Here is an 83,901-nt window from a genome sequence, read left to right on the forward strand (position 1 = left end):
GTTGCGCGCAGTGCTGCGCGAACTGCTGCACGCGGAGACCGAAATCGGGCTGGATGAAGACTATTTCGACGTCGGTGGCAATTCGATCATTGCCGTGCAGTTGGTCGAGCGGGTGGAGGAGGCATTCGGGTTTCGGCCGAAACTGCTCGATGTGTACGAGCGGCCCAAGGTGGCCGAGTTCGCGGACCTGCTGCGGGAAGGGGCGCGCCCGGCGCCCGAGGTGATGCCGGGAGCCCGCGGGCTGCCGGCCATTACGCGCACCGACGAGCTGGTCATGTCGCCCGGGCAGGAACGGATGTGGTTCCACCATCAGCTTGTTCCGGACACCACGCTCTACAACTATCCGGTGGTCAACGTTCTGCGCGGGCCGATCGACGTCGATGCGGTCAAGGGAACATTCGAGGATTTCGCGGAGCGGCACGAACCGCTGCGCTACAACCTCGTCGAGGTCGACGGTGTGCCGGCGGTGCGAGTGCGGCCCGCGCTCGGCGAGTTCTTCAGGGTCGTCGATGTGTCCGGTGCCGCCGATTCGATCGCCCGGGCGCGCGAGCTGCTCCGGGAGGCCGCGATCCGGCCGTTCGATCTGGGCCGCGACCCCATGGTGCGGGTGCTGGTGGTCGAGCTCGCTCCGGATATGCATGTGCTGCAGGTGGTGTGCCATCACTGCGTCACCGACGGCCAGACGCCGGGGATTCTCGCGCGGGAGATTCCGGTGCTCTATGCCGCCCGGCGGGAGGGGCGCCCGGCCGAGCTGGAACCGCTGCCGATCCGCTACCGCGACTACGCGCGCTGGCACCGCGAGCTGCTCGACTCCGGCGCGCTCGCGCACGAGCTCGAATACTGGACGCACATGCTGCGTGGCGCGCCGAAACTGCGGCTGCCCACCGACTTCCCGCGACCGGCGCGCAAGACGTTCGCCGGTGAGCTGGAGCCGTTCACGGTGCCGGCGACGCTGCTCGCCGCGGCCCGCACGGTCGCGAAGCGGGAGTCGGTGTCGCTGTTCGTGGTGCTGCTGTCCGCCTTCTATCTGCTGCTCGCCCGGCGCAGTGGTCAGCGCGACCTCGTCGTCGGCACGCCGACCACCGGCCGCACCCGCCGCGAGCTGGAAGGGCTCATCGGCTTCTTCAACAGCACCGTCGCGCTGCGCGCCAACCTCTCCGGTCCCGCGACGCTGGGCGATCTGCTCGAACGAGTGCGTGGAATCGTGCTGGGCGCGCTGGAGAATCAGGAGATCCCATTCGAGCGGGTGGTCAATGCCCTCGACGATCAGCGCGACATGTCGCGCACCCCGATCTTCGATGTGCTCTACGTCCACCAGGACCTCACCGGCGCCGGATCGGTCAACCCGCTCGGCGGCGGGGCGACGGAGTTCTTCGACTCCGAGCACACCATCCACAATGCCTTCGGCGGATTGCCGCCCGGCACAGCAAAATTCGACCTCAGCCTGATCACCTACGATCGCAGCGACGACCTCGACATGCTGGCCTGCTTCGAGTACAGCACCGAGCTGTTCACCCAGCGCACCGCCGCGGGGTTGGCCGCCGCCTACCTCGGGATCCTCACCGAGGTCGTGGAGTCGGCTCCGGATCGGTCGATCGAGGAGCTGCTCGTCACCGTGCCGTCGCCTGCCGGCATGCGGGCGACGGAACAGGCTGTGGCACTGGATATTCCGACAGACCGGCCGCGCGGAACCGGCTCGGCCCGATACACGCCGGGGACGGTGCGCGAGCGGCTCGATGCCGTGCCGGGCGATGCGGATCTGCTCGCCGCCTGGGCGGCACTGCTGAGCTGGTACTCCGGCTCCGATGACGTCGTGGTCGGCTCGGCAGCCGGTACCGCCCGAGTGGACTTCGCCGGCGAACCCACCGGGGCCGAACTGCTGGAACGAACCGCCGCGGAGTTGGCCGCGTCGGCCCAGGGCGACGGCCGTGCCGAGGCCATCTGGTTCGGCGACACCCGGCCGGACACTGCGGAACTGGCGCTCGACCGGGAGTCCGGTGACCGCGCGGTCCTGAAACTGGCTTACGCCACAGAACTTTTCGACGGATCGACGGCGCAGCAGATGCTTTCGGATCTGACCCGGCTGCTGCACGGCCTGCTGGAGACACCGAATGATCCGGTGCCGGACATCGCGATGCGCTGTATCGCGGAAGCGGAGGTGACCCGATGACCGGAGTCGTGGCAGTGATCGGCGCGGGCACCATGGGCGCCGGCATCGCACAGTGCCTCGCGCAGGCGGGACGCGATGTCATTGTGGTCGAACCCGATCCGGCCGCCGTGGAGCGGGCGCGCCGTGGGTTGAACGAAGCGGTGCGCCTGGCGCTGCTGCTGGGCCGCGGTGATCGGCGGACGGCGCTCGAGGCTGCCCGCCGGGTGCGCTGGACCGACCGTCTCGATGACCTCGGCGCGGTCGAGTTCGTCATCGAGTGCGCGGTCGAGCGGATCGAATTGAAAGAGAAGCTCTTCGTCGAACTGGACCGCGTCTGCCCGGCCGACGCCGTGCTCGCCTCCGCGACGTCGGCCATCCCCATCGCCCGGCTGGCCGCCGCGACCGGTCGCCCCGATCGCGTGCTCGGTCTGCATTTCATGAACCCGGCCCCGCTGACCGATGCGGTGGAAGTCGTTCGCGGGGCACAGACCTCGGCCGACACCATGGCGCGCGCCACCGAACTGCTCACCGCTCTCGGCAAGGAATCGCTCGTCGTCGGCGACCGCCCCGGGTTCGTCATCAACCGCCTGCTCATGCTGAGCATCGCGCAAGCCGCCGCCACCCTCGACACCGGTACCGACGCCGCGACGGTGGACGCCCTCTTCGAACGCTGCCTCGGCCATCGCATGGGTCCGCTGCGCACCGCCGACCTGATCGGCCTGGACAACGTGGCCGACACCATCGAGGTGCTGCGGCGCGAGACCGGCGAGGAGCACTACCGCATTCCGCCCGCGCTCGCGACGCTCGTCGCCGCGGGACATTTCGGCCGCAAGACCGGACAAGGATTCCATGACTATCGTTGAGACCACCCGCACCGCGACGACCGGACCGCAGGTCCCGAGCGATGCGCAACGCGCCGCCCTCGCGGCCGGTGATCGCTATGTCGACCTCTACATCGAACTGACCGGCCGGGTGGACGCGGAGCTGCTGCGTCAGGCGATCGACACCGTGATGACGGAATGCCCGGTGCTGCACAGTGGGTTCCGTGCCGACGCCGGTGCGATCCAGGTGTGCGAGAACCCGCCCGTGCCGACCGCCGTGCTCAGCGTCGACGGGAGCGGTGCGGGAGATTTCGTCGCCGAGTGGATCGCCGAAGAACGTGCGTGCCGAATGGATATCGCGCACGGGCCGCTGTACCGGCAGGCCGTCTTCCGATTCCCGGATGGCCGGCTCGGCTGGTATCAGCGCTATCACCGCCTGGTCAACGACCAGCCGGGAGCGCTTGCGATTCTCGCCCGGGTGCGTGATCTCCTGGACGGCGCGCCCACGACTCCCGGGGCGAATCCACCGTTCGGTACGACAGCCGACCAGCTGGAAAATGAACGCCGATACCGCGAATCGGGCGCGTGGTCCGCCGACCGGGACTACTGGGAGCAAACTCTCGCCGACGCCGCCCGGCCCGAACCTCCCGCCGCGGGTATCGCGCGTCCTACCGGCGGTACTCCGGGTGAGGCGGTCTGGGCTGCGGTGGGAGCATCGGCGGAACTCACCAGGGCCGCGCGTGTGTGCGGGGCCGGTGCGCCCGCGGTGGTGCTGGCCGCGTTGGCCGTCTACGCGTCTCGCTTGGCGTCCGCGGGGGAGTGCGTGGTCGCACTCGATACCGGGGAAACCACTGTGCCGCTGCGGATTCTGGTCACGGCCCAGGCCGGGTTCTACGCGATCGCCAAACAGGTGGGGCGGGAGCTGCGCAAGGCACGGCGACTCAGGTTCATTCCCGATATCGATGAGCCCTGGGCGAATTCGCCGGTGCAGGGGCAGTGGCCGCTCGCGGTACGAATGCTCGGCGGTGCCGTGATCGACGGCTTCGGCACGGCAGCGGTGACCGAGTGTTTCGGGGGCGGGGACGAGTTCACCGTATGCGTCGATGATCAGGCGGCCGGTGGCTGGCGGATTGCCGTTCCCGGAGCGCATCGTTCGCACCGCGACCGGCTGATTCGGCTGCTGGAGCAGTTGGTCCGTACGCCGCATGCGCCCATCGCCCGGATCGATATCGCCGCCTCGGGGGAGATCGAGCGCCTCATCGGCAGTCCCCCCGCCGACGTGGTCACGGCGTCCACGACACTCGCGGCTCTGTTCACCGAGCAGGCGGCCCGGTCGCCCGAGGCGGTGGCGATCGTCGGACGCGAAACCCGCATGACCTACGCGGACCTGCACACCGACTCGAATCGCCTGGCGCGCAAGCTGATTACCCTCGGCATCGGGCCGGAACAAGTGGTGGCGCTCGCTTTCGGGCCATCGGCCGAACAGATCCTCGCGGTGCACGCGGTGCTGGCAACCGGTGCCGCGTACCTGCCGCTGGACCCGGAGCATCCGCGTTCGCGTCATGCCCAGGTGCTCGACATCGCGCAGCCGGTGTGCGTCCTCACCACGCGGCGGGACGGATTCGACGATCCCGATGGCGTCCGGGTGATCCACATCGACGAACTCGACCTGGCCGCCGAGTCGGGTGCCACGGTCACCGATGACGACCGCATCGCCCCGCTGCGTCCGGAAAACCTGGCGTACGTGCTGTTCACGTCCGGCTCCACCGGGCAGCCGAAGGGCGTGGGCGTCACCCACGCGGCCGTCTGCACTCATCTCGCCTGGATGCAGCACCTGCACCGCCTCGACGACGCCGACACCGTCGTGCGCAAGACCGCCCTGACGTTCGACGTCTCGGCCTGGGAAGTGCTGTGGCCGTTCACCGTCGGTGCCCGGCTCGTAGTCGACGGATCGGGTGCGCACGGCGATCCGAACGCGCTGGCCAGAGCGATCATCGAGCACGATGTCACCACGGTGCAGTTCACGCCGTCCACGCTCGCGGCGCACCGGCAGGCGGTGGCCGCGCCGATGCCACCGAGTGTGCGTCGCATACTGCTCGCCGGTGAGGCGCTCACGCCCGCACTCGCCGCGGCGCTGCCGACTGTCGCTCCGGGCGCGCGCTACGACAATCTCTACGGTCCGACCGAGGCGACAATCGCCGTCACCCGGCACGCGATCGGCGCGAACGACACTGCCGCGGTACCCATCGGAGCACCTGCGTGGCATGTCCGTGCCCACGTGCTGGACGCCTTTCTCATGCCGGTTCCGGCGGGCGTGCCGGGCGAGCTCTATCTCGGTGGCGCGACGCTCGCGCGCGGCTATGTGCGCCGGGCGGGGCACACCGCCGCACGTTTCATCGCCGACCCGTTCGGTGATGCCGGGCAGCGGCTCTACCGCACCGGTGACATCGTGCGGTCGACCGGTCACGGCGAGCTGGAGTACCTCGGCCGCAGCGACTTCCAGGTGAAGCTGCGCGGCGTGCGCATCGAACTCGGCGAGCTCGAATCGGTGCTCGCCGCACAGGAATCCGTGGCGCAGGCAGTTGCCATCGTTCAGGACGCCGACCATACCGGTGGGGCCGGTGGTCGCCTGATCGCCTACGTCACCCCGGCCGCCGGGCACACCATCGATCCGGACGCTCTGGACCAGCGGTTGCGTGCGGTACTGCCCAGGCACCTGGTGCCCGCCGTGATCATCGGTCTTCCCGAGCTGCCGGTGAACCGTTCCGGCAAGGTGGATCGAAAGGCCCTGCCCGCACCCGATGTCGAGACGGTGGCCTTCCGGGCCCCGCGCACCGACACCGAAACCGCGCTCGCTGCCGCCTACGCCGAGGTGCTCGGCCGGGACCGCATCGGTGTCGACGACTCCTTCTTCGGGCTCGGCGGCGACAGCATCATGTCGATCCTGCTGGTGTCGCGGGCACGCTCGCGCGGTATCGCGGTGACCGCGCAACAGGTCTACGAGCACCGCACCGTCGCCCGCCTGGCGGCCATCGCCGAAACCGCGGGCGGAGAGGAGATTCCGCCGCTCGCCGAACTGCCCGGCGGCGGTGTCGGCGAACTGCCGCTCAACCCGATCCTCCGGTTCATGGTCGAGCGCGGCGGCACCTTCGATCGTTTCTGCCAGTCCATGACCCTGGACCTGCCGACCGGAATCGACCGCGGCGCACTGGTTTCCACCCTCTCCGCGGTCGTCGATCACCACGACATGCTGCGCTCGCGGCTCTACCGCGACGGCTCGGGGGACTGGCATGCGCGGGTCACGCCGCCGGGCAGCGTCGATGTGGACTCCCTCATCCACCAGGTTGCCTATGCCGCCGACCTCGCCGGTGAGGAACTCCGGGCACTCGCCGAAGCCGAACTGAACTCGGCCATCGACCGGATCGACCCGTCCGCCGGCGCGGTACTGCGGTTCGTCTGGCTGACACCGGATTCGGGCACCGCCCCCGGAATGCTCGTCATCGCCGCGCACCACATCGCCGTCGACGGCGTTTCCTGGCGAATCCTGTTGCCCGACTTCATTGCCGCGTGGGCCGCGGTCGCGGCGGGGAACACCCCGCGGCTGCCCGCGGTCGGAACATCCATGCGCCGATGGGCGCACGCCCTCGTCGACGCCGCGCACACCGAGGCGCTCACCGCCGAGCTGCCGCTGTGGCGCGAGATCGTCGAGGGCCCGGCGCCGTCCTTCGGCGAGCGGCCCTTCGATCCACACCGCGATATGGCAGCCGACGTGGCGCACACCTTCGTCGAACTCGACGAACGCGATACCGCCGCCATCCTCACCGTCATTCCGGACCGCTACCGGGCCCGCGTCGCGGACGCGCTGCTGACGGCGCTCGCGCTGGCGGTGACGCGCTGGCGGTCGCGGCGCGGCGAGGACGAGCGGTCGGTGCTGCTGCGCCTGGAAGGCCATGGCCGCGAACAGGACGCCGTGCCCGGGACGGAACTGTCGCGCACCGTCGGCTGGTTCACCTCCATCGTCCCGGCACGGCTGGACCTGACCGGAGTGGATCTCGACGACGCCTTCGGCGGCGGCCCGGCCATGGGAGTCGCCCTCAAGGCCGTCAAGGAACAGCTGCGGGCAGCGCCGCACAATGGCCTCGGCTACGGCCTGCTCAGATACCTGAACGAGGACACCGCCGCCGCACTGCCGCCGGGCGAGCCGGGGGAGATCTCGTTCAACTACTTCGGGCACATCGCCGGCCTCGACATTCCGGAGGAACTCGCCGGAATCGGCTTCCTGCCCTCCACCGAATTCGGCATGCTGGCCGTTCGTCCCGACGCCGGCCGTGGCGCGCTGGGTGCGGTGGAAGTGGATTCCATTGTCCTCGGCCACCGCCTGGTGACCGGCTTCGGCTATGCGCGTGGCATATTCGGCGAGGCCGCGGGCGAGGAACTGGTCGAGCTGTGGCGTGCGGCGCTCGGCGCCGTGGCGCGGCACGCGCGCGATCCCCGTACCAGCGGCGGACACACCCCGTCCGACTTCCCCCTCGTGTCCGTCACACAGGGCGATATCGACGTCTGGGAACAGCGGTACCCGACGCTGAGCGAGGTGTGGCCGACGACGCCGCTGCAGTCCGGCATGATGTTCCACGCCCTGTTCGATCCGGACGCGGTCGACGTGTACACGGTGCAGCTCGTGCTGGGCCTGGAGGGCGTGGTCGACGCGTCGCGGCTGCGGTCGGCCGCGGCGGCCGTGCTGGAGCGACATGCCAACCTGCGCACCGCCTTCGAGGTGGACGCCGCCGGGACGCCCGTCCAGATCGTCACCGGTGATGTGGTCCTGCCCTGGCGCGAGGTCGACCTGTCCGGGGCGACCGGCGCCGGCGAGCGCCTGCTCGCCGCCGAACGGACGATGCCGTTCGACCTCACCGCCCCGCCGCTGCTGCGCTTCCTGCTTCTCCGTCTCGGCGACGGGCGGACCCGGTTCGCCGTGACCTGCCACCACGTGCTCCTCGACGGTTGGTCCATCCCGCTGCTGCTGCGTGAGATCATGGCCGGTTACGCCGGTTTCGCGGTCGAACCCCCGCCTCCTTACCGCCGCTATGTGGAATGGCTCGCCCGGCAGGACGACTCACGTTCCCGGCGGGTGTGGGCCGAGGCGCTGGCCGGGGTCACCGAGCCGACGCTGCTCGCGGACACCGCCGCGGTGTACGCCCCCACCGGACTGCCCCAGGAGCGGGCGTTCGACCTGGACGAGGCGCAGACCCGGGCGCTGATCGGCCTGGCGGCCGAGTTCGAGGTGACGATCAATACCGTCGTGCAGGCGGCCTGGGCAATCCTGCTCGCGCGCACCACCGATCGCGACGATATCCTCTTCGGCACCACGGTCTCCGGCCGCCCCGCCGACCTCGCGGGTGTCGAGAACATCGTTGGGTTGTTCATCAACACGATCCCGGTGCGCATTCGGCTGGCCCCGGGCGAGTCCGTGGGCGCGCTGCTGCGTCGAGTACAGCGTGAGCAGTTCGAACTCACGGCCCACCACCACCTGGGCCTGCCGGATATCGGCGCACAGACCGATGCCGGTGAGCGGAACCTGTTCGACACGCTGCTGGTCGTCGAGTCCTACCCCGTCGACGAGGCAAAACTGCGGTCGGATGCCCTCGCATTCGCCGGATTGGCGATCGGCGGATTCGAGTCCAGGGAGGCGACGCACTACCCGTTGACGCTGACTGTCCGCCAGACCGATCGCCTGCACCTGCTGGCAGGCTGGTGGCCCGAGCTGCTCGACGCGGAGACCGTGTCACGACTGGGCGAACGGCTGACCCGGGTGCTGGCGGCGCTCGCCGCGAATCCGAATACCGCTGTGGCGGACATCGATCCGATCGGCGAGGCGGAACACCGCCGGGTGCGGGACTGGCAGCGCCCCGCCGCGCCGGTGCCGGACGTGACGCTCGTGGACCTGTTCCGCGCCCGGGCCGCGGTGCGTGCGGATGCCGTCGCGGTGCGATTCGGCGACCGAGTATTGACCTACCGGGACCTCGACGAGGCATCCGATGACCTGGCCTGCGCTCTCGCGGCGCGCGGCGTCGGCGTGGAATCGCTGGTTGCCGTGGGTGTTTCACGGTCGGTGGAGCTGATCGTGACGCTGGTGGGAGTGCTGAAATCGGGGGCGGGCTACGTCCCGCTCGACCTCGGCAATCCGGCGCAACGGCTCGAATTCATTCTCGCTGAAACGAACCCGGTCTGCGTCGTGACCACCGCCGCCGACCGGGCGGCACTGCCCGCGGGCGACCGGCCGTACCTGGTACTCGACAGCGTCGACCGCAGCGGCGGCGAAGTCGCCTCGGTCGCCTCGGGCCCGGACAATGTCGCCTACGTGCTGTACACGTCGGGTTCCACGGGACGTCCCAAGGGCGTGAGCGTGACGCATCGCAATGTCGTCGCCATGCTCGCCGCGACGCGGGATCTGGTCGATACCGACCACACCGATGTGTGGACCATGTTCCACTCGCCCGCCTTCGACTTCTCGGCATGGGAGATGTGGGGAGCGCTCGCGAGTGGTGGCACGCTCGTCATCGCCGACGCCGACGTGACACGTTCACCCGACGAGTTCGCCGAACTCATGGCCCGCGACGGTATTACGGTGCTGAGCCAGACACCCTCGGCCTTCGGCGCACTGCTCGACACCGGCCTGCGCCGCGCCGTCGTGCCCGCGCTACGGCATATCGTGCTCGGCGGCGAAGCCCTGGATCCGCGTCTCCTGCGGGCGTGGTACGACACCGATCCGGCCGGGGAGGTCCGGATCTCGAATCTGTACGGCATCACCGAGGCGACCGTGCACGCCACACACTTCGCGGTGGACCGTGCCCACGCCGGGTCGGCAACTGCCAGCGTTGTCGGTCGTGGCCTACCGGGAATGACTGTGCGCGTGCTGGATTCGTGGCTGCGGCCGACGCCTGTCGGCTCGCGCGGCGAGATCTATCTCGCGGGAGCCCAGCTCGCCCGTGGTTACCGCGCCCGCGCCGCGACCACCGCGGAGCGCTACGTGGCGGATCCGTTCGGTGCACCCGGCACCCGCATGTATCGCACCGGTGATCTGGCGCGCTGGAATGGCGACGGGCAGCTGGAATACCTCGGCCGTAGCGACCAGCAGGTGAAGATTCGCGGCTACCGCATCGAACCGGGGGAGATCGAGGCCGCGCTGCTCGAACACGAGTCGGTGGCCCGGGCGGTCGTCGTGGCCCGGACCGGTGATTCCGGATCGGCACGCCTGATCGCCTACGTGGTACCCGGCACTCATGATGCGCTCGCGGTCGAGACACTGGAAACGCATATCGCACAGCGTGTTCCCGTCTACATGCGACCGGCCGCCATCGTGCCGGTCGATACGCTGCCGCTGACCGGCAACGGCAAGCTCGACGTGGCCGCACTGCCCGACCCCGTCCTGGTGTCGCGCTCGGATCGGGCCCCGCAGACCCCCACCGAACAGGTGGTGGCCGAGCTCTTCACCGAGGTGCTCGGCGTCGACCGGCCGGGTGTGGACGACTCGTTCTTCGCGCTCGGCGGGGACAGCATCATCTCCATTCAGCTGGCCTCGCGGGCGCGGGCTCGCGGCCTGCACTTCACGCCGCGCGAGGTGTTCGAGCGCCGGACCGTGGCCGGGATCGCCGCTGTGGCAAGGACACCGGAGGCGGCTGCCGGCGCGCCGCGCCTGCTGCCCGAATTGCCCGGCGGCGGGATCGGCGCAATGCCGCTGACGCCCGTGGTCCGGTGGCTGACCGAACGTGGCGGCGGCTTCCGCCGGGTCGATCAGACCGTCACCGTCGAACTGCCCGCTCGGACCGGGCACGACGCCCTGATCCAGGCCGTCTCGGCGCTGATCGACCGCCATGACATGTTGCGCAGCAGGCTGTTCCGCGACGACTCCGGCGAATGGCGACTCGAAACCATGCCGACGCATGCGCTGGACGCGTCGGAACTGGTGCACCGCGGCACCTTCGAGGATGCCGCGGACGCCGATACCCTGCGAGAGCTCATCGCCGCGGAACTCGACGCCGCGCTGGATCGCCTCGATCCGGCCGCCGGGGTGATGGCGCAGTTCGTCCGGCTCGATGCCGAGCGGGGGAGCGTGCCGGGTCGGCTGATCATCTCCGTGCACCATCTCGCCGTCGACGGCGTGTCCTGGCGCATCCTGCTGCCCGACCTGTTCGCGGCCCTCGCGAATGCCGCGAGTGGCGTCGTGCCGCGGCTGGATCCGGTCGGAACCTCCATGCGCCGCTGGGCGCACAGCCTGGTCGACGCCGCGCACGCACCGGATCGGGTCGCCGAGCTCGATTTCTGGCGGCAGGTCTGCGCGACACCGGATCCCCTGCTGGGCTCCCGGCCGCTGGACCCCGCCGTCGATACCGCCGCCCGGCTCGCGACGGTCGAAGTCACCGCGGACGAAACGGTGACCGAGGCGCTCGTGCGGACCGTTCCCGCACGCTTCCATGCGGGTGCCGACGAGGTCCTGATCGCCGCGCTGGCCGTCGCGCTCGCGGTCTGGCGTGCCCGGCGGGGCAGGCACGCTCCGGTCTCGCTGCTGCGGGTGGAAGGCCACGGGCGCGAGGAACAGGTCGCGCCGGGCGCGGACCTGTCCCGCACCGTCGGCTGGTTCACCTCGCTGTACCCGGTTCGGCTCGATATCGGTGGGATCGATATCGAGGCGGCATTGGCTGGGACCGATGCGACCGGTGCCCTGCTCAAGACGATCAAGGAACAGCTGCGTGCCATCCCCGATCACGGAATCGGCTACGGATTGCTGCGCTACCTGAATCCCGGTGCCGCCCAGCAGCTCCCGGCGGCGATGCCCGGGCAGGTCGCCTTCAACTACCTGGGCCGCGTCGACGACCGCGGTGCGGAGGTGCTCGCGACACCGGATGCCGACCCGGACCCGGACCTGCCCGCGGCCGCCGCCATCGAGGTGAACGCGATCGTGACGGGCACCCGGCTGCGCGCCGGATTCACCTATCCCACCACGCTTCTCGACGAGGTGGCGGTCTCGGAGCTGGCGCGGCTGTGGGTGACCGCGCTGGGAGCCATCGCCACGCACGCCCGGGATGAACGCGCGGGCGGGCACACGCCGTCGGACTTCCCGCTGGTGCGGGTGAGCCGTGACGACATCACCGGCTGGGAGCGGGATTACGGCCGGCTCACCGACGTGTGGCCACTCACACCGCTGCAGTCGGGGTTGTTGCTCCACGCTGTCATGGCCATGCCGTCCGCTTCCGGCGTCGCCGACGTCTACAACGTGCAGACGGTGGTGCGACCCGGTGGGGCGATCGACCGCGATCGGCTGCGACGGGCCGGGCAGGACATCCTGCAGCGCCATGCGAACCTGCGCGCGGCCTTCGTCTTCGACGATTCGGGCAAGCCCATGCAGGTGGTGCCCGAAACAGCCGAACTGCCGTGGCGTGAAGTGGATCTGGCCACGGTGGACGATCTCGTGGCGCTGGCGGCACAGGAGCGTGCACGTCGATTCGATCCGGCCCGACCACCGCTGCTGCGCTTCACGCTCGCGCGTGTCGCGGAGGCGGAGCCGGTGCTGATCGTGACCTACCACCACATCCTGTTCGATGGCTGGTCGGTGCCGCTGGTACTGCGCGATCTGCTGGCGCTCTACGCCGGTGTGCCGCTGCGCGCGCCGGACGGATCCTTCCGCGACTACCTCGCCTGGAACCACGACCGGGACGCGGCCGCATCCACTCGGGCCTGGCAGCGAGCCCTGGACGGTGTGGCCGAGCGGACCCTGGTCGCCCCGCCCACCCGCTTCCGCGAAAGTACGGTCACGACAGGGGAATACCGGTGGTCTCTCGATGCGGAGACCACCGGCGCACTCGTCGTGACCGCCGCCGACATCGGTGTCACTGTCAACACCGTGGTGCAGGTGGTCTGGGCAATTCTGCTGGGGCGCAGGCTCGGACGCGGTGACGTGGTCTTCGGCGCGACCGTCTCCGGTCGGCCCGCCGCACTGCCCGGCGTGGAATCCATTGTCGGACTGTTCATCAACACCGTGCCGGTGCGTGTGCAATTCGGTCCGCGCATGCCCGTGGCGGATCTGCTGCGCGCGGTGCAGGTCGAACAGGCCGAAATGATCGAACACCACCAGCTCGGGCTGAGTGAGATCCACGCCGCCGCCGGCCTGCGCGACCTGCTGTTCGACACGGTGCTGGTCTTCGAGTCCTATCCGGTGGACGCCGAGCAACTCACCGCCGCGGTCGCCACCCTCGACGGCGTGACCGGCGGGCGCCTCGAACTCACCGACGCCACCCACTATCCGCTGTCGGTCACCGTCGATCCGGGACTCGAGTTGAGAGTTCGAATCGGTTATCTCCGAGATGTTTTCGATGAGTCACAGGTGGCCGAGATCGGGGCCACCATGCGGGAACTGCTGACCGCCATCGCCCGCCATCCACACTCGACCATCGAGGAGCTAGCATGACCCGGCGCCTACCGCTGACACGTGCGCAGCAACACGTCTGGGTCGCACAGCAACTCGACGCCACCGGGCAGCGTCTGATCGTCGGCGGCTACGTGCAGATTCACGGCGCGCTCGACGAGGAGGTGTTCGAACGGGCACTGCGCCTCGTCACCGCCGGGGCGGAATCATTGCGCGTGCGCTTCGACACCGAGGCCGACGGTTCGCTCGTGCAGGTGGTGGAAGAGGTGCCGGACTGGCCCTTGCACCGCAACAGCTTCCGCGGCGCGGCGGACGCGCACGGGGAGGCGTTGCGGTTCATGGAGGCGGCCCTGCAGCGGCCGTTCGACCTGGGGCGCGCGCCGCTGTTCGAACACCATCTGCTCGATGTGGGCGAGGCGGGCACGCTGTGGTTCATTCGCTCGCATCACGTGGTGCTCGACGGGGCGTCCTCGGCCGCCTTCATCCGGCGTGTCGCCGACACCTACACCGCGCTGCTCGACGGATGTCCGGTGGAGGAATCGGTGTTCGACCGGGTGGCGGATCTGGTCGCCGAGGACGAGCGGTTCCGGACTTCCACGCGGTTCGCGGCCGACCGCGAATTCTGGGCGCAGCGGCTCGCCATCGGCGGGTCCCACGAGCCACCGCAGTTCGCCGCCGCGCCGGCGGCCGCGGACGGCAATCGGTACCTGCGGCAGGCCGGAGTGCTCGCCGAAGCCGAGTGGAAGACACTGCGCGCCCGGGCGGATGCCACCGGGACCCCGTGGCCGGTGTGGATGCTCGCCGCCATCGCGCTGCTGTTGCACGCGGATTCGGGCACGCGCACGGTCACTGTCGGTTTGGCGGTGCCCGCCAAGCGCTCTCGGCACGCACTCGGTATGACGGCGAACATCCTGCCGCTGCGGATCACGGTCGATCCGGCCGCCACCCTCGGCGAGCTCCTCGCCGCCGTGCGCGCCGAATCCCTGATCATCCTGCGCCACCAGCGTTTCCAGTACGGCGATATGCTCGCCGACCTGGGCGGGAGCGGGCTCCAAGGCGGCATCCTCGGGCCCACCGTCAATGTGATGCCCATGCAGAAGGATCTGCGCTTCGGATCCGAATCCGCCTCCCTGCGGCATTTGGCGGCCGGACGCTCCGACAATCTGAACATCAGCGTCTACGACAACGGCGATCCGGCGCTGTCGGTGGTGCTGGAATCGACGACGCTGCGGTACTCCGAGCGCGACCTCGCCGCGCACCACCACCGGCTCACCGAGACCGTTGCCGCCCTGGCCGTGGCCCCGGAGGAACTCCCGCTCGGCATGCTGCGGCCCACACCGGATCCGGCCGGGCCCTCGGTCACCGACGAGGTAGCCGAAACACTCGTCGATCGATTCGACCGCATGGTGGCCGCGAACGGTGGGGCCGTCGCCGTGGTGCACGGCGACGAGCAGCTCACCTATGCCGAGCTCGACGAGCGGGCTCGCAGACTGGCCCGGATCATTACCGGATACGGCGTCGGCCCGGGGGAATTCGTCGGCCTCGCACTACCGCGCTCCATGGATCTGATCGTCGCCATCATCGCGGTGCTGCGCGCGGGTGCGGCCTATGTACCGCTCGATCCGAGCTATCCGCCGGGACGGCTGCGTGCGGTCCTCGACGATGCCGCACCGGCGCTCGTACTCACCGGTGCCGGAGTCGAACTCCCGGAGGGGATCTCGGCCGCGCCCGTCCTGCGCATCGGGGACCCGTTGCAGGTCGTTCCGAGCGAACACGCTGTGCCGCGGTCGCCGCAATTGCCTGCCTACGTGATTCACACCTCCGGAACGACCGGCCGCCCGAAGGGCGTGGTCGTCACACACGCGAATGTGGTCCGGCTGCTCACCGCGACCCGGCCGTGGTTCGAGTTCGGGCCCGATGATGTCTGGACCCTTTTCCACTCCGCCGCATTCGACTTCTCGGTGTGGGAGATCTGGGGAGCGCTGGGCCACGGCGGCAAGCTGGTCATCGTCGACGCCGAGACAGCCCGATCGCCGCGTGAATTTCTCGAACTGCTGGTGACGCAACGAGTCACGGTGCTCAATCAGACGCCTTCCGCCTTCGGCATGCTGGTCGACGCCGAGGCGAGCCGGCGGGCCGAAAGTGACCGGCTCGCACTGCGTTACGTGCTGTTCGGCGGTGAGCCGGTGGAGCCGTGGCGGCTGGCCGAGTGGTGGGCGCGGCATGATCCGCGGGCGCCGCGCCTGGTCAATATGTACGGCATTACCGAGACGACGGTGTTCACCACCGGAACGCCGCTGACCGGTGTCGCGTCGGCCGGCGAAATCGGCACGGCTATACCGGATCTGGCCGTGTACATCCTCGACGCCGCGCTGCGACCCGCCGCCCCCGGGGTGCCGGGTGAGCTCTACGTAGCCGGTCCCGGCGTCACCGCGGGATATCTGCGTCAGCCGGGCCGCACCGCCGTGCGCTTCACGGCCGATCCCTTCGGCGGACCCGGCGCCGTCATGTATCGCAGCGGCGATGTGGCGCGGTGGACCGAGGACGGGACACTCGAATACCTCGGGCGAGCCGACCGGCAGGTGAAGATCCGTGGCTTCCGCATCGAACCGGGCGAGATCGAGGCCGCCCTGTGCGCACTCCCGGCGGTGCGTGCGGCGGTGGTGCTGGTCGTGGAACACCGGCCGGGCGACCGGCGGCTGGCCGCCTATGTCGCCGGCCCGGGTATCGATATCGGCGCGGTGCGCACCGCGATCGCCGAACGGCTTCCCGCACATGCTGTTCCGTCCATCATCGTGGCGGTCGACGCCATCCCGACGACCTCCAACGGCAAGATCGACGAACGCGCTCTGCGCGCGCTCACCATTGATGGCACGGCACCCGCCGACGGTGGTTCGCCGCGTGGCGATGCCGAGGCACGGCTGCGCCCCGTGTTCGAGGAAGTGCTCGGGCACAAGGGTTTCGGCGTCGACGACGGTTTCTTCGCCATCGGCGGGGACAGCATCCTCGCCATCCGGCTGTCGGACCGGGCCCGTGCTGCCGGGCTCGCGATCACACCGCGGGATGTGTTCGAACACCAGAGTATTCGTGCGCTGGCGCGCACGGTCGGGATGCCTCCGCCGGTGCCCGCCCGGGCGGCGGTGAGCCCGCTCGCCATGCGCGACGGCCGTACCTTCCTGCCCGCGACGCCCTTGCAGGCCGGGCTGTTGTTCCACTCGCTGTACCAGGGCGGGGAAGGCGAGGACCCCTATCTCATACAGGTTGTGCTGACGGTGGACGGCCCGATCGACGCGGAGCGGCTGAGCGCTGCCCTGCGCGCGGTGCTCGATCGACATCCGCACCTGCTGGGCCGGTTCGTCGTGGATGGCGATATGCCGGAATACGAGATTCGCGCTGACATCGAGTTGCCCTGGCGGGTAGTGGATCTCGACGATCCGACTTCGGGCCGGCGTGACGAGGCGCTGGAGCGGGTGCGCGCCGAGGACGCGCACCCGGAGCCGCTGGTGGGTCCGCTGCTCACGGTCACTCTCGTTCGCACCGGGCCGAACTCCGCCACCCTGCTGGTGACACACCACCATGCGCTGCTCGACGGCTGGTCGCTGGGCATCCTGCTCCGTGAACTGCTGCTGGGCTACCGCGGCCTCGAATTGCCCGCTGCCACACCGTTCACCGCATTCCTCGAATGGTCCGCGGCGCAGGACCGCGACGGTGCTCGCCGGGCCTGGGCCCAGGCCCTCACCGGAGCCGAACCGTGCAAGGTCGCGCGGGCCGACCAGCGGCGGTGGCGGAGGCCCGAGGAGCGCAGCTTCATCCTGCCCGCCGCCACGGTCACCGCGCTGCGCGAACAGGCCGCGGCGCACGGGCTGACGCTCAACTCGATGATCCAGGCGCTGTGGGCGCTGGTGATGTCGAATCTGACCGGAAGCGATGACGTCGTCTTCGGCATCACCGTCTCCGGCCGCGATGGCGGTGATCTGGACGGCGCCGTCGGACTGCTCATGAATACCGTGCCGCTGCGGGTGCGCTCGCGCATGTCGGAGACGCCGATCGAACTCGCGGTCCGGATTCAGCGGGAACGCGTGGCGTTGATGGAGCACGACCATCTCGGGCTGCCCGACATCCTGGCGGCGGCGAGCGCGAGCGACCTGTTCGACACCTCGCTCGTCTTCGAGAACTTCCCCATCGATACCGCTCTGCTCGACGATCCGGACGCGGACCTGCGGGTGACCTCCGTGAATGTTGTCGGCGGAACACATTTCCCGCTGACCGTCATCGTGGAGCCCGCTGCGGGGGCGCTGACCTTCCGAATCGCGGTGCAGCTCGAACAGGTCGATGCCCTCACCGAGGTCGACGAGCTGTGGTCGCGCATCCTCGTCGCCGCGGCGGCGCTCACCGCACCGCGGCAGTCCCCGGTGGGCCGGCTCGACCTGCTGCCGCCCGCGCACCGCGCCGAACTGCTCGCCGCCGGACGCGGCGCGACGGCCGATATCGAGAATGGCGGGCTCGCACAGTGTTTCGAGTCGACCGTACGGGCGCACGCACACGATGTCGCGCTCTGGTGCGACGGTGCGGAGCTCACCTACGTCGAGTTGAACGCGCGCGCCAATCAGGTCGCTCGCTGGCTGCGCGCCCGTGGTGCGGGACCGGGCGTGCCGATCGGCATCGCATTGCCGCGCTCGGTCGATCTCGTGGTCGTTTTTCTCGCCATCGCCAAGTTGGGCGCGGTATGCGTACCGCTCAGCGACCGCTACCCGCCCGCGCACGTGCGGCGGCTGCTGGCGTTCACCGGTGCCGAACTGGTGATACATGAACTCGACGGTGCGGCAACCGAGTTCGACGACAGCGATCTCGGCGTCGCCGTGCCGGCCGATACCGTGGCCACGCTCATGTTCACCTCCGGATCGACCGGTGCGGCCAAGGGCGTGGAGGTCACCCACCGCAATATCGTGACGCGCGCCCGCGATCGGATCGGCCGGGACGACGGGCATCAGCGGATGCTGATGCATCTGCCCTACACCTGGGACATGGTGGTGTGGGAGATGTGGCTGCCGCTGCTCAATGGTCACACCGTGGTGCTCGCGCGCTCCGGCGTCCTCGATGTGCACGACTACAGCGAGGTACTGCGCGCTGGCCGGGTCACCTCGATCATGCTGTCGCCGGGCCTGTTTCACATACTGGCCGAGCAAATTCCGAACGAGCTCGCCGCATTGCGGATGATCGCGTCCGCCGGTGATGTGCTGCCGCCGCACGCCGCCGCGGCCGTACGGCGCGGCGAGCACCCACCCGTGGTGAGAAATCTGTACGGGCCGGTCGAAGCGACCAGCTTCGTGCTCAGCTTTGCGCTCCCGGACGACATGTCGCCGGACCGGCCGGTCCCGGTCGGACGCCCGGCCGACAATACCCGTGTCGCGGTACTGGACTCGGCGCTGCGACCGGTACCCGCCGGGGTCACCGGTGAGATCTACCTGTCCGGCGCGGGACTCGCCAACGGCTACCACCGCGAACCGGCGCGCACCGCGGAGCGGTTCGTCGCCGACCCGTTCGACGCCGCCGGTGGGCGGATGTACCGCACCGGTGATCTCGGGCGCTGGGATACCGCCGGCCTGCTGCATTTCCTCGGCCGTGCCGATCGGCAGTTGAAGGTCAACGGTTTTCGCGTCGAACCGGGAGAGGTAGAGGCGGCCATCCTGCGCGAGCCCGGCATCACCGCGGCGATCGTCACGGCGCGCCGGGCCGCGAGCGGACAGTCGCTCATCGCCCACCTCGTAGGGGACGGCGCCGTCGATACCGCCGCATTGCGCACCCGGCTGGCCACAACCCTGCCCTCGTATCTGGTGCCCTCGGCCATCGTGGCCATGGACGAATTGCCGCTGACCCCCATCGGCAAGCTCGATGTCGGCGCGCTGCCCATGCCCGTGGCCGGTGAGCGCGTTCCCGTTCGCACACCACGGCAGCAGGTCATCGCGACCACGTTCGCGCGAGCGCTGGGTGTGGTGGAAGTCGGACTCACCGATGACTTCCTCGCGCTCGGCGGCAACTCGCTGTCCGCGATCCGCATAGTCGCGGGCTTGCGGTCCGCGCTCGGAGTCGCGGTGTCACTGCGTGATCTGTTCGAATCGCCGACCGTCGCCGCCCTCGACCAGACCCTCGAACGCCGCGGAACCGGGGATCTCCCGCACAGCCCCCTGTCACTCGGGACAGTCGACATCGCCGCCGTGCGCCGAACGGACCCGATCCCGCTCACGCCCATCCAGCAGGGGCTGTGGACCGTGAATTATCTCAGCGGCAACCGCCCCGACTATCTGATCACCACCGGACTCGAACTGCACGGTCCGCTCGACATCCCGGCGGTGGGAGCGGCCGTGAATGATCTGGTCGAACGGCACGAAATCCTGCGCACCGTGCTGCCGTACGTCCTGGACGGTCCCATCCAACGCATCCTGCCGATCGAGTCCGCACGGCCGGACTTCCGGGTTGTGGATATCTCCAGCGGCGAAAACGTCGATAGTGCAATCGATTCCGAGCTGCGACGGGGCTTCGACCTCACCACGGAAACACCTCTGCGCATCCGCCTCTACCGCTCGAGCCCCGAGCACCACATCCTGCTCGGCGTAATCCACCATGTCGCCGCCGACGGCGAATCCCTGCCTGTGATCCAGCGGGACCTGCTCACCGCCTACCGTGCCCGTGCTACCGGACAAGCGCCCCAATGGTCCACTGCGGCAACACAGTTCGCAGACTACACACTGTGGTCGAGGCGATTGCTCGAGTCCGGGGACGCGCACGGCCGCCTGCTGGCCCGGCAGGCGCGCTACTGGCGCACCGCACTCGACGGGCTGCCACCAGATCCGGTGCTACCCACTGATCGTCCGCGCGCCGAACGCCGGGAGAACACCGCGGCAGCCGTCCCCGTCCACCTCGACGCGGCCACCCACCGCGCCCTCGCCCGCGCCGCCCGCACCCACCGCGCCAGCATCTACATGCTCGTCCACACCGCCCTCGCCCTCGCCCTGTACGACCGCGGCGCGGGCCCCGACCTGCCCATCGGCGTCGCCCTGAGTGCCCGCGACGCCGAGGGCCTGCAGGACCTGGTCGGCTGCGTAGTCGATACCGCGATCGTCCGCGTCGACCTCTCCGGCGACCCGCCCCACTCCGACCTCGTCCAACAGGTCCGCGAACGGGTTCTCGCCGCCTACGACAACAAGGAGTTCCCGTTCGACAACCTCGTCGAACTCCTCAACCCACCCCGCTCCCGAACCCATCACCCGCTTTTCCAGGTCATGGTCACCTACCTTCGCGGAGCCGAAATCGCCACAGCCGGAGCCGAACTGACCATCCGCCACCGCCCGGTCCCGGTCCGCCACATCCCCTGGGAACTCCTGCTCAACCTGCGTGAGGAGTACACCCCCGATGGCGACCAGGCCGGGATCCACGGCGAAATGGTCTACGCCGCCGAACTCTTCGACCACCCCACCGTCGAATCCATTGTCACCGCGATGACCACCGCCCTGGAGACGCTGTGTACCGAACCGGCGGACACCGCTCACCCGCACCACCGGGCAGAGCTCGGAGACCAGGTCCCACACCACCCCCGTGTGTAGGCCGGCGGCCGATCCGGAGTCGGTGATCTGCGAGTCGCGGCGAGCGCACCCCGGCTGAGGAGCCAGGCGGGATCTCCTACGGGCTCGCCGTGCGGGGCGTCGCCGGGCCGAGGCGACGAACCGCTACGGCGTGCCGTCGGAGGTGGGCGTCCGGCGCGTTCGACCGCTGGTTCTCGGACCCGTCGAGCCCGTCGAGTTCGAACCCGACGGCCCGTTACGTTTTCGATGAGGCCGTAACAATTTCGGTAAACGGGTAGCGCCGAGCGCGCCTTCGCACTAGCTTCGACTCGAAGTCAAACTCGAACTCGAATCGACTACGAGTATTACCACCTGGACCGCATGCGGCCCTCGATCCACAGGAGTACGACCATGGGCACCAAGCGAATTGTCTTCATCGGGGCCGCAGGAGAGATGTGTCGGCTCGCCATTGAACGGTTCGCCGTCGCTGATGGGGACTGGGAACTGGCCCTTTACGACATCCGTCCCGAGCTGCTCGATCAGCTGGTGCAGCGGCTGCCGTCCGGTCTGGCGACCGCCGCACGGCTCGACCTGTACGACCGCGAAGGGCTTCGCAAGGCCATCGAGGGGGCCGCGCTGGTGGTACTCGGTGCCGGTCCATACATCCGCACCGCAGGTCCCGTGATGGAGGCGTGCCTGGAGGCCAAGGTGCCCTATCTCGATTTCGACGACGATATCGAGAGCACCCTGCACGCGCTGTCCTTGCACGACGACGCCAGAGCGGCCGGAGTACCGATGTACATCGGCTGCGGTGCGTCGCCCGGCTTCACCAACGTGTTGGTGGCCGACGCGGCCGGCGAGCTGGACAGGGTCGAGAACATCGACGTGTACTGGGTAGTCGGCGATGAGCGCGGATCCATCGGCCGCGCGGTTCTCGACCATATGCTGCGGGTCGCCGCCGGCCCCTGCATGACCTGGGAGAACGGCGGACCGGTGTTGCACCAGTCCTGGCTGGAGACCCGCTGGGCGGAGCTGGGTGCCGGACTGGGGCTGACCATGGTGCACGAGACCGCTCACCCGGAGCCGGTGACCTTGCCGCGAAAGTACCCGGATGCCAAGAACATTCGCTGCTTCGGCGGTCTGGATCCAGCACCCTACAACGGCATGGTCCGCGGCGTCGGCCTGGCCGTGCAGACGGGGAAGATGCCCATGGAGAAGGCCATCGACTTCCTGGAAGCTCTGATGACCAACAAGTTCGGCAGCGTCGAGGGCTGGCGCAACGCCCTCTCCGGAATGTGGAACCTCGTGCGCACCGGGGAGACGACGCGTACCGAGCTGATCAAGTTCCTTGCCCTGGCGGCGGTGGGCCATACCTTCCCCCACAAGACCGCCCTGAAGGTCGAGGTGACCGGACTCCGAAACGGCCTGCCAACGGTGGTCACCCGCCGTACCCCTGTGAGTGGACCTGGCACCTACCTGTTCACCGATATGGCCGCGGCGACGGGAACGGCGTGCGCCGCGTTCATGGTGGTGGCACTCGACGAACAACCCGGAACCCGCGCCGGGGTATTCACGCCTGAGGAATGGGCCGAGCCGGAGCGGTTCTACAAGGCCCTCGAACGTGTCGGCACCCCGCGCGAGGAGATCTTCGAGGTCTCGCACTAGGCGCCGGTTCATCGACACGTCAAATATCGAGCCTCGGAACAAGGTTGGTCATGGATCTCAAAACCGCACTGTATGCACTCGCCGATCTCCTCATGATCGTCGCCGGGTTCACCACCGGCTGGAAGTTCATCCGGAACTACGGAAACTACTTACTCGGCCTCGAATGGATCATCGTCGCGACCTCGGGAACCAACTTCCTCATTTACGGGCTGGTCGGCGCCAACGAAACCAGTCCGATGTATCACCTCGCATTCTTCTTCGACGCGTTCTCCCGGTCGGTCGGAATCACCGTGATTCTCGTCCTGGGTCTGATGCAGGTCACCCACGGGTTCAAGCCTTCGCTCGCCGTCGATATCGGCGTCTTCGGGCTGGCCATCGCAGGTGGACTGGTCATGTCCTTCTTCGCCGGTGAACTCGGGCTCGCCGGGGCCATCTTCTATGTCGTGATGAACGCCCTGACCACCCTGTTCCTGCTCTATTTCGCGTGGCGGCTGTGGAACATCGGTGAGCGCGGTAACGCGATTGCGGTAGCGGCCGTCTCAGCCGCGGCAGCCACAATCGCCGGGATGTACGACTTCTACCGCATACCCGGCGACGATGAGCACCACACGATCTTCTACATCCTGGCCCTGACCGCATGGGCCTCCCAAATGGTCGTGTACTACTTCGGCTATCGCGCGCTGCAAAATAGCAATGACCGAATTGCGACTGGTCGAGCACCAGGGTCCTCGGTCGCGAGTTCGGCAGCAGTTCTCGACTGATGTTCAGTTCCCGACGGAACGCGCCCAGTGACCCGGTGGGCCCTGTGCGGCAATGGAATTCGGTCGACGATCCAGAAAAGTCCCGGCGCGGACCGTCGGCAGGGCAACGATCCCCGCCGACTCGGTCGGCCGTCGAAATGGTGCCGCCTCGCGGGCAGTGTCAGGTCGCCGGCCGGCGGCCGTCCATCAGGTCCTCGGCCAATGCCCTGAGGCGGATGGCCGGTCCGCCGGTCGGGTAGATCCCGCCGACCGCGAAGGCGCCGACGATGGCGAGGTGGAGCTGATCGGCGAGCCGATCGCCGTCCGCGACGCCGAGCCGCGCCGTCAGCGCGCGGAGCCGTCGCGCGAGTTCGTGTTCGTGCTCGGCGCACCGCTGCCGGATTTGCTCCGATTGCGCATTGCTGAATTCCGCGGCTGTGTTGACGAAAGCGCAGCCGCGGTAGCCCTCTCGCGTCGCGACGTCCTGGATCCAGGCGAGCTGGGCGTCGAGTTCGGCCCGTGCGTCGGCGTGGCGCGACGCGGTCTGGTCCCAGCGGGCCCAGAACCGGTCATCGCGCTGCTGCAGTACCGCGAGAACGAGGTCGTCCTTGGTGGGGAACCAGCGATACAGGCTCGCCTTCGCCATCCCCGCCCGTCGCACCACCTCATCGACACCGATGGCACGTACACCGTTGTCGTAGAAGAGGTCGGTCGCAATGCCGACAAGCTTGTCGCGCACCGCGATTCCGCGCAGCTGCCTGGGCTTTTCGGTCACGCTCGCTCCGGTGCCTTCACCGTGATCGCGGTCTTGCCGAAGCCACGCCGGTCCTTGACCCACTGCTGGGCATCGGCGGCCTGGGTGAGATCGAACTCGGCGCCGACGACGACGCGGACCGCGCCCGAATCGACCAGCTCCGCGAGGGCCGCGAGGGCCGTGGGATCGGGTTCCACCAGGCACGAGGCCGCGCGGATACCTCGCTCCGCCGCGGCGGCCTGGTATCCCTTGACCGACCATGCGGTCGCCAAGGCGATCGCGCCTCCGGGCGTCACGCGGTCGAACAGCGAAGCGCCGAAATCGAATCCGACCAGATCGATCGCCGCATCGACCTTCCCGATTGCCGCGACAGCGTCCGGATCGGTGTAGTCCACGCAGGTGTGCGCGCCCAATTCGTGCAGTGCGGCATGGTGATCGGGACGCACCAGGGCGGTGACCGTGGCGCCGCGCGCGACCGCCAACTGCACCGCGAGGTGACCCACGCCGCCGGAGGCGCCACTGATCAGCACGTGCTGACCGGCGCGTGCCCCGACCGCGTCGAGCATCTGCCAGGCCGTCAGCGCGGCCATCGGCAAGCACGCCGCCTCTGCGAAGGAAGCCGATTTCGGCATCGGCACAAGCTGATACGCGGGCACGGTCATGTATTCGGCGTACGTGCCCGCGGGATAGGGGAACGAGGCCAGACCGTAGAGGCGGTCGCCCACGGCGTAGCGGGTCACTCCATAGCCGACCGCATCCACCACACCGGCGACGTCCCACCCGGGGATGCAGGGCAGCCGCATGGACTGCTCATAGCCGGAATTGTTGCCGGTGTGCATGTCGATCGGGTTCACGCTGGTCGCCCGCACCGCGATACGGACTTCACCCGCGGCGGGCTCCGGCCGTTCGACGTCGGCGATCTCCAGTGGCGATCCCCAGTTCTCGTGCCGGGCCGCGCGCATGGTGGTAGTGCTCGGCCGGCGAGCGCCGACGATCATGACGCCCGCACCAGGGCGCTCGCGTCGACGCCGCACTGACGGGCGACCCCGGCGACGTCGAAGTGGAAGCTCTCCCAGCTCACCCGGCCGTCCCGGAAGCGGAACAGAATGAAGACCGGCACCGAGACCCGATTTCCGTTCGGCACTGCGCCATTGAAGGTGAACGCCGGAGTGAAAGTGATCTGGCCCCAGCAGCACAGGGTCTCATCATCGAGCCCGTGGCCGTCAAGCCGGACCTCGTAGTCGGGCGCGAACGCGAACCATCCCCTGATCGCGCCCTCGACCTCGGTCCCGGCGTAATGGGATTCGAGCGACGGCGATTCGAGTACGGCGTCCGGGTGGTACACGGCCATTGTGGCCGCTACGTCCTGTCGGCTTTTCGCCTGTGCCAATCGTTCGACGATCTGGACGGCTTCCCGCACGTCCAGTGCCTGCGCAACCATGTTCGACTCGCCTCCATCGGGCCAAAATCGAGACTGATCTGTCTCGATTTCAAGGTAGCGGCGGGGCCGCACACGCGTCAAGCCGGGCGTGCGTCGGGCGGCCGCGAGTTGGCATGCCGACTACCGCGCCCGGATTTCGTTGGGGCCCCACGCCTCTCGCTGACTCGAGCGGGCGCGCTCGGCTAAGGCCGCAGGTTCCTCACCTGCGGCCCTTGCCATTTCATGCCGCTAGACCGGCGCGCTGGAGGTGAGCTTCGCTCGGCGCAGGGCGCGTAGTTCGTCCGCGCGGGGGTCGGCCACCTCATGGGATTCCGGAGCGTCGAAGACACGAACGGTGCGGGTGGTGGTGTCGAAGCGGGACCAGCCCGGGTCGCCGTGGGTGGCGAAGCGCACCCAGGCGCGGTGCACCTCGTCGGCCAGCGGCTGCGGTGGGTTCGGGCCGAGCAGGGTGTGGCCGGCGGCGAGTTGGTCGAAGACGAAAGGGACCTCGATGACGTGGCAGGCACCCAGGTCGGCAATGGCCGAGCGCCAGGCGAATTCGTAGACGTAGGCCGGGTTGCCCGCTGCGGCGGTGGATTCCGCGATGCGCATGGCGTCATCGCGGAAGACGAGGTCGGTGAGGACGGCGGCGAACACGTCCGCGGGTGTGGCGTTCGGGCGGTTGGCGGCGTAGCGATCGGCAACCGATGGATCCAGACCGTAGCGCGCGAGGAAATGCGGCAGCGTCTGGTCGGTGATTCCGGCGGCGAGACCCGAGGGGAAGGTGAAGAATCGGAATTCCTCGGCGGTCCATCCGGTGAGCAGGGGCACGGTCCGATCCGGTTGGGCGGCAATGATATCCGCCGGACGGTCCGGGATCACATCGCCGTCGATCATCGGGAAGAAGCTCATGATGCCGAGTCCGTTGGCGACGATCGACGCACCCCAGCGGTCCGGATCCGGGTCGGTCATCAGCGCCAGGGCGAGTGAATCCTGGGCGCTGCGCAGCTCTTCTGGTCCGAGCCGGCCGAAGGCGGACGCGGCCGGTTCGATGCCGAGCAGATCGGCCAGCTGCCGTGCCACCTTGCCCGCGTCCTCCGCGGTGGCGACCGCGGAACCATTGGCGCTCTGTGCGATCGCGCGCCGGAACAGCCCGCGTGCCCGCGGTGACGCGAGCAGCGCCACCACGCTCATCCCGCCCGCGGACTCGCCGAAGACCGTGACATTGCCGGGATCGCCACCGAAGGCCGCGATGTTCTCGCGCACCCACTCCAATGCGAAGATCTGGTCGCGCAGACCACGATTCGACGCGGAACCGGGAATCGCGGCGAACCCGGAGATGCCGAGCCGATAATTGATCGACACCACCACGACACCGTCGCGCGCGAAGGCGGTGCCATCGTAAATACGCCGGGCGTTCGACCCACGGACGAACGCCCCGCCGTGAATCCACACCAGCACCGGCAGACCGGACCCCGTGTGATCGGGAGTCCACACATTGACGTTCAGATACTCGTCGCCGGGGATCCCGTCGCTGCCGATGAGGGCGTGAATCGGCGCCGGATACGGGGATTGCACACAGGTGGGTCCGAATTCGAGGGCTTCGCGCACGCCCGACCAGGCCTCGACCGGTCGCGGGGCTTCGAACCGGGCGGGCCCGATCGGCGCTGCCGCGTAGGGGATGCCGAGGAAACGGGTGACGCCGCCCTCGCGCGTGCCCAGAACCTTGCCGCCGGTGACGGACACGATCTCTGCCATCTTGAACTCCTTCGCCGACTTCAACTATCGCGCAGCGATCGCTGGGCGGACCCGATTCCGAATTTTCAGGCTGCGGTGCGCGACTCGATTCATGGGCGCGAGACGCGCGCCGAGGAGCGGGCGACGCGGCGATTTGGCAGAGCGGAACGGTAGGAGACATGTGGTGGACCGGACGTCTCGTCTTGCGGATTGCTTCCGGTTATCGAACCACTCACCGAACCGACTCACCTCCCCGGAATCGCGGAGGCGGCCTCAGGAGAAGCCAGAGCAGTGCGGGGTGCTCATGAGCGGCTTCCCCGTCGGAATTCGGCTCGGCGGCGGCTTCGTCCAGGCCCACCCCGGACTGGATTCGGCTGCTGGTACGGCACCAGCCGATCTCGGTCACCATCGATGCCATCCGCGCGCTCGCTGAGAGCGGTCGTCGGCCAGGCCGTTGCTGGTGAGGCTGGTGTGGTCGCTGGGGGCACCGCACGGGTTCGCGGTTCCGGCCGCGGTGGGCAACAATCCGCCGCTCGGGCATACCCGTGGTTACGATCGGGGTGTTGGAGCCCAACTCGTCGAAGCAAATGAGCGGGCATGGTCGAACGGAAAAGTGACGGAACGCAGCCTGACCTGCGGATAGGGGTCGCCGAGGAACTCGCCGCGGCCGGGTTGGACGATGCCCTGGAGATCGGGCGGGGCGGGTTCGGGGTCGTCTACCGGTGTCATGAGCATTCGCTGGATCGGCTGGTCGCGGTGAAAGTGCTCGATGCGCGGTCGAGCGGGGATGAGCGGGAGCGGTTTCTCCGGGAACAGCGGGCGCTGGGCCGGTTCGGCGGGCATCCGCACATCGTCCAGGTGCTGTCCGCCGATGTCACGGTCACAGGGCGGCCGTATCTGGTCATGCCGTTCTTTGCACTCGGGTCGCTGCAATCGCGGATTCGGGAGCGGGGGCCGCTGCCGTGGCAGGAGGTGCTGTCGGTCGGGGTGAAGATCGCCGGTGCGCTGGCGGCCGCGCACGGGCACGGGATGGTGCATCGCGATGTGAATCCGGCCAATATCCTGCAATCCGACTATGGCGAGCCGTTGCTGAGCGATTTCGGAATCGCCCGCATCAGTGGGGCTTTCGAGACCAGGTCCGGACTCATCGCCGGGACACCGGCATTCACCGCGCCCGAGGTGCTGCGGGGAGCCGAACCTGCCGAGGCCGCCGATATCTACGGCCTGGGCGCCACCCTGTTCTGCCTGCTCACGGGGCACGCCGCCTTCGAACGCCGCGAGGGCGAGTCGATGGTCGCGCAATTCGTGCGGATCACCTCCGAGCCGGTGCCCGACCTGCGGAACAATGAGGTACCGGCAGCGCTGTGCTCGGCGCTGGAATCCGCTATGGCACAGGATCCTTCGGACCGGCCCGAGACCGCAAGCGAGTTCGGTGACCGGCTGCGCAATATCGAATTCGCCTCCGGGCTCATGGTCGACTCGATGGCGCTGCCGGCCGATGTCGGAGCCCGGACGGTCACACCGCCTGTTCCCGTCCCGCCGCCGCGTTCGAGCTTGGCGCCGGCACCGACGCCGTCCACCCGGTACCGTCCGCCGAGCGCGCCGCGGCAGCCGGTACTGCGCGGGCGCCTGCTCGACCGGCTGCGGGAGGGGCAGGGCCGGCGGCTGGTGCTGATCCACGGACCCGTCGGATTCGGGAAGAGCACACTGGCCGCGGAATGGGTGGATGTTCTTGCCGCCGAGGGTGTTCGGGCGGCCTGGCTCAGCGTGGACGACGATGACGACAATGTCGTCTGGTTCCTGACCCATGTGGTGGAGGCGATCCGCTACGCCCATCCGGGTGTGGCCGCGGATCTGGAACAGCTGCTCGAGGAGCATGCCAGTGATGCCGCGCGGCACGTCATGACCACCCTCATCGACGAGATCCACAACAGCGGCGAGAACCTGGCGCTCGTGATCGACGACTGGCACCGGGTGACCAGCGCCGCGACGGTGGCCGCGATGGAATTCCTGCTCGACCACGGCTGCCATCACCTGCGGGTGATCGTCACCAGCCGCAGCCGTACCGGACTTCCGCTGGGGCGCATGCGGGTTCGTGACGAGCTCACCGAGATCGACGAGTCCGCACTGCGATTCGACGACGCGGAAACCGCCGCGTTCTTCGCCGACACCGGCGGGCTGACCCTCGCCGCGGCCGAGGTCGAGCGACTGCGCGAATCCACCGAAGGGTGGGCGGCGGCACTGCAACTGGCCTCGATGTCGCTGCGCGGCCGCGACGATCCGGGCGCGTATATCGATCAGATCTCGGGACGGCACTACGCCATCGGGGAGTACCTGATGGAGAACGTCGTGGACACCCTCGAACCCGAACTGCTCGAATTCGTCACGCGGACATCGGTTCCGACGCGCATCAACGGTGAGCTCGCCGAGGTGCTGACGGGCGTGAGAAACGGCCAGGACATGCTCGAACAGGTGCGGCAGCGAGATCTGTTCCTGCGCAGCATCGACGACGATCTGCGCTGGTTCCGCTACCACACGCTGTTCGCCGACTTCCTGCGCGAGCGGCTGATCCGGCAGCATCCGGGACTGCTCGAGGAACTGCACCTCACCGCCGCGCAGTGGTTCGAGGCCCACGACATGCTCACCGAGGCCGTCGATCACCTGCTCGCCGCAGACGAACCCCAGCGGGCCTCCCGACTGGTCGCCGAGCACGCCGGGCAATTGATAGAGCAGTCGCGCATGGGGACGCTGCTCGGGCTGGCGGCCAAACTGCCGGGCTCGCTCACCGCGTCGAATCCGAAGCTGCAGCTGCACATCGCGTGGGCGAACGTAGCCATACAGCGCCCGGCCGCCGCGGAGACCGCCTTGGCACGCGCGGAGACAGCGCTCGCCGCGGCCCGCGACCACGATGGCGAATCCGCCGACCTCGAGCTCGAGATAAAGCTGGTGCGGATCAGCCTGGCGCTCGCGACCGACCAGACGGCGGTACTGGCGCCGGAGCTCGCACAGGCACGGGATTCGGTGCGGCCCTTCATGGCCCACGGGCTGGCAGTGGGGGCGATGATCTCGGCGCTGTATCGCTTCGACTTCGCCGAGGTGCACAGCTGGTATCGCTGGATCGAACCGTACCGCGACCGGGCGCGCGGCCCGTTCGGCCCGGTGTACTGCGACTGCGTCGACGGGAGCGCCGCCTACGAACAGCTCGATGCCGGCACCGCCGAGGCCCGGTTCCGCACCGCGCTCGGTCAGGCGCTGCAGACGGGCAGGCAATCGCAGGCCACCCGGCTCGCCAGCGCGCTGCTCGGCGAATTGCTGTACGAGAAAGGCCAATTCACCGAGGCCGAGGAACTGCTCGCGGGCGGGCTCGGCGTCGAGGGCGGGGCGGTCGAGTTCCAGATGGCGGGCTACGGCACCGCCGCCCGCCTGGCCGCGGTGCGCGGCGACTTCGACGCCATGAACGAGCGATTGGACGAGGGAACCAAGCTCGCGGCGAACATGATCCTGCCGCGGCTGGCAGCCCGCATGATCAACGAACGCATCCGGCTGGGTCTGCCGATCACCGACACCGACCGCCGCGACCTCGAACACCTCGAACCGTATACCGCCCATCCCGATGCTCCCACCGCGATGGCCGCAGAACTGGCCCACGAATCGGCCACCCGGCTACTCCTCGGCAAGGGCACCCCGGCAGCGGCCGAGCAGGCAAGCCGGCAAGCGCAGCGCCTCGTCGACGTGATCTCCACCCAGAACCGCCCGCGCGCGCTCACGAATGCCGAACTCCTGTACGGCTGCTGCCTGTCGGCCGCCGGCCGGACCGCGGACGCGGCGAAGTTCCTCGAGCCGACCCTGACCCGCTGCGCCGAACAAGGCTTGGTGCGCCTGGCCGTCGACGTGGGCCCGCAGCTGCAACCGGTAATCGAAACCCTCTACGGTGCAACGACATCAGCCCAGCACCTGATTCGAGCATTCCTCCGCCACGTGCTCACCGAGTTCGAAGACGTACCGCTCCACCGCAACAACTCACCTGAAAACGGCTGACACGGCACAAGGTCGCCCCGGGCCTCGCAGGTTCGCACCCGCCGGCTCGGCGTTGCGGTCGGAGATCCGGGTGAGTCCGAAGTTCGGCGGCTCGGTGCGGTCGGCATCCAGCGATCGACAGGTCGTCTGTGCGTGCGCTTTCGAGGCTTGGCACGCCGAGGGGGAGGGGATGACAGGGGAATCGTGCGAACTTGTGGCAACCTTGCCGGGGCTTCAGCGAAGGCTGGGATTGCGGATCGAGGAGCGGTGTATGGCGAAGATGGGCAGGCGGAAGCGGTCTCGGCTCATTACCCAGGGGGTGATTACTTCCGGGAAAGCACTGCGGGTGCTGGATGCGCAGGGGGCGAAGGCGGAGTCCGTCGTTTCGGAGGCTACAGCGTCAGCCGTTTCGGAGCCGGTGGCGGTGGCGGCGGTTGCCGCAGAGGTTGCGGAGACTGGTGCCGCGGCGACGGGCGGAGCGCCGGATATCAAAGCGCTGGCCGAGCGGGTGAAGGCGCGGCGGCGGGAGTACGGGTGGACGCAGGCTGAGGTGGCCGAGAAGGGCGGGCCGTCGGCCGGGGTGATCAGTCAGATCGAGCGGTGCCTGGTCGAGGCGCCCGCGGGGGATATGCTGCACAAGCTGGATGCGGCGCTCGAGTGGCCGGCGGGGACGGCGGACGGCATTCTGCGCGGGGCGTCGGCCGAACTGGTGGGTGCCGCAAAGTAGTTGCGGCAGTAGGCCCCGATCGGATCGTCGATCGGGGCCTCGCCGTATCGATCGAGGCCGTGCCGTATTACGTGTGGGCAGCGCCGTCGATGCGGATCTCGGTGCCGCTGATGAAGCGGCCGTCATCGGAGACCAACATGGCGATGACGCCGGCCACGTTCTCGGGGCCCGCCAGTTCGGCCGGATTGTCCTGGGGCAGAACGGCGATCAGGCGGCCGAACAGCGACCAGTCGCTGTCCTGGGGGAGATAGTCGGGGGTGGCGTCGGTGATGCCGGACTTGATGCCGCCGGGGGCGACGCTCACCGCGCGCAGGCCCTGCTTGCCGTATTCGAGGGCCAGGACATGGGTCAGGGTCTGGATGCCGCCCTTGCTGGCGGAGTACGCGGCCATGTACGGGTGGGCGAAGTTCGCCGAGGTCGAGCTGAAGTTGACGACCGTGCTGCGCGGGTTGGCGAGCAGGGCGGGCAGGGCCTCGCGGATCACCAGGAAGGTGCCGGTGAGGTTGACATTGATGATCTGGTTCCACAGATCCAGCGACGTCTCGTGGGTGTGGGCCGCGCGCAGCATCCCCGCCGCGTTCACCACCGCGTCCAGTCCGCCGAGGGCGTCGATGGCGGTGCGCACGCCCGCGACCACCTCGGACTCCACGCCGATATTCATCTCGACGGTGGTCAGCCGCGCGGCGGTGCCCGCCTCGGCGGCCTGCTTGCGGGTCAGGGCGAGGCCCTCGGCATTGACGTCGGAGCCGGCGACGACCGCACCTTCGGACAGCAGACGGAGGACGGTGGCCTGGCCGATACCGGATCCGGCGCCGGTCACCAGAATGCGGCGCTGCTCGAGACGGTTCATGGATCACTTCCTGATCGGTGGAACTAGTTTCTGACACGATATGCCGAAAATGGCACGTCGCGCCATCAAACGTTTTCGACCTCGGTACAGTTCCCGGGTGACCAGCGAGCGAAACCGTGCCGGACGCCCGGCGCTCAGCGAGACCCGACGGGCGGCCACACGCCGGGAAGTGGCGTTGGTGGCCGCCCGCCTCTTCAACGAAAACGGTTATGCCGCAACGACCGTGGACGAGATCGCGGCGGCCGCGGGGATGGGGCTGCGCACGTTCTACCGGTACTTCGCCGGGAAGGAGGACGTCGTCGCGCCGCTGCTCGCCATCGGAACCCAGGCCTGGGCCGACGAACTCGCCGCCTGCCCGCCCGAACTGTCGCTGCGGGAAGCCCTGAGCCGCTCGTATCGCACCGCCACGGTCGGCACGCTCGCGATCGAGGGCATCGCCGAGAGCCGCCTGCGCCCATTGGTCCGGGCCGCAACTCAACTGCCCGCCCTGCGCGCGACCTGGCTGCGCGTCCAATACGACTGCGAAACCCAGCTCATCCCGATCATCGCCGCCCGCACCGGCCGCCCCGCCGACGACCTGGACGTCGCGCTCGCCGCCGCCATGGCCAATACCGCCGTCCGCCTGGCGACCGAACTCTGGGCGGCGGGGGAGGCGTCCGGCTCCGCCGCCGACGTCGTTGACACCTGCCTCGCGCGCCTCGCCGCCAACAGCTTGCTCTAGCCCCCGCCGCCGAATCCCGCCGCGCCCACACCGCTGGTTCCTTGAGCGAACTACCCGGTCCGCGTTAAGCCTTCACACCTACCGTCGGCACGCGGTGCTCGAGGTGGGAGGGTCTGGTGTCGGAATCTGATGTGCTCAACGCGGACGAATCGGTAGATGGTGTGCCGGAATCAGCTCCGTCGGAACGGGATTCGGGCACCGAGGAGGCTGCACCCGTCAGTGCCGCTGCAACCGGCGACGCAGCGGGGGCGGTACCCCGAGGGGATGACGAATCCGGCTCAGGGCATTGGCATATCGCGACGCGCATCGGGTTTCGGTTCGGGGTGCTGTATTTCGGTTTGTTCGGGCTGGCGGGTGTGCTCGGTCTGGTGCCTATTCTGTTAGCGGGCTTGGGAATCGATACCGGATGGGCTTCGGTGCACAGTGTGCTGGCCTGTGCGCGGCCGCCGGTCGAGTGGACCGCCACCCACGTGCTGGGACTGCAGGTGACCAGTACCCAGGTGGGTAGTGACAGCGGGTTCCAATGGGCCGCACTGTTTCTCGTGGTGGTGGTTGCCGTGACGGGAACGGCGGTGTGGTCGGTGGCGGACCGGCGCCGACCGCGCTATACCCGCTCGTACGCCTGGGTTCGGCTGTATCTGCGGTTCGTGCTCGCTGCCGCGATGTTCTATTTCGGGATGGCCAAGGCGATTCCGACGCAGATGCCGTTCGTGCTGAATCGGCTGGTCGAGCCCTTCGGCAATTTCAGTCCCGAGGGTGTGCTCTGGTCGCAGGTCAGTGTGTCGCAGCCGTACGAGATCGCATTGGGCGTCGCGGAATTGCTGGCCGGCGTGCTGCTGGTGGTGCCGCGCGCCACCGCGGCCGGTGCGCTGCTGTGCGCGGTGGACATGACCCAGGTGTTCCTGCTGAACATGACCTACGACATTCGTTTGAAGACGGTCTCGTCACAGTTCCTGCTGCTCAGCCTATTTCTGCTCGCGCCGCACGTACGCCGGCTGCTGACCGTGCTGTTCTCCGATCGCGCCGCACCCGCGATCCGGCCGGTCCCGCTGTTCGGCTCGGTGAGAGCAAATCGGATCGCACTCGCGGCCCAGCTGGTGGTCGGTCTGATCCTGCTCGGGGTGACCGGTGCGCAGAACTGGCGGCAATGGGAGCACCCCGCGCCGGAGCTGTACGGGATCTACCAGGTGGACGGCTTCTCCTCGGAGGGCTACAAGCGCGATCCGCTGCTCACCGACCAATTGCGCTGGCGCCGAATCGTGGTCGACCGGCCCTTCCATGTCTCCGACCCGGTGGTGCTCACCATTCAGCACATGGACGAATCCTTCGAGGTGTATGGCGGCACCATCGACGCGCGGCGGCATTTCATCGATCTGCACCACCGGATCGCGCTGGGGACCTTCGAGGAGACCCCGGTGCGCGTGCGCCTCAGCTACTGGTGGCCGGGTCCCGGCAGGATGGTCGTCGATGCCGACGACTACTCGGGTCATCGCATCCACGCCTGGTTCACCCAGCTCGATCCGAAGTCGTTTCCCTTGCTGGAGCGCGGTTTCAGCTGGCTTCAGGAACAGCCCTACAACCGCTGAGCGTCGGCCGGGGTGACGCGCAGGCCGTCGAGGGTCACCGAGATCAGGCGTTCGGCGGCGTCGGGTGTGGTCTCGCAGGCGACGCCCAGGCCGTGTCCGAGCCGGATCAGGTCGCGCGGCTCGATGTCGGCGCGGATCGTGCCCGCCTCCCGTGCCGCCTGTACCAGCAGGGAAGCCGCCCCGGTGATCGCCTCGCGGCACAGCGTGAAGGTCGGCGTGTTGTGGTCCATGCCCGCCTTGAGCGTGGTGGCGAGGACGCGATTGGCCATCACCCACTCCACCTGTTCGCGCATCCAGTACTCGAAAGCCGTCCCGGCCGTGTGGGTTTCGAGGAGGTCGTGGGCGCGTTGGCTCAAATGCTCGATGCTGGAACGGTAGACGGCCTCGATCAGCGCCTCACGATTGGGGAAGTGCCGGTACAGGGTGCCGATGCCGACCCCCGCACGGCGCGCGATCTCCTCGAGCGGCGCCTCGGGGCCCAGTTCGGTGAAGGCCTGCTGGGCGGTGGTCACGATCCGCTCGTAGTTGCGGCGCGCGTCGGCGCGCATCGGCTTTCCGGTCGACGGTGCTTCCACGAACCCTCCACTAGAAACGGATGGACCCTCCGGTTAGGCTTGCGCATATGGAGGAACCCTCCATATGATAACTCCATCGAAAACGGAGGTCTCCTCCGTTTGCATCCCATTCGATGGAGCATTCCTTGTCGACCACCCTTCCCTCGAACGCTGCCGTGCGCATGCCGGCACCCGCTCGAGCCCCCCGACTCCGGTCGGGAATTGTGCTGGCCACCTTGTTGACCTGCCAATTGATGATCGTCCTCGACATCACCGTGATGAATGTTGCGCTGCCGCGCATCCAGACCGACCTGCACTTCAGCGCCACCGGCCTGTCCTGGGTGATGAACTCCTACAGTCTCGCCTTCGGCGGATTACTGCTGCTCGGCGGCCGCGCCGGCGACCTGTTCGGCCGCCGCAACCTGTTCATCGCCGGCGCCACCCTGTTCACCCTGGCGTCGCTCGCGGGCGGGCTGGCGCCCTCCGCGGGCTGGCTGCTCGCCGCGCGCGTCGTGCAAGGCATCGGCGGGGCCATGGCCGGACCCAACACCCTCGCCCTGCTGACCACCACCTTCAGCGATCCGAAAGCCCGGATGCGCGTACTCGCACTGTTCTCCGGAATGTCCAGTGCCGGTTTCGCTATCGGCCTCATCGTCGGCGGACTGCTGACCGAATGGCTGAGCTGGCGCTCGGTGCTCTTCATCAATGTGCCGTTCGGGTTGATCGTCGTGGTGCTGGCGCTGCGCTACCTGCCCAGGGCGGAGCGGCAGCCGGCCCACCTCGACCTGCCCGGCGCGCTGACCGCCACCACCGGCGTGGCCGCTCTCGTCTACGGCTTCATCAACGCCGCCTCGGACGGGTGGGGGACTGCCACCACCGATATCTCCCTGGCGGCCGGCGCGATCCTGATCGCCGCGTTCCTCGCCATCGAATCCCGTGCGGCCCAACCGCTACTGCCGCTGCGCCTGTTCGCCGACCGCAATCGCGCCACCGCCTACGCGAACATGTTCCTGGCGCCGATGGCGGGCATGTCGATGTTCTTCTTCCTCACCCAGTTCCTGCAGGATGTGCTCGGATTGAGTGCGCTGGCAACCGGTTTCGCCTTCCTGTCCACCGCGCTGCTGATGTTCACCATGATCCGGCTGATCCCGCGCCTGCTGCCCCGCTTCGGCCCGAAACCGGTGACCGTCACCGGCGCGGCCCTGATGGTGGCCGGCCTGGTCCTGCTCACCCAGCTGACGGCCGACAGCGGCTACTTCCCGCTGCTGTTCATCGCCATGATCCTGATGGGATGCGGTATCGGCCTGTCGGTTTCGCCCCTGAACGTCATCATCATGTCGAATGTCGACACCCACGAGGCGGGCGCGGCGGGCGGCGCACTGCAAACTCTCCAGCAGACCGGCGCCTCCCTGGGCCTGGCCATCCTGGTCACGGTCTTCGGCACCGCCTCCCGCACTGCCGGCGGCTCGGCCCAGCACGCCTTGGTCGGCGGCATGACCACCGCCTTCGCGGCCGCCGCCGCCATCGCGGCCCTCACCTTCGTCGTCGCCCTCACCTTCCGGGCGGTCGGTCCGGCGGCGACAGCGGCCCGGCGCGGCTAGCCCCGGCGGTATCCACGTCGGGTGAGGTCACCGGCGTGCGGCCGAGGCTTCATCGAACGATCGGCCCACCACGAATCGTGGTGGGCCGATCGTCTACCGAATCCCACTGCCCCATACGGCGGTCAGCCACACCTGCCGGACGGCGGCCATGTTGCGGGCGGCGGCCGCGGTCCGCCGGGGGCTCCTGGTTGTCGTAGGAGGTCAATTCGCTTGTCTCCTGGTCTATTTCGGTCCAGACCTGCTCGAGGGTGGCGGCAACCACGCGCGGGCGCGCGGCAATCGATCGGATGGAGGCCATTCACAGCCGTTTCGGGATCAGCGATCAGGACAAGCTCTACACCCTCGCCTCGCTGGCCCTCGAAGCGGACCGGATCCTCGACCACCTGGGTCTGGCCGTGTTCACCGACGCGGATCGCCTGGCCCGCTTTCATTTCTGGCGCGGAGTCGGCGAGCGCATGGGCCTCGAGGTGCCCGAGACCCGAGCCGACCTGCTGGCCTGGGCCGTCGACTACGAATACGCCCACTACGCCTACACCGAGGGCGGTCGCGCGCTCGTCGACCAGCTCTTCGAGGACTGGCGGCAACGCTGGTTCCCCGGCCCGCTGCGCCCGCTGGCCGACAACGCTCTGCTACTTATCATCGACGACCCGCTGCGCGCGGTCCACCGGCCCCCGAATCCGCCTGCCGCCCTGCAGCTCATCGCACCCCGAATCATCGATTCCTACATGACTTTCCAGTCCGTCCGCCCCCACCGGCTGGACCAATCCTGGGTCGATCATTTCCGCCGCGACGACGCCGGCCCCGTCGACCTCGATCGGATCGGATACCAGCCGGGCCGGTACGGAATCGAGCGCCAACGCTGATCAGCGTTCGGATGCACTCGCCAGCGCGGTCGGGCTGGGAATGGCAGGATCGGGATTGTGAGTGAGCCGGTGCACCCCAACGACATTCGGATCTCCGACGCCGAACGGAAGAAACTCGAGGAGACGCTGCGCCGCGCTGTGGACGCCGGTGTGCTCGATCTCGGTGAGTTCGACAGCCGGGTGCAGTCGATCTGGCAGGCTCGTACCCGGGGCGAGCTGGCCAAAGCATCCGCCCCCTACCAGGCCGCGGGTGTCCGCAACTGTCATCTCGGCACTTCCTTCGCCCTGCACGGGTGGGACTGACCCGCCTGTCAGCTCTCCTGCGGGGCCGGGGTGCGCAGGTGCCGGCTCATGTCGCCGGTCAGCGTGATCTGCACCTGGCGCTCGGCGAACCGCCACTGCCCGGCACTGCGCTCGAAGCGGTCCCGGTAACGGCCGGCCGCCACCGGCTGCAGAGGCAGGTCCGGTGTGGCCTGGAAAACCGTGAAATAGGAACGCGCCGTGGCGATATCGGCATCCTCGCCGAATTCGACGGCGATATTGGTAGTGACGTGATGGGTGCGCGGCGTCCCGTTCTCGTACACGATCACCATCCCCCGAAACATCTTCTCGATCCGCTCACTCCCCGCGACCGACCCACCGCTGCCGCTGAACACCCCGTGCTCGAATAGCGCCCCCACTCCAGCGAAATCCCCACTATCGACCAACTCGGCATACTTCGCGATCAAGTTCGTCACGGCGGTCGTATCAGCGACTGAGCTCATGCCACCCGAGAGTAGGCCACAGCCACCTCGCTCACGGTCCGTGCGCGTCGATCGCGTGCAGGAGCGGCACGGCGGAGATGAACAACCGACGCGCACGAACTGGGGCCTCGTGGGCGCAATATTGTGTGAAACGCAAAGATTTCACTGCTTTGCCGGACCGGTGGTGGGACAGTGGGGTATGGCGTCCGGAGGTTTGCTCACGTGATGCGGGGCCGGGGTGGCGAGCCGTGACGGTGTTCGTCGGAACATCGGGGTGGCAGTACGCCGACTGGCGGGAGCTGGTGTATCCGCCAGGGATCGGGCAGCGACGGTGGCTCGAGGTGTATGCGCGGGCGTTCGGGGCGGTGGAGTTGAACGCGGCCTTCTATCGGCCGGTGGCGCGGACGACCTTCGAGGGGTGGCACGGACGGACGCCGGAGGATTTCGTGATGGCGGTGAAGGCCAGCCGGGTGGTGACCCACTATCGCCGGCTGCGGGACGTCGAGATCCCGCTGGAGCGGATGATCGATGCGGCGCGCGGACTGGGGGATCGGTTGGGGCCGATACTGATTCAGCTGCCTCCCACCCTGACCGCCGAACCCGAGCGGCTCGACCAGGTGCTGGGGCTGATCCCCGCCGAGTTGCGCGTGGCGGTCGAGCCGCGCCACGAGAGCTGGTGGGACGACCGGGTCCGGGCCGTGCTCGAAGCGCACCGTGCGGCACTGTGCTGGGCCGACCGGCTCGGGCGGCCGATCACGCCGCTGTGGCGCACGGCCGACTGGGCCTACGTCCGTTTCCATGAAGGTCCCGGCCGGTCCGCACCCCGCTACCCGGAACGCGTTCTGGCCGAGTGGGTCCGGCGCATCGAGGACACTTGGGATGGGAATCTCGATGCCTACATCTTCTTCAACAACGATGTCGGTGGCGCGGCCGTCCGTGATGCGATCCGAATCGGTGAGCTGTTCCACGCCGCGGGACGGCCGGTAGCCCGCACGCCCGATCGACTCCCGCTCGCGCCGTGACCGTGACTCGCAGCCGTAGATGGCGCGATGAACGGAGCCGGCCCGAGGAGGTCGCGGCCACCGTGGCGTTCCTGATGAGCCCGAACGCGGGATACATCACCGGCCAGGTCATCAACGTCGATGGTGGAATCGGCATGGGCCACTGAGTTTCTCGCCCAGTACCAGGCGGTAGTGGCGTAACTGCCTGCTCACCGGGCTGTCTGCCGATATCACCCGGCTCACGCCGTGTTCCGAATGGCTCACGAGCTACACGATCGGGATCTCCCCGCCGAGGTGGCCGCATCGGATCGCGACGCAGCCAAGCAGTTCCGGCAGTGCGCCATCGATGTCGCGGACATGGCCATCGAGATCGCGGAGGGTGTTGGCGCGGCATCCGATGAGAAGGCTCGCCAGGGACTGCTGTGTATCGAACGGACACACCATCTGCAACGCCGGATGCCACAGGCGAATTCGATGCTACGCAGGCAGTACGTGCAGCTGTGCGCGGAGATCGTCGAGCGCCGCCGCGCCCGGGTCGGGCTGGCCGGTCGGGTCCGGGCCCTGCTGATGCGGCACGGCCGCGCCATCGATCAGGTCGCCATCGCTGCCGAACTGCACATGAGCGTCCGCACCCTGCGCCGCAGGCTGGCCAAGGAGGGCACCACCATTCGCGAACTGTCCTGCGAGACAACGGGCCTGCTGGCCGAGGAGCTGCTGGCCGCAGGCTTCACTGTCGACACGGTGGCCGCCCGGCTCGGCTACACGAGCGCGTCAGCGTTCGCGACCGCTTTCCGCGACTGGAAGGGGCAGACCCCCGGCCAGTTCGCGCGCTCCGACCTCGCCCCGCAGCATCGCCGCCGCAGCATCGGCGCGGCGGGACGCCGCGCCCGCGCGCACCCCGCCACGAATGAGCGCCGCCCTACCGGACAGCATGAAATATACGACGATTCGGGCGATCTGGACGCTGAACCCGGTTGCGGCTCAGGCCGGACCGAATCCGGCGAGCCGCGCGGCGTGCAGGGCGATGTACAGCTCGGCGGCGGCCTTCGGGTCCGAGCACCGGCGATCGGTCAGCGTCTCGATCCGCCGCAGCCGGTAGTGAATGGTGTTGCGGTGGTAGTGGAGCCGTTGCGCCACCTCGGTATTGGAGCCACCGCATTCGAACCACAGCTCGAGGGTGTCGAGGAGGGTGTCGCGTTCCTCCGGCGGCAGTTCGAGCACCGGGCCCAGGACGTCGTCCGCCAATTCCCGTGACGCCGAGGGCGCATGCGCGAGAACGAGCGGGATCGGCGTGCTGCCGTACGCGGTCACTGCCGGGCTGCCGGGTGGCGCGCATCGTCCCGCGAGTTCCGCCTCGCGCAAGGCGGTTCCCGCGGACCCCGGCGTCGGGAAGGGACGGCTCACCCCGATGCGCCCGGTCGCATGGGCGCGCAGGCGTGACAGCACCCGCTCGTGCGAGCGTGCGGTGGCCACATTGAGCAGCCCGATCCGCGCGCCCGGCTCGGTGAGCCAGATCGACTCGACGAAGTCGGCCCGCAGCCGATCCTCGATCCCGAACAGCGGTTCGATTGCGCCGGAATCGGTTTCGGCGTGCACGACGACGAAGCTGCCCAGCGGCGGCAGGTGCAGGGCCCGGGCGATGTCGCGCTGGGTGGGATCATCGGCCTCGCCGTCGAACAGCCGCCGCAGCATGGCGCGGCGCTCCACGTCATGGCGGCGGACCCGCTCGGTGAGGTAGTCGGTGTACGCATCGGCGGCGGCGCCGGAATAGTCGTCCAGGAGCCGCCACATCTCCGAGCCGAGTTGCGGCAGCGCGTCCAGATTCGTCCCCCGCGCCGTGACGAGCGCGCGTTCCCACAGCAGCCGTCCCGCCAGCCGGTACGCGTGCAGCACCGCCGCGATCGGCACGCCCAGTTCCGCCTTGACCCGGCCCACCACGGTCGCCGGTTGCAGCCGCCGCCCGGCGCTCCCGGAGAGTTGTTCGAGCAGGGCGGCCAGATTGTCGCGGACGACGAGGTGCAGCTGCGCCTCGGTGAGGGCGGCCTCCGCGTAGGCGTTCTCGCCGGTGAGGATGCGACCGACGAGTTCGGTGGTGAGGTCGTCGACCTCGACGAGCAGGGTGCGCGCTACCGCGGTCGAACCGCTCGGCGTTACCGCGGTCGAACCGGTCTGCGGCACTGCGGTGGAGCCGTTGCGCGGCGGGCCGGTGAGCGCTGTCATGGATTCGATAGTAGGCACTTGCTCTCGACGCCGACTGTGCTCCAGCACAGTCGGCCGGGCGGTATCGGCAAACCCGCGCACATGGTGGGCGGATGCACCTGACCCGCAGTATCGACACCGACAGCGACAGTGACCCGGGTCATAGCCGACCCGGGTCGATCGATGAGGTGGAGAGAGGTGCCGACCGTGTACGACTACGTCGTCGTAGGCGCGGGGTCCGCGGGATCCGTGCTGGCCAGCCGATTGTCCGAGGATCCGGCGATCCGGGTGGCCGTGATCGAGGCCGGGCCGCGCGACACCGCCGAGGAGATCCACCTGCCGGTCGCCTTCCCATCCCTGTTCAAGAGCCCGCTGGACTGGGACTACGACACCGAACCCGAACCCCGGCTGCACAGCCGCCGCGCCTACCTGCCGCGCGGCCGCGTCCTGGGCGGATCCAGCTCCATGAACGCCATGATCTACATCCGCGGCGCCCGGGCCGATTACGACGCGTGGGCCGCGGCCGGCGCGGACGGGTGGAGCTACGACGAGGTGCTGCCGTACTTCGTGCAGGCCGAGGACAACGAGCGCGGCAAGGACGCCTACCACGGTGTGGGCGGACCGCTGTCGGTCAGCGACAGCCGGTCGAATCATCCACTGGGCGAAGCATTCCTGCGCGCCGCCGAACAGGCGGGGCACACCCGCAACGACGATTTCAACGGCGTCACCCAGCTCGGCGTCGGCCGCTACCAGGTGACCCAGCGCAACGGCATGCGATGCAGCGCCGCGGTCGCCTACCTGCACCCGGCGCTGGAGCGGGAGAACCTGACGGTCATCACCGACGCCCTCGCGCACCGGATCGTCATCGAGAACGGCCGGGCCACCGGTGTGGTGATCGGCCGCGGCGGCAGCACCGAGACCATTCGGGTCCGGCGCGAAATCGTGCTGGCCGCAGGCGCTTACGGCTCCGCGCAGCTGTTGTTGCTGTCGGGTATCGGCCCGGCCGAACAGCTGGCGGCCTTCGGTATCGAGACCGTCCGCGACCTGCCGGTCGGGCAGAACCTCCAGGATCACCTGTCGGTGTTCCTCAACTACCGCACCGACCGCGAATCCCTGATGACCGCGCTCACGCCCGAAAACCTGGGCCTGCTCCAGGAATCCGGCCGCGGCCCGCTGACCTCGAATATCGGCGAGACCGGCGGCTTCCTCGAAACCCGTACCGGACTGGCGGGCCCGGACATCCAGTTCCACCAGGCCCCGGTCCTCTTCCACGGCGAGGGCATGGGCGCGGCGACCGAGCACGGCTACGCGTTCGGCCCCTGCCTGATCAACCCGACCAGCCGCGGCGAACTCACCCTGCGCTCGGCGGACCCGGCCACCGCGCCGCGCATCCGCCACAACTACCTCGACACCGAGGCCGACCGTGCCAGCATCATCGCCGGACTGCGCAGCGCCCTCGACATCGCCGGCCGGCCCGCGCTGCGCGAGCTCACCACCGGCGAATTCCTCACTCCCGCCGGTGATTCCGACGCCGAACTGCTCGACTTCGCGGCCCGCACCGCCCAGACCCTCTATCACCCCACCTCCACCTGCGCCATCGGGGCGGTCGTGGACCCGCGCCTGCGTGTACTGGGCGTCGCGGGCCTGCGCGTCGCCGATGCCTCGGTCATGCCGTCGGTGGTGCGGGGCAATACCAACGCGCCCACGATCATGATCGGCGAGAAGGCCGCCGTCATGCTCGCCGAGGACGCCGACTCGGAAGGAAACGCATCGTGACCACCACCGCCGCGGCGACGATCGACGCCACCGTCTCCGCACTCCGGCAGGGCGAAATCGACTGGGCCCGAACCCCGTTGCCCGCCCGGCGGCAGCTGCTCGAACAGATTCACGCCAATACCGCGCGCTACGCGCGGGAGTGGGTCGAGACCGCCGCCCGCATCAAGAAGCTGCCCCTGGACTCGCCGCTGCTCGGCGAGGAATGGGTGAGCGGCCCCTACTCGCTGCTCACCGGCGCGGCCGCGCTCGCGGAATCGCTGCTGGCACTGGAGCAGGGCCGCAGCCCGGTCGACGGCTACCCGATTCACGCCGCCCCCGGCGGCCGCACCGCGGTCGACGTCTTCCCGCACGGCGTCTTCGATTGGCTGCTGCTCAACGGATTCCGCGCGGAGGTCTGGACCAGGCCCGGCGTCGACGCCGAAACCGTCCGCGCCCGAGCCGGTCTGGGGCAGCGCACCCCGGCCGAGACCGGCGGCGTGGGCGTGGTCCTCGGCGCGGGCAATATCTTCTCGATCGCGCCGCTGGACGTGCTCTACCAGCTCTATGCCGACAACCGGGTGGTGGCGCTCAAGCTGAATCCGATCACCGACCCGCTGCTGGCGGTGCTGGAGAAGATCTTCGCACCCCTGATCGAGGGCGGCTTCGTACGCCTGCTCACCGGCGGCCCCGAGGTCGGCACGGCGCTGGTGCACCATGCCGGCGTGGACGCGGTGCACATGACCGGCAGCGCGCTCACCCACGACGCCATCGTGTTCGGCACCGGCGAGGAAGGCGCGCGGAACAAGGCGGCGGGCACACCGAAACTGGACAAGCCCATCACCAGCGAACTGGGCGGCGTCTCACCCACCATCGTGATCCCGGGCCGCTGGTCCGACGCCGACCTCCGGTACCAGGCCGAGCACCTGGCCACCCAGCGTCTGCACAACAACGGCTACAACTGCGTCGCCGCGCAGGTCGCGGTGATCTCCGCGGACTGGCCCCAGAAGGACCGGTTCCTCGCCGAACTGCGCGCCGCGCTCGAGCGGGCGCCGCAGCGTCCGGACTACTACCCGGGCTCGGCCGCCCGCGTCGACGGCGCGCGCACGTCCTATCCCGACGCCGAGCGGATCGGCGCGCGCACCCTCATCACCGGCCTGGTGCCGCACCGGGACGAGACCGCGCTGCGCACCGAGTATTTCGCCCCGGTGCTGGGCGTGCTCGAATTGAGCGGCGACGCAGCGGAATTCCTCACACAGGCGGTCCGCGTGTCCAACGAGGAGTTCGAGGGCACCCTCGGCGTCAACATCATCGCCGACCCCGCCACCATCGACCGGCTGGGTGAGCGCTTCGAGCGAGCCATCGCCGACCTGCGGTACGGCACCGTCGCCATCAACGCCTGGACCGGCCTCGGCTACCTGACCGCCCGCGCCTCCTGGGGCGCCTTCCCCGGGCACGCCCTCGCCGACATCCAGAGCGGAATCGGCGTGGTGCACAACGGCTTGCTGATCGCCGAGCCGGAGCGCACCGTGGTCCGCGGCCCCTTCCGCCCCGTCCCGCGTTCGCTGCTGCGGGGCGAGTTCGCGCTCTCCCCGAAACCGCCGTGGTTCGTGACCAACCGCACCGGCGCCACCACACTGCGGCGACTGACCAACTTCGCGAAGCGACCCGGCGCCGCCGCCCTGCCGGGCATCTTCGCCTCCGCGCTGCGCGGCTGAGCGCAGCGAACCGGGCCGGGCGCGCCCTTCCGCGCACGGCGCACCCGGCCCGGTTCACCCGTGCTGTACCCGAGAAAGACATCTGCACAATGACTTACGACGAGCTCGACCTGCCGATGCCCAGCACCATGCAGGACGAACCGCTGTCCCTGGCCACCCTGCTGCGCTATGCGAGCACGGTGCACGCCGACGCCACCGTCCGCACCTGGACCGGCACCGAATCCCGCGTCCTGACCTACCGCGAACTGGGGGAGCAGGCAGCCCGGCTGGCCCACGCCCTGACCGCGCTGGGCATCGGCCGCGGGGATCGCGTCGGCACCTTCATGTGGAACAACAACGAGCACCTCATCGCCTACTGCGCGGTGCCCGCCATGGGGGCGGTGCTGCACACCATCAACATCCGGTTGTTCCCCGAACAGATCACCTACGTGACCGATCACGCCGCGGACCGGGTCGTGATCGTCGACGCCTCCCTGATCCCGGTGTTCGCACCGGTACTGCCGACCCTGCGCACCGTGCGCCACGTCATCGTCGCCAACGGTGACGCCGCGGCGCTGCCCGCGCCCGAGGGCGTCACCGTCCATGAGTTCGACACCCTGCTCGCGCAGTATCCGGGCACCTTCGACTTCCCGGTCCTCGACGAGCGCTCGGCCGCCGCCATGTGCTACACCTCCGGCACCACCGGCGACCCGAAAGGTGTTGTCTACTCCCACCGTTCGAACTGGCTGCACTCCATGCAGGCCTGCACCACCGATGCCATGGGCGTGCGCGCCGGCGACCGGATGCTGGCCATCGTGCCCATGTTCCACGCCAACGCCTGGGGTCTGCCCTATGCCGCGCTCATGGCCGGAGCGTCGCTGGTGATGCCCGACCGCTTCCTGCAACCGGAACCGCTGCTGGCGCTCATGGCCGCCGAACAGCCGAGTTTCGCCGCGGCCGTGCCGACGGTGTGGAACGGCGTGCTGACCGCCGTCGACGCGAAGCCGCAGGACCTGACCCATCTGCGGGCGGTCGTGGTCGGCGGTGCCGCGGTGCCGCCGCAGCTGATGCGCGCCTTCGAGGAACGGCACGGCGTCCCCATCATCCAGGCATGGGGGATGACCGAGACCTCCCCGCTGGGCGCGCTGGCCTGGCCGCCCGCGGGCCTCGACGGCGAGGCCGCCTTCGCCTACCGGATCACCCAGGGCCGCATCCCGGCAGCGGTCCAGGCGCGGCTCGTCGGAGACGATGGCACCGAGCTGCCCCGCGACGGAAAAGCGGTGGGAGAGCTGGAGGTTCGCGGCCCCTGGGTCACCGCCTCCTACTACTCGCCGGATGCCGCGGGAATCGGCGCCGACGCCTTCCGTGACGGCTGGCTGCGCACCGGCGACGTCGGCACCATCAGTGCCGACGGCTACCTCACCCTGGTCGACCGGGCCAAGGACATCATCAAATCCGGCGGTGAATGGATCTCCTCGGTCGATCTGGAGAACGCGCTCATGGCGCACCCCGACATCGCCGAGGCCGCCGTTTTCGGTGTGCCGGACGAGAAGTGGGACGAGCGCCCCGTCGTGGCCGCCGCACTGCGCGCCGGCGTCGAACCCGATGCCGGTGCGCTCCGCGCTTTCCTGTCCGACAAGGTCGCGAAATGGCAACTCCCCGAACGCTGGACGTTCGTCTCCGAGGTGCCCAAGACCAGCGTCGGCAAGTTCGACAAGAAGGTGCTCCGGAAGCAGTACGCGGGCGACATGAGCCCGCCCTCCGCGCGGTGGATCTGGCTCTGGCACAGTGGCGTTCGGACGCGCTCGCCGGCGTGGTCGACTCGGCCGACATGCGCTCGACGGTCACCGAGCTGACCGAGCGGCGACTGGCGGCGATCGAGCTGCGCGCCGATCTCCTGCTCACGCTCGGCCGGGCCGGCGAGGCCCTGCCCGAACTGGCCCAACACTGCACGGCGCACCCCTTCCGGGAAACCCTTGCCGCCCGGCGCATCACAGCACTCGCCGCCGCGGGCCGGAAATCGGAGGCCTTCGACGTCTACCGGCACACGGCCGAACTGGTGCGCCGTGAACTCGGCGCCGAATCCGGCCCGGCGTTGCGGGCGGCACTGACCTCCATCGATGCGGGTGCGGCCGCCGAATCGGACCACCCGCCATATCCGAGGCCGGCTGGACCGAGGCAGATCGAGCCGGACTCGCAACTGATACAACAGGATTCGGCGCGATCGGTGCCGGAATCCGCAGTCGGATCGCCGGAATCATCAGCGGGAGCGCCCCTCGCGCGGGGGCGGGGAGTGCCGCGACGCTGGACCAGCTTCGTCGACCGGGAACACGATCTCGACCAGCTCACCCGGACGCTCCGCGACTCCGCGCTGGTGACCCTGACCGGGACGGGCGGCGTCGGCAAGACCCGGCTGGCGACGGAACTCGCTGCGGTCCAGTCGGATTGGCCCGACGGCTGCGTTTTCGCCGACCTCGCGGGCATCGCACCCCAGCGCGAAGACGACGCGTCGACGCCGACCGCGGTTCCGGCCGTCCTGCTGTCCGCCCTGGGCATCGGCGGATCCAGCGACGACGCGGACTGGCGCGCGGTGCTGCACCGATCGGTGGGGCACGGCCGAATGCTGGTGATCCTGGACAACTGTGAGCACGTTATCGACGCGGCCGCCGAGTTGGCCGCGTTCCTGCTATGCCATTTCCCCCTGCTGACGGTGCTGGCCACCAGTCGTGAGCCGCTCGGCATCGACGGCGAAAACTTGTACCCGGTAAGGGCTTTGGCGGTGCCGGAGCCCGGAGCGTCGGTGGAGGTCGCCGCCGAAGCCGCCGCCGTCCAGCTATTCGTGGACCGCGCCCGCGCGGTGCGGCCGGACTTCCGGCTGACCGACTCCGAATGCGCCGATATCGTGTCCATCGTGTGCTGCCTCGACGGGCTGCCGCTGGCGATCGAACTCGCCGCCGCCCGCCTGCACGCCCTGCCGGTACGTCATCTGGCCGACCGGCTACCCCACCGATTCCGCCTCTTGGACTCGCTCGGCCGCAACGTATCAGCCCGGCATCGCACGCTGCATGCCGTGGTGTCCTGGAGCTGGAACCTGCTCACCGGTGCAGAGGTCGAATTGGCGCGCAGGCTGGCCGTCTTCGCCGATGGAGCCACGCTCGACGCCATTCTCGCAGTATGCGGCGGCGAGGACACCGCGGATACCCTGACGGCGCTGGTCGCCAAGTCCCTCGTCGAGTTCGACGGCGCGCGATACCGGATGGTGGAAACGATTCGCGCCTACGCCGCATCGGAATTGGACGCGGCCGGCGAGAGCGGGCGACTGGCGGACGCCCACGCCGGCCATTTCCTCGCTCTCGTGCAGGACGCGGCACCGCGGCTGCTCGATGCGCGGCAGCAGCAGGCGACCCGCCTGCTCACCATCGAACACGCGAACTGCCTGGCCGCCTTGGAATGGGCGGTGCGCACCGGGGACGGCCAGTGCGCGGTCGGTCTGTACGGCGGCCTGATCTGGCATTGGCTGCTGTGCGGGCTCCGTGGCGAGGTCCTGGCCTGGCAACCGCGGGTGCTGGCGCTGTTCGGTGCGGATCCGCCGCCGGGCCGAGCCGCGGATTTTCTCGCCGTCCGCTACGCCCACCAGCTGCCCGCGTACCACGAGCCATTGTGGTGGGGCCAAATACCCGATCGCTCAGGCGAATTCGATGAGCTGGTGCGGACCGCCATGGGCGAGTCGCGGCCGCCGCATCCGATCTTCGTGCTGCTGCTGGCACTTCGCGACCGGCACCGTGGTGCCGGCGAGCTGTTGAACCAGTGCCTCACCGCCGACGACACCTGGTTGCGCGGCAATGCGCTGGTGCTGCGCGCACTGGACGAAATCGGCGGTGACACAGAGTCGTTCGAGCGCTGCGTGGCCGACCTCGAGGCGGCCATCAGCATGCTGGAGAGTCTGGGCGAGCCGCGCGGGGTGAGCCGGGCGCTGCTGCACCTGGCCCACCACAGGATCGAATCCGCGGGGCTCGCCGCGGGTGCTCCCCTCATCGTCCGGGCCGCCGAACTGCTGACCCCGGGCCTGGGGGCCGAGGAGGTCGTGGGTGTGCTGCGCCGCGCCGCACAGTTGCATCTGCGGGAGAACGACGTGGACGGTGGCGCCGCCTACCTCGCGTCCGCCCGGAGGTGGGTGGATACCCAGGTGCCCGATGGAACGGCGCAGTGGCTGCGCGTCGCCGAGGCCGATCTGGCGCTGCGGCAAGGCGAACCGGGCACGGCGATCGAGCTGTACGGTCGATTGTTCGGCGACGACGGTCCGCTGCGCGGTGCCGACCGCAGTCCGGCCGCAGCATTGGCCACCGACGAGATCCTGGGGCGCACACACTATGCGATCGCACTGGTCGGCACGGGTCGAATCGGCGTTGCGACAAGGCAACTCGAGATCGCCCACGACCTCGCCGCCACCGCCGCACCACGACTGCTCCCCGTCGTCGCCGTCGGCTGTGCGCTGGCCGCCCTCGCCATCGGCGCACCTGAACCGGCCGCGCGCCTGCTGGGAGCCATCGACCAAGTGACCGGCCGCATCACGAACGGCAATCCCGGTCCCGACGTACGCCAGGCGTACGCCCTCGCCCGGAAAGCCCTGGGACAGCAACGATTCCTGTCCGCCCTGAACGAAGGCCGGCGCACCCCCTGCGACCAGGTCAGCGTCCTATTCGAGCAGGCCCTGTACCAGCGCGCTGTCAGCTGACACCAGCGTCGCATCAGCGCCGCCCGGAAGTGTTGCGAGCATGGCGAACACCACCTCCTCATCCGGCACGAGCAGGTGGAAGTAATGGCAGCCCCCATCGCTTCCACCCACGAATCCACCGGCGCCGGAACCCCGATCCGCAATTGGCTCGCCGTCGCAGCGGTATCCACCGCCACCTTCGCGATGGTCACCGTAGAGGCCATGCCGGTCGGCCTGCTCACCCCCATCGGTCACACCTTCGACGTCTCTCCCGGCGCGGTCGCATTGACGATCACACTGCCCGGACTCATGGCCGCGGCGGCCGCGACCACCCTGCCCGTCGCGATCGGAGGATCGGACCGGCGTACGGTCCTGCTCGGGCTGATCGGGCTCATGCTGGCCGCGACAGCGGTCTCGGCGCTGGCACCGGACTTCGCGATCCTGCTCGCCGCACGTGCCGTCGCGGGCATCGCCATCGGCGGTTTCTGGGCCCTGGCCGCCTCGTGCGCGGTCAGACTGGTTCACGCGCACCACATTCCACGAGCGATATCGCTCGCGTTCGGCGGTGCGACAGCGGCCAATGTACTGGGCGTGCCGGCCGCGACGCTGATCGGCAATCTGAGCGGCTGGCGCGTCGCCTTCGCCGCACTGGCCGGATTCGGCGCGGTGGTCGCCCTCTCGCTGCGGCTGCTGCTGCCGCCCCTGCCCGCCACCGAGGTGGTCCGCCCCCGCGCCCTGGCGCGGCAGTTGCGCACACCGGCCGTCCGCGCCGGCGTCATCGCCACATTCCTTCTGGTGGGCGGGCATTGGGCGGCATTCACCTTCGTCCGGCCCATGCTGCAGGACATCTCCGGTCTGGGCGCCGGGGCAATCGGGCCCGCACAGCTGGCCTTCGGCGTGGCGGGCGTGGCCGGAACGTTCGCGGGCGGCGCCGCCGCCGGCCGCGACCCGCGGCGCGCCCTGGTCGCCGCTGCCGCGCTGCTGGCGGTGACACTCGCACTCTTCCCGCTCATCGCGACCACACCGGTCAGCGGCATCGTGGCACTGCTGGTGTGGGGCACGGCATTCGGCGCGATTCCGGTCGGCATGCAGACCTGGATCCTGCAGGCCGCCCCCGACCATCCCGAGGCCGCGACCGCCCTCAATACCGCCATGTACAACCTCGCCGTCGCCCTCGGTGCGCTCACCGGCGGCGTGATCGTCAGCTTCACATCGGTGACCGGGGTCCTTGTCACGGGCGCGCTGCTCGGCGTGACCGCCATCGCCGCGGTCATGATCGGCGGGCGGCAGCTGACACGGCGTGCCGGTGCCCTATCAGCGGCGTCGCCCACAGTCGAAGAATGAGCGAATAGCGGTTTTGACTTTTAACGAGTCTTTAACTAGGTTCCCTGTTGCACCTCGATAGGCGAGGCTCCTGCACGAACACAGGCCACTGATCTGACGACGTCGAGAGACGCCCAAGGTTAGGACAGATTTCTCCGGATCAAGGGGTAATCCAAAGTGGCTTTCCGATTCGGAACACGTCGTGCAGTGCCAAAACTCTGACGAGAGGGGTGTGCGTCCGGCCCCGAGAGTTCCGGGCGACCTCCCGCGTGCGTTGACGAATCGCGTTCTACCAGTGAGGAGGTCGGGTAGCAAGATGGCACCCGATGATGACCCGGGATCTCCGGGTCGGCCCCTCCGCCTCGGTCCGGGCCGCTAGCCAGCACACCAACATCGCGTCGATATCTCGACGCACGTAATTCTCCGATATCACGATGCCGCCCGCGCGGCACCGGACTATTCGCATGCACATTTCACGAATGAATTCGGAGATTCGCATATATATCCGACCCGTCGGCACCACCGTGCCCGACGGTATTCGATGCTGCCCGGAAACCGATGCGGGCAGCGGTATCCCGAGGGGAAACATCCCGATGAGAATTCGCTTGCTCGCATTCGCCACCGCGGCGATGACCACCGCCGGACTGGTCGCCCCTGCCGCCGCTTCGGCCGCGGCGCCCGGACCGGACGTCCGGCTCGCCGACGCTGTGACAGCTCAGGCCGTGTCCGGCGACGCCCGGATCGTGGACCGATCGGTGGTGCTGCGCACCGACCTCGGCACGCTCCGAACCACCACCGACCAGCTGCAGATCCTCGACCCGCAGGGCGTGGTGGTGGGGGCGATCCCGCTGACCATCACGAAGCAGGACACGACGTACCCGATCGACGCCCGCATCGACGGCGACAGCGCCACCCTCACCCCGCGCCCGGATCGGGCCCGACCGGTCAGCACCGAGGAACGACGCATCGCCGCGGAGCTGCACGCCGCCGCGGAGACGCAAGCCGAAGGCCCTGCGGCACAGCAGATTGCCGATCCCGACAGCTTCGAGGATCGGATGAATACCGTCTTCCAGAATGTCAACAACGAGCTCACCGTGGCCCTGGCGGTGGGCACGCTGCTGGGTGCCGTCATCGGAGCGCCGCTGGGCTGCGTGCTGCTGGGCGCGGGTCAGGGACTCGCGGTCGGCGCATTGACGTTGGGCACGTTGGCGATTCCCGGCGCCGTCACCGGCTGTCTGGAGGGCGCGGTGGCCGGGGCCGGAATAGGCGTCGTGGTTTTCAACCTGCTCATCGGCGCACCGGCGGTGCTGGTCTCGGCCGTGCACGCCTACAACGTCATGACCGCACCGCCCGCGGTCGCCGCCGAATCGACCAACTGAGTTGCGACGAGGCCGCTCGGAGCGAGGTGAACAGCAATGACTCTTGAATTGGCAATTCCGGACCGCCCCAAGACGACTCCCGAGGTACCGCGGGTACGCGGCCGGCTCCGAGCGGTGGACTACCTGATCATCGGCGCGGGCGTGCTGCTGATCCTGCTGGTGCTGCGGCTGTTTCGGGACATGTCCGTGCCCTGGACGCCGGATACCGGAACCGAGGCCGTATCAACCGATCCCGCGAACCTGCCGTATTACGCGGCCCGCACCACGCTGCGCATGTTCATCGGCCTGGCGGCGTCCATCCTCTTCACACTGATCGTCGGCCAGTGGGCGGCGCGCTCGCGGCGGGCCGAGAAGGCGCTCATCCCGGCGCTCGACGTGCTGCAGTCGGTGCCGGTGCTGGCCCTGGTCTCGATCACGGTCACCGCGTTCGTGGGCCTGTTCCACGGCTCCTATCTGGGCGCGGAGGCGGCGTGCATCTTCGCCATCTTCACCGCGCAGGCCTGGAACATGACCTTCGCCTATTACCAGGCGCTGCGCAATATGCCCCGGGAGCTGGATGATGCGGCCCGCATGATGCGGCTCACCCGCTGGCAGCGGCTGTGGCAGCTGGAGGTGCCGACGGCCATGGTGCCGATGATCTGGAACGGCATGATGAGCTTCGGCGGCGCGTGGTTCATGCTCGCGGCCTCGGAGGTCATCACGGTATCCGGCCGGGACGAGGCGCTGCCCGGCATGGGTAGCTTCATCGCGGCGGCCACCTCCGCGGCCCAGGTCGGCAATCTCGTAGTGGGTGCGCTGGTCATGGTGCTCACCATCGTCTCGGTGAACGTGGTGTTCTGGCGGCCGCTCACGGCGTGGTCGGAGCGATTCCGGGTGGAGCACACCGAAAGTGCGCAGGCCCCAAGGAGTCTGGTGCTCGACCTGCTGCGGCACAGCACGGTCCCGGGCCGGCTGGCTCGGGTGCTACGGCCGGTCGGTGAGCGGGTCGATCGCCTCATGCGGGTCTTCGGGCGCAGCACCCGTTCCGCCTACGACGAGCGTGCGGGCAGCCGCATCGGCGATGTGCTCTTCTTCGGACTGCTCTTCGCCGCGCTCGCCTGGGGCACCTGGGCACTCGCCTCCTACTTCGAAAGAACCGTGGGCCTGGCCGAATTCGGGCCGACCTCGCTGATGGGGCTGGCCAGCCTCGGCCGCGTGATAGTGCTGCTGGTGGTCTCCACCATCGTGTGGGTGCCGGTCGGCGTGTGGATCGGGATGAATCCGCGCATCTGCCGGTTCGCACAGCCGGTGGTGCAGGTGCTGGCCAGTTTCCCGGCCCAGTTCTTGTTCATCTTCGTCATCGCGGCGCTCACCTACACTGGCATCTCACTGAATATCGGCGGCATCGCGCTGATGGCGCTGGGTGCACAGTGGTATGTGCTGTTCAATGTGATCGCGGCGGCCGGGCAGATCCCGACGGACCTGCGCGAGGCCATGGACGATCTCGGCGTGCACGGGTGGCAGCGCTGGAAGTCGTTGATACTGCCCGCGATCGCGCCCGGCTACGTGGTCGGCGCGATCACCGCGTTCGGCGGCGCGTGGAACGCCACGCTGGTCGGCGAGGTCGTGGAGGCCGGGAACACGCATATGGAGGCCTACGGCCTGGGCGCGTACATCACCAATGCCACCACCGACGACGTCTTCGCCAAGGTGCTGCTCGGCACCGTGGTGATGAGCGTGGTCACGGTGACCATCAACCGCCTGCTGTGGCGACGCCTGCAGCGCACCGCCGAACGGCGATTCTCGCTGAGCTGAAACACTTTTCGAAAGGAGGACACACCGTGTCGACCCCCATCGTCACCGTCGATCGTGTCACCAAGAACTTCACCAACCCCTCCGGCGAGCAGCTGCCGGTTCTCTCGGATGTCTGCCTCGAGTTGCAGGAGGGTGAAATCGTCGCGCTACTGGGCAAATCCGGCTCCGGCAAGTCCACGCTGCTGCGGATCATCGCGGGCCTGATGCTCCCCTCTGCGGGGTCCGCGCGCATTCGGCAGACCGAGATCACCGAGCCGAATGCCAATACCGCCACGGTGTTCCAGACCTTCGCGTTGCTGCCGTGGCTGACCGTGCGCCAGAACGTCGAACTCGGCCTTCGCGCCCAAGGGATTTCGGCCTGGGAGCGCGGCGAGAGGGTCACCGACGCCATCGACATGATCGGCCTGGACGGCTTCGAGAACGCCTATCCCAAGGAGCTCTCCGGCGGTATGCGCCAGCGGGTGGGATTCGCCCGCGCCCTGGTGGTGCAGCCGGAGGTGCTGCTCATGGACGAACCGTTCTCGGCGCTGGACGTCTTGACCGCCGAGAACCTGCGCGGCGAGCTCATGCGACTGTGGGCGGAGACCGCCTTCCCGACCAAGACCATGCTGATGGTCACCCACAACATCGAGGAGGCCGTGCAGCTGGCCGACCGAATCCTGGTGCTGGACAACAATCCGGGGCGAATCAAGGGCGAGATCCAGGTGCGTCTCCCGCAGCCGCGCGACCCGCGCGGCGCGGGGTTCCAGGCGCTGGTGGACCAGGCCTATCGGATGCTCACCGACGCCACCTTCGATGGCAGCTGGCCGAGCATCACCCCCACCCCCACCACCCGGCCGCTGCCCGATGCCGGGGTGGACGGAATCGGCGGCATGCTCGATTTTGTTGCCGCCCAAGGCGGGCGGGCGGACCTGCCGGATCTGGCGGGCGGGTTGCGCTTCGAGGTCGACGACCTGATGCCGGTCGTCGACGCCGCCACCATGCTGGGGCTGGCCACCACCGCCGACGGGGATATCGAGCTCACCGTCGACGGCACCCTGTTCGCCGAGGCCGATATCGACAGTGCCAAGGCCATTTTCGCGCGGCTGGCGCGAGCCAACGCGCCCCTGGTCGCGGCGATCGACCACGCGCTGACCAGTGCGCGCAATCAGCGGCTGCGCGACGGCTTCTTCCTCGACCTGCTGCGGCGGGGCTTCACCGAGGACGCCGCGCGGCGACAACTGCGGATCGCCATCGACTGGGGACGCTATGCCGAACTCTACGAGTACGACGCCGCCGAGCGGCTGCTCACCCGGCATCCGGACGAGGCCTGAGGTCGAGCCGGGCGCGGTCGGCGGCCACTCGGCCGGCGTCCCAGCCTGCGGCGCTGCGGATTGTGATCCCACGATTCCGGGCCTGTGGAAACAGGGTGTCGAAAGCCGCGTCGACTGCGATCTGGTGTGAGGCCAAGACCGGCAGCAGTCGTTCCGGCTCAGCCGATTCCGCGATGGTGGCCGCGGTGGCCGCATCCAAGCGCTCCCCGATACGGGTGGCATAGGCGACGAGGAACGACTTCCGGAACGTCCGGCTGCGCGCTTCGTCGGTTCGGGAGGCTTTGTCGCTTCGAGAGGCTTTGTCGCCGTTCGCGATCATCGCCCTGGTGGCCTGCACGAGCAGCGAGGTGGACAACAATTCCACCGCGTCGAGATCCGCGTCGTCGCCGACGATGGTCATGAAATCCCATGCCGAGGAAAAGACGGCGCGGCATCGATTGGCCTTGGCGACCACGTCGATCAGCAGGGCCTTCGCGTCGGTGTACGGGGTATCGAGCCACATTCGCCGTGCCCCTGGCAGATCCGGGACGGCGGTGTCGGCGTCGACGAGCACCCGATCGAGCGCATACTTGGTCATCAGCTCCTGTGCCTTGGCCGACAGGGCCTCGGCCTCTTCCGGGAAGGACGTGGACTCGGCTTTGGCGAGCAGTCCGCGAACGCGGCCGAGCACCTTCTCGTCGACATGATGGGGGACAGCGGCCGTAGGACGTGCGGTACCGGGCAGGGGCCTGATGAGTTCCAGTTTCGGCAGCAGGATCAGCAGTGCGAGGGCCTCGATCACGGTGGTGAGCGCTTCGGCGGTGGTCAGCATGTGCTTCGCCGCCCACTGGCCGAAATGCGGCGAGGAACCCGACCACCAGGCGTGCGCCGCCAATTCACCGAGCTGAGCAACCCAGGTTTCGTCGACGGTCGCAGGCGCGAAGGGCCGCACGGAGTCGGCCATGGTGTCGATCAGAAAGCTGACCGCGAAGTCGTCGACCCGCCGTCGCGCCGCCTGCTGAATGTCCGCCGGCAACCAGCCATTCCGGAAGGCTCGCGTCATGAGGTGCTGCCCCGCCAGGTGCACACCCCGCTCCACCTCGTGAACGAGCGGGTCGTCAGCAGCGAGCCGGCCGGCGAACACGACAACCGGATCACGCTGTACCGATCCGCCCCGCACCCCGCGCTGGGCCGATTCCATGGCGGCCGCCAGGATCGCAGTGCCGATCTCCTCAGCGGTCGGCGGCCGCCCGTCGGCCCCACCGGGCATGCCCGGAAAGTCGGCTCCGCCGTATCGTGCCCGCTGCTTGGCTGCCCGATGCTTCCGATTCGGCTTACCCATGATCGACTCCACCGACCCTCGAATCGCCATGACCTGTCACAACCCCGACCGTATTTCACGGCTGTACCGTTCCGTGATGCGGGCCGGGCACGGCCAAAAACTTCAGAATGGAAACAAAATTGGGCTCTGCTACGACGAACAACACAACGCCAATCGGAAGGGTCTTCATGAAGACGTCGTTGAGTGTCGCCGGACGGGTTGCGATCGCGGGCATTTCGGGTTTGGGTTTCGCGGCCGTCGTCGGGTCGGGTACCGCGCAGGCCGCGCCGCAGGACTGCACCGTGACGAAGGGGGTGTTCGACGCGTCGGCAGTCTGCCGGCCCGACGGTGGATCCAACTACGTACTTCACCTCGACTGCGTCGGCCTCTACGCCAGCGGGCCGTTCCCGCTGTACGCCGTTGGCCCCTACAAGGTGCTCAGCTACCCCTTCACTCCGTCGGGTGACCGTATTACGGCGGCCTGCACAGGCACCGGACCCGGCGTCTTCGCGGTCGCCACCAACGCCTACGTGGAAATCTACAACCCTTAGTCGACCTTCATGGAGTGATGGCCGACGCATCACTCGTCCCTGATCGAAATGTAGTGTGCCCGAAAGGATTCGAACCTTCGACCTCCTGCTTCGTAGGCAGGCGCTCTCTCCGCTGAGCTACGGGCACTCGGCCCGCGCGGATGTCGTCATTGACACCTACTCGCCGTTGAGGTGCGCGGGCTGGGCTGCTGTGTTTCGGGAGGAATGAGAAAGGGTCGCTCCCGACGAACGTTGGGAGCGACCCTGATCGGTCTGCGATAATCGAGACCTTCAGGGGCGGTTCCGTACACCGTTGCGTACGTGGAGGAGACGGCTCGGGTCGAACATCGTCGGACGCTGCATCAGCTCGGTCACCTTGCCGCCTTTCCTGTCGTCTGCTGGACGTGTTGGAATCACGGTAGCAGCGGGGTTCTGAAGTGGTAAAACGGTTTTCGAGCTGTCAGCTTTCCTGCTCGGTGAGCGCGGCCGTCGTCAGGGTGAGGTGTCGGGTCAGTAGGTCGGCGGCGGTATCGGGGTCACGGGCCAGCGCCGCCTCCTCCAATCGGCGATGCTCGTCGATGCCGTCGCGGTCGGGGTTGCGGTGTGCCGACCAGCGGCGGGCCAGCTCGCTCGCGACCCACATCCGGTCGAAGGTCTCCAGCAACACCGGGTTGCCGCACCCCTCCAATAGGGTGCGATGGAACACCCGATGGGCCTCGGCCCAGGCCTCGCTGTAGTACTCGCCGTCCTCCGGGGTGAATGCCGGTGTGCGCGCCAAGCGGTGGTGGGCGGCTCGGACATCGCCCTCCCAGTCGACGTCACCCCGTTCGATCGACATGCGTAGCAGGACCGGCTCGATGGCCCGGCGGGCCTCGCCGATCTGCTGCCAGCGGCGATCGGAAAAGGCCGGGACCGCGAAGCCGCGATTGGTCAGCCGTTCGGCCAGGCCCTCACCGACCAGTCGCACCAGCGCCTCGCGCACCACAGCCAGGCTCACACCGTGTTGCTTGGCCAGATCCTGCGGCTTGAGCGCGCCACCGGCCGCGTACTCGCCGCGCATGATCGCGTGCCGCAGGTGTGCGTAGATCTGCTCGGACAGCATCTGCTTCTCCGGTGCGGTCGGGGTGTGGGCTGCCCTGGTCATGGTCCGATGATAGACGATCTTCAAAATAATCGATTATTTCTGATATCGTCGATCTTGCCTGTCCGACACGACTCGAAAGGCGCGACACGATGAGCGCAAACAATCCCTTCGCCCGGCTCCCCGAGGCAGCCTCGTTCACGGTCACCAGCACCACGGTGAGCGACGGCGCCGCCTGGCAACCCGCACAGTGGTCCTCCGGCGCCCCTGGCGGCAAAGACGTTTCCCCGCAACTGAGTTGGAGTGGCGCCCCGGCAGGCACCAAGAGTTACGCCGTCACCGTGTACGACCCCGACGCCCCCACCGGCTCCGGCTTCTGGCACTGGGCTGTCGCCAACATCCCGGCCACGACCACGAGCCTTCCCGAGGGCGCCGGAGACGACGCGGGCATGGGGCTGCCGGCCGGCTCCTTCCAATTGCCGAACGACGCGCGCCTACCTCGATACATCGGTGCGGCACCGCCGGCAGGGCACGGTGAGCACCGCTATTTCGTCACCGTGCACGCTCTGGATCTCGACGACATCGGCATCGCCGCCGACTCCACGCCCGCTCTGCTCGGATTCACCATCGCAGGCCACATCCTGGGCCGAGCGACGCTCGTCGCCACGGCGGAGACACTGCCGTGAATTCCGCTCGAGCATCCTGACGAGGTCGGTAAGGCAAGGAAAGGTTATGAGCGACAAAGGTATCGACCGCATGGCTGATCGCACTGTGCTGATCACGGGCGCGACCGACGGACTCGGCCGCGAACTCGCGGTGCGTCTCGGCGCGGCGGGCGCCCGGCTGATCCTGCACGGACGCAACCCCGATCGGGCCGCGGCGGTCGCGGCCCAGGTAGCCGCCGCGAGCGGGCACGCTCCGCGGATCATCCTGGCCGATCTGTCACGACTCGCCGAGGTGGACCGGCTGGCCAACGAGATCATCGCCTGCACTTCACGATTGGATGTGCTGGTGAACAATGCCGGTACCGGCGGCCGGCCGGACGGGAGGCGCGAACTCAGCGCCGACGGCAACGAATTACTGTGGGCGGTCAACCATCTGGCCCCGTATCGGCTCACCCGGCGGTTGCTTCCGCTGCTGCGGGCCTCGGCACCGGCGCGGGTGGTGAACGTAGCCTCCGCCGGGCAGCAGGAGGTCGACCTCGACGATCCGACCCCCGAGACCGGCTATGACGTGTACACCGCCTACTGCCACGCCAAGCTGGCGATGATCATGGCGACCATCGAGTACGCCGAAGAACTCGACGGAACCGGTGTCACCGTGAACGCCCTGCACCCGGCCACCCGCATGGCGACGACCATGGTGCTGGAGTCCGGCATCACGCCGATCAGCACCATCGACGAAGGCGCGGCCGCGACCCTCCGCCTGATCTGCGATCCGGACCTGTCACAGATGACAGGCCGGTATTTCAACGGCACCGGGCAGACCCATCCGCACACGCAAGCCCTCGACCCGAAGGCGCGCCGCCGCCTGCTCGAAATCAGCGACGCCGCAGTCGTTTCGGCGCTGGGCTGAGGTGGTGGACACCATCCACAACAACGCCGATCCGTCGTGAGCCTATCGGCGGATCCCGCAGCGGGCGGCTGCAATACGGAACAGTTGAAGGCGTTCCGATGGCCAATTCTCTTGGTAGATCTGCTGAATCATGCAGTCGGCGGCGTCCGCTGAACCGAGCATGAGTTGGCAGAACAGCCGCAGCTGTGCGCGCAGCTCGGCGTCTTGCCGGGCGATGTTTTCCTGTTCGGACATGCCGTCACCTGGTCAGAGTCCGAACAGCGGAAACAGCCCGGAGCCGTGGAACGCGACGATTCTGGTGACGCCCTCGGCGGTGACTGTCAGTACGTGCAGTGCGTGTGGATGGTGCGCACCGTCGTGGCCGCGGGCGTACACCGCGAAGGCGGGCTGTCCATTGGCGGAGGTGGCGACCAGCTCGGCCGGACCGATCATCCGCATCTGTCTGGCCAGGAAGGCGAGGATGGTGTCGCGGCCTTCGAACCAGGTTGCGATCGGCGGCATTTCCCATCGTGCGTCTTCGGTCAAGACCGCGACGAGTTGATCGACGTCCGCGGTTTCGAATGCGGTGACGTATCGGTCGAGCAGGGCGCGCTGCCGGGGTTCGGCCGGTTCGGTCAGACCGTCCTCGCTGAGCGGAATCTGGGCTCGCGCTCGCTGCAGCGCGCTGTTGACGGCCGCCGTTGTCATCTCCAGCAGTTGCGCGACCTCGGTGGCCCGCCATTGCAGCACATCACGCAGGATCAGCACGGCTCGTTGTCGCGGTGGTAGCTGTTGCAGTGCCCCCATCAGGGCGAGCCGCATGGTCTGTCGTTGCACCACGACGGTTGCCGGGTCGGTCGGTGCGGCGGTGAACAGGAAGTCGGGTATCGGCTGGAGCCATGACACCTCCGGGCTTCGCTCGATCAGCCTGGTCTCCGGATGTGTCTCGGGGTCGCCGAGATCGGCGGGCAGCGGCCTGCGTCTGCTTTTTTCCAGCGCTTTGAAACACGCCCGGGTCGCGATGCGGTAGAGCCAGGTCCGCAACGACGATCGGCCCTCGAACCCGTCGTAGGCCCGCCAGGCGTCGAGATAGACGTCTTGCACCACTTCTTCGGCGTCGTCGACCGAACCGAGCATGCGGTAGCAGTAGGCGAGCAGCTCGCGTCGGAACGGTTCGCTCAGCCGTCCGAAATCCTCGTTGCCGGTCGTGGCTTCAGTCATTGTGTGCATGATCCGCCGATCCTGCTGTGGGTGTTGTTCATCGTGATCAACGAACGGTGATGTCGGCCATGTCGATGGCGACCAGGACGATCCGGTCGTCGCCCACGGTGGTGTAGGCCCGTCGGGTGGCCGGGATGATGATGCCGTCGATGTCGCGGTAGTCGGCGGCGTAAAGCTGTGACTCGGTGGCCGGGTCGACGATGTCAATGGCGAAGTCGTGGCGGCGCAGCAGCCCGTCCGGGCCGAAGCAGAACACCTGTTTACGGGTGTGGCTCTTGATGTGGTCGGGGAAGGTCACGTGCAGCCGCCGCCATGTTTCACCGTCGGCCTCGATGGGCGCGATCTCTTCGCAGACGAACCCCGGCCACGTGAACAGGAACGGCGTATTCAGGTACGTCCACAGTGCTTCCCCGGTGAAGTACGCGAGATGTAGGTCGTCCCACGGCGTTTGGAACTGGTGGCCGTCGAACGACCGCTCCGGGTCGTCGCGCGCGTCGACCACCGTGCCGTCGCGTTGCTGCAGGACGACCCGGTCGGGCTCGAAGAGCGACCGTCGGTCTCGACCGGCGAAGTCCATGGTCAGCCGTTCCCGCGTGGTGTCCACCTCGAAGCGGACGTCCCTCAGCACATCGCCTTTTCCCTTGACCTGCCAGAAGGCCCCGGTGATGGCGGCATCGACGCGGATCGCCCGGATCCGATTCCATCGGTCCGAACCACCGTGCGCGGCAACCGCGCTCGCGAGTAGATCGTGCATTGCCTTGCTCCTCCGTGGTGGTCAGTCGACGATGATTCCGCCGGTCAGGTTGGCGACGGTTCCGGTCATCGCGGATGCTCGGTCGGAGGCGAGGAATACCGCGACAGCCGTGAGTTCGGCCAGTGTGGTCGGGCGTTTGCGGTGGGTCATCGTGCTGACGGCGGCGGTGAATTGGTCTTTGGGGATGCCCAGCGCGTCGGCGTGCAGCCCGAAAACGACGTCGATGACCGGTGTCTCGACCATGCCCGTGGTGCGCAGGCAGATCGAGCGGACGCCGTGCTGGGCCCATTCGGCGGACAGCGCGCGGTTGAGGGCCTCCATTGCCGCCCAGCCGACGCTCATACCGCCGACCAGGGGCAGGGGCACGCGGGCGGGTTCGGGTGTGTGCATCATGATCACTCCCGATCCTCGGGGAATCATGTGCCGTGCAGCGGATTTCGCGGTCACGAAGTGAGCCTGGGCGTATGTCGTGATGGGTCGCATGAAATTGTCGACCGATAGGTCGGTGAGCGGGATTCCCTGCAGTCCCAGCGGTGAGATTCCGATCGCGTTGAACGACACGTCGATGCCGCCGACTTCAGCGACGACGGCGTCGAGGTGCTCGGTGACGGATTTCTCGTCCCGGGCATCGACCACAGCGGTCTCGGCGGCGCCGCCCGCGGCGGAGATTTCCTTCGCGACGGCGTTGACGATGTCGGGATTTCGCCCGGTCAGGAAGACCCTGGCGCCTGCGTCGGCGAAGCCGCGGGCAACCGCGCTGCCGACCGCTCCGCCCGCGCCGTAGACAACCACGTTCTTGTTTTCCAGCAACATTTTCCTACCTCCTACTCATATAGAGGCGATCGCAGCGCAAAAGTCATCGGCCGAATGGGCTCGGTCGGATGTCCGCCGAATTCGCGATCGATCGGCGGCGCTACCGGCGCGCCGCTACAGTAGGTGTTCGAATCTGAAGCGGTCACGCTTCGCATGTTTCGCAACGGATCGATAAGAGGTACACAGCTTGAAGAGTTCGGCTCGGTTGCGGTTGTTTGCAGCGTCCACGGTCTGCGGCACCGCAGCGGTGCTCGCCGCGATGGCGCCGCCGACCACGGCGGAGACTCCCGGCGGCAAAACCCTTGTGGTGATCGGCGATTCCTTCTCCGCCAACGGGGAAATCCTCGACCTGCTGAACGCGGGCGGGGATCCCGGCTGCAAGCACGTGCCTACATCATGGCCGACGCAGCTCACGCAGCGCATCGGCTTGTCGCCGGACGACGTCGAGGACACCTCGTGCCAGGGCGGCACGATCGACACCTCGGGCTGGACCCTGGTGCACCAGGTGAAACGGGCCATGTCCGATAGCGCGTTCGGACCACGCACTCGGACCGTGACGATTCAGCTCGGCATGAACGACGCCTGGGGAACCGACAACCCGGTCGCCTTGTCTCGTGCCTTCACGTGCCTGACCGACCTGATCAATGGTTGCGGTCCGGAAGCCGCAGCGCAGGGCCGCGCCCCCGACCTCGACACCATCACCGGTCAGGCCTATGCCGACCGAGTTCGCCAAGCGGTGGAGTACATCCGCTACTACGCTCCGAACGCGCGGATCGTTTTCGTGGGATACCCGGAGATACACTCGCCCGGCCAAGACTCCGCCTGCGCGAGCATCCTCGGCATCGATGTGGTCCAGCCCCGAGCCGGCGCGGTCACCGGGTTCCTGGACCGGATCGACACGGCTCAGCGCGAGGCCGCCGGCATTCTGAACGTGAACTTCCTCGACACCCGAGCGGTCACCGCCGGGCACGGCGCGTGCACTGCGGATCCCTGGGTGGACGGAGCGTTCGACCCACACACCGAACCGCTCGGGTTCCCCTGGCACCCCAGCGCGCACGGCGACTCGATGCTCGCAGCCGCCATGCAACAGTGGATCGCTCGAGGCTGAAATAGCTGTTCAGGCAACTAACGTCCGGCGAGCTCGGCGACAACCGGAGCGAACCTGTCGGCGAAGTCGGCGCCGAAGACGAAATAGGAGAAGCCGATCTCCTCCCGTCGCCGCTGGATTTCCTCGGCGGCGGCGGCCGGGTCATCCGGAAGTACGGTCAGTGCGTCCGCCGTGCGAAGCGCAGCGGTGTCGGTGTCGGGGGGCGCCATGTGCGGCGCGACAGTATCGCCGATAACCGGTACGGCGAGCGCGAGCTCGGCGTCGCTGGTGGTGCGGAAGTCGCGTGCCAGCCGCTCGACTTCGCCCCGAGGCTGATCCCCGAGCACGAAGGTGACCGTGTCCGCGACCTCGGCCGCCAACGCCCGGGCCTTCGGACCGAGTACGGCCATCGCCACGGGCGTGTGATGGTCGGGGCCGTCGAGATCTCGCAGCCTCTGGACGGTCTCACGGACCTGGGCCAGCCGCTCGTAAGGCGGTGGTACGGCGGGCATTCCCTTGTCGCGGAGCTCGTCCTCGATTCCCGGTCTGCCGGTGCCGATGCCCATCTCGAAGCGCCCCTCGGTCAACAGCGACAGCGAGTGCGCTTCCCACGCCGTCAGCCAGGCCGGGCGTAGCGGAGAGGCGTACACCCAGGTGCCCACCCGCAGGTCGGTCAGGGCCGCGACGGTGGCCAGCATGGGGGCGGGCGCCGGCTGCATCTGCGGGAAGTCGGGCACCAGCAGCGTCGAGTAGCCGCTGTCGGCGATGCGGCGCACACGATCTCGCCACGTCGGCAGGTCGGATCTGAGCGGGGCAACGACCCCGAATCGAAACGGTCTCGTCATATCTGGACTCCTGTCTCTCGATCTATCCAGAGGAGTCGACGACGGATCCACCCGAAATTCATCGGCGCAGCCGAGATCGCGTACTCAGGTGCGCGGGTCGTGAAAGGTGGGTTCCCTCGGTGAGATTCGAACTCACACTTGACGGCACCTGAGACCGTTGCCTCTACCTTTGGGCTACGAGGGAATGGGGGTGGGGTGAGGGGATATGGAAAGGGCCGCTCTCCGTGGCGTTTTGCCCGGAAGCGGCCCTGGCGGGTCGGTGATGCCGAAGCCGCTAGGAGACGCTCCGGACGCCGAGTCGGACGCGGAGCAGGCGGGCGAGGTCGAACGTGGTTGCGGGCTGAATCAGCTCGGTCATGGGGCCGCCTTTCCGGTGTCGTCGGGTGGAGGTGTTGAAAACACGGTAGCAACGGGATCCGAAGCGGTAAAACGATTTTCGGAGTTGGGGGTGGAGGTTCGGCGGTCAGCTTCCGGTGCGGGGGAGTTGGCCGAGGCGGCTGAGTTGGGCGGGCGGGGCGAGGTTGAAGCGCCGGCAGTCCGCGCATCGCCGTGATGTCGCGGTCGAGGTGGCCGTGTGGTGGAGCACGGCCAGGGTCGGCGCGATCTCGAGGGTGTAGTCCCGCAGGGTGGCGTGGCCGTCGATGATGAGCGCGTGACCGTCGGAGGTGGATGGTGGCCACAGCAGGGTGACCGCCGGGTTGGCGGTGATATTGCGGCAGGTCACGGGTCCGGGTGCCGTGATGGTGAAGCTGCCGCCGGTGAGGGTGGGGTGCTGTGGCGTGGTGTGCGGTCCGAGGTCGCCGATGCTGACCAGGAAGGCGAACTCGTACTGGCAGATCAGATCGACCAGTTCCGCTGGTAGGTCCGGCACGTTCATTCACCAAGCGTAGGCGAATGTGCGGCGCCGGAGAGCCGATTCTTCCGCGGATGAGGTTCTACCGGCCCCGATGTACCGTAAGTGCGATTCTGGGATGTCGGGTGGCTGCTACGGACCAGGTTGGCGAGTTCAGTAGACGTCGCGGACATAGCGCTTGTCCGCGGCGAGCTTCTTGACGTAGGCATCGGCGTCGCCGGCATCCATGTCGCCGTGATGAGCGACGATCTCCCGCAGCACGGTGTCGACGTCCTTGGCCATGCGCGCGGCGTCGCCGCAGACATAGAAGTGGGCACCGGAGTTGATCCACTTCCATAGTTGCGCGCCGCGTTCGCGCATGCGGTCCTGGACGTAGACCTTGGTGCGCTGGTCGCGTGAGAAAGCGAGGTCGAGGCGGGTGAGGATTCCTTGCTTTTGTAGTTGTTCGAGTTCCTCGCTGTAGTAGAAGTCGGTGGCCTGGTGTTGCTCGCCGAAGAACAGCCAGTTGGGGGCTTGGTCGCCGCGCGCCTGCCGGTGTTCCAGGAACCCGACGAAAGGGGCGACACCGGTGCCGGGGCCGATCATGACGGCGGCGACGGTCGGGTCGTCGGGTGGCCGGAAGTGGGGTGAGCGCTGGACATGCAGTGCCAGGGACTGGTTCTGCTCCGAATCGGCGAGGTAGGTCGAGCAGAGTCCGCCCCGGGGTCGACCCGTCGGACCGGGGTAGCGGATGACAGAGACGGTGGTGCGCACGATCGTCGGGTTCGACAGCGGGCTCGACGAGATCGAATACAGCCGCGGTTGAATGCGTTTGAGCATATCGGCCCAACGTTGCGGGTCGGCCAGCACCGGATAGTCGGCGGCGATGTCGACCGGTTGACGGCCCCACAGCCACTTCGACAGTTCACCCTTGTTGTCGTGGCGCAGCAAGGTCTTGAGGTAGGGGTCGGAGGTGCACTCCGCGACGTGCTTCAGCAACTCGGGGGTCACCTTGGTCAGATCGAGATGCTCTTCCAGGGCGATAGAAAATGGCAGGGAGCCGACCTTGGGGACGTCGACGACGGCGGCGGGATCGAGTCCGGTGGTGGCCAGGAACTCCCACACCAGGCCTAGATCATTGAACGGCCGCACGCCGAGGGCGTCGCCCACGTCGTAGCTCAGGCCGGTGCCGGTCAGATCGAAACTGAACTGCCGCACCTCCTTCTGCGCGCCGGGCAGACTCAGCAGCCGATTGCCTACCAGTTGCCCCAGCGGTTTGTCCGCCTCAGGACGCGTGGCGGTAACTGTCGGGGCGGTTCGAGTCTGTGCCACCGCCGACGGGCCGAGTTGCGCGTCAGCGGGCGCGACCGTCGCCGTGGGAGCGGACGTACTCGATGCCGCTGCCGAGTCGGTGGGGACTGCGAGCGTCGGCAGGAGTTGGTCGAGCCATGCGGCAGCGGTGTCGTCGAAGTCGGGTTCGCAATCGACACGGGGAATGAGCCGTTCGGCCCCCAGTTCGGCCAACCGCGCATCGAGGCGTTTGCCGTGCCCGCAGAACGCGTCGTAGTTCGAGTCGCCGAAGGCCAGCACCGCGAATCGTGATCCGGCCAGCGCCGATTCGGATAGACCGGTGAGGGTCTCAAAGAATCCGGCGCCGTTGTCGGGAGCGTCGCCGTCACCGAAGGTGCTGCTCACGACGATGAGATCGGCAGCGCGTGGCAGATCGGCGGCCGATAGCGAGTCCATGGCGTGCACGGCCGGTGCCAGACTCTGCTCGACCAATGCCTTGGGGAGGGTTCCGGTGGCGAAATCCTCCGCATTGCCGGTCTGCGAGGCCCACAGGATCACCAGCGGGCGTGCCGGTGTGGACGTTTCCGCTGCCGGAGGCTCCGCGGTCTGAATGGCGGTCGGTGTGGTCGCCGCGAGCTGGCCGGCCGGGGTGACGCGGGCGTGTGGTGCGAAAAGTCCGGCCAGCATGCCGTCGACCCAGGCGGTGACGGTGGGGCGCAACGGATTCGTGGCGGAGACGGCGGGCACCACGTCGTTGTCGCCAGTGCGTTGCACACCCGCGAGAAACCCTGAAAGGTACGCGGACTCGATGTCGGTGAGGGCGGGCGCGCTGAGGTCGGTGATGCCGAGGACCGCAGCTGCTGCCATCACACGATCGCCCTCGTGCACAGCCGAAGCTGCGGCAGCGGCGACAGGTTCGGGGGCTGAGGTCGATTCGACGATCGGCTCGGGTCGGATGGGTGCGGCGACCTTGGTGAGCGTGACCGCGCAGACCTTGAATTCGGGCTGAAAGGAGATGGGGTCTATGGCGTCGTTGGTGACGGCGTTGACGGTCAGGTACTCGCCGAACAGGTCGTTCCAGTGGAACGGCGCGAACGTAGTACCGATCCGGACCCGGTCGGTGACTACCGCAGGTAGGACAGCACGGCCACGGCGCGATGCCACTTCCAGCCAATCACCCTCGACCACAGCGAGTTTCGCCGCATCGTCGGGATGGATCTCGAGGAACGGCCCGGGATTGAGCTTATTGAGCTTGGTGACCTTGCCGGTCTTTGTCAGTGTGTGCCACTGATGCTGAACCCGGCCGGTGTTGAGGACGAACGGGTAGTCGTCATCGGGCAGTTCGGCAGCGGGCAAGTGGGGGCGCGGGAAGAACACCGCACGACCGGACGCGGTGGGGAACCGCAGTCGCGGTGTGGCGGCGTCCTCTCGGTAGCGGATCGGGTTGCGGGCGGGGCCTTCCGGTGCGATCGGCCACTGCAGCGGTCCTTCCCGGAGCCGATCGTAGGTGGCTCCGCGCAGGTCGTAGCCGGTCTTCGGATTCCACGCGCCTTTGATCTCCTCGAAAATCTGCTCGGCGTCGGTGTAGGTGAAGGCGTCTGAATAGCCCATGGCGCAGGCGATTCGGGCGATCAGCTGCCAATCCGGGATGGCCTCGCCGGGCGCCGGAATCGACTTGCGGACGAGCGTGAGATTGCGCTCGGAATTGATCATCACACCTTCGCCCTCGACCCACAGCGTGGCCGGCAGCGTGATGTCGGCGTAGGCATTGGTCTCGGTGTCGGCGAAAACGTCCTGCGTGATCACCAGCTCGGCGGCCTCCAGCCCCGCCAGCACGGTCTTGCGATTCGCCACGGTGGCAACGGGATTGGTGCAGATGATCCAGCAGGCCTTGATCTGTCCGGCCGCCATCTTCTCGAACATGTCGATGGTTCCGGTGCCGACGTCGGTGCGCAGGGTCCCCGGCGGCACCTGCCACAGCCGTTCGATGAACTCCCGATCGGCATCGACCAGGACCGACCGCTGGCCGGGCAGTCCCGGTCCCATGTAGCCCATTTCCCGGCCGCCCATGGCGTTCGGCTGGCCGGTCAGCGAGAACGGTCCACTGCCGGTGCGGCAGATGGCCCCGGTCGCCAGGTGCAGGTTGATCAGGGCGTTGGTATTCCACGTCCCGTGGGTGGACTGGTTGAGACCCATTGTCCAGCAGCTCATCCATTCGCCCGCTGTGCCGATCAGCTCGGCCGCCCGGCGGATGTCGGCGGCCGCGAGCCCGGTGATCTCGGCGACGGCCTCGGGCGGATAGTCCCGCGCGAACTCGGGCATCGCCTCCCAGCCCTCGGTGAACTCGGCGATGAAATCCGGTGCGGTGTGGCCGTTTTCGATCAGGAGGTGCAACAGGCCGTTCAGCAGCGCGAGATCGGTGCCCGGTTTGATCTGCAGAAACAGATCCGCCTTGTCGGCGGTGGCATTGCGGCGCGGGTCCACCACGATCAGCTTCGCCCCGGCCTTGACCCGATCCATCATGCGCAGGAACAGGATTGGATGGCAGTCGGCCATGTTCGCGCCGATCACGAAGAAGACGTCGGCGTGGTCGAAGTCGTCGTAGGAGCCGGGCGGTCCGTCGGCGCCGAGGGAGAGCTTGTAGCCGCTGCCCGCGCTGGCCATGCACAGCCGCGAATTCGACTCGATCTGATTGGTGCCGATGAATCCCTTGGCCAGTTTGTTCGCCAGATACTGGGCTTCCAGCGTCATCTGGCCGGAGACGTACAGGGCGACCGCGTCGGGACCGTGTTCGTCGATGAGCGCGCGCAGGCGTCGAGCGGCGTCGGTGATCGCGGCATCGAGGGCAGCCGGTTGTGGTGCCGCCCCGCGCTCGGCCCGGACCAGCGCGGTGGTCGAACGGCCGTCGGCCGCCATCATGTCGGCGTGGCTGCCGCCCTTGGTGCACAGCCGGCCACCATTGGCGGGATGCGCCTTGTCACCGGTCGCCTTGCGGATCCGGGGTCCGGCGGGACCGCTGTCGAGTTCCACGGTGATCCCGCATCCCACTCCGCAGTACGAGCACACCGTCCGCACTGGGCCCGCGTCCGCTCCGGAATCGGTTGCCGCCACTGCACATTCCTCCCCGCTCGCGTCTCCGTGTTCGTGGGTCTTCACCGCCACGCTAGGAACGGCCTGTTACCGGATGGTCACGTGCGCGGTTACGTTCACCTCTCCATGGGGTCGGGCCGCCTGTGCGTTCGGACGGCCCGCACAACGAACCGCAGATGCGGGTGAGATGCCGGAAATGCTTCGGCAACTACGGAGAAAGTCGGGCGAAATCTCCGTATCCGAGGATTTATGGATATCTGTCGAATCATCGCAAAGGACGTGATGCGTGAGCGCGGTACAGGCCCGATCCGCCGAGCCGGCAACCGGACCGGAGGTGACGGTGGCGGAGATCGACGCGGTGCTGCGCCCGGCCTTGCCGGCCATCCCCGCGCGCTACGCGGCGCTGTCCGAAGCGCTCGGCGCGACCTTGGCCGAGCCATTGACCGCCATGGCGGCGCTTCCGGCCGCGGACACCGCGGCCATGGACGGGTTCGCGGTCAGCGGCCACGGGCCGCGCTGGCGGCTGCTCATCGGATCGTGCACCGCGGGAAGGCAATCGGGTATCTCGCTCGCCGAGGGCGAGGCGGTGCGGATCGCGACCGGCGCTCTGACCCCGGCCGGGACCACGGCGGTCGTGCGCTCGGAACATGTGCACGTCGAGCGGGCCGGCGGGCAGGCGGCGATCGTGCTCGCCCCCGGCGTACCGCGCCGCAACGATATTCGCCGCCGGGGCGAATCTTGGTCCGGCGGTGAAGAATTGACGCCGGCCGGTGTCCGGGTGAACGCCGCCGTCATCTCCGTCGCGCAGAGCGCCGAAACACCTATCGCCATGGTCCGGGGCCCGCTGCGCGCCGACCTGCTCCTCACCGGCGACGAGATCCGCGCCACCGGAACCCTGCGGCCCGGCCAGGTCCGCGACGCGCTCGGCACCGCGTTGCCGCACTATCTGAGCCACTGCGATATCGGTGTCCGAAACCTGACCCGGCTTCCGGACGACCGTGCACTGTTGCGGTCCTGGTTCGACCGTGACACCGACGCGGAACTGGCGATCACCGTCGGAGCCACCGGGCGCGGCGCCGCCGACCGGTTGCGTGATGTCCTCGACGAAATCGGTGCCCGCATCCTGATCGATGGAGTCCGCATGCGCCCGGGCGGTTCTCACCTGGTTGCGCGCCTGCCCGGCGGTCGCATCCTGCTCGCCCTGCCGGGCAACCCCCTGGCCGCCGTCGCCGCGACACTGGTGACCGGTCGGGCCTTGGCGCACATCCTCACCGGCCGCCAGGATTCGGCGGTGTCCTGGGGCCGCATCGCCGACGCGGCGACCCCGGACCACGACCGCACCCGCATCGTGCCCGTCCGGCAGGTCGAAGGCGGAGTGTGGCGGGCCATCGGCGCTGTCGGCACCCCACACCTGGCCAACCTCCTGAACGCCCACGCCCTGGCACTCCTCCCTCCAGGAACCGGCCGCGGCACCCTGGTCGAGTTGCTGCCGCTGCCACGATGACCCGTTCGGCGCTCGATCCGCGGAGCCCGCTCGGCGTCACGGTCGGGAATGCGTGCGTCGACCGGTGCGTCAGTCCCCGATCGCGGTCGGCGGCTCGGGATTCAACGCGTCACGGACGATCCGGTCGACGGCCTCGGCGGTCCCGGCCAGGTCGGCATCGGGATTGCGTGCGCTGCGGCGCACGGCCGCGTACGGCAACTCGATGATCAGCAGCGCCAGACGTTCGCGGTCGGCTCGGCTGCGGTAGTGCAGGCGATCGCCCAGATTCCGCACGGCGTCGTTCAGCCGGGCCTGCCGGGCCGCGGCCGCCTCGCGGGCTTCGGCACTCCACTGTGCGGATCCGAACGACTCCGGTCCGGCAAGCAGGACCGCCGCGTCCGTCGGGTGGTGGAGCGACCAGTCGATGACGTGATGCGCGGCCTGTACGGCGGCCTCCTGTGGCGGATCGACTTCCAGGGCTGTGAGGAATCCGCTCTGGAAGCGATCGACCGTGCGCAGCCACAGGCTTGCCAGCAGTGCCGCCCGGTCGGGAAATCGGTAGTAGATCGAGCCACTCGGGGCTCTCGCGGCCGCCGCGACCGCGCTCATCGTGACCGCGCCGGCGCCTGCTGCCGCAGCGATTTTCGCGGCGGCGTCCAGTAACGAGTCCGCGTTGTGCGCAGGTTTCCTCGACACGTTCTAGAGAGTAGCCTCTAATTGAAATTGGAGAGTAATCGCTAAATGGAGGAATCATGATTCGCAACGTCCACAGCCGGGTGATCGCGGCCGACGCCCAGGCAGTCGGCCGGCTACTCGACACGCTGGCGACCGACGACGACCGGCTGTGGCCGGTCGACCGATGGCCCGCGATGCGATTCGATCGGCCGCTGGGAGTCGACGCATGGGGCGGCCACGGCCCGATCCGCTACACCTGCGTGAAGTACGTTCCGGGACGTGAGGTGCTGTTCCGCTTCCGTCGCCCGCTCGGCTTCGACGGAACGCACGGATTCGTCGTGGAAGAAGTGGATGCCACGCACAGCCGCCTGACACACGAGTTGGTGATGCGGACGCACGGAATGGACCGGCTCGCCTGGCCACTCGTGTGGCGATGGCTGCACGATGCCCTGCTGGAAGACTCCCTCGATCTCGCCGAGACAGCCTTGGTTCCGGGCACGCCGCCGAGGAGTCGCCACAGCGGCTACGTCCGCTTTCTCCGCGGACGTGCGCACAGCGCCGAGGTCCGAAAGGCGCACGCCGGTTAGGGATTGGGCCTGACCAACGCCCCGGCGATCGGGATTCCTGTGCGTTGCGCGAGCAGCTGCCGCTCTCGAATCTCGCGCAACGTGCGCGGCCGATAGCCCGGACCGGTGCCAGTGATCGGCCCTCGATCGCCAGGCCCAGGTGTGAACCTCCCGCTGGGCAGATTTCGTACCAGAAAGTGTGCTCGTGATCGCCGGAACCGAGCGGGCGAAACGGCTGCGGCGGGACTGAGGGAGAATGGGTGCGTGGGCGACGCAATGAAGAAGAAGTTCGGAGATCGGCTCGGCGTTCGGGCGGTCGTGGCGGGAGCGGGTGCGGCGGCACCCGTCGGCGGCTAGGTCGATGTCGGATCGGGAAGTGCCAGGACGTGGATCCCTGCCGGGACCCGGCGGGAACAGGTTCGATGCCGTGGAACGGCTACGCAGGCAGCTGGAGGCATTGAAGGCTGCCGAGCGCGGCAACGCCGATGCCGGGGATGCCTCGTCGAAGATCACCAGGCTGCCGCGTCGCCCGCGGCGCAAGAACGAAGAAGCCGTCGAGCGTCCACACCAGCCGTGGCGTCCGGAAGGCGGCTCGGTCTACGATCCGGCGCCGACCCGGCCGGTGCTGCGATCCGAGCTGCAGCGCGAGACCGGGTGGTGGCCGGTCGACCCGGGCCCGGGGCCATACCCCGCTCCGGTCAACGATTCGGGTAGCGCCGAGCAGGATGGGAGTGTCATCGACCTCGGCGCCATGCGGCGCAAGCGAGCCGGTGACGATGCCCCGGTCACCGGTATTCGACCCGTGGCCCGACCGCGCAGAATCGGACCCGCCGCGGGTGAGGGATCCGCGCCGGACACCGGCAGCGACCCCGATCTTCCACCACCGGACGGGCCCGCTCGGCGGCCCTGACTTTCCACGGCGCGCAGCGGTTACCGGCACATACCGCCTGTGGAGGCAGCTCCCGCCGGCAGGAGTCACCCGACTCAGTCGTCGAGGCGTACGCGAAGCACGTCACCGCGGCCGGTGGCAACCATGAGATCCCGGTCTGAGCCGGGGACCGTCGCCACCGCGGCCAACGGGTCCCGGGTCAAGAGCGAGCAGCTGGTGTGGGTGTCGGGGTCGACGCGGAGCAGTGTGCCGGAGGTCGTGGCGGTGTAGAGAAGTCCGCCGGGGCCGACCGCCAGGTCGTCGGCGAGTGGGGTGTCGGTGGTGGTGCTCTGGCGGGACGGGTCGGCGATCGGGATCTGGACGAGCCGGCCCTGCGGGGTGAGGTAGACCGTCGTGTAGATCGAATCGCCATGGACGGCAATGCCGTTGACGCCGAATATCTTCGCCTGTGCCGACCACCCGGTGTCGACGGTGCCATCGCGCCGGACCCGGACCACACCGGACCCGGTATCGGCGACGTACAGATTGCCCTCGGTGTCGAACGCCGCACCATTGGCCATGCTCAGGCCGCCGACGAAGGTCTCGGGAACCGGTGTGGCGGCAGTCGGGTCGAAACGGACGACACCGCTGTCGTGACGGCCGGGCAGCAGGTTCACCGAGTTGTCGCCGTAGACGACATACAGCAGCTGATCGGGTCCGAGGCGGATCGCGCCGGGCGAGCTGACCGCGACGGTCGCGGTGACCCGGCCCGCACTGTCGTAGCGCTGCACTTCATTCCGGTACAGCCGCGCGACCCACAGGTTGCCCTGCGCGTCGAATCCGAGGTTCTCGGCCCAGTCGACGAACGGGATCACCGCGGTGGCAACGGTCGAGACGGTGACAGCAGGGCATGAAACCGGTTGGGACCGAGCGGTTCCCGGCGCGGCGAGACCGGCGCCCGCCACCGCGAGCAGGGTCGCGCCCGCCGCGGCGATTCGATGCGGCCGAGTGTGCGTGTGGGGGAATGGCTTCACGGTCGGTGATGGTAGGTACCAGAACCGATCGGTTGCCTGGGTGCGTTATACCCAGGCTCGCGCAGCACCCAGGCGCGCCAGGTGCGCGGCGGTCGGGCTGCCGGGCTCGGCCTGATAGACCATCAGCCGTTGGCCCGCGGCGCCGCGCACATCGAGGGACTCGTAGGTCAGGAACAGCTGACCGGCGTCGGGATGGCAGAACTCCCGGGGCTCGGTCGTCGCGGTGCACAGCGTGTAGGAATGCCACAGTTCGGCGAATTCGATACTGGCCGTGGTGAGTTCGGCGACCACGTGACGCAGGCGCGGATCGTCCGGATACAACGCCCCCGCCTGCCGGAAGCCCGCGACCATGGCCTGGCAGGTCCACGTCCAGTCGACGCAGAACCGGCGAGCGGCCGGTTCGAGGAAGGTCATACGGGCCAGATTGTCGACGCGCGGGAATCCGGAGAAGAACGCGCGGGCGATGGCATTGGCGGCGAGGATGTCCATGGCCGGGTTCAGCACCAGGGCCGGTGCGGCCGGATAGCCGTCGACGATGCGGCGCAGCGTGGGGCTGACCGTCTCGTCCGGGCCCGGTTGTCGCGCGGGCGGGGCCACCCCTGCGAGGCGGTAGAGGTGTTCGCGCACAGCCTCGTTCAGTCGCAGCGCACCGCTCAGCGCCTCCAGCATCTGCGCCGACGGGTGGCGCTCCCGCCCCTGTTCGAGGCGGGTGTAGTAGTCGCTGTTCATTCCGGCGAGCTCGGCGACCTCCTCGCGGCGCAGCCCCGCCACCCGGCGGCGGCCGTGCGAGATCAACCCGATGTCCTCGGGACGCAGTGCCGCGCGGCGGGCGCGCAGAAAATCGCCGAGCTCGTTGCCGGTCATGCCGACCACGCTAGGTGCTCGCCGCCGCCGGTTGCCCGGCGGCGGCCGCTACGGCGTCAGTAGGTGTAGAAGCCGCGGCCGGTCTTGCGGCCGAGGTAGCCCGCATCGACCATGCGGCGCAGCAGCACCGGGGGCGCGTACTGCGGCTCGCCGAATTCGGCGTAGAGGGATTCGGCGACCGCGAGGGTGACGTCGAGGCCCACGGTGTCGGTGAGGCGGAGCGGGCCCATGGGGTGGGCGCAGCCGCTGACCATGCCCTCGTCGATGTCCTCGGCGCTGGCGAAGCCGGTCTCGAACATGCGGATCGCGCTGCAGAGGTACGGGATCAGCAGCGCGTTGACGATGAAGCCGGCCTGATCCTTGGACTCGATGGTGCGCTTGCCGAGGATGTCGCGGGCGTAGGCGGTGACCTTGTCGACGACCTCGCGGTCGGTCTTGAGGGTCACCACGATCTCGACCAGCGGCAGCACCGGGACCGGGTTGAAGAAGTGCACACCGACGACGCGGCCCGGGTTGGCGGTGGCATTGGCCAGCCGGATGACCGGGATGGACGAGGTGTTGGTGGCCAGGATGGTCTCGGGGGAGACGATGGCGTCCAGCTTGGCGAAGAACTCGGTCTTCAGCGTCTCGATCTCGGGGGCTGCCTCGATGACCAGCTCGCGGTCGGCGAAGTCGTCGATCGAGGTGGTGAGGGTGATGCGGGCGCGGGCCTCGTCGGCCGCGGCCTGCTCGAGGCGGCCGGACTTGACCGCGCGGGCCAGGGACTTCTCGATGCGTGAGACGGCGGCGTCGGCCGCCGCGGTGTCGCGCTCGAGAACCAGGACCGACCCGCCTGCGCGGGCGGCCACCTCGGCGATGCCGGCACCCATGGTGCCGCCGCCGATCACGCCGATGCGTTGCACTTACTTCTCCTTGTACCTCGGGGAAATCGCCACCTATCTTGCTCGACCATCCGTGACCGCCTTCCGCCGGGCGGCAGCGGCAACAGCCACTGGACAGTGTGCGTGTCTCAGGCCACAGCTCCGGATCGGCGGCACTCCGGCCCGGTACTGTCCAGAGCCGTCAAACATGCTGAGCGATCATCATGGGCGATTACCCCCGAGCGAGCCCCGAGCCGACGCAGACCGGTCCGGGGCTCGATCGGTCACGTTGGGCGTCCGGCCCGTCGTTCCCATTCCAGCCGTCGGCGACTCGTCCCGAGCCAGGTACCGCCGATGTTCGACGGTGATCCAGCCGACGCCGGCGATCAGTGCGATCGCGGCCGCGGCGGCCCACAGATCGGTCCAGCTGCTACCGGGCGTCATGGCCAGCGCGATGACACCGACCAGCAGCAGGGCGAAGCCGGGCCACGACACGCCGTCCAGCAGAGTCGGCACCGTGGCGCCCGCGGGTGGCTCACGGACCGTTTCGGGGTGGAGATTGCGTGGCATAGGAGCGCGCTCCTTCCGGTTCGTACACTGCCTGTCCATCGGGTTCCCGATTGCGCGCTCCCGAAACAGGTTGCTGACGGCCGTGCCCCACCGCGCGCGGCCCGAAATATGTTGTGTACGAACAGGAATCAGCAAATTTGTGTGCGCCCGCCCGATTTGTGAACGCGCCGGTGCCGAGTGCCTTCCCGCTGGAGTCAGTCCCAGGCGCCGCTATCGACGACCCAGATACCGTGGCTGCCCTGTGTCACCGGCTGACCGACCTGCAGCGTGAGTTTGCTGCCGTCCTGATTGGTGACCACGACGCTGGTCGGACCGTCCGCGGCGGCCTGAACAGTGGCCCATCCGAATCGCTGCTGCACGAAGGCCTTTGCGACCTGGACGCGATCCAGGCGCCACGGCTGGTGCCCGCTGTCCACGCCCTGCTGCAGGTCACGGGCTTGCTGAGCGGTGAGGCCCTCACCGGGAAACGTCTTCCCGGTTTGCGGTTCGGTGCTCGTCTCCGGCTGCGTCGACGGAGCCTGAGTCGGCACGACCGGGGGCTCGGCCACCAATGACGTTGTCGGCACGAGGGTTGTTTCAGGTACCGAGCCCGGGACAGTAGTCGCCGCGGTGGCGGCAGCCGTCGCCGATGGCCGGCTGGTGGGCGAAACCGTCGACGTCGTCGCGCAGCCGGCAATCGCCGCCGCACAGGTGAGGACGCCGAGAACGGTCACCCCCGCCCGCTGCCCCACCAGCGCGAACGCGATCGACGGACGGCTGACATGTGTGCTGCGCATAGGTCTCCCCTGACCTTGAACCCGAATCACCCCGACCACGATCCACAACGGATCCGCTGCCCTGATGTCGTCCCACCGAACCCGATCGTTAACCGCCAAAACCATTCTGGCGCGGACCTTCCGAACCCCGTTGGCGATCACCTCGAATCCAACGCGAAACATCGCCACCCAACCGCGCGGAGTTTGTTGGTGTGGTGCGCCGGGCCGGTGTCGATGGCCCGTTGGAACGCCCCCAGCGCCGCCCTGGCCTCGACCGCCGAAACGACCCCGCGCGGGCGGCGCGCCGCCACGTGCGACCGGGCCCGGTGGGCGATCTGGCGGACTGCGGCTGGCGTTTTCTCGACCGCTGCGGCGATCTCGTCGTAGTCCAGGCCGAACACCTCGCGCAGCACGAACACCGCGCGCTCGGTCGGCGTGAGAGTTTCCAGGACCAGCAGCATCGCCATCGACACGTGCTCGGCCAGCTCCACGTCCTCGGCCACATCGGGCGCGGTGAGCAGTGGTTCGGGCAGCCACGGGCCGACCTGAACAGGGCCGTCCCCTCAGTGTCGTACCCCAGAGGTAGGTTCGCCGACATGCAGCCTGCTACCGCCATGGTCGCGGATGTCGTCGCGGCGATCACGCCCTTCGATGAACTCGAACGGCAGCACCGCGCAACCACATTGGAGTGGCTCGCGTCGACCGACGATATCTTCCGGCGCGTCAAACCCGCCACGCCGTCACCGCATCTTGTCGCCTATGTGGTGCTGGTCGATCCCCGCGAGCGCGGGATCTTCCTCGGCCGGCATCGGATGGCGGGTCTGCACCTGCCGATGGGCGGCCACGTCGAGGCGGGCGAGCATCCACGGGATACCGCCCGACGGGAGGCGGGGGAGGAACTCGGCATCGAGCCGGTTTTCGACCTGGTCGGAGAGCATCCGCTGTTCCTTACCCGGACAACGACAGTGGGGCGGGCGGCGGGCCATATCGATGTGTCGCTCTGGTACGTGATTCGAGGCGAACGCACCCGCGACTATCCGCTCGACCCGACCGAGTTCGACGGCGGCCAGTGGTGGGACCTCGACCCGGACGGCCTGCCCGCCACCGATCCCCACTTGCCGCGATTCATTCTGAAGCTCGACGACTATCAGCGGGGTGCTGCAATCACGACGGCTTGATTGCCGTCGACCTGGGGTGCGCGGGGCCTGGTAGGGTGGCCGGATGCTCATCGAGGTCGACAGACTCTAGCCGCCTACTCGAAGGCGGCGTTGCGATCACACCTGCTGCACGGCGTTCCGAATCGGGAATGGGCCGTTGATTTCTGGTGTGTGTCGGCGACGTCGGTAATCCCGTGAGCAGGAAGAGTCTGTCGACACATGTCTTCATCCATGCAAGCAGCGATCACGCTGCAGAATCTGTCATTAGAATGGCCCGACGGGACTGTCGCTCTCGCAGGGGTCGATGGTGTGTTCACCACCGGGCGCACCGGTTTGGTGGGGCGTAACGGCGCGGGGAAGTCCACGCTGCTGCGTCTGATCGCCGGCATCCTGACCCCGACCTCGGGGCGGGTGGAAACCAGCGGCGACGTGGGGTATCTCCCGCAGCACCTCACGCTCGCCCAGCACGACACCATCGCGCAATTGCTCGGTATCGCAGGCACACTCGCGGCCCTGCGGGCGATCGAAGCCGGCGACACCGAGGAGAAGCACTTCGAGACGATCGGCGACGACTGGGACATCGAAGCCCGCGCCGACGAAATGCTGCACGAGATCGGTTTCAGCGCAGCCGATCTCGACCGCAGGGTCGGCGAGATCTCCGGCGGTGAGGCCGTTCTCATCGCCGTCACCGGGCTGCGGATCAGGCGCACCCCGATCACGCTGCTCGACGAGCCCACCAACAACCTCGATCGCGAAACCCGCGCCAAGCTGGCGGAATTCGTGGATTCCTGGCCGGGCACGCTCGTCGTGGTGAGTCACGATCTGGAACTGCTGGAGCGCATGGACGCCACCGCGGAACTGCACGGCGCGACCCTCGAGGTGTACGGCGGTCCCTACAGCGCGTGGCAGGAGCACGTCGAGCAGGAACAGGCCGCGGCCCAGCAGGCGGCGCGAACCGCCGAGCAGGCGTTGAAGGTCGAGAAGCGGCAGCGCATCGAGGCCGAGACCAAACTGGCCCGGCGCGAGCGCACCGCGCGTGCGACGCAGCGGGACGGCGGCATTCCACGCATCCTCGCGGGCAACCGGGCCAGCCGGGCGCAGGGCTCGGCCGGGGCGATGCGCACCACGCTCGACGCCAAAGTCCGTGCCGCCCAGGATGTCCTGGACGCCGCGGCCGCGCGGGTCCGTCGCGACGAGCACATCCATCTGGGCCTGCCCGACCCCGACGTGCCGCGCAGCCGCCGCATCGCGGAACTCGGCGACGGCGACCGCACCATCGTCATCCAGGGCCCGGAACGGGTCGCCCTGATCGGCCCCAATGGCGCGGGCAAGTCGACGCTGATCGAGCACCTGCTCAGCGGCCGCCACCCCGAACGCGGCACCCTGCTCACCGACCGGGTGGGCTACCTGCCGCAACGCCTGGACAATCTGGACGAGCAGGCCGGCGCGCTCGACAATGTGCACGCGGTGGCCACCACCACCGCACCGGCCACGATCCGTAATCAGCTGGCCCGCTTGCTGCTTCGCGGCAGCACTGTCGAACGCCCGGTCTCGACGCTGTCGGGCGGTGAACGCTTCCGGGTGTCGCTGGCGCGCCTGCTGCTGGCCGATCCACCGGCACAGCTGCTGATCCTCGACGAGCCGACCAACAACCTCGATATCGCCAGCGTCGATCAACTGGTGGAGGCGCTGGCCGACTATCGCGGCGCGATCCTGGTGGTCAGCCACGACTATCCGTTCCTGCACCGGATCGGCATCGACACCGTTGTCGAGCTCGACCGTGCGGGGAACCTGCGGCAACGCGGCTCCCTGTAACTGCCTCCGGCGCCGGTCCTCACCGTGGCCCGGCGCCGGAACCGGTGGTGCAACTTCGGATTCCGCGACCCGTGCTCAGGACGCCGAATCCCCGGCGCCCTGCACCTGCGAATGTTGTTGATCGCGATAGGTTTCCAGCAGTCGCAGCCAGATCTCACTGATCGTGGGGTACGCGGGCACCGCGTGCCAGAGCCGGTCGATGGGGACCTCGCCGGTAATGGCGATGGTCGCCGAATGCAGGAGCTCGGCCACCCCGCCCCCGGCGAACGTCGCCCCGACGAGCACACCGCGCTCGGGATCGACGAGAACCCGCGCCCGGCCGCGATAGTCCGGATCGTATTGCACCGCACCGGCGACCCGGCCGAGGTCGTAGTCGACGATATCGACGGCCCGGCCCTGGCGCGCGGCCTCGGCGGCGGTGAGCCCGACCGCCGCGACCTCCGGCTCGGTGAACACCACCTGCGGCACGGCGACCAGATCGGCGGTGCCCGAATGCGGTCCGAACGGACCGGTCTCGAGCGTGCGGCCGCGGGCCCGGTCGGCGATCACCGCGCCTGTGATGCGCGCTTGATACTTGCCCTGATGGGTGAGCAGCGCCCGATGATTGACATCGCCCGCGGCGTACAGCCATTCGCCGTCGACGGCGGCCACCGTGTAGGTGTCGTCGGTGGCCAGCCACGCGCCCGGGTCCAGTCCGACGGTGTCGAGGCCGATGTCCGCGGTGCGTGGCGCGCGACCGGTCGCGAACAGCAGTTCATCCGCGACGATCCGCGCGCCGTCGTCGAGAGTGAGGTGGATGCTGTCATCGGGCCCACCCGCCCGCTCGGCCGTCGCGATGGTCCGCCCGAACCGCAGGTCCACGCCCGCCGCCCGGAGCCGGTCCGCGACCAGGTCGGCCGCGAAGGGTTCCATCCGGTCCAGCAGGCGCGCACCCCGCGCGATCAGCGTGACCTGCGAGCCGAGTGCCCGCCAGGCCGTGGCCATTTCGGTCGCCACCACCCCGGCGCCCACGATGGCCAGCCGCCCCGGAACCTCGGACGCGCTGGTGGCCTCCCGGCTCGTCCACGGCCGCAGCGCATCCAGTCCGGGCAGCGGCGGCAGCGCCGCGCGGCTGCCGGTGCAGATCGCGACCGCGTGCCGGGCCTGCAATCGCACCGTGTCGCCGTCGGGGGTCTGCACCGTCACCTGCCGCACTCCGTCGAGCCGGCCGTGACCGCGCAGGAGTGAGATGCCGGCCTTGTCGAGCCATTCGACCTGGCCGTGGTCGTTCCAGTCGGAGGCCATGCGGTCGCGGTGTTCCAGCACCGCGCGGGTGTCGAGCGGCCCGGTGACCGCGGCGCCGACCCCGGGGAAGCGCACTGCCTCGCCGTACAGCAGGGCCGGGCGCAGCAGCGCCTTACTGGGTTGGCAAGCCCAGTAGGAACATTCGCCGCCGACCAGCTCCGACTCGACGATGATCGTGTCGAGCCCGGCCGCGGCGGTGCGGTCGGCGACATTCTCGCCGGTCGGTCCGGCCCCGATGACAATGACGTCGCAAGTCTGGGTGTTCACACCGGATATGGTGTGCCTTCGCGCTGCGCGCTCGGCAGCCGGGGGCCCGCCCGGTCCCGGAAAGACGGTCGTGATGTCAGCTCGGCCGGCGCAGCGGCAGACCGGCCGCCTGGTAGACGGCATCGATGACGCTCATGTTCGCGACGGCTTCGGCGGGTGTGGTGAGGATCGGCTCGCCCCGCAGCACCGCCCCGGCGAAGGCGTCGAGCTGATAGTCGTACGACGCGCGCCGCCCGAATTGCCGCAGGCTGCGGCCATTCTCGGTGCTCAGCCACAGCACGTGCCCCAGCTGCGGCGCCACCGGATTGAGCAGCCGCATCCGGCCGCGGTCACCGATCACCGATCACCGTGGCACTGATCCGGACCAGATCCGACGACCACATGGAGCAGCGGATGCGGCCGGTGTGCCCGGAGGGGAAGCGCAGCTCCGCGGTCATGGCGCGGTCGATGCGCGGATCGCGCAATTTCGCCTGCGCCGCGACCACTTCGGGCTGCTCGCCGCCGAAGGTCCGGGCCATGTGCACGGCATAGCAACCCGCGTCCATCAGCGCCCCGCCCGCGAGATCGTAGTTGTAACGGATATCGGAGAACTTGGGCAGGGGGAAGCACAGCGCGGTCTCCACCCGCCGCAGCGTCCCCAATTCGCCTGAGGCGATGATCTTCTCGGCCGCCAGCGTCAGCGGGTGATAGCGGTAGTGGAACGCCTCCATCACCACCCGATCCGATGTTCCTGCCAGCGCGGCGATCTCCCGCGCCTCTCCGGCATCGGCGGTGAACGGTTTCTCGCACAGCACATGCTTGCCGGCCTCGACCGCGGCGCGGATCCATCGCCCGTGCAGGCCGTTCGGCAGTGGGATGTACACCGCGTCCAGGTCGTCCGCCCCGACCAGCGCCTCGTAGCTGCCGTAGACCTGCCCGATCCCGTGCTTGCGGGCGAACTCCTCCGCCCGTGCCCGGTCCCGTGCCGCGACTGCGGCCACGACAACGTCCGGATTTCGCCCGGCCGGACCGATCAGCGCCGTCGGCGCGATATTCGCCGCACCGAGAATCCCGATCCGAAGCTGCGTGCCATCGCTCATCCGCCGACCCTAACCTTGAAATTTAACCTCCGCGGCCGGTGGTGTGACCCCGGTTGATCATGCAAGCAGCCCTTGTCTGATGATTGCTGTTGCGACACAAGCAATTTCATACAAGGGCTGCGGTGATA

General features: G+C 68.5%; 55 protein-coding genes, 2 tRNA genes, 4 pseudogenes and 1 riboswitch. Of the genes and pseudogenes, 33 read left to right on the forward strand and 28 right to left on the reverse strand.

Annotated features, from left to right (window positions below):
* From ACFXN1_RS32830 to ACFXN1_RS32855, 6 genes are all read left to right on the forward strand, one after another.
* Nucleotides 1-2,170: condensation domain-containing protein (locus ACFXN1_RS32830; RefSeq protein WP_379463746.1), on the forward strand; the 2,170-nt coding region annotated here is incomplete at its 5' end.
* The gene (locus ACFXN1_RS32835) at nt 2,167-3,012 is read left to right on the forward strand and encodes a 3-hydroxyacyl-CoA dehydrogenase family protein (RefSeq protein WP_379438393.1); all 846 of its coding nucleotides are present in this window, start codon (nt 2,167-2,169) and stop codon (nt 3,010-3,012) included. The genes ACFXN1_RS32830 and ACFXN1_RS32835, both read left to right, overlap by 4 nt.
* Nucleotides 2,999-13,432, forward strand: a complete 10,434-nt coding sequence (locus tag ACFXN1_RS32840) for an amino acid adenylation domain-containing protein (RefSeq protein ID WP_379438391.1) — start codon at nt 2,999-3,001, stop codon at nt 13,430-13,432. The genes ACFXN1_RS32835 and ACFXN1_RS32840 overlap by 14 nt, the downstream gene beginning before the upstream one ends.
* Nucleotides 13,429-20,991, forward strand: a complete 7,563-nt coding sequence (locus ACFXN1_RS32845) for an amino acid adenylation domain-containing protein (RefSeq protein ID WP_379438390.1) — start codon at nt 13,429-13,431, stop codon at nt 20,989-20,991. The genes ACFXN1_RS32840 and ACFXN1_RS32845 overlap by 4 nt, the downstream gene beginning before the upstream one ends.
* Before the next feature lie 369 nt (nt 20,992-21,360).
* A complete protein-coding gene (locus ACFXN1_RS32850; RefSeq protein ID WP_379438388.1) occupies nt 21,361-22,614 on the forward strand; it encodes a saccharopine dehydrogenase family protein in 1,254 nt (417 codons plus the stop codon).
* 50 nt (nt 22,615-22,664) lie between these two features.
* Nucleotides 22,665-23,375 (forward strand): transporter, encoded by a 711-nt coding sequence (locus ACFXN1_RS32855; RefSeq protein WP_379438386.1) that lies wholly within the window; start codon nt 22,665-22,667, stop codon nt 23,373-23,375.
* Nucleotides 23,376-23,535: 160 nt separating this feature from the next.
* On the opposite strand, the gene ACFXN1_RS32860 is transcribed toward ACFXN1_RS32855, so the two are convergent.
* The 4 genes from ACFXN1_RS32860 to ACFXN1_RS32875 form a co-directional block, all read right to left on the reverse strand.
* Entirely contained in the window at nt 23,536-24,129 is a 594-nt protein-coding gene (locus tag ACFXN1_RS32860; protein WP_379438385.1) for a TetR/AcrR family transcriptional regulator, read from the reverse strand.
* Complete coding sequence (locus ACFXN1_RS32865) at nt 24,126-25,106, reverse strand: NADP-dependent oxidoreductase (RefSeq protein ID WP_379438383.1); 981 nt, start codon at nt 25,104-25,106, stop codon at nt 24,126-24,128. The genes ACFXN1_RS32860 and ACFXN1_RS32865 overlap by 4 nt, the downstream gene beginning before the upstream one ends.
* The gene (locus ACFXN1_RS32870; RefSeq protein ID WP_379438382.1) at nt 25,103-25,549 is read right to left on the reverse strand and encodes a nuclear transport factor 2 family protein; all 447 of its coding nucleotides are present in this window, start codon (nt 25,547-25,549) and stop codon (nt 25,103-25,105) included. The genes ACFXN1_RS32865 and ACFXN1_RS32870 overlap by 4 nt, the downstream gene beginning before the upstream one ends.
* 228 nt (nt 25,550-25,777) lie before the next feature.
* Nucleotides 25,778-27,286 (reverse strand): carboxylesterase/lipase family protein, encoded by a 1,509-nt coding sequence (locus ACFXN1_RS32875; protein WP_379438380.1) that lies wholly within the window; start codon nt 27,284-27,286, stop codon nt 25,778-25,780.
* 576 nt (nt 27,287-27,862) lie between these two features.
* Between ACFXN1_RS32875 and ACFXN1_RS32880 the strand changes: the two genes are divergently transcribed.
* Both ACFXN1_RS32880 and ACFXN1_RS32885 read left to right on the forward strand, forming a co-directional pair.
* Complete coding sequence (locus tag ACFXN1_RS32880; RefSeq protein WP_379438379.1) at nt 27,863-31,303, forward strand: protein kinase; 3,441 nt, start codon at nt 27,863-27,865, stop codon at nt 31,301-31,303.
* A 250-nt stretch (nt 31,304-31,553) separates the two neighbouring features.
* Nucleotides 31,554-32,009, forward strand: a complete 456-nt coding sequence (locus ACFXN1_RS32885) for a helix-turn-helix domain-containing protein (RefSeq protein ID WP_379438377.1) — start codon at nt 31,554-31,556, stop codon at nt 32,007-32,009.
* A gap of 67 nt (nt 32,010-32,076) precedes the next feature.
* Here the strand turns inward: ACFXN1_RS32885 and ACFXN1_RS32890 are convergent, their stop codons facing one another.
* Nucleotides 32,077-32,859 carry an SDR family NAD(P)-dependent oxidoreductase gene (locus tag ACFXN1_RS32890; protein ID WP_379438375.1) on the reverse strand — a complete coding sequence of 261 codons (783 nt, stop codon included), beginning with the start codon at nt 32,857-32,859 and terminating at the stop codon, nt 32,077-32,079.
* A 97-nt stretch (nt 32,860-32,956) separates the two neighbouring features.
* Between ACFXN1_RS32890 and ACFXN1_RS32895 the strand changes: the two genes are divergently transcribed.
* A complete protein-coding gene (locus ACFXN1_RS32895) occupies nt 32,957-33,580 on the forward strand; it encodes a TetR family transcriptional regulator (RefSeq protein ID WP_379438374.1) in 624 nt (207 codons plus the stop codon).
* 293 nt (nt 33,581-33,873) lie between these two features.
* Nucleotides 33,874-35,166: a DoxX family protein gene (locus ACFXN1_RS32900; protein WP_379438403.1), complete on the forward strand. Its 1,293-nt coding sequence runs from the start codon at nt 33,874-33,876 to the stop codon at nt 35,164-35,166.
* Here the strand turns inward: ACFXN1_RS32900 and ACFXN1_RS32905 are convergent.
* Entirely contained in the window at nt 35,154-35,741 is a 588-nt protein-coding gene (locus ACFXN1_RS32905; RefSeq protein WP_379438372.1) for a TetR/AcrR family transcriptional regulator, read from the reverse strand. The two genes, ACFXN1_RS32900 and ACFXN1_RS32905, sit on opposite strands and share 13 nt — an antisense overlap.
* Nucleotides 35,742-35,944: 203 nt before the next feature.
* Here ACFXN1_RS32905 and ACFXN1_RS32910 point away from each other — a divergent pair, with 203 nt between their 5' ends.
* From ACFXN1_RS32910 to ACFXN1_RS32920, 3 genes are all read left to right on the forward strand, one after another.
* Complete coding sequence (locus ACFXN1_RS32910; protein WP_379438370.1) at nt 35,945-37,321, forward strand: MFS transporter; 1,377 nt, start codon at nt 35,945-35,947, stop codon at nt 37,319-37,321.
* A gap of 248 nt (nt 37,322-37,569) precedes the next feature.
* Nucleotides 37,570-38,184 carry an oxygenase MpaB family protein gene (locus ACFXN1_RS32915; protein WP_379438369.1) on the forward strand — a complete coding sequence of 205 codons (615 nt, stop codon included), beginning with the start codon at nt 37,570-37,572 and terminating at the stop codon, nt 38,182-38,184.
* Between the two features lie 57 nt (nt 38,185-38,241).
* Complete coding sequence (locus ACFXN1_RS32920; RefSeq protein ID WP_379438367.1) at nt 38,242-38,487, forward strand: DUF1707 domain-containing protein; 246 nt, start codon at nt 38,242-38,244, stop codon at nt 38,485-38,487.
* 8 nt (nt 38,488-38,495) lie between these two features.
* On the opposite strand, the gene ACFXN1_RS32925 is transcribed toward ACFXN1_RS32920, so the two are convergent.
* Nucleotides 38,496-38,948, reverse strand: coding sequence for a nuclear transport factor 2 family protein (locus ACFXN1_RS32925; RefSeq protein WP_379438366.1), 453 nt, complete (start codon nt 38,946-38,948; stop codon nt 38,496-38,498).
* Between the two features lie 227 nt (nt 38,949-39,175).
* Between ACFXN1_RS32925 and ACFXN1_RS32930 the strand changes: the two genes are divergently transcribed.
* From ACFXN1_RS32930 to ACFXN1_RS32940, 3 genes and pseudogenes are all read left to right on the forward strand, one after another.
* The gene (locus ACFXN1_RS32930) at nt 39,176-39,949 is read left to right on the forward strand and encodes a DUF72 domain-containing protein (RefSeq protein ID WP_379395366.1); all 774 of its coding nucleotides are present in this window, start codon (nt 39,176-39,178) and stop codon (nt 39,947-39,949) included.
* A pseudogene (locus tag ACFXN1_RS32935) lies at nt 39,919-40,095 on the forward strand (SDR family oxidoreductase); the annotation flags it as partial. The gene ACFXN1_RS32930 and the pseudogene ACFXN1_RS32935, both read left to right, overlap by 31 nt.
* A 400-nt stretch (nt 40,096-40,495) precedes the next feature.
* Nucleotides 40,496-40,747: pseudogene (locus ACFXN1_RS32940) on the forward strand (helix-turn-helix domain-containing protein); the annotation flags it as partial.
* 162 nt (nt 40,748-40,909) lie between these two features.
* Here ACFXN1_RS32940 and ACFXN1_RS32945 read toward each other — a convergent pair.
* Nucleotides 40,910-42,148: a PucR family transcriptional regulator gene (locus ACFXN1_RS32945; RefSeq protein WP_379438365.1), complete on the reverse strand. Its 1,239-nt coding sequence runs from the start codon at nt 42,146-42,148 to the stop codon at nt 40,910-40,912.
* A gap of 177 nt (nt 42,149-42,325) precedes the next feature.
* On the opposite strand from ACFXN1_RS32945, the gene ACFXN1_RS32950 reads away from it, so the two are divergent.
* The 8 genes from ACFXN1_RS32950 (at nt 42,326) to ACFXN1_RS32985 (ending at nt 56,099) form a co-directional block, all read left to right on the forward strand.
* Nucleotides 42,326-43,903: a GMC family oxidoreductase gene (locus ACFXN1_RS32950; protein ID WP_379438363.1), complete on the forward strand. Its 1,578-nt coding sequence runs from the start codon at nt 42,326-42,328 to the stop codon at nt 43,901-43,903.
* Entirely contained in the window at nt 43,897-45,597 is a 1,701-nt protein-coding gene (locus ACFXN1_RS32955) for an aldehyde dehydrogenase family protein (protein ID WP_379438401.1), read from the forward strand. The genes ACFXN1_RS32950 and ACFXN1_RS32955 overlap by 7 nt, the downstream gene beginning before the upstream one ends.
* A gap of 116 nt (nt 45,598-45,713) precedes the next feature.
* Nucleotides 45,714-47,432 (forward strand): long-chain fatty acid--CoA ligase, encoded by a 1,719-nt coding sequence (locus ACFXN1_RS32960; protein WP_379463748.1) that lies wholly within the window; start codon nt 45,714-45,716, stop codon nt 47,430-47,432.
* Nucleotides 47,345-50,311 carry an ATP-binding protein gene (locus ACFXN1_RS32965; RefSeq protein WP_379463747.1) on the forward strand — a complete coding sequence of 989 codons (2,967 nt, stop codon included), beginning with the start codon at nt 47,345-47,347 and terminating at the stop codon, nt 50,309-50,311. Before ACFXN1_RS32960 ends, ACFXN1_RS32965 begins: the two co-directional genes overlap by 88 nt.
* 84 nt (nt 50,312-50,395) lie before the next feature.
* On the forward strand, nt 50,396-51,634 hold the full coding sequence (locus ACFXN1_RS32970) for an MFS transporter (RefSeq protein ID WP_379443194.1): 1,239 nt from the start codon (nt 50,396-50,398) through the stop codon (nt 51,632-51,634).
* A gap of 46 nt (nt 51,635-51,680) precedes the next feature.
* Nucleotides 51,681-51,850, forward strand: a riboswitch (M-box (ykoK) riboswitch).
* A gap of 356 nt (nt 51,851-52,206) precedes the next feature.
* The gene (locus tag ACFXN1_RS32975) at nt 52,207-52,992 is read left to right on the forward strand and encodes a hypothetical protein (protein ID WP_379443195.1); all 786 of its coding nucleotides are present in this window, start codon (nt 52,207-52,209) and stop codon (nt 52,990-52,992) included.
* A gap of 36 nt (nt 52,993-53,028) precedes the next feature.
* Complete coding sequence (locus ACFXN1_RS32980; protein WP_379443196.1) at nt 53,029-54,786, forward strand: ABC transporter permease; 1,758 nt, start codon at nt 53,029-53,031, stop codon at nt 54,784-54,786.
* Nucleotides 54,787-54,812: 26 nt separating this feature from the next.
* Complete coding sequence (locus ACFXN1_RS32985; RefSeq protein ID WP_379443198.1) at nt 54,813-56,099, forward strand: nitrate/sulfonate/bicarbonate ABC transporter ATP-binding protein; 1,287 nt, start codon at nt 54,813-54,815, stop codon at nt 56,097-56,099.
* Here the strand turns inward: ACFXN1_RS32985 and ACFXN1_RS32990 are convergent.
* Nucleotides 56,074-57,420 carry a DUF2786 domain-containing protein gene (locus tag ACFXN1_RS32990; RefSeq protein ID WP_379443199.1) on the reverse strand — a complete coding sequence of 449 codons (1,347 nt, stop codon included), beginning with the start codon at nt 57,418-57,420 and terminating at the stop codon, nt 56,074-56,076. The genes ACFXN1_RS32985 and ACFXN1_RS32990 overlap by 26 nt on opposite strands.
* 167 nt (nt 57,421-57,587) lie before the next feature.
* Between ACFXN1_RS32990 and ACFXN1_RS32995 the strand changes: the two genes are divergently transcribed.
* A complete protein-coding gene (locus ACFXN1_RS32995; RefSeq protein WP_379398608.1) occupies nt 57,588-57,950 on the forward strand; it encodes a hypothetical protein in 363 nt (120 codons plus the stop codon).
* Nucleotides 57,951-58,004: 54 nt separating this feature from the next.
* Here the strand turns inward: ACFXN1_RS32995 and ACFXN1_RS33000 are convergent.
* Together ACFXN1_RS33000 and ACFXN1_RS33005 are read right to left on the reverse strand one after the other, a co-directional pair.
* A tRNA-Arg gene (locus ACFXN1_RS33000) sits at nt 58,005-58,077 on the reverse strand.
* A 312-nt stretch (nt 58,078-58,389) separates the two neighbouring features.
* Nucleotides 58,390-59,073, reverse strand: a complete 684-nt coding sequence (locus tag ACFXN1_RS33005; RefSeq protein WP_379443201.1) for a GntR family transcriptional regulator — start codon at nt 59,071-59,073, stop codon at nt 58,390-58,392.
* An 89-nt stretch (nt 59,074-59,162) separates the two neighbouring features.
* On the opposite strand from ACFXN1_RS33005, the gene ACFXN1_RS33010 reads away from it, so the two are divergent.
* The gene (locus ACFXN1_RS33010) at nt 59,163-59,696 is read left to right on the forward strand and encodes a YbhB/YbcL family Raf kinase inhibitor-like protein (RefSeq protein ID WP_379398612.1); all 534 of its coding nucleotides are present in this window, start codon (nt 59,163-59,165) and stop codon (nt 59,694-59,696) included.
* A 46-nt stretch (nt 59,697-59,742) separates the two neighbouring features.
* Nucleotides 59,743-60,585, forward strand: a complete 843-nt coding sequence (locus ACFXN1_RS33015; protein WP_379443202.1) for an SDR family NAD(P)-dependent oxidoreductase — start codon at nt 59,743-59,745, stop codon at nt 60,583-60,585.
* Between the two features lie 42 nt (nt 60,586-60,627).
* Here ACFXN1_RS33015 and ACFXN1_RS33020 read toward each other — a convergent pair whose 3' ends face one another.
* From ACFXN1_RS33020 to ACFXN1_RS33035, 4 genes are read right to left on the reverse strand one after another with little or no spacing between them, the layout of a single operon-like run.
* Nucleotides 60,628-60,819, reverse strand: coding sequence for a hypothetical protein (locus ACFXN1_RS33020; RefSeq protein ID WP_379443203.1), 192 nt, complete (start codon nt 60,817-60,819; stop codon nt 60,628-60,630).
* A gap of 12 nt (nt 60,820-60,831) precedes the next feature.
* A complete protein-coding gene (locus ACFXN1_RS33025) occupies nt 60,832-61,794 on the reverse strand; it encodes a sigma-70 family RNA polymerase sigma factor (RefSeq protein WP_379443204.1) in 963 nt (320 codons plus the stop codon).
* Nucleotides 61,795-61,831: 37 nt separating this feature from the next.
* Nucleotides 61,832-62,539, reverse strand: a complete 708-nt coding sequence (locus tag ACFXN1_RS33030; protein WP_379443206.1) for a hypothetical protein — start codon at nt 62,537-62,539, stop codon at nt 61,832-61,834.
* Between the two features lie 21 nt (nt 62,540-62,560).
* The gene (locus tag ACFXN1_RS33035; RefSeq protein WP_379443207.1) at nt 62,561-63,352 is read right to left on the reverse strand and encodes an SDR family NAD(P)-dependent oxidoreductase; all 792 of its coding nucleotides are present in this window, start codon (nt 63,350-63,352) and stop codon (nt 62,561-62,563) included.
* Nucleotides 63,353-63,539: 187 nt separating this feature from the next.
* On the opposite strand from ACFXN1_RS33035, the gene ACFXN1_RS33040 reads away from it, so the two are divergent.
* Entirely contained in the window at nt 63,540-64,460 is a 921-nt protein-coding gene (locus ACFXN1_RS33040; RefSeq protein ID WP_379443209.1) for an SGNH/GDSL hydrolase family protein, read from the forward strand.
* Nucleotides 64,461-64,477: 17 nt separating this feature from the next.
* Here ACFXN1_RS33040 and ACFXN1_RS33045 read toward each other — a convergent pair whose 3' ends face one another.
* From ACFXN1_RS33045 to ACFXN1_RS33060, 4 genes are all read right to left on the reverse strand, one after another.
* Nucleotides 64,478-65,284: an LLM class flavin-dependent oxidoreductase gene (locus tag ACFXN1_RS33045; protein ID WP_379443210.1), complete on the reverse strand. Its 807-nt coding sequence runs from the start codon at nt 65,282-65,284 to the stop codon at nt 64,478-64,480.
* Nucleotides 65,285-65,395: 111 nt separating this feature from the next.
* Nucleotides 65,396-65,468, reverse strand: a tRNA-Leu gene (locus ACFXN1_RS33050).
* Nucleotides 65,469-65,747: 279 nt separating this feature from the next.
* The gene (locus ACFXN1_RS33055; RefSeq protein WP_379443211.1) at nt 65,748-66,161 is read right to left on the reverse strand and encodes a pyridoxamine 5'-phosphate oxidase family protein; all 414 of its coding nucleotides are present in this window, start codon (nt 66,159-66,161) and stop codon (nt 65,748-65,750) included.
* A gap of 129 nt (nt 66,162-66,290) precedes the next feature.
* The gene (locus ACFXN1_RS33060) at nt 66,291-70,517 is read right to left on the reverse strand and encodes a molybdopterin-dependent oxidoreductase (RefSeq protein WP_379443213.1); all 4,227 of its coding nucleotides are present in this window, start codon (nt 70,515-70,517) and stop codon (nt 66,291-66,293) included.
* 265 nt (nt 70,518-70,782) lie between these two features.
* Between ACFXN1_RS33060 and ACFXN1_RS33065 the strand changes: the two genes are divergently transcribed.
* A complete protein-coding gene (locus tag ACFXN1_RS33065; protein WP_379443214.1) occupies nt 70,783-72,000 on the forward strand; it encodes a molybdopterin-binding protein in 1,218 nt (405 codons plus the stop codon).
* A 69-nt stretch (nt 72,001-72,069) separates the two neighbouring features.
* On the opposite strand, the gene ACFXN1_RS33070 is transcribed toward ACFXN1_RS33065, so the two are convergent.
* Nucleotides 72,070-72,675 (reverse strand): TetR/AcrR family transcriptional regulator, encoded by a 606-nt coding sequence (locus ACFXN1_RS33070; protein WP_379443216.1) that lies wholly within the window; start codon nt 72,673-72,675, stop codon nt 72,070-72,072.
* A 56-nt stretch (nt 72,676-72,731) separates the two neighbouring features.
* On the opposite strand from ACFXN1_RS33070, the gene ACFXN1_RS33075 reads away from it, so the two are divergent.
* Both ACFXN1_RS33075 and ACFXN1_RS33080 read left to right on the forward strand, forming a co-directional pair.
* The gene (locus ACFXN1_RS33075; RefSeq protein ID WP_379443217.1) at nt 72,732-73,241 is read left to right on the forward strand and encodes an SRPBCC family protein; all 510 of its coding nucleotides are present in this window, start codon (nt 72,732-72,734) and stop codon (nt 73,239-73,241) included.
* A gap of 406 nt (nt 73,242-73,647) precedes the next feature.
* The gene (locus tag ACFXN1_RS33080) at nt 73,648-74,130 is read left to right on the forward strand and encodes a hypothetical protein (RefSeq protein ID WP_379443218.1); all 483 of its coding nucleotides are present in this window, start codon (nt 73,648-73,650) and stop codon (nt 74,128-74,130) included.
* 74 nt (nt 74,131-74,204) lie between these two features.
* On the opposite strand, the gene ACFXN1_RS33085 is transcribed toward ACFXN1_RS33080, so the two are convergent.
* The 6 genes and pseudogenes from ACFXN1_RS33085 to ACFXN1_RS33110 form a co-directional block, all read right to left on the reverse strand.
* A complete protein-coding gene (locus tag ACFXN1_RS33085) occupies nt 74,205-75,122 on the reverse strand; it encodes an SMP-30/gluconolactonase/LRE family protein (RefSeq protein WP_379443220.1) in 918 nt (305 codons plus the stop codon).
* A 45-nt stretch (nt 75,123-75,167) separates the two neighbouring features.
* Nucleotides 75,168-75,986 carry a helix-turn-helix transcriptional regulator gene (locus ACFXN1_RS33090; protein WP_379443221.1) on the reverse strand — a complete coding sequence of 273 codons (819 nt, stop codon included), beginning with the start codon at nt 75,984-75,986 and terminating at the stop codon, nt 75,168-75,170.
* 56 nt (nt 75,987-76,042) lie between these two features.
* Entirely contained in the window at nt 76,043-76,888 is an 846-nt protein-coding gene (locus ACFXN1_RS33095; RefSeq protein WP_354839518.1) for a 3-hydroxybutyryl-CoA dehydrogenase, read from the reverse strand.
* 180 nt (nt 76,889-77,068) lie between these two features.
* Nucleotides 77,069-77,416 carry a hypothetical protein gene (locus ACFXN1_RS33100; protein WP_379398643.1) on the reverse strand — a complete coding sequence of 116 codons (348 nt, stop codon included), beginning with the start codon at nt 77,414-77,416 and terminating at the stop codon, nt 77,069-77,071.
* A gap of 194 nt (nt 77,417-77,610) precedes the next feature.
* Nucleotides 77,611-78,192, reverse strand: a complete 582-nt coding sequence (locus ACFXN1_RS33105; RefSeq protein WP_379443223.1) for an acyl transferase — start codon at nt 78,190-78,192, stop codon at nt 77,611-77,613.
* 203 nt (nt 78,193-78,395) lie between these two features.
* Nucleotides 78,396-78,716, reverse strand: a pseudogene (locus tag ACFXN1_RS33110) (sigma factor-like helix-turn-helix DNA-binding protein); the annotation flags it as partial.
* A gap of 51 nt (nt 78,717-78,767) precedes the next feature.
* On the opposite strand from ACFXN1_RS33110, the gene ACFXN1_RS33115 reads away from it, so the two are divergent.
* Together ACFXN1_RS33115 and ACFXN1_RS33120 are read left to right on the forward strand one after the other, a co-directional pair.
* Complete coding sequence (locus ACFXN1_RS33115; protein ID WP_379443224.1) at nt 78,768-79,349, forward strand: NUDIX domain-containing protein; 582 nt, start codon at nt 78,768-78,770, stop codon at nt 79,347-79,349.
* Between the two features lie 198 nt (nt 79,350-79,547).
* Nucleotides 79,548-81,143, forward strand: coding sequence for an ABC-F family ATP-binding cassette domain-containing protein (locus ACFXN1_RS33120; RefSeq protein ID WP_379443225.1), 1,596 nt, complete (start codon nt 79,548-79,550; stop codon nt 81,141-81,143).
* Between the two features lie 75 nt (nt 81,144-81,218).
* Here the strand turns inward: ACFXN1_RS33120 and ACFXN1_RS33125 are convergent, their stop codons facing one another.
* The gene (locus ACFXN1_RS33125; RefSeq protein ID WP_379443227.1) at nt 81,219-82,694 is read right to left on the reverse strand and encodes a dihydrolipoyl dehydrogenase family protein; all 1,476 of its coding nucleotides are present in this window, start codon (nt 82,692-82,694) and stop codon (nt 81,219-81,221) included.
* 76 nt (nt 82,695-82,770) lie between these two features.
* A pseudogene (locus tag ACFXN1_RS33130) lies at nt 82,771-83,773 on the reverse strand (Gfo/Idh/MocA family protein).
* Between the last annotated feature and the right edge of the window lie 128 nt (nt 83,774-83,901).

It is taken from the genome of Nocardia sp. NPDC059154, from assembly GCF_042755705.1.
Classification (GTDB): Bacteria; Actinomycetota; Actinomycetes; order Mycobacteriales; family Mycobacteriaceae; genus Nocardia.

Bases quoted from the DNA above. Each gene is read 5' to 3' on its own strand.
- ACFXN1_RS32835 (WP_379438393.1), top strand. From the start codon at position 2,167: ATGACCGGAGTCGTGGCAGTGATCGGCGCGGGCACCATGGGCGCCGGC.
- ACFXN1_RS32840 (WP_379438391.1), top strand. From the start codon at position 2,999: ATGACTATCGTTGAGACCACCCGCACCGCGACGACCGGACCGCAGGTC.
- ACFXN1_RS32845 (WP_379438390.1), top strand. From the start codon at position 13,429: ATGACCCGGCGCCTACCGCTGACACGTGCGCAGCAACACGTCTGGGTC.
- ACFXN1_RS32850 (WP_379438388.1), top strand. From the start codon at position 21,361: ATGGGCACCAAGCGAATTGTCTTCATCGGGGCCGCAGGAGAGATGTGT.
- ACFXN1_RS32855 (WP_379438386.1), top strand. From the start codon at position 22,665: ATGGATCTCAAAACCGCACTGTATGCACTCGCCGATCTCCTCATGATC.
- ACFXN1_RS32865 (WP_379438383.1), bottom strand. From the start codon at position 25,106: ATGATCGTCGGCGCTCGCCGGCCGAGCACTACCACCATGCGCGCGGCC.
- ACFXN1_RS32870 (WP_379438382.1), bottom strand. From the start codon at position 25,549: ATGGTTGCGCAGGCACTGGACGTGCGGGAAGCCGTCCAGATCGTCGAA.
- ACFXN1_RS32875 (WP_379438380.1), bottom strand. From the start codon at position 27,286: ATGGCAGAGATCGTGTCCGTCACCGGCGGCAAGGTTCTGGGCACGCGC.
- ACFXN1_RS32880 (WP_379438379.1), top strand. From the start codon at position 27,863: ATGGTCGAACGGAAAAGTGACGGAACGCAGCCTGACCTGCGGATAGGG.
- ACFXN1_RS32885 (WP_379438377.1), top strand. From the start codon at position 31,554: ATGGCGAAGATGGGCAGGCGGAAGCGGTCTCGGCTCATTACCCAGGGG.
- ACFXN1_RS32890 (WP_379438375.1), bottom strand. From the start codon at position 32,859: ATGAACCGTCTCGAGCAGCGCCGCATTCTGGTGACCGGCGCCGGATCC.
- ACFXN1_RS32925 (WP_379438366.1), bottom strand. From the start codon at position 38,948: ATGAGCTCAGTCGCTGATACGACCGCCGTGACGAACTTGATCGCGAAG.
- ACFXN1_RS32945 (WP_379438365.1), bottom strand. From the start codon at position 42,148: ATGACAGCGCTCACCGGCCCGCCGCGCAACGGCTCCACCGCAGTGCCG.
- ACFXN1_RS32960 (WP_379463748.1), top strand. From the start codon at position 45,714: ATGCCCAGCACCATGCAGGACGAACCGCTGTCCCTGGCCACCCTGCTG.
- ACFXN1_RS32970 (WP_379443194.1), top strand. From the start codon at position 50,396: ATGGCAGCCCCCATCGCTTCCACCCACGAATCCACCGGCGCCGGAACC.
- ACFXN1_RS32975 (WP_379443195.1), top strand. From the start codon at position 52,207: ATGAGAATTCGCTTGCTCGCATTCGCCACCGCGGCGATGACCACCGCC.
- ACFXN1_RS32980 (WP_379443196.1), top strand. From the start codon at position 53,029: ATGACTCTTGAATTGGCAATTCCGGACCGCCCCAAGACGACTCCCGAG.
- ACFXN1_RS32990 (WP_379443199.1), bottom strand. From the start codon at position 57,420: ATGGGTAAGCCGAATCGGAAGCATCGGGCAGCCAAGCAGCGGGCACGA.
- ACFXN1_RS32995 (WP_379398608.1), top strand. From the start codon at position 57,588: ATGAAGACGTCGTTGAGTGTCGCCGGACGGGTTGCGATCGCGGGCATT.
- ACFXN1_RS33005 (WP_379443201.1), bottom strand. From the start codon at position 59,073: ATGACCAGGGCAGCCCACACCCCGACCGCACCGGAGAAGCAGATGCTG.
- ACFXN1_RS33010 (WP_379398612.1), top strand. From the start codon at position 59,163: ATGAGCGCAAACAATCCCTTCGCCCGGCTCCCCGAGGCAGCCTCGTTC.
- ACFXN1_RS33015 (WP_379443202.1), top strand. From the start codon at position 59,743: ATGAGCGACAAAGGTATCGACCGCATGGCTGATCGCACTGTGCTGATC.
- ACFXN1_RS33020 (WP_379443203.1), bottom strand. From the start codon at position 60,819: ATGTCCGAACAGGAAAACATCGCCCGGCAAGACGCCGAGCTGCGCGCA.
- ACFXN1_RS33025 (WP_379443204.1), bottom strand. From the start codon at position 61,794: ATGCACACAATGACTGAAGCCACGACCGGCAACGAGGATTTCGGACGG.
- ACFXN1_RS33030 (WP_379443206.1), bottom strand. From the start codon at position 62,539: ATGCACGATCTACTCGCGAGCGCGGTTGCCGCGCACGGTGGTTCGGAC.
- ACFXN1_RS33035 (WP_379443207.1), bottom strand. From the start codon at position 63,352: ATGTTGCTGGAAAACAAGAACGTGGTTGTCTACGGCGCGGGCGGAGCG.
- ACFXN1_RS33045 (WP_379443210.1), bottom strand. From the start codon at position 65,284: ATGACGAGACCGTTTCGATTCGGGGTCGTTGCCCCGCTCAGATCCGAC.
- ACFXN1_RS33055 (WP_379443211.1), bottom strand. From the start codon at position 66,161: ATGAACGTGCCGGACCTACCAGCGGAACTGGTCGATCTGATCTGCCAG.
- ACFXN1_RS33075 (WP_379443217.1), top strand. From the start codon at position 72,732: ATGATTCGCAACGTCCACAGCCGGGTGATCGCGGCCGACGCCCAGGCA.
- ACFXN1_RS33090 (WP_379443221.1), bottom strand. From the start codon at position 75,986: ATGACCGGCAACGAGCTCGGCGATTTTCTGCGCGCCCGCCGCGCGGCA.
- ACFXN1_RS33100 (WP_379398643.1), bottom strand. From the start codon at position 77,416: ATGCCACGCAATCTCCACCCCGAAACGGTCCGTGAGCCACCCGCGGGC.
- ACFXN1_RS33105 (WP_379443223.1), bottom strand. From the start codon at position 78,192: ATGCGCAGCACACATGTCAGCCGTCCGTCGATCGCGTTCGCGCTGGTG.
- ACFXN1_RS33115 (WP_379443224.1), top strand. From the start codon at position 78,768: ATGCAGCCTGCTACCGCCATGGTCGCGGATGTCGTCGCGGCGATCACG.
- ACFXN1_RS33120 (WP_379443225.1), top strand. From the start codon at position 79,548: ATGTCTTCATCCATGCAAGCAGCGATCACGCTGCAGAATCTGTCATTA.